Here is a 114,272-nt window from a genome sequence, read left to right on the forward strand (position 1 = left end):
AGATGCAGACCCTGCTGGATAACCCCCTGGCCAGCCCCTACACGCTAGGGCTCGCGGCCGCGGCCGGGCTCGGCGCCGCACTGGCGCTCTATACCGGCGGTCTCGGGCTGCCGCCACTGATTGCCATTCCGGCCGGCGCCTTCATTTTGTGCATGTTTGCCGCCAGCCTCTTGTTTGGTCTGGCCATGATGCGCAACATCAGCAGCCAGACCCTGATCCTGGCGGGCATAGCCCTGCTGTTCCTGTTCCAGTCCCTGCTCTCCCTGCTGCAGTTCCTCTCCTCCCCCGAGCTCAACCAGCAGATCATGTTCTGGCTGTTTGGCAGCCTGATGCGCACCACCTGGGATGCCCTGATCATCACCGCCGCCGTCACCCTGATCTGCACCCTGCTCATCTACCGGGACGCCTGGGCCCTTACCAGCCTGCGTCTGGGGGAAGCCCGTGCCCGGAGTCTCGGGGTCAACGTGGACAGGCTGCGCATGAAGACCCTGATCCTGGTCGCCCTGCTCACCGCCACCGCCACCAGCTTCGTCGGCATCATCGGCTTCGTCGGCCTGGTGGCTCCCCACATAGCCCGCATGCTGGTGGGGGAAGATCAGCGCTTCCTGATCCCGCTGTCCGCCCTGTGCGGCGCCTGCATGCTCTCGGCGGCCTCGGTGCTCTCCAAGTCCATCATTCCGGGGGCCCTCTTTCCCATCGGCATAGTCACTGCGCTCATTGGCGTGCCCTTCTTCATCTGGCTGATCCTCGGCAGGGGGCGTAAACGTGCTTGAAATATCCCGACTCTCCCTCTCCCTCGGCCAGCAGACCCTGCTGCGGGAGCTCGACCTCACCCTGCATCCGGGTCAGGTCCATGTGATCATCGGCCCGAACGGGACCGGCAAGACCTCGCTGCTGCGCGCCCTCTTTGGGGAACTGACCCCGGCCGCCGGCGACATCCGCCTGGGGGGCCAGAGTGCCCGCCAGATGACCCAAGCCAAGTGGCGCCAGCAATTTGGCTACATGCCCCAGAACATCCAGCTGGAGCTGGATTTGAGCGTCATCGAGGTGGTGGTGCTGGGGCGCCTCGACAGCCTCTCCATGCGCCTCGCGGACGAGGACATACTGGCCGCCGGTCGCGCCCTGCAGGCCCTTGGCATCGCCCATCTGGCGGATCGCCCCCTTTACTCCTTAAGCGGCGGCCAGCGGCAGATGGTGCTGTTCGCCCAGGTGCTGCTGCGCGACCCCCGCATCATGATGCTGGACGAGCCGGTCAGCGCCCTGGACCTTCACCACCAGATGCAACTGATGGAACACCTCTGCCAGCAGACCCGGGAGCAGCAGTGGATCACCCTGGTGGTGCTGCACGATCTCAACCTGGCGGCCCAGTTTGCCGATCAGCTGATCGTGCTGGCGGGGGGCCATCTGCAAGCCTTCGGCCCCCCCGCCCAGGTGCTCGACGCCGATCTCATCGAGCGCCTCTATCAGGTGCCGGTGCAGATAAGCCACGATCAGAGCGGCATCCCCTTCCTTCGTACCCTGCGAAGACAATCATGACGAGACTTCCCATAACGCCGCCTTCGGCATGGCCCGCAACAGGCACCCGGGTGCACGCAAGATGAACGGCGCCTCCTACTGGCGGGACTGGCAGGGCATGAGCCCGGCCGCCCGCCTGCTCATCATCAATGGTCTGGCGTTCAACCTCGGCTTCTACATGATGCTGCCCTTCCTCGCCCAGCACATGGGCAGCGGACTTGGCCTTGCCGGCTGGGCCTGCGGCCTGGTCATGGGGATGCGGGTCTTCAGCCAGCAGGGGCTTTTCCTCTTAGGGGGGACGCTCGGTGATCGCATCGGCTATCACCCCGCCATCGTCTGGGGTTGCCTGGTACGATCGGTCGGCTTCCTGCTGCTGGGCTGGGCCGAATCCCTGCCCATACTGCTGCTGGCGGCGGCCCTCACCGGCTTTGCCGGGGCCCTCTTCACCCCCTGCGCCCAGGCCTATCTGGCGAGCGAATGCGGCACCCCGAGCCAGCGTCAGCGCGCCTTCGCCCTGCACAATCTCGCCAGCCAGGCGGGCATGCTGCTCGGCCCCCTGGTCGGTCTCACCTTGACCCAGCAGAGCTATGCCCTGACCGGGCTGCTGGCCGCCACCCTGTTCGCCCTGCTCGGGGTGCTGCAGTATCGGGTGCTGCCCAAACGCCCGGTGGCCAACCAGAGCCCGCGCGGCGCCATCTTGCGCCAGTGGGGCACCATTTTGCGCCAGCGCCCCTTCATGATGTTCACCCTGCTGGCGGGCAGCTACCAGATCCTGTTCCACCAGCTCTATCTGGCCCTGCCCGCCCATATCCAGAGCCTGCCGGATGCCACCCAGCTGCTCGGCGGCGTCTTCACCCTCTCGGCGGTGATCGGCGTCCTGCTTCAGCTGCCGGCATCGCGCCTGGTGGAGCGCCGCCTGGGGGTACCGCTCGCCATGGGGCTCGGTATCGGCCTGATGGGGCTCAGCTATCTGGCCCTCCCCCTGCTGGCCCCCTGGCCAACGGCGGGGGTATTGGCGCAGGTGGCCCTGCTATCCTTGGGCTCCATCCTCTGCTTCCCGCTCTTTGCCGCCCAGTTGCCCCGCTACGCCCCCCCAGACCAGCTCGCCAGCTACTACGGCTTCTATGCCAGCGCCGGGGGCTGCATGGCACTCTTTGGCAACCTGCTTATCGGTTTTATGCTGGGGGATGCGGGCACCCGCCCTGCCACGGCCATCTGGTGCCTGCTGGCGCTCGCCGGCTTGCTGGCCGGGTTTGGCCTCTATACCCAGCTGCGCAGAAGCGGCCACGAGCAAGCGGCCGTCAATCAATAAACGGGGCGGCCATGCATTACTTGGTGTTGCCACCCTGGTCGACCAGGTGGTTGACCTCACCTCCTTCCACATCAGGGCGAAGCGACTAGGCAAGGACTATGGGGTAGGTATCAAGCAACATCAAAGGCCCCTCGATTAACTGTGTAATCGCAGCGTATCGAGGGGCCTTAACAGGGCGGGTTTATGATGGGGTACATGAATAAAGCGCATCCTAAATCGGGTGACACTATGAGGAGGCAGCTGTTGCAAAGTACAATACGGCACTGTTTAATTACTCGCCGCACACTGTACAAAGCATGATTCAAGGAGGAATCGATGTCACGCATTCTGGCCATCTGGCTTGGTAGTCTAACTGTTGCCGCCCCCATGTTTACTCAGGCTGAAATCTACAAATGCACTAATAACGGCAATGTCACCTTCAGCGATATTCCCTGTACCAATAATGCGCAACCTATCGAGGTAAATGTCTATATTCCCTCGGATGATATTGTCGCTATGGCGAACCAACAGACCCAAGACATCGAACAAAATCTGGCAACTAGTAAGAAGCAACGCCAGATTGACACACTACACAGCGAGATAGAGACAAAGAAGCTGAAGAGAGACAATGAACTGAGATTACTCAAAAGCAAAAAAGGACTGGCTGCGAACAATCTGGCGGGTGCCACTTGGGAGAATAGTATCTCAGCCGAAATGCAGGCTGTAACGCTACGTTACCAGGGTGAAATTGATGCCTTAAACACCCAAATTGCAGTCCTTCAGTCAAAATAGAGAACCCCGCCGCAGCGGGGTTTTTACTTATTGTGAATGGCATCGTCATTTATATCCGAACAGGTCCAACCGATTTCGTCGGCTCCCGCTGCTCTGCCACCACGGCATAGGTCTGGTGCACCGATAGGCCATGCTTGCAGGCCCGTGCAAGCCAAGACTGTCCTCTCTACACCTCAGTGGCCCAATTGCAGCGCCAGCCAGACCGCAAGGGGGATCACCAGCACCGAGAGCGCATTGCCACCGAGCACTATGCTGGCCACCTTGTCGGGCTGGCACTGGTACTGCTCACAGAGCATGTAATTGAGCACCGCCGGGGGCAGCGCCACCGAGAGCATCAGGAGCGGGATCCAGGCAGGATCCAGGGGCAGCAGCCAGATGGCGATCCCAAGGGAGATGCCCCCCGCCAGCAGATAGAGCAGGTTGCACTTGAGCGCCAGCCCCAGGTGGTCCAGCTCCCCTTCCATCAGGCGGATGCCGAGGGCAAAGAGCATCAGGGGCACCGCTATCTGGCCGAGCAGGGAGGCGCTGGTCACCAGATAGTCCGGCAGCGGGATCTGCAGGTTGGCCACCAGCAGCCCCGCCAGGGCCGCCCACAGCATGGGGCTGCGCAGCCAGAGCCAGCGCGAGGCATTGGCCGAGAGGATGAACATGCCCACCGAGAAGTGAAGCAGATTGGAGAGCACGAAGAGGATGACGATGGCGCCGAGCTGCTGCTCGCCAAAGGCCAGCACCATCAGCGGGATGCCGAGGTTGCCTGTGTTGCGAAACATGGCGGGCAAGATCAACGCCGCTCTCTCTATGCCCTTGAGTTTGAGCAGGGAGAGCAGCAAGCCCGGCAGCAATATCACCAGGGCCCCAGCCGCGATAAGCGGCAGGTGGGCCGCCAGATCCAGCGGGTATTTCACCAGCGCCGAGAAGACCAGCGCCGGGGAGAAGAGCTCTATGTTGGCCCGGTTGATGTAACCGAGTTCGGCTCCCCCGCGCAGCCGCCCGTAGAGGGCGCCGAGGCCCGCCACCGCAAACACCGGGATGACGATATCGAGCAGTGCACTGAGCATGGGGAGTCCGTCTTAGAGTTCGCGGGCGGCGCGCCCCATCAGCACCACGGGATCCAGGGTGACCTCCAGGGTGCCGTTGCTGACCCAGAGCTGGCCGTCCGAGATGGTGCAGGTGAGCTGCATGGTGCGCTCCACCATGGCGGTCAGGGGCAGGGTCTGGCTGTCGGAGAGCTCGATCACGGTCAGGTTGTCGTGCAGGCCGAGCTTGCCCTGGTTCTGTTTCCACCAGACGCTGGTGCCACGGCCACCGTAGAGATAGAGCACCACCTGGCGGGAGCGGTTGCACGCCTTCTTGAGGCGCTTCTCGTCGGGCTGGCCGAGTTCAATCCAGAGCTCGATCTCGTCGGAATAGTTCTTGCGCCAGAGCTCGGGCTCGTCATCCGCCGAGAGTCCCTTGGTGAACTCCAGTCGCTCGGCGGCGTGCCAGGCAAAGGCCGCCAGCCGGATCATCATCCGCTCGTCGGTCTCGGAGGGGTGACGTGCCAGGGTGAGGGAGTAGTCCTGATAGAGATTGCGATCCATGTCAGACAAGCTGATCTGGGCCTTGAAGATGGTTGCCTTGAGCGCCATAGAAATCGTGAACACCTGATAAAAGAGAAAAGGGCGGACATGCCGGGCGCCAGTGTAATCAAAATGGCCGCCGGGTTCGACCATATTGACCACAGTTTTCCCCGCCTTGGCCTGGATAAATGCGTTAAAAAACACATAAAACAAATGCCAGTCCGAGGACTGGCATTTGGCGGCATTAACGAGAGTGACTCACTTCTCGGCGGACTTGACCCCGAAGGCATTGAGCAGCAGGCAGCAGGTCACTGCCACGGCCACGAAGCCGCTCAGGAAGATAAAGGGCATGGCCCCGTATCCCAATATGTTCCAGATGGTTTGTTCAAGCAGACTCATTGTGTGTCCTTCATCCAGTGAAATGGGTGTCCCTTTCGTGACGGGGTAGTCCCCGTTCCTGATAAGGCTATTTGACCTCAACCGGCGCCTGAGTCCTATGCCACCAAAGTAATAAATGGGGCACCAGTTTGCGCCAGATCAATGATTTGGCCCCTGATGCGCCGCTTTTTTGCCCATGGGGGCGAGCGTTCTCCCCTTCCCTGCCCCGGTCAGACAAAAAAAGCGAGGCGACCCCGGGGTCGCCTCGCGTGCTTTCTAGGCTGTTCGCCGCTGATCAGTAGAAGCGCTGCTGCTCCGCCGCCATCGTCTTGAGGCGTGCGCAGGGGGCGAACCTATCGCCGTGACGCTTCTGGTAGTGCTCGAGGCGCCCCACCAAATGATCGATGCCGAGGTTGTCCATGTAGCGGAAGGGGCCGCCCAGGAAAGGCGGGAAGCCGATGCCGAAGATGGCACCTATGTCGCCGTCACGGGCCGAGGCCACCACGCCGCTGTCGAGCGCCATGGCCGCTTCGTTGAGCATCAGCAGCACGCAGCGCTCGGCGATCTCCTGGCGGGCCAGCTTGGGCGATACCTTGACCCCGAGCACGGCATAGACGCTCTCGTCCACCGTTTTCTTGCCCTCCTTGCCGGTGAGGCGGTTGCGCGGCGCCGCCTTGCCGTAGAGGTAGAAGCCCTTGCCGTTCTTGCGCCCCTTGCGATCGTCTTGCAGCAGCTTGTCAAAGGCCTTGGGAGCCTGGAACTGCTCGCCGCCGAGCTCTTTCTCGAGGATGGGGGAGATCTTGGCCCCCACGTCGATACCGACCTCATCGAGCAAGGTGATGGGGCCGACCGGGAAGCCGAAGTCCAGCAGGGCACTGTCCAGCACCTCCACCGGCTCCCCTTCCAGCACCAGGCGCGCCGCCTCGTTCATGTAGGGAGCCAGGATGCGGTTCACGTAGAAACCGGCCTCGTCTTTGACCACGATAGGTGTCTTGCCCTGGGCACGGGCAAACGCCAGGGTGGTGGCCACCGTCTCGGCGCTGGTGCCGGCATGGGGGATGATTTCGGCCAGCGGCATCTTGTCCACCGGGCTGAAGTAGTGCAGCCCCACCACCCGCTCCGGATGGGCGGCATTGGCCGCTATCTGGTGGATGGGCAGGGAGGAGGTGTTGGAGGCAAAGACGGTGTGTTCACCGCACTCGCACTCCACGTCCGCCACCATCTGGTGCTTGAGGGCGAGATCCTCGAACACCGCCTCCACCACCATGTCCACCCGGTGGAAACCGGCGTAGTCCAGGGTGCCGGTGAGCAGGCTCATCTGCTTCTCCAGCTCGCTGCGCAGCAGTTGGCGGCGCTTGAGCTTCCTGGCCAGCAGGTCATAACTGTAACGCATGGCGTTACCGATGCCGGCACTCCCTACGTCCTTGATCCGCACCGGTACCCCGGCCTTGGTGGCGGTGACGAAGGCGATGCCGCCCCCCATCAGGCCTCCGCCCAGCACGGCGGCATGGGCCACCTTGCGCGGCTCGGCCCCCTGGTAGCTGACCTCTTTCTTCATCTCTGTGGTGGCGAAGAAAATTGAGCGCAGGGCGGCGGATTCCGCCGTCATCACCAGCTCGCCGAAGTGGCGGGACTCGGCGGCGAGGCCGGCCTGCATCCCCTCCTCCACGCCGATGCGCACCACCTCGAGGATCCGCTCAGGGGCCGGGTAGTTGCCACGGGTCTTGGCTTTGACTCCCTTGCGGGCCTGATCGAACAGCACCTTGCGACCCAGGGCATTGGTCTCCAGCACCTTGCCCTGCAGATCCCGCTTCAGGGTATGGCGGGGCTTGCCCTTCTTGGCCAGCTTGATGGCGGCCTCCAGCAGTATGGAAGGGGGCACCACATCGTCCACCAGCCCCAGTTTCTTGGCCTGCCTGGCCCTGACCTGCTTGCCGGTCAGCATCAGATCCAGCGCCTTGGCCACCCCGATGAGGCGCGGCAGGCGTTGGGTACCGCCGGAGCCCGGCAGCAGGCCGAGCTGCACTTCCGGCAAGCCCAGCACCGTCTTGCCGTGTTCGGTCACCACCCGGCCATGGCAGGCGAGCGCCAGCTCCAGCCCGCCACCCAAGCAGGGGCCGTGAATGGCGGCGATCACGGGTATGGTCAGCGCCTCGATCTCGGCGAAGACCACCTGCCCCTCCCGTGACAGCGTCTCGGCGTCACGGGCGCTGGTGCAGGCGGCCAGCATGCTGATGTCGGCCCCGGCGATGAAGGAGTCCTTCTTGCCGGAGGCGATCACCAGACCGATCAGATCGCGGTTCCCCTTTATCTCGGCCAGCACGGAGCGGATCTCGTCTGCGAAGGCGGCCTTGAGGGTGTTCATGCTCTCGCCGGGCACATCCATGGTGAGGATGCCGATGCCGTCTTTGCGAATATCCAGTGAAAAAGTCTTAGCGCTCATCATTCAACCTCCAGCACCATGGCCACACCCAGCCCACCCGCCGCACAGGCGGTGTTGAGCCCCAGTCCCCCACCCCGACGCCGCAGCTCGTGCAGGGTCTGGGTGATCATGCGCGCCCCTGTGGCGGCAAAGGGGTGGCCATAGGCCAGGGAGCCGCCGAGGACGTTGAACTTGTCCATGTCCACCTCGCCGATGGCCTGATCCCGGCCCAATTTGTCACGGGCGAATTCGGCACTGGCAAACATCTTGAGGTTGGCCAGGGTCTGGGCGGCAAAGGCTTCGTGCATGTCGATGAGGGTCAGATCGGCCAGCGTGATGCCGGCGCGGTCCAGCGCCAGCGGCGTGGCATAGGAGGGGCCCATCAGCATGTCCTGCCAGACGTCGATGGCGGAAAACGCGAAGCTGCGGATGTAACCCAGCGGCTCCAACCCCAACTCTTTCGCCCGCCCTTCGCGCATCAGCAGCACGGCGGCGGCGCCGTCGGTGAGCGGGGTGGCGTTGGCGGCGGTGACGGAGCCATGCAGCCGGTCAAACACCGGCTTGAGCTTGGCGTAGCTTGCCAGATCGGAGCTTTCACGGATGTTGTTGTCCCGCTCCAGCGGCGACTTGTAGGGGGGCACGTGGGCGGTGAACACCTCGCCATTGAGCTTGCCCTCGGCCCAGGCTTGCGCTGCCAGGGTGTGGGAGCGGTGGGCCAGGGCATCTTGCGCCTCGCGGCTGATCTGGTGGCTCTTGGCCATCTGCTCGGCGGTCTGTCCCATGGAGAGGCCGGTGGAGTACTCGGCCACCGCTGGCGGCACCGGCATCAAGTCTTTCAAGCGCAGACGACGCAGAATATTGAAACGCTGCTGCAGATTGCGCGCCTTGTTGAGATCCACCAGGGCGCGGGCCAGGGTCTTGCTCACCCCTATGGGGAGCACGGAGGAGGAGTCGGCACCGCCTGCGATGGCGATGTCGACAGTGCCGGCCATGATGGATTCGGTGACATTGGCCACCGCCTGGAAACTGGTGGCGCAGGCGCGCGACACGCTATAGGCATCGGTGCTGACGCTCATGCCGGTGCCGAGCACTATCTCGCGGGCTATGTTGGGGGCTTCGGGCATCTGGACCACCTGGCCGAACACCAGCTGGTCGATGAGCTTGGGATCGAGATCGGTGCGGGCGAGCATCTCGCTCACCACCAGTTTGCCGAGATCCACCGCTGGCACGCCGTGGAAGGCCGTGGCCTGCTTGGCAAAGGGGGTTCGCAGACCCGCCACGACGGCAATCCGTTCGCCCTGGCGAGTCGTCAGTTTCAATGGCTGTTTCATCCTGGCTCCTTGGTTAAACGAGAAGATTAAAAGGAAGAGGTCTGACCTCATTGCGCCACATCTTAACAATCCACTCACAAATTTCATACAGCTGATTGAAACTAAATTGCCGCCATCTTGCCACCCTCCCTCGCCCTTGGGGGCCAACTGGAGTATAAAAAGATCAACTTCTATGAAAACAACGGGTTCATTACATGGCAGCGGCCGAATTCAGAGCGCTTGGGGACTATCTTGGCAGTCAGATCCTGGGACAGGGCTTCCTCATTGAGGGGCTGCTGATTGCCCTGCTATGTGAAGGACATGTGTTGATCGAGGGCGCCCCCGGCCTTGCCAAGACTCGCGCCGTCAAGGCGCTGGCCGGCGCCGTCGAGGGGCGCTTCGCCCGCATCCAGTTCACCCCCGACCTGCTCCCTGCCGATCTCACCGGCAGCGAGGTGTTTCACCCCCAGGATGCCAGCTTCGTGTTCCAGCCCGGCCCATTGTTCAACCACCTGGTGCTGGCGGACGAGATAAACCGGGCCCCGGCCAAGGTGCAGTCCGCTCTGCTGGAGGCCATGGCCGAGCAGCAGATCACCGTGGGCAAGAAGAGCTGGCGCCTGCCGCCGCTCTTTATGGTGGCGGCCACGCAAAACCCTATAGAACAAGAGGGGACCTATCCCCTGCCGGAGGCCCAGCTCGATCGCTTCCTGCTGAAACTCATGGTGGATTACCCCAGCCCCGCCATGGAGCTGGCCATCTTGCAGCTCAACGCCGGAGGCGAGCAACTACCGCCGCCCCCCCTAACCCTGAGCCAGGCCGCCCTGCTCTCGGCCCGCAGCGCGGTGCAGGCCGTGCAGATGCAGAGCCGGCTCGAGCACTATCTGGTGCAACTTATCTGTGCCACCCGCCCCGGTAGCGGCCTCTGCCCCGAGCTGGAGCCCCTCATTGCGGTGGGCGCCAGCCCCAGGGCCAGCATAGGGCTGGCCCGCGCCGCCCGCGCCCGGGCATGGCTTGCCGGGCGGGATTTCGTGCTGCCGGAGGATATCCAGCAACTGGCCCCGGCCGTGCTGCGTCATCGCCTCATTCCCAGTTATCAGGCCCTGGCGGACAACCTCGACAACGATACCCTGATCGCCCGCCTGCTGGATGCCATTCCATGTCCCTGACAGCCCGCCGTTCATCGCCACCGTTTAATCCCCAGCTACCAGGCCCTGGCGGACAACCTCGACAACGACACCCTGATCGCTCGTCTGCTGGATCTTATCCCATGTCCCTGACAGCCCGACGTTCATCGCCACCGTTTAATCCCCAGCTATCAGGCCCTGGCGGACAACCTCGACAACGATACCCTGATCGCCCGCCTGCTGGATGCCATTCCATGTCCCTGACAGCCCGCCGTTCATCGCCACCGTTTAATCCCCAGCTACCAGGCCATGGCGGACAACCTCGACAACGATACCCTGATTGCCCGTCTGCTGGACCTTATCCCATGCCCCTGATGATCGGCCCCCATGACCAGATCCGCTGATCCCCGCGCCCATCCCGACATCGCCCTGCCCCTGGCCCAGTTGCTGGCCATCCGGCTGTGGGCAAGACAGGGTCAGCGGGCGCGCATTCACCAGGCACGTCAAGGACGGCTCAGGCGACAGCCGGGCCTGAATTTTCGTGAGCTGCGCCTCTATCAGGCCGGGGACGAAGTGCGCCACATCGACTGGCGGGTCACCGCCCGCCTCGGGCGCCCCCACACCCGGCTGTATGGCGAGGAGCAGGAGCAGGCCCACTGGCTGCTGCTGGACCTCTCCCCCGCCATGTATTTCGGCTCAGGCCCCCAGCTCAAGGCCCGCCTCGGCTGCGAGCTCACCGCCGCCCTGCTCTGGCAGGGGGAGAAGCAGGCAAACACCCTGGTCTGCCACGGGATCGAGACCCGACACGAATCTCAGCGTGACTCCCTGATCCCCCTGCTGGAGGCGCTCTGTCACCACTATGTGGCGGGGCTGGATCGCGCCCCCCTGGCCAACTCCCTGGCCCAGACCCTGGCGCGCCTCAGCCTGCCCCATGGCGCCAGACTGACACTGATCAGCCACCATCAGCCCCTTGAACAGGGGCTCAGCCAGCAGTTGCAACGCCTCGGCCAGCGCCACGACATCCACTATTGGCAGATCCGGGATCCCCTGGAAGCGGCCCTGCCCGAGCAGGGGCAACTGGCGGTGCAATCGGGCAAGCGCAGCGGCTGGCTCGATGCCGGACAGACCCTCTTTCGCTGGCGCTACCAAGAGGCGGCGAAGCAGCAGGCCGACGCCTGCCAGCAGCAGCTGTTGCCCCTGGTGCAGCGCCTCTACCGCCTCGACAACGGCTTGCCCCTGCAACGCCAGTGGCAGGAGGCTGGATGCCGTCTGTTCTGAGCGCAGCCCAAAGCGCCCCTCTCCAGCACCCGCCTGAGGAGATCTCCTCGCTGACGCGGCTTCAGGAGATCCAGGGGCAGCTTCGCGACATCCATCCGGGCCCGCCACTGGAGAGCGCGAGCGATCCCCGTCTGCTGGCCTGGGGCTGGCTGCTGATCGCCCTGCTCGCCGCCTTGCTGATCGGGGCCACGATAAACACGCTATGGCGTCAGCGCCGCTGGGCACGCCAGATAGACTGGCAGGCCGCCGATCTGGTGCCTGGCCTGCACGCCGCCCTGAGAGAGGCGGCCATCGCCCGCTGGCCAGAGGCCCGTTCCCTGCAAGGGGATGAGTGGCTCGCCTGGCTCGACCGCCGGGGAGGCAGTCATTTTGGCGAGTTCGCCCGCCAGTGGCCGGGCTGGCTGTACGGCTCAGACACGCCGGATGGGGCTCAGCGGGCGCGGCTGCGCCTTGCCTACCTCAACTGGGGGCGCCGCTGCGTCAGTGCACCGCGCTGGATGGCGCGCCCTGTGCTGTGGCGCCGCACCCGCGGTGGAGGGGCCAGATGATCCTCGCCTGGCCCTGGTTTGCCCTCGCCTTGGCGCTGCCCTTGCTGGTGCGCTTCGGCCTGCCCCCGCTCTCCCGCGCGAGTCGCGCCAGGCTGGCCCATGCCGGCTTCCCCCTGCTGCTGCCCCAGGCCGGGCAGCCTTTGTGGCGCATGGCCCTGTGCTGGTGCGCCCTGGTGCTGGCCCTGTGCCGCCCCCAGTGGCAGGAGGCCCCCCTCATTCACTACCAGGCCAGCCGGGACATCATCCTGGCGGTGGATCTCTCCGACAGCATGCGCACTCAGGACATGCTGGATGAGGGGGAGCAGCGCGATCGCCTCTCTGCGGTGCGCCAGCAGATAGCGCACCTCATCGGCGAGCGCCCCGGCGATCGCATCGCCCTCATCGTCTTTGCGGATCACGCCTACCTGCTCTCCCCCCTGACCCAGGAGACCCGGGCCCTGCTGGCACTGACCCGCGAGCTCGATTTCGATCTGGTGGGGCGCACCACGGCGCTCGGCGAGGCCATACTGCTGGCCCGCCAGCACGCCGACCCCGCCCGTCCCACCGCCCTGCTGCTGATCACCGATGGACGCAACACCGCGGGCAACGCAGAGCCCCTGACCGAGGCCAGGCGGGCCGCCGCCGCGGGCATCCGCCTCTATACCCTGGGGGTGGGGGCCGATCCCGACACCTTTGCCTCCCCCCTGGGAGGGGCAGACCCCAGCGCCGAGCTGGATGAGCCCTTGTTGCAGCAACTGGCCGAGCTTGGCCATGGCCGCTATTTTCGTGCCCGCAGCCAGTCCGATCTCTCGGCCATCAATCAGGCCATAGACACCCTGGAGCCTGCCTCCCGCCCGCAGACCCTCTATCGTCCCCACCATGAGCTCTATCCCTGGCCCCTGGCGCTGGCCTGGCTGCTGCTGGTGTGGCCGGTACGACTGCGCTGGCCGGTGCGGCGAACGGGCAGAGAAGATCCGGAGCCGCCCCATGAATAAGTGGCTAAAGGGTGCGTCATCATGGAGCTGATGCTGCTGCGCCCGCTCTGGCTGCTGGCCCTGTTGCCCTGGCTGTGGCAGGGGTGGCGCCGCCGTCGGCAGCGCCCCTTGCTGGCCCCCGCCATGCAGGCCTATCTGTTGCCGACCCGGGGCCGGGCCATTCCCTGGCTCTGGCTGGCCACACTGCCGGTGATCCTGGCTCTCGCGGGCCCCGCCCTGCGCCAGCAGAGCCAGACCGTCAGCAGCCCGGCCCTCGACATCTGGTTGCTGGATCTCTCAAGCTCCATGCAGGCCAAGGATCTGCCCCCGGATCGGGCGACCCGGGTGCGCCTGCTGCTTCAGGACATGCTGGCCGAAGCGGCGGCCCGGCAGGAACCCCACCCCCTTGGACTCATCCTGTTTGCCGGGGATGCCTACCTCGCCATGCCCCCCACCCGGGATCATCAGGCCATCTCGCTGCTGCTGCCGGACTTGCGCCCGGCCATCATGCCGCTTCAGGGCAGCGCGCCAGAGCGGGCCGTGGCGCTGGCCTTGACGCAGATCCCCCCGGGCCAGCAGGCACGCCTGCTGCTCATCACAGACGGCCTCTCGGACAGCCAGATGGCGCGCATCGCCGCCCTCTGGCCCTGCCTGGATAGCCTCTTCTGCCCGCAGGCGTCATCCCCCCGACTCGACATCCTGCTGGCCAATGCCGGCGAGCGCGCTGTGCTGCCCCCGCCACCTGCCGAGGGGTGGCAACTTGGCAGCGCCCTGGGGCAGACTCTGCCGGCACCGGACGGCGCCGCCATGGCGGATCTCGCGGCCAGCACAGGGGGAAGGCTGCAATGGCTGCAGGCCGGGCTCCCCTCCTTTGCCCCCCTGCCCATGAGCCAGACCCAGACCGGGGCCCAGTCCCTCGATCTCGGCCCCTGGTTGCTGCTCCCTCTGCTGCCCCTGGCGCTGCTGGCTCGCATAGGCGCGCACTGGTTGCTGCTGCTCATGGTGGTGATCTTCCCCCCGCACCCCCTGCAGGCGGCGCCCGCTCCCTGGTGGCCCGCCGAGGCGGCGCCGGGTTGGCAAGCCTTCTCCCAGGGGCGCTATCAGGAGGCGGCCCGCGCCTTCCAGGATCCCGTCTGGCAGGGCAATGCCTGGTACAGGGCCGGTGACTATGCCAGGGCCGTCGCCGCCTATGGCCGCGCCGACACGGCCACCGCCCACTACAACAGGGGCAATGCGCTGGTGTGGCTCGGGGATCTCAAGGGGGCCGAGCAGGCCTACCTGGCCGCCCTCAAGCAGGAGCCTGGGCATCAGGATGCCCTCCATAACCTGGCACTGCTGCGGGCCAGCCCCCCACAGGCGACCCCTGCTCCCCAGGCGCCCGAAACCGGCGAGCCACCCGAGCCCTCTGCCGCCTCGGACAACCCCCGCCCCCCGGCGCCCCCCGTGCTCTTGCTGGAGCAGCGGCTGCGCAAGGAGGCCGAGCGCCGTCCCCTTCTCAAGGTGGAGGAGCCTTGGTGATCCCCTGGTTGCGTTCACTCATCCGGTTGATGAAGGGGCCAAGCGGCGGGTGGCTGCTCGCCATGCTGCTGGTCACCCAGGTGCAGGCCGCCCCCCCTCGCGCCGAGCTGCTGGCGGGGGAAAGCGATCGCGACTGGCTGCTCGTCATCGAAGCCGACGGGGAGCTCAAGGGTGACGAGCTCAGCCTGCTCCCCCTGCTGCGCCAGTTTGCGGTGGGCCGGGTCAGCATCAGCCGCGTCAACACCCAGGTGAGCAGCCTGATCCGCTGGCAGATCCCGCTTCACCTGCTGGAGACCAGCCCCCGCCAGGTGCCGCCCCTGCCCCTCGGCGCCGAGCAGACACCCGCGTTGCCTATTCCGACGCGCCCCCAGACGGGCACACTGACGCAGCAACCCGAGACGCGCGTCTCCCCCGTTGAGCTGCAGGCCAGGGTGCTGCATCAGGGCCCCCTTTATCCGGGGCAACCCTTCATCTATGAGCTGAGCCTCTGGCTGCCCGCCAACATGGAGGCCCCCAACCTCAGCGAGCCCCTCGGTCAAGGCTTCACCATACGCCGCCTCGGCGACGATCGCTGGGAGTCCCCCGCCAGCCCCGGCATGCCCGGGCGCCTGATCCGCAAATGGCTGCTGCAGGCCAGGGAGCCCGGGCTGCATCCCCTGGAGTCCCCCCGATTCCAGGGTCGATTGCCCCAGGACCCGGACACCGCCACGCAAAGCGACGCAGGGGATCTGCTCTCGGCCAGGGCGGCCACCCTCTTCGTCAAGGTGGACAAGGCGCCGGTGGAGCCGGTGGCGAGCAGCCTGGTCCTGCGCCAGCAGTTCAGCCCGGCCAGGGGAGCCAGAGTCGGGGAGCCGGTGATCCGCACCCTCACCCTGGTGATGGAGGGGGGGGATGGCAACCGCCTGCCACAGATCCCGGCCCCGGCATTGCCGCAGGGCCTTTCGATGAAACCGGACGGCGAACAGCAGCAGGAGCGTTTCGTGGCCAAGGGGGCGCTGCGGGTCGAACGCCAGTGGCGCCAGGCCCTGACCGCTGAAACCGCGGGCAGCTATACCCTGCCCGCCGTGACCCTCCCCTGGTTCAACACCAGTACCGGGCGCATCGAGCAGGCCCAACTGCCGGCGCAGACGCTGCACATCGAGGGCGACGCCGCCCCTTCCGATCCCGCCAGGGCGCCCGGCACAGGGAGCCTCATCTGGGTGCTGTTGGCGCTGCTGCTGCGCACCTTGTGGCAAGGCGGGCCGCGCTGGCTCGCCTTCTATCGGCTGCAACGGGCCCTGGCGGCCCGGGAGCCTGATCTGGCCAGGTGGGCCTTGCTGGCCTGGGCTGGGCTTCGCTGGGGGCAGCCTTGCCAGCACCTGGCCAGCCTGCCCTGCCATGGCGATCCCGCCATGGGCACGCGACTCGATGATCTGGACAGGGCCTGTTTTGCCGCCCCCGAGGCTGCCGGCCAAGGGGTCGACTGGCAGGGGCTGGCCCTGGCGCTGTGCGCCAGGGAGACTTTTGCGATAGCCTATGTCCTCAGAAAACTGGCGTGGGCACGTCCTTGACGCCTGCGGCAAACCACTCATGAAAAAGGAATCGCATTCATGACGTTAGGTTTTTTTAGAAAAAAAAAGGCGGGAACGGGAAAGGATCCCTCTGCTACCCCGGTCTATGGGGATATGGCAGACAAACAAACGAAATACGAGGCCCTGGTGCATGCCCTGCACGGGGACATCTACCGCTACGCCTACTGGCTGTGCCGGGATCCGCAAGTCGCCGAGGATCTGGTGCAGGAGACCTTCCTGCGGGCCTGGAAGGCGATCGATTCCCTGATCGATGACAAGGCCGCCAAGGCCTGGCTCATCACCATATTGCGGCGGGAAAATGCCCGGCGCTTCGAGCGCAAGCAGTTCGATCTCATCGATCTCGACGAGCATCCCCAAAGCGATCAGGATGCGCTGCACAGCGAGCAGGAGATGGAGCACGAGTGGCTTAGGCGCCACATAGCCCGCCTGCCCGCCGAGTATCAGGAGCCCCTGCTGTTGCAGGTGCTGGGGGGGTTCAGCGGCGAGGAGATCGCCGCCCAGCTCGGCCTGAACAAGAACACCGTCATGACGCGGCTGTTCCGGGCTCGCAACCAGATCAAAGAGGCCATGGAGGCTGCGGTACAACAGAGAGGTCACACCAATGGATGAGCTTGAATTTCGCCGCCGGGCCATCACCCATCCCTCGGACAGGGATCCTGCCTTCCTCGCCGCGGCAGAGGCGTCTGTCGCCAATCGCAAGCACCTGGACGAGATGAAGCAGCTCGATCGCAGCCTGCAACGGGCGATGGAGGTCGAGGTGCCCGCCGGTCTCGCCGAGCGGATCTTGCTCCGCCAGGCGATGGAAGCGAGTGACGATGTGGTGGTGCCACTACCCTCCCCGGCCAAAAGCACCGGCTGGCGCTCCCTCGCCATCGCGGCATCGGTCGCCTTCCTGCTCGGCATGAGTACCCGCTGGATCAGCTGGCCACCGGCATCGGAGCCGCTGTCGCTGGCCCAGGTAGCCATGGCCCATGTCTATGGGGAGGAGCCCTTCATCCAGGGGGTGGATGAGAAGGTGAGCCTGCAGACCATCAACGCCAAGATGGAAAAATATGGCGCCACCCTGATGGACATGCCCGGCATGAAGATCACCTATGTCAATCACTGTGCCTTTTATCAGGGGCCGGCTCTGCACATGGTGATCCAGGGCAAGATGGGCCCGGTCACCCTGTTCCTGGTGCCCAAGCATGTGCCACTCACTATCCAGCCCGATTTTGCAGACGGCACCCTCAAGGGGGAGATACTCCCGCTCAAGGGGGCAAACATGGTGCTGATTGGAGACATGCAGGAGTCACTGGCCCCGGTTGCCCAGCAGCTTGAGTCACGTTTGCACTGGTCCATTTAACAGATCTTGACTGGGGCTGACCGGGCCCCGGTCACTTCCATATCACAGGCAGACACGGTCGTTGTCTGCCTGTTCATCTCAGAATCCCGACAACTTCCCGCCTGATACCCACCTGAAGTCACATTTTTACACTTTTTTTGAACGATTCAAAAGGAACTCATTGTGTGTTATTTATCCAATAATGGATAAAACAGACTATTTAAACGGCAAGTTAAAACAAATGATTAACACAATGGAAACTTTTATGTATTCTGCTGTCACTGGTCTGATTTCTTACCTCCTACCAGATCCATAGAATCACGCCAGAAGTGAATGGGAAGAAGCTGACATAACAACAGATCTTGTCGTCTATAGCGGCCAAAGAGCCCTGATATCGACAGAAAATCTGCTTACAAAGAGAGAACACTATGACAACTGCCTTTTTCAAGAAAAGCCTGATCGCCGCGGCCGTCACCCTGGCCAGCACTCAGACCTTCGCCGCCGCGTTCCAGCTGAACGAACACTCGGCCTCCGGTCTGGGCCGCGCCTATGCCGGTGAAGCCGCCATCGCCGACAACGCGTCCGTGCTGTCCCGCAACCCGGCCGCCATGACCACCTTCGACAAGATGGCACTGTCTGTTTCCGGTACCTATATCAAGCCCGATGTGGATGTCGCGGGTGACATCTATGCCGGTCCGGCCAAGCTGGCCTCCTCCAGCGAGAGCGACATCGCCCCCGATGCCTTCGTGCCGGCCACCTACTTCATCCAGCCCCTGAACGATCAGTGGGCCTGGGGGATTGGCCTCTTCTCCAACTACGGCCTCGCTACCGAGTACTCCAAGACCTTCCCGGCCGGTGCCGGTGCCGGTGATACCGAGCTGTTGACCTTCAACATCAACCCCAACATCGCCTACCGCATCAACTCCAACTTCAGCGTGGGTGCCGGTGTCAATGCCGTCTATGCCCAGGCCGAGCTGAACCGCTATGCCGGTGCCCTGGCACCTGGCCTGACCGCCAAAACCGGCGTGCCGCACAACAGCGACACCGCCATCGCTCACCTCAAGGGTGACACCTGGGGCTTTGGCTGGAACGTCGGCGCCCTGTACGAGATCAACGACAACAACCGCCTGGCCCTGACCTACCGCTCCCAGGTAGACCTGAGCTTTGACGGCGACTTCAAGGGGCTGACCTCAGGTTACAAGACCGTCGATGGCAACCTGAAGCTGGATCTGCCTGCCCAGGCCGAGTTCGCCGGTTACCACCGTCTGAACCAGCAGTTCGCGGTGCACTACTCCGTCAACTGGACCGACTGGAGCGCCTTCCAGGAGCTCAAGGCCACCAGCAACTCCTGCGCCGGTGGGATCTGCCTGCAAAAAGACGAGAAGTTCAAGGATTCCGCCCGCTACGCCATCGGTGGTACCTGGTACGTCAACCCGTCCTGGGAAGCCCGCATCGGCTTCGCCTACGACAACAGCCCGATCGAACCGGAATACCGCAGCCTGAGCATTCCTGACTCCGACCGTGTCTGGTACAGCGCCGGCGCCACCTACCACATCGATCAGGACATGAGCGTCGATTTCGGCATGGCCTACCTGGACGGCAAGGAAGTGGACGTGAACGAAGGTCTGACCAGCCATACCGATCCGGTACGCTGGAAGGGCACCTCCCACGGTAACGCCTTGCTGGCATCCGCCCAGTTCAACATGAAATTCTGATTTCATCGCGATCAGACAGAGCGCCTCCGGGCGCTCTTTTTTTATGCGGGATCCCCATCTCAGCGCACAGCTGTAGCAAACAGCTGTACTCTTTTTGTTTTTTATCAAACTGTTAGAGGCGATACCTCCAGCATTTAATCCCGTTTTGCCCTCTCGGCCCCCGCCCCCGTTGCCTTACTGGTCATACCATATAAAATCCCGCCCCCAACCGAATCACAGAATGAACCCTCAGTTCATCCCGAGGAAAAGCAATGCAGTCGACCATCAAGCCCTCCCTTATCGCCCTGATCTTGCTGCCTGGTCAGGTCCTGGCGGCCGGATTCCAGCTGGCGGAGCAATCGGCCACCGGCATGGGTCGCGCCTTCGCCGGGGAGGCAGCCATCGCCGACAACGCCAGCGTGCTCGCCCGTAACGCCGCCGCCATGACCCGTTTCGAACGCACCGCCTTCTCCGGCGGCGTCATTCATATCCAGCCTGACGTCAACATAGAGGGGGTGACCCGGGTCCCCACCACCCAGGGCCCGGTAACCCTGGATGCGAGCGCCAACGACATCGCGGACGGTGCCTGGGTGCCCAACGCCTATCTCATCCTGCCCCTGAATGATCAGTGGTGGCTGGGGCTGGCGGCCACCTCCTACTATGGCCTCGGCGTCCAGATGCCGGACAACTACAACGCCGGTCACTTCGGCAACGTCTCCGACATCAAGACGGTGGATCTCGGTGCCTCCCTGGCCTATCGCATCAACCGGAACTGGTCGGTCGGCGCCGGCCTCTCCGCCATCCATGGCGAAGGGGAAGTGGGCGGCACCTTCCCCTCCAACAACAAGATTGCCAAGCACCTCAAGGGGGATGGCTGGGCCCTTGGCTGGCATCTAAGCACCCTGCTGGAGCTGTCCCCTGCCACCCGCATCGGCCTCTCCTATCGCCATGACGTCAACCTGACTCTCTCCGGGGATGCCGTCGGCACCGATCTGCTGGGCCGTACCTTCACCGACACCGGCACCCTGGACTTGCCCCTGCCCGCCACCGCGGAGCTGGCCCTGTTCCATCAGCTGACCCCGGCCCTGGCGCTGCATTCGAGCATAAACTGGACCAACTGGAGCAAGTTCGTGCAGCTCGAATCCGAGCTCGATCACCATGGCACCATGCACATCAAGGACGAGCACTGGGAAGACAGCTGGCGCTACGCCCTCGGCCTGACCTATCAGCTGGCTCCGAAGTGGCAGCTTCGCTCCGGCCTGGCCTATGATCGCAGCCCGGTTCCCGCCGATCGCCGCACCATCTCCATCCCGGATTCGGATCGGATCTGGTACAGCGCCGGTGTGGGTTACCAGATAGACCGCAACCTGTCGCTGGATCTGGGGCTGACCCTGATCGACGGCAAGAAGGTCGAGGTGAGCGAGACCATGCAGCTCAGACCCGGGATAGCGCAAACCACCTCAACCTTCCAGGGCACCTCGGAAGGGGACGCCTGGCTGGCCGGCCTGCAACTCAACTACCTCTTCTGATCCCGCCACCCCTGGCAATACTATGCCAGTTGCTGACCCTTTCGACCCGGTCGGCACTGGCATAGTGATCCGCTTCACCATAGAATCAAGCCTTCACCCATGCTGGAGAAATGCATGTATTCCTATGTAGCAAGGCAGCCCATCCTGGATCGGGAATTGAAGACCCATGCCTATGAGCTGCTGTTTCGCGACAGCCTGGATAATGTGTTTCCCCCCATCTCCGCCCAGCTGGCCACCTCGCGACTGGTGACGGAGCAATTCCTGCAACAGAACATCGATCAGCTGCTTGGCGGCCACCCCTGTTTCATCAACTTTCCCCACTCCCTGCTGCTGGACGGCCTGGCCGAGTGCCTGCCCCAGGACAAGGTGGTGATCGAGATACTGGAAGATGCCGAGCCCGACGATGCCCTGCTGGACAAGGTGATCCAGCTCCACGGGCTGGGCTATCGGCTGGCGCTGGATGACTTCACCCTGGTCCCGGCCTGGGACAGGTTCCTGCCCTATATCCACATCATCAAGTTCGATCTGCGGGCCACACCGCTCGCCAGCATAGAGAAGTTCATGCTGACCCATAGCCATCTGCCGCTCACCTACCTCGCCGAAAAGGTGGAGGACAAGGACGAGTTTGAACGGATGAAGGGGCTCGGGGTCGAGTTGTTCCAGGGCTTCTTCTTCAGCCGGCCCCAGATGGTGCAGCAAACCACCATGCCCCCGACCCAGCTGGTGGTGATGCAACTGCTGAAGGTGGTCAACCAGGCCGAGCCGGATCTGGACAAGATAGAGCAGCTGCTCAACCAGGATCTCTCCCTCTCCCTCAAGCTGCTGCGCTACGTCAACCACCTCAAGCGCTTTCCCCAACCCATCGCCTCGTTTCGCCAGGCCGCCAGCTCCCTGGGGCACGCCCAGCTCAAGCGCTTCGTGGCCCTGATCGCCGCCACCAGTGCCGGTCACGACAAGAGTGCCGAGCTCTACCAGATGTCCCTCATCCGGGCCCGCTTCTGCGAGCTGCTGGCACAGACCCATGCCCCCACCCAGCAGGCGCAGCAAGCCTTCATCACCGGGCTCTTCTCCCTGCTGGACGTGCTGATGGGGCAACCGCTGGATCAGCTGCTCGGCACCATACCCCTGACCGCCGAGATCCGCGCCGCCTTGCTGGAGCGCAAGGGCAATCTGGGGTTCTATCTGGCGTTTTGTGAAGACTACGAGAAGGCCAACTGGCAACGGATCGCCGCCAGCACCGCCCGCCTGGGGCTCAATGAAGAGAAGGTCAGCCACCTCTATCTGGCCGCCACCACCTGGGTCAATCAGCAGCTCCAGGCCATGGAAGGGACGGACTGAACCCACTCCCCGCGTTCACCTATCCCCCCCGAAAATGACAACGTCCCTGCGTGAGGGACGTTGTGCATTTATCGGCAAGCGCCTTGGGTGCGACTCCTCAGCCCAGTTCGATGGCCATGGCGGTCGCCTCCCCGCCGCCGATGCACAGGCTCGCCACCCCTCGCCGCAGGCCCCGCGTGTGCAGGGCATGGATCAGGGTGACCAGGATGCGTGCACCGCTGGCCCCCAGGGGATGACCCAGGGCACAGGCGCCCCCGTTCACGTTCAGCTTGTGATGGGGGAGCTGGCACCCCGCCATGGCCAGCATGCTCACCATGGCGAAGGCCTCGTTCACCTCGAACAGGTCCACCTCCTCCACCGACCAGCCCACCCGGGCCAGCAGCTTGTCGATGGCCCCCACGGGGGCACTGGTAAACTCCGCCGGCAGGGCGGCATGGCTCTGGTAGCCGACCACCCTGGCCAGCACGGGCAAGCCCAGGCGCTCGGCGGTCTCGGCCCGCATCAGCACCAGTGCCGCCGCCCCGTCCGAGATGGAGCTGGCATTGGCCGCCGTGATGGTGCCCGTCTTGCTGAAGGCCGGTTTCAGGGTCGGTATCTTGTCGGGCCTGGCCTTCCCCGGTTGCTCGTCATCGGCCAGCAGCAGGGTGTCTGCCGCCATCACGGGCGCCAGCTCTGCCCCGAAGGCGCCGCTTCGCTGCGCCGCCAAGGCCCGCTCCAGGGAGGCGATGGCGAAGGCATCCATGTCGGCCCGGGTCAGCCCGGCCCTGTCCGCGCTCAGCTGGGCGTAGTGGCCCATCAGGTGCCCCTCGTAGGCATCCTGCAAGCCGTCGAGGAACATGTGATCCAGCACGCTCTGATGGCCCATGCGAAAACCGCTGCGCGCCTTGTCCAGCAGATAGGGGGCCCGGCTCATGCTCTCCATGCCGCCCGCCACCACCACATCCACCTCCCCGAGCCGCAACCCGTCTGCCGCCAGCATCACCGCCTTCATGCCGGAGCCGCACACCTTGTTGATGGTGGTGCAGGGCACGCTGTCCGGCAGCCCGGCCTTGAGCGCCGCCTGACGGGCCGGTGCCTGCCCGACCCCGGCGCTCAGCACATTGCCCAGATAGACCTCATCGACCCGAGTTGCGTCTATCCCGGCTGCCGCCAGGGCGGCGCGGATGGCGCAGGCGCCAAGCTCGGGCGCACTCAGGGCACTCAGGGCCCCTTGAAAGGCCCCCATGGGGGTACGTTTGGCCGCCACAATCACTATATCCATCAATCGCGCTCTCCTTGTTACATTGGGATAACATATGTCGCCGCCGTCCCCGGAACAAGACTTGCGGGGAAGTTGACGTTTGGGTAAGGTGCCAGCCTGCATTGACAACCAGATGACAGCCAAGACAGCCCTATGACCAAATCCAAGGATGACGCCCGGACCTTCAGCATCAGCGAGCTGGCCCGTGAATTCGATGTGACCACCCGCAGTATCCGCTTCTACGAGGATCAGGGCCTGCTGAACCCGACGCGCCAGGGGCAGACCCGGATCTACAGCCGTCAGGACAGGGTGCGCCTCAAGCTGACCCTGCGTGGCAAACGGCTGGGCTTCAGCCTCGCGGACATCCGGGAGCTGTTCGATCTCTATGACGCAGACAAGAGCAGCCGCTCCCAGTTGCAGACCATGCTGGGGCTGGTGGCCGACAAGCGGGAGACCCTGCAGCAGCAACTGGAAGACATCCAGATGGTCTTGCTGGAGCTGGAGGCTGCCGAGCAGCGCTGCCGGCAGGCACTGGGGCAGCTGACCCCCTGAGTGGGCAAGGGAGGGGCAGCCATCGCGGCCCCAGGAAAATAAAAAGAGGGAGGCTTGCGCCTCCCTCTTCTCATTCATGGCAGTGAGCCTGGTCTCAGGCTTCCTTGCTCCAGCGGTTCGGATCGTAATCCGGGCTGTAGCGATCGACTATGATGGCGCAAGCCGCATCGCCGGTGATGTTGAGGGCGGTACGTATCATGTCGAACAGGCGATCCAGTGCGAACAGCAGCGGCAGCCCCTCGATGGGGATGCCAGCCGCCAGCAGCACGGCCACCACCAGGAAGCTCGGGCCCGGCACGCCGGCCTGGCCGATGGCACCCAGGGTCGAAGTGACTATGATGGCCGCCCAGGCGCCCATGCTGAGATCGATGTTGTAGACCTGGGCGAAGAAGATGGCCACCAGACCGTAATAGATGGCGTTGCCGCTCATGTTGATGGTGGCACCCAGCGGCAGCACGAAGGAGGCGGTGGCGTTGGTCACCTTCAAATCGTGCTCGCAGGTCTCCATGTTGACCGGCAGGGTCGCCATGGACGAGGCGGTGGAGAAGGCCACTATCTGCGGCTTCTTCATCGCCGAGAAGTACTTGCGCACCGGCGTGTTGGAGAAGAAGGCGATCAGCATCGGGTAGACCACGAAGCCGAAGATGAGGATGGCGGCGACATAGACCACGAACAGCTTGAGCACAAGGGTCAGCACGTCGAAGCCATAGGTGCCGATGGCATCGGCCATCAGACCGAAGACCCCGATGGGGGCAATCAGCATCACCTTGTTGATCATCCAGACGAAGGCGTCCACCAGGGTGTTGAGGCCATCCACCAGCGGCTTGGCGCGCTCGCGGGGCTGCTTGGCCAGTGCTATGCCGAGGAACATGCAGAACACCAGGATCTGCAGTATGTTCGCCTCGTTCAGGGCGCTGAACACATTGGTCGGGATCATCCCAAGCAGGGTGGCCACAGCGTCTGGCAGGGCGCCCTTGTCGGCGTAGTCACCGGCAAACATGGCGGCGGTGGAGCCGAAATCGACCCCGACACCGGGCTTGAAGATTTGACCCATCACCAGCGCCAGCAGCACCGCCAGGGCGGAGGTACCGAGGAAGAAGGCGAGCGTGGTCACCCCTATCTTGCCCGCGGCCGGGCTGGCCCCCAGATTGGCGGCCCCGGACAGGATGGCGACCGCCACCAGCGGGATCACCAGCATCTTGATCAGCTGGATGAAGAGCGTACCCAAGGGGGCGAAGACGGTCGCCTGCTCACCCATGAGGGCACCCACCAGCGCTCCCAGGATCATGGCAACCACAACCTGGAAGCCGATATTTTTAATTAATCCTTTTGTCAACACAGAATGTTCCTTTATTAAGCAATTACTCACACTGTTGCAGCGTAAATGACCACCCAGAGCGTCAAATCCTCTCCATTGCTCTGGCGGCGCGCTTTATCTCATATTTATTACCCGTTTAACATCGTGATCCCTGAACGAAACGAATTTTTATGATTTTTCACAAAGTTGAGACCCACAAGAAACTCACCGTTTTTCCCCTATTTCACCATGACAATCGCCAAAATAATGTGCTACTTTGGCTTTGCAAACGTGCATACAGGGAAGAAAAGATGCTGAAAGTTAACGAATATTTTGACGGAAATGTTAAATCTATCGGTTTCGAGCAAAAAGGCGAGAAAGCCACGGTCGGCGTGATGGAAGCGGGTGATTACCAGTTCAACACCGCCGCCCCGGAGCGGATGACGGTGGTCAAGGGTGTCCTTCGCATCCAGCTGGCCGATGAAGACGAGTGGCACAGCTACCATCAGGGCGAGTCCTTCGACGTGGCCGGTCACTCCTCCTTCAAGCTGGAAGTGAAGACAGCCACCGCCTACCTGTGCGAGTTCCTCGACTGATAGCCCCTCAGGGGGGCCATGAGATGCAGAACCGCTCCTCCTGGTGCCCCTGATCCCCCTGTTTTGCCCCATTTCCACACCGCCATCACAGGCTGTTGCTTCCCCCCTTTTCATCGACTACAAAAAATTTACAATGTTTAGACGAAATCCATAATCGGAGTACGTCATGATCAGTGTCTTCGACCTGTTTTCCATCGGGATTGGTCCCTCTTCCTCCCACACAGTGGGGCCGATGCGGGCAGCCTGCGCCTTCGTGCACACCCTCAAGCAGAGCGCACTTCTCTCCCGCACCGAACGCGTCGTGGTCGAGTGCTACGGCTCCCTCGGCCAGACCGGCAAGGGTCATGGCACCGGCAAGGCCATCATCCTCGGGCTGGCCGGCTTTGAACCCGAATCCGTGGACATCGAGGCCATCCCCGCCTTCCTCGATCAGGTGGAGCACAGCCAGACCCTGCGGCTGGGAGGGGAGCAACCGAGCCAGTTCCCCCGCGTCGGTGCCATCCTCTTCAATCGGCGCAAGACCCTGCCCGCCCACTCCAACGGCATGACACTGCGCGCCTTCGCGGGCGACAGCCTGCTGTTCGAGCAGACCTACTACTCCATCGGTGGCGGCTTCATCATAGAGGAGAGCCACTTCGCCAACGCCCGGGAAGAGGCCGCCCGCTTCGATGCCGCCCACCCCGTCCCCTACCCCTTCGAGAGCGGGGCCCAGCTGCTGGCCCACTGCCAGGAGAGCGGCCTCTCCATCTCGGGATTGATGCTGGCCAATGAGAAGGTGTTTCGCAGCGAAGCCGAGATAAAGGCGGGCCTGCGCAAGATCTGGCAGGCGATGCAGGGCTGTGTCGAGCGCGGTTGCAGGAGCGAGGGGGTGTTGCCGGGGGGGCTCAAGGTGAAGCGCCGCGCCCCTGCCCTCTATCGCCAGCTCTGTGGCGAGACCAACTTCAACAAGGATCCCCTGATGGTGATGGAGTGGGTGGACCTGTTTGCCCTGGCCGTCAACGAGGAGAATGCCGCCGGTGGCCGGGTGGTGACAGCCCCCACCAACGGCGCCGCCGGCATCATCCCCGCCGTGCTGCACTATTACGATCGCTTCGTGCGCAAGGTGGATGACGAGCTGCTGATGCAGTACTTCCTCACCGCCGCCGCCATCGGCATCTTATATAAGAAGAACGCCTCCCTGTCGGGGGCAGAGGTGGGCTGTCAGGGAGAAGTGGGGGTCGCCTGCTCCATGGCCGCCGGCGCCCTGGCCGAGCTGCAGGGCGGCAGCCCGGCCGTGGTCGAGAACGCCGCCGAGATCGGCATGGAACACAACTTAGGGCTGACCTGCGATCCCATCGGCGGCCTGGTACAGGTGCCCTGCATAGAGCGCAACGCCATGGGGGCGGTCAAGGCGATCAACGCCGCCCGCCTGGCCCTGCGTGGCACAGGCGAGCACAAGGTCTCCCTGGACAAGGTGATCAGGACCATGTGGGAAACCGGCAACGACATGAAGACCAAGTACAAGGAGACAGCCCGCGGCGGCCTCGCCGTCAACATCACCGAATGTTAAGCCTGGGTAAAACGACCTCAGATGACCCTCAGATACCCGGCCTGGCCGGGTATTTTTTCGCAAAACGTTTGCCTTGCGCTTAACAAAATGGATAACCATCAAAATAAATTTTATACTCGCGCCGTGAATTCAACAAAAATAGATCTATTTCAACTTTTTTTAGGCAGGAAGCCGTTACACTGCGGTTATCTGGTTCCCTGGCCTTTGTGACGACAGACCCGTCCCATGGATCACCCTTTCTGCGAGCGGGCATGGCGCCCCCTTCTACCCTGAGGTAATTGTTACATGATCAGCGTTTTTGATATCTTCAAAATCGGTGTTGGCCCCTCCTCTTCCCACACTGTCGGCCCGATGAAAGCTGCCAAACAGTTCGTGGATGATCTGCGTGCTAGCGGCAAGATCCGTGACATCACCCGGATCCAGGTTGACGTCTATGGCTCCCTCTCCTGGACCGGCAAAGGCCACCACACCGACACCGCCATCATCATGGGACTGGCCGGCAACCTGCCGGAAAATGTCGACATCGACGGCATTCCTGAATTCATCTCCCGGGTCGAGCAGACCGGTCGTCTGCCCATAGGCCTGCACTGCCACACCGTCAGCTTCCCGAAAGGCGCCATGGTGTTCCATGACGAGGCCCTGCCCCTGCATGAGAACGGCATGAAGCTGACCGCCTTCATCGAAGACGAGGCCATCTACAGCAAGACCTATTACTCCATCGGCGGTGGCTTCATCGTCGACGAAGAGAGCTTCGGCAAGGCCGACAGCGGCGACATGACCGTCAACTACCCCTTCAAGAGCGCCGCCGAGCTGCTCGCCCACTGCGGCCAGACCGGTCTCTCCATCTCCGCCCTGATGCTGGAGAACGAGAAGTGCTTCAACACCCCGGAAGAGATCTACAAGAAGCTCGGCAAGATCTGGACCACCATGCGTGAAGGGATAGAGCGCGGCTGCCGTACCGAGGGTGTCCTGGCCGGCCCGCTGCGGGTGCCGCGCCGTGCCGCTCCCCTCTACCGTCAGCTGACCACCAACGAGCATCTCTCCAACGACCCCATGAGCATCGTTGACTGGGTCAACATGTTCGCTCTCGCGGTGAGTGAAGAGAACGCCGCCGGTGGCCGCGTCGTCACCGCCCCGACCAACGGTGCCGCGGGCATCATCCCGGCCGTGCTGGCCTACTACGACAAGTTCATCCAGCCGGTCGGCCGCGACGAATACACCCGCTTCTACCTGGCCGCCGCCGCCGTCGGCATGCTCTACAAGATGAACGCATCCATCTCAGGTGCCGAAGTGGGTTGCCAGGGTGAGGTGGGTGTCTCCTGCTCCATGGCCGCCGCCGGCCTGACTGAACTCATGGGCGGCAGCCCGGAGCAGGTGTGTGAAGCGGCCGAGATCGGCATGGAGCACAACCTGGGTCTGACCTGCGATCCGGTCGCCGGCCAGGTACAGGTGCCCTGCATCGAGCGCAACGCCATCGCCGCCATGAAGGCGGTCAACTCCTCGCGCATGGCCCTGCGTCGTACCTCCAAGCCCCGTGTCTCCCTGGACAAGGTCATCGAGACCATGTACATCACCGGCAAGGACATGGACTCCAAGTACCGTGAGACCTCCCGCGGTGGCCTGGCCATCAAGGTGATGCAGGTTGCCTGCGAATAAGCGGCAGACAGCAGATGCAAAAAAGGCGGGAAAGATTCCCGCCTTTTTTCTGCCATTTTTTCAGGGGCAGACGCACTGACATGAAGAATAAAGAGGAAGGGGGCAACTCATCCGTCAGGGGTCAAAGTGGGGAGGGATGAATTTGCTATCTTATTCGGCGACCTACCCACCATCTTATTCCGCTCTTATCCCACTCTTATCCCGCACTTGCTCCGCTCTTCTATTCCACTTTTATTCCACTTTTATTCCACTATCCGATCCGCAAGGGTGCCAACCGCTACCACGAAATAGGGGGAGCGGTTCCAGTGGCGCAGCACCCGGTAATTGTCATAGGCAAGATAACTGCGGCCATGGACGTCATCGGGCCGGATGAGGGAGGCCTGCATGTCGACGTTGGGCAGGGGTGAGCCATCCAGTTGTCGCACCCCCAGTGCCTGCCAGGCCTGGAGCGGCTTGCGCTGCTCCAGGCCAAACAGGGCGGGCTTGAGGGCGTCGGGCACCCTCACCCGCCGCCCCCAGGTCTGATCCTCGCGCCAGCCGTTCTGGTGCAGATAATTGGCTGCCGATCCAAACACATCCGCCAGATTGCCCCACAGATCCTTCCTGCCATCCCCATCCTGATCGACCGCGTACTTGAGGAAGGAGGAGGGCATGAACTGCACCTGCCCCATGGCCCCCGCCCAGGAGCCCTTGAAGGCGGCGGGGCTCACGTGCCCCTGCTCTATGATGCGCAGGGCATCGAACAGCTGAGCCTTGAAGAAGGCTTCCCGTCGCCCTTCCCAGGCCAGGGTCGCCAGGGAGGATACCAGCGGGAAATTACCGGTGAGTTTGCCGAAATTGGTTTCTATGCCCCACAAGGCGACAATAAAACGGGGCTGTACCCCATATTCATCGCCTATTTTCGTGAGCAGCGGCAGATGCTGGCGATATAAGGCTTGGGCTTGCTTGACTTTCCATTGGGGCACGGCACGGGGAATATAGGAATCCAGGGTCAGTTTGAATTCCGGCTGATTTTTGTCGTGCTTGATGGCCGCCTCTATGAGGCGAATATCGGCAAAAGCGGCCGTTACCGTCGCAGGCTGGATGCCGGCCGCCAGGGCTTGCTGTTTGAGACTCGTCACATAATGGTCAAAATCGACGCTGGCCTCCAGGGGCGCACTTAATAGTGCGCTCAACAATAACAGTGCCAGCCGCCCCTGCATCAGCGGGAGCCCTTTAATTGTGCCTTGTGCTGCTCCAGCAAATTTTCCGGTGGAGGGGGCACCTGCAGGTAGAAACCCTGGCTCTGCAAGGCCGCCATCACCCGCTCGGTGGAGGCGATCCCCAGGGGCTTGGCCGGGTCCAGCTTGGTCATCAAGACCAGCTCGGGGCGTCCGAAGGTACTCATCAGTGCCTCTGGCACACGGGAAAAGTCCTCTCTTCTTTCAATAAAGAGATAGGTCTCGGCTTTTTTGCGACTTTTATAGACTGCACACAACATGGAAATTGATATAATCCGACGGGTTCATTGCCTCTGGTGGTGGCAAACTATAACATCAGGAATTGAATAACAATAACGTATTACCGTCTCGGTTCGGGGAAGATTCATGGTTGAACGCGATAACGAATTGAAAGGGACCACCTTCACTATTTCTGTGTTGCATCTCAGCGATGGCAATCCGGACCGGATCCGACAACTGCTGGAGGCCAAGGTCGCGCAGGCGCCCCAGTTTTTTAATTGTGCCCCCCTCGTCCTCAATGTGGAACGCCTCAGCGATATCCCCGATTTCGAGCAGCTCAGGGAGCTGGTCGAGTCGGAAGATTTCGTGCTGGTCGGCATCACGGGGGCGCGGGATGAGGCGATGAAGACGGCGGCCAAGGCGGCCGGGCTGGCCGTCATGGTGTCGGGCAAGAGCCGCAAGGCCGAGTCTGTGGCACCGGCGCCAGCACCTGAACCCGTGGAGGTGGCCCAGGTCGCCCCGGTTCAGACCCTGGAGCCGACCAAGGTCCACGTCGGGCCGGTGCGCTCCGGCCAGCAGATATATGCTGCCGGCACCTCGCTGGTGGTGCTGGGCTCGGTCAGTCCGGGGGCCGAAGTCATCGCCGACGACAGCATCCATATTTATGGCGCCCTGCGTGGCCGTGCCATCGCGGGGGCCAAGGGCAATCCCCTTGCCCGCATTTATTGCCAGCAATTGCAGGCCGAGCTGCTCTCCATCGCGGGCACCTTCCAGCTCAGCGACGCACTGCCGGCAGGCCTGATACAAGAGCCAGTCCATATCCGGCTGGACAACGAACAACTCCGAATAGACCGCATCAAATAGAGTTACAAGGAAGCGAGAATGGCGCGAATCATAGTCGTTACATCGGGCAAAGGTGGCGTTGGCAAGACCACAACCAGCGCGGCCCTGAGCACCGGCTTGGCCCAGCGTGGCCACAAGACAGTGGTCATCGATTTTGACATTGGCCTGCGAAACCTGGATCTCATCATGGGCTGCGAGCGGCGCGTGGTGTATGACTTCGTCAATGTGATCAACGGTGAGGCCAACCTCAACCAGGCCCTCATCAAGGACAAGCGTTCCGAGAATCTGTTCATCCTGCCTGCCTCCCAGACCCGGGACAAGGACGCCCTGACCCGCGAAGGGGTCGAGAAGATCCTGGATCAGCTGGCGGAAATGAAGTTCGATTACATCGTCTGCGACTCCCCGGCCGGCATCGAGGCGGGGGCCTTGATGGCGCTCTATTTCGCCGACGAGGCCATAGTCACCACCAACCCGGAAGTCTCTTCCGTGCGTGACTCGGATCGCATCCTCGGCATCCTGGCCTCCAAGTCCCGCCGCGCCGAGCGCGGGGAAGACCCCATCAAGGAGCACCTGCTGCTGACCCGCTACTGCCCGACTCGCGTCAGCCGTGGCGACATGCTGAGCGTGCAGGATGTGCAGGAGATCCTGGCCATCAAACTGCTCGGGGTGATCCCGGAGTCCCAGGCGGTGCTGCGCGCCTCCAACTCGGGGGAGCCGGTCATTCTGGACAAGGAGTCCGATGCCGGTCAGGCCTATGAGGACGCCGTTGCCCGCCTGCTGGGTGACACCAAGGATTTTCGTTTTCTGGAAGAAGAAAAGAAGGGCTTCTTTAGCCGACTGTTCGGGAGTTAAACATGTCATTATTGGATTATTTTCGTTCCAACAAGAAACAAAACACCGCACAACTGGCCAAAGAGCGGTTGCAGATCATAGTCGCGCACGAGCGTTCTTCAAGAGGGGGGCCGGATTACCTGCCCCAGCTCAAGCAGGATCTCCTCGACGTGATCCGCAAGTATGTGCAGATCGATCCGGACAAGATCACCGTCCAGCTCGATAAGAAGAGTGACGAGCTGTCGGTACTGGAGCTCAACATCACCTTCGCCGATGACAAGAAGGGATGAGCTGACGCCCCATGCGTGACCCCTTCCCTCAATGAAGACCGGATCCTGTAGCAGGATCCGGTTTTTTATTGCCTGGCGCAGAGGCATCTCGCCAAGGCGTGTGGGGCCAGCTAGAATACTGCCCGCCCCCTCATCTGGAATACAGGTCTTATGTCTTTGAATGACGAAATGCACAGCGTCGAGGAACTGCTCGATACCGCCCTCGAACTCTTCATGGAGCTGGCCTCGGACAACCTGCCCGAGCAGGAGATAGCCCTGTTCAACCAGGCCTTCAACGATCGGGGTATGCTGGCGGAGACCGACCCCGCCGATGACTGGGAAGCGGACGTGGGGTTTGCCGTGAGCGATGCCGAGTACGCCGAGATCTGGGTTGGCCTTGGCAATGCCGAGCAAGAGTATGAGCACCTGTTTGCCCGCATGCTGCTCTCCCGCCGTGTCGACGAGAAGTTCTGCCACATCGAATGGCTGCCCCAATAATTCCGGATCCCGACGATCCCGGTCACTATGAGTGGGACTCAGAGCCTGAGCCCGTGAGACCGACGCGCTGGCGGCGCCTGCTGGGCTGGCTCGGCAAGCTGCTGCTGGCGGCGCTGGTCAGCTCCATCGTCTCGGTGGCGCTGCTGCGCTTCATCGATCCCCCCATGTGGACCTGGCGCCTCGAGCGGGCGCTGTTTCCGCCCGCCAAGGTAGCCGAGGTCAAGCACGACTGGGTGCCCCTCGAGCGTATCTCGCGGGAGTTGCAACTGGCGGTGATCGCCGCCGAGGATCAGCGCTTCGCCGATCACAACGGCTTCGACATGGATGCCATCAGCTCGGCCCTCAAACACAACCAGCAAAGCCGGCGGGTGCGCGGGGCCAGTACCCTGAGCCAGCAGACGGCGAAGAATATCTTCATGTGGAGCGATCGCAGCTTGCTGCGCAAGGGGATAGAGGCCTGGTTCACCCTGCTGATGGAGCTGGGCTGGGACAAGTCCCGCATCCTCGAGGTGTATCTGAATATCGTGGAGTTCGGGCCCGGCATCTATGGCGCCGAGGCGGCCGCCAGGCACTACTTCGGCAAACCGGCGGCGCGCCTGACCCGCTACGAGGCCTCCTTGCTGGCCGCCGCCCTGCCCAATCCCTGGCGCTACCGGGTCAAGCCCCCCTCGCCCTATGTGCAGCAGCGCTCGGCCTGGATCCGCCGCCAGATGAGTCAGCTCGGCCAGGTCACCCTGAACCGGGTGCACGAGGCCGGCTAGGTTCGTCGACGGGGTCGGAGGCCGGCCCCAGATGGCCGCCGATGACCTCCCGGTGCAACGGCAAATAGTGCCACCACCAGGTCTCCCGTCGCCGCTTGATCTGCCGCCTGTACTGTCGTCGCTTCATGCTGCCCAGATGCCTCATCATGCCGCCCGATGGCGGTGGCTCTGTTAACCTTATCCCCTGTTTCGGCCATTTGACAGCACGGGGTTGCCAGCCTCACGCGCTGGCCGCCATCCCCAATAATTGTTAAAGTGGCGAACCTGGACGTATCTGGAGTGATTTCATGGAACAACGTAGCCCGGATCAGCTGGTCGAGTGGGCCTATGATCAGTTTCTGGAGCAGGCCGCCGACATGCTGGCCCCCGAACAAATCGTCGACATCACCCTCGAATTCGAGCAGCGTGGCGCCGTCGAGGCGACCCTGCCCAACGCCGACTGGTCGACCGAACTCGGCGTGCCGGTCGACATGGAGCGTTGGGCCGAGGTGTGGGTCGGCTTGCTGGATCATCAGGAGGAGTTCGAGGTGATCTACGCCACCTTCCTGCTGCCCCGGGATCAGAGCGAACACGAGGTCCATGTTCGCTGGCACCGCCAGCAACAGGCATAAGAAAAGGCGCCCCTGGCGCCTTTTTCGTCTCTGCGGTTTACCCCTTCAGGGGCGAGCCGCTATGGCCTTGGCCAGACAGCGGCGGCACCAGCAGGCGCTCGCCTCGCTCATGGGCAAGGGAGGCAGCTGGCTGCACCAGCAGCGCTCTATGGGTTCACCGGCGGAGACGGCGCAAAACGCCGGCTCGCCGCATCCCGGGCACTGGTGGGTGCTGCGCGTGCCATCCAGCTCGGCCATACGGGCCAGCTGGGCCTCGCTGTCCATGGCGGACCACTGGCCTATCTCGGTCAGGGTGCGCCCGCAACCGAGGCAGAGCCCATCCTTGGCCCGGCAGTCGCCGATACAGGGACTCGGCACCTTATTCGCCGTCCTGGGCCGTGCTGGTCTCTGCTGCAACCAGCGTGATGCAGTTGTCTTCGATGACGATCTTGCCCTGCTTGTAGAGCCCGCCTATGGCCTTCTTGAAGGTGCCCTTGCTCATGTTGAACATCTTGTAGATGAGCTCGGGTTCGCTCTTGTCCCCCACCGCCAGGCTGCCGCCCTGCTTCTGCAATCGGGTGAGAATACGGCCGCCGGCATCATCCATCCGATCCTGCCCCGGTTTTTGCAGGGTCAGATCCAGCTTGCCATCCTCACGGACCTGCTTGACCCAGGCGGTCAGCGGTCGGCCCGTCATCAAGCGGCCGAACACCTCGTTCTTGAACAGCATGCCGGAGTACTGACCGTTGACCACGGCCTTGATGCCGAGGGGGGTGTGTTCCCCGGGCAGTGCAGTGACTTCGTCACCGGCCTTGAAGGGGGGATCGACGCGCAGGAAGCGCTCGAGGCGGCTGGTGCCCACCATGCGTCCCTCGTTGTCCAGCATCAGGTGCACCAGGTAGACATGGCCCACCTGCATCGGCTTGTTCTGCTCGCGGCTTGGCACGAACAGATCCTTTTTCATGCCCCAGTCGAGGAAGGCACCGATCTTGTTGGCGTTGACCACCTTGAGGCCGACAATGTCACCCACCATGGCAAAGGGCTTGTCGGTGGTGATCACCGGCTCGCAATCCGCGTCCAGATAGAGAAAGACGGACACCTCGCCATCTTCGGCGACGCCTTCCGGCAGCTGACGCTTGGGCAACAGCAGCTCGCCATATTCCCCCGCGGCCAGCCAGGCGCCACGATCTTCGAGCTCGACTACGGTGAGGGTGTTCATCTTGCCAATCTGTAACATGGTGATCTCTTCTTTCAATATCTGGATGGGCCTGCAGTTCATGGCCCGTAATAATGCGCATCGCCCCTGTCGTCGGCTGAGGGAGGACAAGGGCTCAGGTTTTTTCATGCAGGCGCGCATGTTACCCCAGAGCCGTGACAGGACCTAGTCCCTTGCCCGTCCCCCCACAGGATTTTCACCTCGGGGTGGCCCGGTATTGGCGATATTAGCAGCACTCGGTCGCCCCTTGGCTGCAAATAACCCCACTTTTAGGTAGACTTCGCGGCCGTCAAATCCAGAGGAAGCGTCGATGAACCCAGCCACTCGTACCCGTCATCTCAATCAATGGATCCAGAGCCACAGCCAGCAGGACATGAGTTACCCGGCCCTGCACGGCTTTCTCTGCGCCCGTCTGACGGGGCCGACCGCCCCTGACTGGCAAGATCCCCTGGCCGGGCTCCTGCCCCATGACGCCGAGCTTGACGAGAAGAGTGCCGAGGCGCTGCATCACCTGATCGCCGAGCTGGAGGCCCAAGCCGACGACGCCCAGCTGGCCTTGCCGAACCAGTGCCGGCTCTCTAACGAGACCCCGGAGCAGGTATTCGAGCAGAGCCATCCCCTCGGCCAGTGGAGTTACGGCTTCAGTCAGGGGGTGGCCCGCTGGCCCACACCGACGGATCTGAACGATACCGCCACCCGGCACCGCTTCAGCCTGGTGGCCGAGCTCTGCCTGTTCCGTGACAGGCCCATGGCCCAGATGCTGCATCAGGCCGCGGCCAGCGAGCTACCCTTCCTGGATTTTTGCAAGCGTCAGCGCCAACAGATGAAGACGGCCCTCAACCTTCTGCTGACCCTGGATCAGGATGGGGCACGGCATGAAGAAGAACCGCTTCCCGACAACGAACAGACCCGCCAGTGGCAGCAGTGGTTCGAGCAGGCGGCGCAGTGCCGCGATCCCCTCGCCCGCCTCTCCTGGTTTGACCGCATCATCGCCGATGCCAGCCCCCTGTTCGACGAGGCCTTCTGGCAACAACACGCAGGCCGCGGCTGGAGCTCCCCCGAGGCCCGCCCACTGATCGCGGCCCAGGCGGGCCGGGCCGATTGCCTGCTGCGACTGGGGCAGCAGGAGCAGGCCCGCCAGGCATACCTGGCCCTGCTCGACCTTTGTCAGGCCGACGAGCCTGGCTGTCGTCACCCTCTCTCCAGCCTCTATGCCTGGCAAGGGGATTGGGCCGCCCTGCAGGGCCTGCTGGTGCGCTTCAATGAAGCCTCCTGCTGGCTGCGCTACAACAAGGCGCTGATGGTGTTTGCCACCGAAGGCGAGCAGGCGGCGCAGCCCCATCTGGCCGCCGCCCTTGGCGCCAACCCCCATGTACCCGCCACCCTGCTGGGCCAGCGCAGGCTGCCAAAGCAGGAGCCCCGCCACTGGCAGGGGGGGAGCCGCGACGAGGCCGCGCTCTATGCGCTCCAGAGCCGCGAGGCCTGGCTTGCTCATAATGCCTTGATCTGGCTGCGTAAAAGTGTACACAGCAAGGCCAGTTGAGACCCTGGTTGCCGGATCCGTGACGCAACACGTGCGCAAACGCACATTTTTCTGGTGCCCGTTCAGACAAATGCCCTTGTGTTACGTATCATCAAGGTCAAAGTATCAAGAGAAACTGCACCCGATGCAGCCGCCACAGCAGGATGTCATATGTCGAAGATCATAGAGCTGCTCGCGCACTATCCCCCCTATCAGCTGGTCCATGCCGCTGAAATGGTGCGCGATACCTTTGAACAGTTTTACCAGCAGCGGTATCAGCTGACGGTGCCCCAATGGCGCCTGATGATGGTGCTTGGCCCCCACTACCCCATCAGCCAGAAAGAGCTGGTGGAGGCGAGCGGGATGGACAAGGTGCGGATCTCCCGCGAGATCCACCGTCTGGTGGAGAAGGGCATTCTGTTCACCGAGAGCAGCGCGCAGGACAAGCGCATCAGTCTGGTCTCCTTCACCCCGGCGGGGCTCACCCTGTTCCAGCAGCTCAAGACCGAAGCGGGCAGCTGGCAGCACACCCTCACCGACTATCTGCCCGCCGAGGCGCGCCAGAGCATACGGCTGCATCTGCAAAGCGTGAGCGACGCCATAGAACAACTCCACCTGCTGGACAGCGAGCAACAATCATGACACTGACCCGCTTTGCCACCATGGACATCAACATGCTGCTGAGCCTGGTCAACATGCAGCTTCGTGATCATTACGCCGATCTGGACGATCTCTGCCGGGCGCAGGATCTCGACAAGGAGGCCCTGACTGCGCGGCTGGCCGGCGGTGATTTCCACTACCAGCCTGATCAAAAGCAGTTCAGATAGGGATCCGGATCACAAGCTGTCTCGTGGCGCTGGCCGTGGCGGCAAAAACTGCTAAGGTGAGAGGCAACCCCGCTGGACCCTGGGCCTGAGGTATGGATACATCAGGCTGTCACAGACGGCGGTTAGCCTTAATTCGCTCACCATCAGCCAAGGACGACACCATGATCCTGACCCGACAGACCAGCCTGATCATCATAAGCGCCCTCTTCACGATCGGCCTCTTCTCCCCTCATCTGCCCCAGAGTACGGAGCAGTGGCTCAGCAGCCTGCTGCTGGGATCCCTGGTGGCGGTCTGCCTGCTGGTCGGCAGCGGCTGCCGTCGCTTCATCTGGGATTGAAGACTGGCGTCCCCGCCATCTGAAAACAACAACGCAGCCTGATGGCTGCGTTGTTGTTTCTGGACCTGGGTGAGCAGGCAAGCGTCACGGCATCAGTATGCCAGGGTTTCCAGCTGCTCCTTGGCCTGCTCTATGCCCTTGGCCTGCGCCTCGGGACCCATGCCCATGCCCTCGGCGTAGATGAAGTCCACCTCGTTGATGCCGATAAAGCCCAGCACGGTGCGCATGTAGGGGGTCACCAGATCGGTAGGATTACCCAGGTGCAGGCCGCCGCGGGGGCTGACCACCAGGGCGCGGGTGTTCTCCACCAGGCCGACCGGGCCGGTCTCGGTGTAGCGGAAGGTCACGCCGGCACGGGCCACCAGATCGATCCAGTTCTTCAGCTGGGTCGGGATGTTGAAGTTGTACATGGGGGCCGCGATGATCACCAGATCGCTCGCCTTGAGCTCGGCCACCAGCTCGTCGGACTGGGCCAGCACGGCCAGCTGACGCTCGTTCAGGTTCTCACCGCCGCGCAGGCCCATGGCCAGCTCGCCGTCGAGCACCGGCAGGTTCAGGGTTGCCAGATCACGCACGGTGACGCTGTCACCCTGGCGCTCGGCCAGGTAGCCGTCGATCAGGGCGTTGGATTGGGAATACTGGCCCAGGATGCTGGACTTGAGAACGAGGATATTGGCCATGGTGAAACTCCATTTGGTTGTCGGTTGAACAGCTGTGCTGTCGATGGAGGTCACTATAAAGATTGAGGTTCAAGGCGGATAGCGAAAATAGATGCTCAAGTTATTCAAATATTTTGATGCTTGTGCACTTAGTCGCCAGCGAGGTACTCAGCAAGCACCCCGGCCTTGGCAGAACAAACGATTGCCGTTATGATCCGCCGCACTTTTTTCAGTGACCCGGATCCCATGGCACCCTCCCGCAGGCACTCCCCCTTTGCCGGTGCAGTCTGGATGATGGTGGCAGGCCTCTGCTTTGCCGCCGTCAACAGCCTGAGCCAGTATGTCAGCTTCAAGCTCGGCCTCCCCTCGACCCAGGTCGCCTTTCACCAGTATCTGGTCGCCCTGATCTGCCTGCTGCCCTGGCTCATCCGCCACGGCCTGCGCCAATCCCTGATGACCAACCAGTTGCGGCTGCACCTGCTGCGGGTCGCCCTGGCGGTCATCGGCATCCAGTTCTGGCTCTGGGCCCTGGCGGTGCCCGTGCCCATCTGGCAGGGCATAGCGCTCTTGATGACCTCCCCCCTGTTCGCCACCTTAGGGTCGGCCTTGCTGCTCAAGGAACAGGTGAGCCGGGCGCGCATTCTGGCTACCCTGGCGGGCTTTGTCGGGGCCATGCTGATCCTGGCTCCCTGGACCGATGACTTCAGCTGGGCCTCCCTGCTGCCGGTGGCGGCCGCCCTGTTCTGGGCCGGCTACTCCCTGCTGGTGCGCTATCAGGCGGCGAGCGAATCGTCCCACACCATAGTGGTCTACCTGCTCATCTTCAGCACCCCCTTCAACGCCATGCTGGCCCTGCCCGAATGGCAGTGGCCGAGCGAAACCCAGTGGCTGCTGGTGGCGGTCTCAGGGGTGCTGTCGGCGTTGGCCCAGATGTCCATCGCCCGCGCCTACAGCGTGGCCGAGGCCTCCTTCGTGCAGCCCTTTGACTTTGCCAAGCTGCCCATGAACGTACTGGCGGGTTGGCTGGTATTTGGCTGGGCGCCCCCCGGCCGATTGTGGCTCGGCGCCGCCATCATCATAGGCGCCATCACGCTGCTGACCCATCTGGAGCAGCGCGCCCACAAATCCGTTTCCTGAGGTACGCCATGCGTGCCTCTTTTTTTACTCACTCGGGTCAGCAACCCTGACCATGGACATCAGGAGAGATCAGATGTTTGGAACCGCCACCCGCCCCGGCGCCACCCGTGCCCTGCTGCTCGGCTCAGGCGAACTCGGCAAGGAAGTCGCCATCGAGCTGCAACGCCTTGGCATAGAAGTGATCGCCGCCGACCGCTACGCCAATGCTCCCGCCATGCAGGTCGCCCACGCCGCCCAGGTGCTGGACATGCTCGATGGGGCCGCCCTGCGCGCCCTGGTAGTCGAGGTCAAGCCCGACCTCATCATCCCCGAGATTGAAGCCATCGCCACCGATACCCTGGCAGAGCTTGAGCAGGAAGGAGTCAGGGTCGTGCCCAACGCCCGCGCCACCCAGCTCACCATGAATCGGGAGGGGATCCGCCGGCTCGCCGCCGAAGAGCTGGGCCTCCCCACCTCCTCCTACCGCTTCGCCCAGAGCAAGGAGGAGTTCATCGCCGCCGTCGAGGCCATAGGCCTGCCCTGCGTGGTGAAACCCGTGATGAGCTCGTCCGGCAAGGGCCAGAGCCTGCTGCGGGATCTCGCCAAGCTGGACGAGAGCTGGACCTATGCCCAGGAGGGGGGCCGCGCCGGCCGTGGCAAGGTGATAGTCGAAGGCTTCGTCCCCTTCGAGTACGAGATAACCTTGCTCACCGTGCGCGCCGTGGACGGCATCCACTTCTGCGATCCCATAGGCCATCGTCAGGAAGACGGTGACTACCGCGAATCCTGGCAGCCCCAGGCCATGAGCGAGCTGGCGCTGGCCCGCGCCAAGGAGGTCGCCGCCAAGGTGGTCGAGGCCCTGGGTGGCCATGGCCTGTTCGGGGTGGAGCTTTTCATCAAGGGTGACGAGGTGTGGTTCAGCGAGGTCTCTCCCCGCCCCCACGACACCGGCATGGTGACCCTGATCTCTCAGGATCTCTCCGAGTTCGCCCTGCACGTGCGCGCCATCCTGGGGCTGCCGGTCGGCACCATCACCCAGTTCGGGCCGAGTGCCTCCGCCGTGGTACTGCGCGATGGCCACAGCCAGGATATCCGCTATCAGGGGGTTGCCGAGGCGCTGGCCCTGGTGCCGGGCGCCCAGCTGCGTCTCTTTGGCAAGCCCGAGATCGCCGGTAGCCGTCGCCTCGGGGTGGCGCTGGCCCGTGGGCAAGGGTGCGAAGAGGCGGTGGAAAAGGCCAAGGCGGTCGCCGCCCGGATCGAGGTGCTCTTCTAGAGCGCACTTTTTGCCGCGTAAAAACAAACGTTTATCTGCGTGATCCGGCGCAAGGGGCGGGCTTCTGCCCCTTTTCCATTGAGGCGTCGGGCTTATAATCCCCCCTTCACCTATGTCAGGAGTACAAGATGTTAACTGCCGTGATCTTCGATATGGATGGTGTTCTGATCGACTCGGAACCCTTTTGGCAACGGGCCCAGATGGCCGTCTTCTCCGAGCTGGGCCACTTCCACACCGAGGAAGACTGCAACTCCACCATAGGGGTGCGCATCGATCAGCTGGTGGCCCACTGGTATCGCCTGCGTCCCTGGAGCGGCCCGACCCAGGAAGAGGTGGTGCAGCGCATCCTGGATCAGGTGATAGCACTCATCCTGCAGGAAGGTCAGGCCAAGGAGGGGGTGCTGGCGGCACTGACCCTGATCGAGGCGCAGGGGCTCAAGATAGGACTGGCCACGTCCTCCCCCTTCACCATGGTGGAGGCGGTGCTCGGCAAGCTCGGCATCCAGGATCGCTTCATGGCGGTCCACTCCGCCGAGGTGGAGCGCTTCGGCAAGCCCCACCCGGACGTCTATATCCACGCTGCCGAGAAGCTGGGCGTCGAACCTGTGCACTGTCTGGCCATCGAGGACAGCTTCACCGGCCTGCTGGCAGCCAAGGCGGCGTCCATGCAGGCGCTGATAGTGCCGGACCCGGCGCTGGTGGGCGACCCCCGTCTCGCCATCGCCGATCACCAGCTGCGTTCGCTCGCCGAGCTGAATGCAGACACGCTGGCCCGCTGGGTGGGGTGAATCCGCACGGGGCCAGGGGTGCGCCGGGTCAGACGTTCGGGGCTCGGCGCATCCCCTGATCCCTGCCATAAACGTGCGCCCGCTCGCGGTTGCGCCGCCTCTTGCCGACTAGAATCAGGGGAAAGAGGCGGCCAGTCGGCCCCAGGAGGTCACCATGATCGAGTACACCAGCAAGCGCATCGTCTGCCCCCACTGCGGCCACCACACCCGGGTCGAGCTGGATGCCAGCCAGGGGGATCAGGAGTTCTACGAGGACTGCATGGCCTGTTGCAATCCGATCCACCTGCGGCTGCACCGGGACGAAGCCCGCGACTGTTTGCAGCTGTTTGTGGATGCGGACGACGAGCAGATGTTCTGATTGCCTTTCGCTGACCAGGCAAGCGAGGGGGACTGGGGCGACGCCATGCCGCCCATCCCCTGCTTGCTTCTCCCCAGATGCCTGAGTCACTCCCCTTCGCGGCACATTCCCTCATAAAGAAAAGCCCCTCGGAGAACCTCAAATCATCCTGAAGTTCGCCAAGGGGCCTTGTCTCTTATGTGATGGTTGTCGGCTCATGGATGTGCCAGACACAAGAAGTGTAGGCCCGGTTTCATCCTTCGGCCAACCTGTGACGCTCAGGCTCCGTCAGCCACGGCAGACCAAGAATTTGGCTGCCACACTGGGGATGGCGTTTATCCCCGCCACATGGTTCTTCTGTTCATGCCTTTGAGCCCGTCATCTCGACGGGCTTCTTTTTGACTCAGCCGCAGGAAGATGCGGGGCACTGGCCCATGACGGCATGGGTTCTGCCCTGACGAAAGCCTCGCCTCATATTCACGGGAGAGAACCGGGCCCCCTGCTGCGGGCCCTGCTTGAGATGGCGGGCATGGGCGGATCAGGCTGGCTGGCGCGCCGCCAGCACCCGCTCCACGGTGTCGACTATGGCCTGGGTCTGGGGATCGATTTCTATGTTGGTCTGCCAGCCCGCCTTGACCCAGCCCAGGTTGGTGCGGGCCAGGGTCTCGGGAATGAGGTTGACGCAGAACTCATTGCCGCGCACCTCGCCCACGGTCAGGCTGATGCCATCGATGCCGATGTACCCCTTGGTCAGCACGTACTTCATGAGCGCGGGGGCTAGGCGGTACCACAGCTGGCGATTGTTGGGACTATCGATGACGGCGCTCACCTCGGCCGTGCCCATGATGTGGCCGGACATGGCATGGCCGCCAATCTCGTCCCCAAAGCGGGCGGCCCGCTCCACATTGACCTTGTCCCCGACAGCCAGCGAGCCGAGGTTGGTCAGGCGCAGGGTCTCCTGCATCAGATCGAAGCTGACCAGTTCCCCCTCGATGCGGGTGACCGTCAGGCAGCAGCCGTTGTGGGCCACGGAGGCGCCGAGTGCCAGCCCCTCGCCCCAGGCCGGGCTCGGCATGCGGATCACATGGGTGCGAAAGTTGGGCAGCTCTTCGATGGCCACCAGTTCGGCGGTCCCCTGTACTATGCCGGTGAACATGTCTCGTCTCCACGCTGTAACAAAATTGTCGGCAGGTTACCCCCGGCCACAGAGCAAGACAAGCATGCCGGCTGACAAGGGGGGCCCCGATCGTTATAGTGACCCCATTCAATCTTGGCTTAACGAGGAAACAAAAATGCAGGTATATCAATGCTGTGAAGCCATTCGCATCGCCTACAACCAGATAGGCTCAGGTGAGCAGGGCTATGTGCCCCAGGCCATCGCCGCCAGCATACGGGCGCTCAACGCCGTGGCGAGCGACGATAGAGTGCCCGCAGATCTGCGCGAGCAGGCCGCCTACGCCGCCGCCAACCTGCTGATCAGCGATCACGAGGACGCCTGATCCCGGGTAGAAATGCGCCGCCAACCTTCCCCGTTGGCGGATTTTCAGGCTAGAATGACACCCCCGCGTTTTGTCTCCTCCCGGCAGGAGATAAAAGCCCCTCTCATTTACCCGTTCTTTTCTCTTTTATCTGATCCACTCGGAGGTGTCAGTGCAACGTTATTGGACCGAGGCGAAGCAGCTCGTTCGTCTAGCCAGCCCCATACTGGTGGCCCAGGTGGCCCAGATCGCCATGAACTTCGTCGATACCGTGATGGCGGGACAGGTCAGCGCCGTGGATCTCGCCGCCGTGTCGGTCGCCTCCAGCTTCTGGCTGCCGATCATCTTGCTGGTGCAGGGCATCATCATGGCGCTCACCCCCATCGTTTCCCAGCTCAACGGGGCCCGCAAGCGGGACGAGATCCGCCCGGCCGTGCACCAGGGCTTCTGGCTGGCGCTGATGGTGACTCCCATCGCCATGGTGGCGCTCTACTTCAGCCCGCTGGCGCTGCAGTTCATGGACGTGGATCCGGTGATGGCGGACAAGACCGCCGGTTACCTGCACGCCATCCTGTGGGGTCTGCCCGCCTTCGTGCTGTTCCAGGTGCTGCGCAACTTCAGCGAGGGGCTCTCCCACACCATGCCGACCATGGTGATTGGCTTCGTGGGACTGGCGGTCAACATCCCCGCCAACTACATCTTCATTCACGGCCACTTCGGCATGCCCAAGCTCGGCGGGGTCGGCTGCGGCGTGGCCACCGCCATAGTGCTCTGGGCCATGCTGCTGGCGATGATCGCCTACGTGAAGCTCTCCCCCCACTTCAAGAAGATCAATCTGTTCGCCCAGCTCGCTCGCCCCAACGGCAGCCGGATCTGGCGCCTGTTTCGCTTAGGCTTCCCCATTGCCATGGCCATCTTCTGCGAGGTGACCCTGTTCACCGTGGTGGCCCTGATGCTGGCCCCCTTCGGCGCCGAGACGGTGGCGAGCCACCAGATAGCCCTGAACTTCTCCAGCCTGGTGTTTATGCTGCCGCTCTCCATCGGCGTCGGCGTGACCATCAGAGTCGGCCACAGCATAGGGGAAGGCCAGCCGGAGCACGCCCGCGTTGCCGCCCGTACCGGCCTGATGCTGGGCATGGCGGTGGCCGCCGGTACCGCCGCCCTGACGGTGTTGCTGCGCGAACATATCGCGGGGATCTACACCGATGACATCCAGGTGATCACCCTCGCGGCTACCTTGTTGTTCTTCGCCGCCATCTATCAGGTCTCGGACTCGGTGCAGGTGGTGGCGGCCGCGGCCCTGCGTGGCTACAAGGACACCAAGGCCATCTTCTACGTCACCATAGTCGCCTACTGGGGACTGGGGCTGCCCACCGGCATGATCCTGGGGTTGACCGACTGGGTGGTGCCGCGTATGGGGCCCCAGGGCTTCTGGGTAGGCTTCATCGTCGGCCTCACCGGCGCCGCCCTGATGCTGGGTGCAAGGCTGAGATTCATCTATGGTCGCTTCGCGAGTCCCGAGGCCTGCACTACCCTTTCCCGGGCCCAATAATGGGGGCAACAGTGCCGCTCAATCGAGCGGCTCGCCTGCAAAATCAACAGGCTGCGCAAGAACTGGGCAAACAGTCTCCTTTGTGCATGTCCCTTGTTGACAGCCTTGGGGGGCATGGGTAGTATGCCGACCACGTCAGCAGTGCTGGCGTAGTTGAAGTGGGTTTGTCGCTCGGTTGGTCAGAGCATGACCTTGGCATGGTGAAGATTGTGTCGCTGGTTCGAATTCATTTCATCGAGTGGGTTTATAGCTCAGTTGGTTAGAGCACTACCTTGACATGGTAGGGGTCGTTGGTTCGAATCCAATTAAACCCACCACTTTTTCTGTGATGCGTCCTTAGCTCAGCTGGTTAGAGCACCACCTTGACATGGTGGGGGTCGGTGGTTCGAATCCACTAGGACGCACCATTACAGAACACTGATTATGCGTCCTTAGCTCAGCTGGTTAGAGCATCACCTTGACATGGTGGGGGTCGGTGGTTCGAATCCACTAGGACGCACCATTCAGTTTGAAAGAAATACAGATATTCCAGATGTGGGTTTATAGCTCAGTTGGTTAGAACAGTACTTTGACATGGCGTAGGCGATGTCGTTGGTTTTAATACAATTGAACACAGATGTGGGTTTATAGCTCAGTTGGTTAGAGCACTACCTTGACATGGTAGGGGTCGTTGGTTCGAATCCAATTAAACCCACCACTTCTGGCAAATGAAAAAGCCGCATTGCGCACCCTGCGTCCTTAGCTCAGCTGGTTAGAGCATCACCTTGACATGGTGGGGGTCGGTGGTTCGAATCCACTAGGACGCACCAAATTTGAAAAGCCCGCTCATCGAGCGGGCTTTTTGCATTCCGCCTTCGCCCTGCCCTTCCGACCCTCCTGATCCGGGTCAGCTCCCGGTTGCGGGGGCTAGCTCGCTAGAAGAGATCCAGCTGCTGGCCGCAGATCCGGTCGAACGACTCGCCGATAAAGGGCAGTATGGCGTCGGCAATGGGCCTCAGCTGCTTGTCGATGTAGTGCTCGTAGTCGATGGCGCTGCGCCTGTACTCCAGCGGCTCTGGGCCGTTCAGGGTCATCAGATAGGCGATGGTGCCCCTGTGCTGGTAGCGCTGGGGCTGGCCGCGGCGCAGGTTCTCCTCGTCCGCCAGCCGCGCCGCCCGCACGTGGGGGGGCACATTCTTCTGATACTCCTCGAGTTTTTGGCGCAGCCGCTTGCGATAGATGAGCAGATCGTCGTGCAAGCCGGCCCGGGTCTCGTCCACCATGGTGCGCACATAGCCGCTGGGGTCTTCGTCGTGAAACACCAGCTCATAGAGCCGAGTCTGAAACTGCTTGGCCAGCATGGTCCAGTCGGTGCGCACAGATTCGAGCCCCTTGAACACCAGCTGCTCTGTCCCCTCACTGGCCTTGCCAACCAGCCCGGCATAGCGCTTCTTGCTCCCCTTCTCCAGCCCGCGGATGGTGGGCATCAGGAAGCGGCGGTAGTGGGTCTCGTATTCGATCTCGAGATAACAGGGCAGATCGAACTCGCGCCTGATCAGCGCCGTCCAGTTGTCGTTGATCATGGCAGCCAGCTCGCGGCCTGTCTGCTCGGCCTGCTGCGGGCTGGTCTCCCTGTTCAGGTGAACGAAGGTGGAGTCGGTGTCGCCATAGATCACCTCGAACCCCTTCGCCTCTATCCACTCCCGGGTCTGCTGCATGATGCTGTGACCGCGCAGGGTGATCGATGAAGCAAGTCGCGGATCATAGAAGCGGCAGCCCCCCGAGCCCAGCACGCCGTAGAAGGAGTTCATGATGATCTTGATGGCCTGGGAGAGCGCCTTGTTGCTGGCCGCCTTGGCCCTGTCCCGCGCCGCCCACAGGGTGGCGATGAGATCCGGCAGGAAGTGCCGCTCGCGGGAGAACAGGGCGCCGCGAAAGCCGGGAATGGCCTGTTCCGGGTGTTGCAACCCCTCCACCAATCCCATGGGATCGATACAGAAGGTGCGAATGATGCTGGGGTACAGGCTCTTGAAATCGAGCACCAGCACGTGGCGATAGAGACCGGGTTTGGAGTCCATCACATAGCCGCCGGGGCTCGCCAGCCCACCGTCTGCGGGCAGATTCGGGGCCACGTAGCCGCCGCGATGCAGCCGCGGCAGATAGAGGTTGGTAAAGGCGGCCACCGAGCCCCCTACCCTGTCGAGCTCGAGCCCGGTGAGGGAGGCCCGCTCTATGGCGAAGGGGATGAGGTGGCAGTAGTCGAAGATCTCCCACACCAGCTTGCAATCTTCCAGGTTGTAGCGGGCGAGCGCCTCCTTGTCGGAGTGGAACAGCTCGGTGATCTTCTCCCCCCGATTGGCCACATCCTCGATATCCTTGCCACGGCCAAGCAATTCGCTCGCCACCGCATCCAGGCTGTAGCTGGCAAACTGCCAGGTGGCGCTTTTGAGGGTGTCTATGCCGTCCAGCACCATGCGCCCCGGTATGATGACGTTGCCGGTCTGGGGATCGTTGCGTGACGAGCGCCAGAAGCAGAGCTCGCGCCCCCGCCCCAGCCGCAGGCGGCGCTTGCCCAGCTCGGCGCGGCGCAGCAGCAGGCGAAAGTCGAAGTTCACCACGTTCCAGCCAATCACCAGATCCGGGTCGTGCCGCTGGAACCAGCTCTCCAGCGCGCCGAGCAAGGCGCTTTCATCCGCCACCCACTCGACCTGGGTGCCCCAGCTGTCGGCATCCGCCTCAGGGGTGCCTATCATGATGACCCGCGCATCCTGTTCGCTATAGAGCCCCACCGAGAAGAGCGCCCCGTCCATGGCGCACTCCACGTCCAGCGACACCCAGGAGAGGGTCGGCGTCACCGCCTGGGGGGCGCAGCGTGCCTCGTTCACCTCCCAGTAGCCCTGCCTGCCCCCCTTCTTCACCGCCCGGCCATCGAAGCGCACGCCAGCGGTGATGAAGCGCTCCATCAGGAAGCGCTCCGGCAGCCGGATATCTGCCTCGAAGTGCTCCAGCCCGCGAATGAGCAGCAGCTCGATGGCGCGGTGAAAGGCGCTCAGGGTGGCAAAATAGCAGCCCACCACAGGGCGGCCGTCGAAGGTGTGCATGGGTAGGCGGCGAAACCGCCCCCTCACCCCGGCGCCCTTGAACAGCTCGGCGGCCTCGGCCATATGGCTCTGTGGCAGGAAGAACACCGGCTCCTGCCCCGGCACCACCACCCGCACCGGCCCCTGGGCGCTCCAGAGCCACATCACGATTTCGGTGGTGGCGGCGTGCCCGTCGCGGCCGCGCACGTCCCGACCGTGGCGGGTCAGGATAAAGCCGTCGAGGGGCAAAGTGGCGGGAACGGTGGGCTGGGTCGCGGTCATGGGCAATAGGGGTCGGCCTTGGGATGGGACTATTGTACGTTCATACAGTGCCTGCTCGCAATCGTCACCCTAGGCTGCGGGGCCTGAATCAAACTGGTAAGCTCGATCCCGTCGTCATCCCCATCAACCCCTTTATTACCGCGCTTCGCCGACGAAAGGAGTCACTGTGGCAATCTATTCCCTGCTGGATCGGCTCGCCATCCCTTACCTGCGTATCGATCATCCCCCCGTTTTCACCTGCGAGGAGGCGAGCAGGCAGCTGCCCGACCTGCCCGCTGCCAAGACCAAGAACCTCTTTTTGCGCGATCCGAAGAGCGAGCGGCTGTTTCTGGTGGTGAGCCCGGAGGAGAGCCGGGTCGATCTCAAGGCGCTGGCGGCACGGCTCGGGGTCAAGCGGCTGAGCTTTGGCTCCCCCGAACGGCTCGAGGCAGTGCTCGGCCTCACCCCGGGTTCGGTCACCCTGCTCGCCATGGTGCGCGATAGCGAGCATGCCGTGGAGCTGGTGGTGGACGAGCGTATCTGGCAGGCCGAGCAGGTGCAGTGCCACCCGCTGGTCAATACCGCCACCCTGCTCATCCGCCTCGACGATGTGCGCCGTCTGCTGACCCATCTGGGCCGAGAGGCCTGCGTCATGGCATTGCCGATAGTGGCAGCCGATTAAATGGCCGACACCACCATCAAGATGCAGCACCAACCAGAACCGACCCGTTTCGAATGCCACCTGGCGCCGTTATATGGCCGACTGTGCCGAGGCGGGATAGTCGCGCTATCAGGTGGCACGATTTGACCCGGATGGCTGGCTACTAGCCTGCGGGACCACGCAGCAAGGTGTAATCTAGTGCCCACCACAACCTCTCCTGCCCTCGATGCCGGGACCCTGCGCCTGATGGGGGCTGGGTCTGCCATCCGCGGCCGGATTGGTGCATAGTCAGGTTATCATCCGTCCATTGCGTCCTTTCATGGCACCGGGAGCATCATGCGCATCGCCCTCCTCATTCCCCTGCTGGCCCTGGGCCTTGCGGGCTGCAGCAACACCTCCTCGTCAGGCGCCAGCGTGGGAGTTGGCGCTGGTGACTATTACGGCGGTCACTATGGCGCCTCTTACTGGTGGTATGACGACTATTACGGCTATTGGGATGACTACTATCCCTGGTGCTGCGACAACCAGGGGGATTTTGACGAGCTGATCAAGAAGTGGTGGAGCGGGCTCGATCCTGAGCGCCAACAGGAGATCAAGGAGAAGTATCAGGATTGGCAGGAGAACAATGGCCAGCCCGATGTGGCCGCCCTGCGAGGGGAGCTGGCGGGCCGCTGGAATGCCATGACGCCGGAGCAGCAACAGGCCCTGCGTGACAACCGGCAGAACAGACCCAGCGTCAGCAACCCGGGCAAGGGCCCGCGCTCACCACTGGATGACAAGGGGGGCACTCTCCCCAGAGCCGAGAACGGCCTGCTGACCCCCGGGGCGCAGCCCAAGGCCGACGGCGGCCTCTTGATGCCCTCCACCCTGCCCAAGACAAATAACGGCATCTTGCCCCCCGGGACCCAGCCCAGGGTGGATACCAGACCGCACCTTCCCCGCTCCATGGCCCCCCCGGTGCGCGCCCCTACCGTCAGACCGGCGATAAGGCCTGGCTTCACCCCCATGCGCAGCTTCGGGGGCGGAGGCCGCCGCTAGCCCCCACCCCTCTCGGCGAGCGCGAGGGATACACTATCCTGATGCAGCAGGATCACCGCCCAGCAAGGAGCACGACATGACACAACAGTGGCAACGCATTTCCTCCCGCCTCACCGACGTGGGCGGCATCCCTGTGGCCCGCGCCCTCCCGCTCAAGGAGCGGCGCACCATAGGCCCCTGGTGCTTTCTCGATCACATAGGGCCGACCCACTTCGCCCCCGACGCCCCCGGGCTGGACGTGGGGCCCCATCCCCACATCGCCCTGCAGACCTTCACCTGGATGCTGGCGGGGGAGATTTTGCACCGCGACAGCCTGGGGCATGAGCAGGTGATCCGCCCGGGCCAGGTCAATCTGATGACCGCCGGGCGCGGCATAGCCCACACCGAGGAGTCCCTCGCGGGCCACACCGACCTGCACGCCGCCCAGCTCTGGATAGCGCTGCCTGAGCGTGATCAGGACACCCAACCCCGCTTCGATCACTACCCCCTGCTGCCCAGTTGGCAGGAGCGCGAGACCACCCTGACCCTGCTCATCGGCGACCATGCCGGGCGCCAAGCCCCCACCATCAGCTTCTCCCCCATCCTCGGGCTGGACTTGCACGCGCCCCATGGCGGGCACATTGTGCTGCCGCTGGACCCGGTCTTCGAGCACGGCCTCTTCCCCTTGCAGGGAGAGGCAACCATAGCAGGGGAAGCGCTCGCCCCCGAGCAGCTCCTCTATCTGCCGCCGGGCACCCGGGAGCTGGCGGTGACACTCGGCCCGGGCACCCGCCTGCTGCTCATCGGCGGCGAGCCCCTGGCCGAACCGCTGCAGATCTGGTGGAACTTCGTGAGCTTCAGCCCGGAGGCCATTCGCACTGCAGCCGCGGATTGGGAGAGCGGCCATCCCCGCTTCGGCGAGGTCAAGGGTTACCCCGGCCCCCGCCTCAAGGCCCCGCCCCTGACGGGACGCTGAACCGGCCCGCCACCCCAATGAAAAAGAGCGCCAAGGGCGCTCTTTGCATGGACAGGATCCGGGTTCTCGTCAGAACTCCTCTTCCTGCTCGGCCTTCATGCGGGCCCGACGCTCCATCGCTTCCTCTTCCGCGCTCTCGATCTCGTGCAACACGGCATCGATGTCGATGGCCTCGGTGCTCTCCTCGAACAGGCCGGTCAACTCGGATTCCGGGGTGAGCTTGCCGTCTTCGAACAGCGCCCACATCTCCCTGGCATAACGGGTCTTGAGCAGCTCGGGTGCATAGATGCCGTAGTAGTTGCGCATGTTGTTGACGTCCCGCTCCAACATGGCCCTGGCCTGGTTGTTGGCGGCGGCATCCACCACCTGGGGCAGATCTATGATGACGGGGCCCTCTGCATCCACCAGCACATTGAACTCGGAGAGATCCCCGTGGATCAGGCCGGCGCAGAGCATGCGCACCACGTAGCGGATCACCTTGCCGTGATCGATGAGCGCCTGCTCGGCCGAGAGTGCCACGTCGTTGAGGCGGGGCGCCACGTTGCCCTCGGCATCTGTGATGAGCTCCATCAGCAGGACGCCATCCAGGCAGACATAGGGGGTGGGCACCCGCACGCCGGCGGCGGCCAGCTTGAACAGGGCATCCACCTCTGTGTTCTGCCACACCTCTTCGTGCTGCTTGCGGCCGTACTTGGAGCCCTTCTCCATGGCGCGGGCACTGCGACTGTTGCGCACCTTGCGCCCTTCCTGATAGACCACGGCCTGCTTGAAGCTGCGCTTGGAGGCCTCTTTATAGACTTTGGCGCAGCGGATCTCGTCGCCGCAGCGCACCACATAGACGTCGGCTTCTTTGCCGCTCATCAGCCGGCTGATGACATCGTCGACCAGGCCGTCATCAACCAGAGGTTGGATTCGATTTGGAATTTTCATGACCGCCCTTTTACCTTATTTGCACCTTGTTTGCACCTTGTTTGCGTGGCGGTAGGCCAGACAGGGCCCCGCTTTGGTCCCCCACCGGCCCCTTGCCGGGGGTGGCCTGGTGTGCCCTGCCCCAACCGCCTTTCCCTGGCTGTCAACACGACCCGCAAGGGAGCCCTGTGGTTCAAGGCTCGGGGGGCAACCCCTGGCGGATGCGCCGGATCCCCTCCTCGTAGAGGCCATCCTCCCCTTCGTTATCCGCCTGGGTCTCGAAAATCTTGAGAAACCACATGTACTGCTCAGGGAAGCGGCCGAGCTGGCGCTCCACCATGCGATTCATGGCGTTGACGTCCGCCTCCAGATCCTGGGTGGGATAAGGGTCGAACGGCGGCTCCACCTCGAGCCGGTAGCAGCCCTGATCCTCGTCATAGCAGGCCAGGATGGGCACGGCCCGGGCGCCGGTCAGCTTGACCAGCTTGGGCAGGGCCGGCAGGGTCGCCTTGGGGTGGCCGAAGAAGGGAACGAAGATGCTCGCCTCCCGGCCATGATCCTGATCCGGCAGATAGAAGAAGCTATCACCGCTGCGCAGGGCCTTGATGGCGGGCTTGATGCCGACGCTGCGCTCATAGACACGCCCGCCCTTGCTGCGCTCGCGGTTGATGTACCAGTCGAACACCTGATCCTTGGGGCTCTTCATCATGGTGCACAGGGGCACCCCCTCATCGGTCAGGTAGCGGCCTATCATGTCCACCGCCCAGGTGTGGGGCACCACCAAGATCATGGGGCGCCCGGCGGCCAGCTCAGCCTCTATATGCTCCCAGCCACGCACCTTGATGCGCCCTTTCAGGAAGGCGGGGCTGCGCCAGGTGAGCTCGCCAAAACCCATGAAGGTCTTGAGACCGACCCGGATGGATTTGAGCAGCAGCTGCTCGCGCCCGACCGCGTCAAGCTCGGGGAAACAGATCTTGAGGTTGGTCTCGGCGATGTAGGCCTGCTTCCTGGAGAAGCGCAGCAGCAGGGGGGCCAGGGCATCGGCCAGCTTGTCTCTGTAGCTGGCCGGGATCCAGGCCAGCAGGGAGAGCAGGGCAAGCGCCAGCCAGCTACCCCACAGACGGGGGTGCAGCAGACGCAGATGAAAGGAGGTGTCAAACACCGGATCTTGTGCGGACATGGTCGCCATCGAATCATCAAAACAGACCGTCATTTTAGTGATCCTGACAATTTTTTCTACCCGGGATCCCCCAAGCTGGGTTTCCAAGTCACTGATCAGACTAGTTAGAAATAAAAAGTGGCCCAGATGGGGCCACTTATAAAGACGCATTAAGTTGCGGTTCAGGAATGAGGGCTGAGTCCCTTGCGGATGCGCCTTATCCCCTCTTCGTAGAGGCCGTCTTCCCCCTCCTGGTCCTCGCGGGTATCGAAGATCTTGAGGAACCACATGTACTGACCCGGGTGACGGGTCAGCTGCCGCTCCACGCTGTCGTTCATGCGGCAGGTGTCGGCCACCAGATCATCGCTCGGGTAGTCGGCGAAGGGGGCCTCTATCTCCAGCCGGTAGCAGTGCGCCGCCTCGTCATAGCAGGCCAAGACAGGCACGGCGCGGGCACCGGTCAGCTTGACCAGCCGTGGCAGGGCCGGCAGGGTCGCCTTGGGATGCTTGAAGAAGGGCACGAACAGGCTGGCCTCGCGGCCATGATCCTGATCCGGCAGGTAGAAGAAGCTCAGGCCGGATTTCACCGCCTTGATCACCGGCTTGATGCCGGCGCTGCGCTCATAGACGCGGCAGCCATTCTTGGCCCGCTCGCGGTTGATGTGCCAGTCGAACACAGGGTTGCGGGCGCTCTTCATCATGGTGCACATGGGCAGGCCCCGCTGGGAGAAGTAGTAGCCCGCCGCATCGATGGGCCAGCTGTGGGGCACCACCAGGATCACCGGGCGGCCGGCGGCCTGCTCGGCCTCAATGTGTTCCCATCCGCTCACCTGGATGCGCTTCATCAGGTACTCGGGGCTGCGCACCGTGAACTCGCCAAACCCCAGCAGGCTCTTGAGGCCGACCCGGATCGAGGTCATCAGTATGGCGTCCCGCTCTGCCTCGCTCTGCTCCTTGAAGCAGATGGCGAGGTTGGTTCTGGCGATATAGACCTGCTTTTTCGAGATCTTGAGCACCAGGGGCGCCAGGGCGTCGGCCAGCTTGTCACGCCAACGGGGCGGCACATAGGCGAGCACGCCGAGCACGCCGAGGGCAAGCCAGCTCACCCAGTAACGCGGGTGCAGCAAACGGGTCTGGAATGCGGAGTCAAACACGGGATCTTGGGAGGACATGGGTACTATCAAACAGTAGAAGTGGGCAATTGCGGCAATCCTGACAGGTAATACCAGTGAAAACCACCTTAATATCGCCTGAATGAGCGACAATTTGAGCCTTTTCACGGATTGACAGCGCCCCCTGATCCCCAGGCAGTGGGCGCTGCTCACGCTTTGTACCGGCCCCGGATGCAACAGACCCCGCCAGGCGGGGTCTGCTCTTGGTCGAGACCGGCTGCGACCTTAGCGGCGCAGGGGCTGCTCCAGCATGCCGACCTGGCCAAGGGGCAGGAAGAACATCAGGTAGCGCAGCGCCACATAACCGACGATCAGGGTCGCCGCACCGAGTTCCAGATAGGCCAGCTGGTTGATCTGCGCCGCATAGTGGGCCGCCTCTGGCCACTGCGACAGCAGGTGACCCACCTTGAACAGGGCGGTGGCGCCTATCACCAGGGGGAAGGTGAAGGCGGCATAACCCGGCGAGAACGGCAGGCGCAGCAGCTTGATGAAGGCCAGGTAGATGATGCCTGTCATCAGCACGGCTATCCCCAGCAGCACGGCCACCAGCAGCAGCGACGGATCCTGGCTCACGGTGAGGTAGCCGGCGAGCGACAGGCTGGCGGGGGCCGCCAGGATGGCGATGGTGGGCTTGGCGGCATCCGGCACCTCGTGGCTGAAGATGAGGCGATAGAGCATCAGCGGCAGCATCAGGGCGTAGCAGGCCATGCCGAACCAGAGCAGGCCATTGGCCAGGGCGGCGAAGGGGCCACCCGGATAGGCGACGTCGGCCACTATGATCCCCACCGGCGGCACGAACCAGCTCGGCACCATGTGGTGGATCTCAAACGCCTTGGCCCTGTGCCAGACGAAGGTGGCGAGGAACACCAGGTGAATGATCACCGCAAACAGCCAGAGCCCCTGGCCCAGGGTCGGGGCCAGCAGCCCCACCGCCTTGGAGACCACCATGGTCCCCATGGCATAGGTGGGCACCACGCTGCCCACCACGGGGTGGGCGAGATCCTGCCACAGCAGACGCGGGTGCAGCAGGAACTTGAAGGTGAGGACGAGGAGCAGCACGGCGGCGATGGCGGCCCCCAGCAGTTGCAGGCGGCCATCGAACTGACCTGCATTTTCCCAACACCAGCCGAGGCTGGCGATCCCCAGTGCCAGACCGGCCATGGGGGTCGGGGCGGCGGCAAGGGAGCGACGGGTGCGTGCGATCATGACTGGTACCCTCTTGTTGATGACGATGTGCATAGGATAAAGAGGGTCTATCGTTTACGATATCTAAATGAATTGAACTAAGCGTTTAGGAAAATCAAACGACATGAAGCTGACCCTGCAACAACTCAAGGTGTTCGCCACCATAGCCCGCCACGGCAACCTGGGGGGCGCGGCCAGCGAGCTCTGCCTCAGCAAGGGGGCCGTCTCCCAGTCGTTGCAGGAGCTGGAGCGCCAACTCGCCACCCCGCTGTTCGATCGGGTGCATCCCAGGCTTCAGCTCAACAACGAGGGGCGCCTGCTGCAACCGGCCGCCGAGGAGCTGCTGACCCGGATGCAGGAGATAGAGCAGCTGTTTGGCCCGGACGCCGAGCCGAGCGGCCAGCTGCGGTTGGGGGCCAGCCAGACCATAGGCAACTACCTGCTGCCCAGTCTGCTGGCGGGGGGCGCCCAGGAGCTGGGATCCGCCCCCAGGGTGACCATCGCCAACACCCACCTGTTGTGCCACGCCCTCGCCCACTTCGAGCTGGATCTGGCCCTCATCGAGGGGGAGAACCATCACCCGGATCTGGTGAGCGAGCCCTGGCTCGAAGACGAGATGCTGATCATAGCCCCCCCCCAGCACCCCCTGGCCGGGCAGCTGGAGCTGCCCCTTCGCCTGCTCGCAGGCGAGACCTGGGTACTGCGCGAGCCCCAGTCAGGGAGCCGCGAGCAGTTCGAGCAGCAGATCCAGCCCAAGCTGCCGCGCTGGCAGGCGGGGCTCGAGCTCAACACCCTGGAGGCGGTGATGCTGGCGGTGGAGAAGGGGCTCGGCATCTCCTTTATCTCCCGCCTCGCTGTCTCCGATCGCCTGCACAGCGGCCGTCTGGTGGCGCTCACCCCGAGCCAGACCTTCCCCCGCCAGCTCTCCCTGGTCTGGCACAAGCAGAAGTTCCACTCCGCGGCCCTGCGCCGCTTCCTCGCCTTCTGCCGCGCCCAGACCCTGCCCGCTCCCTGAGCCGCGGCCAACCTAAAACAAACACAGAGGGCGCCGTGGCGCCCTCTGTTATTCAAGAAAAGTGTTGCGGGGATCTATTGCAGGATGACGTGCGGCGCCGTCAGCCTCCCCGATGCAACCCCGCCTCGACCCAGCCCAGCACCCGCCGCGTCAGGGCATGGGGCACCCAGGGGGAGTCCAGCAGCCGGTGGCGCAGGCAATCGGCGAAGTGATCCGCCTCGTGCTGCATGCCGCCCCCCTTTACCGGCAGGTAGATGTCCGCCGGCCAGGCGGCAGGCGGCGTATCCCCCTGCCAGCGAATGTGCTGGGGATTCCACCACTTGCCCTCGATGACCAGGGTCCACGCCTCCCCCGAGAGCCAGGCATCCCGATCGAGATCCTCGACGATGGAGGCGCCAAGCTCCGCCGAGAAGGGGCCGCCGAAGCTGAAGCGGGCCGCGAGATCCACCTCCCCCGGCGCCCTGTCCAGCGCCACCTCGGGGGCCTGGGTCGCGAGCCCCAGCCGCTCGCAGAAGGCGGCATAGAGCCAGAGCGGATAGACCCCCACATCCCAAGCGGCGCCGCCGTCGAGGGCAGGATCGAACAGTTTGCCGACCGGAGGCGGGGCCGAGCCGAACGCCGCGCGCAGGGTGCGGGGCGCGGGCAGCAGGGGCAACCGCTGCAACAGGGCGCGCATGGCGGGGAAGCACATCACCTTCATGGCTTCGAGCAGCAGCAGGCCGCGCTCATGGGCAAGCGCCACCAGGGCGTCCCAATCCGCCACCCGGGTCACCGCCGGTTTCTCCACCAGCACGTGCTTGCCCGCCAGCAGCATCTGCCTGATCAGGGCGGCATGCTGTGGGTGGATCACCGCCACATAGACGGCCTCCACCTCGGGGCTCTCGGCCAGAGCCTGATAGCTGCCATAGGCCAGCCCCAACCCCAGCTCACGGGCGAACTCGTCGGCCCGCCCCTGATCCCGGGCGGCGATCGCCACCACGCGCCCGCCCCTGGCGTACTGATTGACGTCGCGGCAAAAACGCCTGGCGATGGCACCCGCCCCGGCTATCCCCCAGCGCAGCAGTGGCGCTGTTCCCTGTGATTGCATCTCTTCCTCCTTCTTTTGTTGCCAGCCAACAACCCCCTCCCTGCCTCCCCCTTCGAAAGGGGGAGGAGTCAGCTTGTGGCCTGTTCGATCTGCAGGCTGCGCAGCCAACTTATCTCGTCGCCCCAGATAGTCTCGTCTATGGTCTCGAGGATCAGCGGAATGCCGTCGAAACGGTGATCGTTCATGATGTGGTGGAACACGGCTTCCCCCAGGTTCCCCTCCCGCAGGCTGTGGTGACGATCGACCCGACTACCGAAGGTACACTTGGCACCGTTGATATGCATCCCCTTGAGGTACTCAAAGCCCACGATGCGGTCAAAGTCGGCGAACACGGCGGCGCAGGACTCGGGGGTGCGCAGATCGTAACCGGCGGCGAAGGCGTGACAGGTGTCGAAGCAGACCCCGACCCGGCTCTTGTCCTCCACCCCCTCGATCAGGGTGGCCAGGTGCTCGAACGACCAGCCGAGGTTGGTGCCCTGGCCGGCGGTGTTCTCTATTACCGCCGTGACCCCTTGGCTGCGCTCCAGCGCCCAGTTGATGGACTCGCTCACCAGTTTGAGGCTCGCCGCCTCGGGGAGCTGCTTGAGGTGACTGCCGGGGTGAAAGTTCAGATAGCAGAGTCCGAGCTGCTCGCAGCGCTTGATCTCGTCCAGGAAGGCGTCGCGGGACTTGGCGAGGCCGTCGGGATCCGGGTGGCCCAGGTTGATGAGGTAGCTGTCGTGGGGCAGTATCTGCTCGGGGCTAAAGCCCCCCTTGTCGCAGGCCGCCTTGAAGGCGCGGATGCTGGCCTCGGAGAGTGGCGCCGCCTGCCACTGGCGCTGGTTCTTGGTGAACAGGGCGAAGGCGTTGGCCCCGATAGCCTGGGCGCGGGCTATGGTGTTCTCCACCCCGCCGGCCGCACTGACGTGGGCTCCGATAAATTTCATCTTGTCTCCTCTGCGCGCTTGCTGGGTGCACCCGCCTCTCGCGGTCGCGAGGCGCGGCAACCCTGATGGGGCGTCATTATGCCCAAGCCAGCCCCTTGCGCCAAACCGGGATTGTCGATGGCGGCAATGGAAAAGGCGCCCGCAGGCGCCTTGGTGATCATGGATGTCGGGCTCGCCCTCAATAGGCCAGACCGGCACCATAGGGGTAGAGCGGGTTCGCGGAGTCCTTCGCCACGTCCGGGTGCTGGTTCTGCACCGCCTGCCAGCTGGAGGGCAGCTCGAAGGGCAGCTTGCCGCTGGCCTTGACCTTGCCGCTGATGACGTCGAACAGCGCCTGATCCAGGGCCCCGAAGTTGGCCAGCAACACCTGCGCCGCCGGTGCCACCTCGGTCAGGATGGCGGGCCTGTCCAGATAGACGGAGAGCACCATGGGCACCCCGGCCTGCGCGACGGCCTGGATGGCGGCGTACTCGTCCGCCCCGCGGTAAATCCCCTCGTGGGCCGTCTCCTGCACCACCTGATCTGCGCTGGCAAAGCCGAGCTGACCGAAGTGGATGCTGCCAAACGGGAAGCGGGGATCCTGCTCGCCCGGGGCATTGACCCGCACTATGGCGAGATCGGCCTGGGCCAGGTCCGTCACCACCGTATAGCCGTTGGCCGTGGCCACCTCGGCATTGACGTTATGCAGGTAGACCCGCTTGCCGTCCGCCTTGAGTGGCAACAGGGCACCCTCGTTTTTCAGCAACACATGGGACGCCGCCTGGGCGGCCTGGGCGGCCTGCTGGAACTCGGCCTTGCCCACCAGGGCCACCGCGGCCTGAGTATCCACATAGGGGTTTTCGAACAGCCCCAGGGCGAACTTCTGCGCCAGGATGCGCTCGGCCGAGGTGGTGATCGCCGCCTCGGTTACCAGGCCGCTCTGCACCGCCGCCAGCAGGGGGGCGGGATCTTCCACGCCGCCAAACTGATCCACCCCGGCGTCGATGGCCTTGGCGTAGCGCTCGGCCTTGGTGAGCTTCTCCACCCCCCAGGACATGCCAAAGGGCACAGTCCAGGGGCTGACCCCCGCCGTCACCTCATCCTGGGTCAGCCCCTGCTCGCAGCGGGCGTTGCAGTCGTTGACTATGCCCCAGTCGCTCAGCACCACGCCGTCGAACTTGAAGTGGCCCCGCAGCAAGTCGGTGAGGATCTGGCGGTTGAAGCCAAAGCCCACCTCCTCGATGGCCTGACCTTCATGGGTCAGCCCCTCGGGCAGGGCGTAATAGGGCATCACGGCCCCCACCTTGGCCTCGAAGGCCCCCTCGAAGGGCACCAGGTGATAGGCGAACTGGCCGCCGGGATAGACCTGCTCCTTGCCCCAGGGGTTGTGGGCATCCAGGCCATCTTTCTGGGGGCCGGCCCCGGCGAAGTGCTTGACCACTGTGACCACGCTCTCCTTGCCTATGCCGTCGCTCCCCTGCTGGAAGCCCTCTATGTAGGCCTTGACCAGGGATTTGGCGAGCAGGTTGTCTTCACCGAAGGTGCCGTTGATGCGGCCCCAGCGCGGCTCGGTCGCGAGATCCGCCTGGGGGGAGAGGGCCTCGTGAATGCCGACGGCTCTGTACTCCTGGCGAGCGATGTCGCCAAAGCGTTGCACCAGGGCGGCATCGCCGATGGCGGCGAGCCCCAGGGTCTCGGGCCACTGGGAGAAGGCCCCGGCGCCTATGCTGGTGGCGTTGGGATCATGGGTGAAGTGGTTGCGGGGATCCGTGCTCACCGTCATGGGGATGCCGAGCCCCACCCCTTCCAGCAGGGCCTGCAGCCGGTTGTTGTCGTCGGCGATGGCCGCCGGATCCCCCGCCATGCGGGTGATGAAGGTATTGACGCCATCCTCGCGCAGCATCTTGTCCATGGCGGTGAGGTTGACCCGCCCGTCTGCGTCCAGCACCAGGGTGCCGTGCATCATCAGGCCCGCCTTCTGGGCCAGGGAGAGCCTGCCCACCAGATCCCGGGCCCGCTCGTCGGCGCCAAGGCGCCAGTCTTCATAGGGGGTCAGGGCGCCGCTGCCATCGAGATCCTTGAATTGCAGGCCATCCTGCTCGATCAGGCTGACGGTGCGATGCCCCAGGGTGGGCTGCTCCGGCTTGGGGCTGGAGTCGTTGCCATTGCACCCTGCCAGCAGCAGGACGCCCATGCTCAGGGTGAGGCGGGTCAGAGCGAAGGGGGGATATGTCATTATTGTTATCTTCCATGTGTGTGTAGGAGTGGCCACTCTATGCAAAATCGGCCCGCCTCACTTGCCCTGCGGGTGCAGGGAATTGCCGGTTGGGAGCACGTTCGAAAAGTGTGAAAAGGGTTGCAGGGTTACCCTTGGTTACATTTCTGAAACATGAAGCCGAACCTGGCTCACGGCAATTCATGGCCATTGGCGGATGATGGTGGGCCACCGCCGACAAGGATTTTCGCCGTGAAGACAGTCTCCAACCGGATAGCCCTGCACTGCCTCAACCACTGGCAGAGACAGGGACGGGATCCGGCCCAGCTCCTGCAAGGTGCCGGTATTGCCAGAGAAGAGCTGCTGCTCCCCCAGGGACGGATCGACGCCCAGCGCCACTTCCGGCTGCTGACCCAGGTCGCCCCCCATGTGGACATGGCCCACAAGTGGTCGCCCCCCTCGCTCTCGGGGCTCTTCGCCGACTACCTGCCGCTGGCGAGCCTCTGCTGCAACGCCGCCACCCTGCGCCAGGCCCTGCACTTCTTCCTCGCCTACCGCCCCCTCATCGGCGAGTGCGATCGGATACTGCTGCGGGAAGAAGAGGGGCAGGCCAGGCTCAGTTACCATTCGGAGTCCGATCACCCGGACGTGATCGCCATGAGCAGCCTGGCCAACCTCGGTCACATCTATGCCCTGCTGCAGTTCTACCACCCAGGCCAGGGCCGACTGGTGCTGCCCACCCCGGTGCGGCCCAGGCTGTGGCGCGAGCTGGGGGCCTGGCTGGGGGATCGGCTGCAACGGGGAGAAGGCTTTGAGCTGCGCTTCCCCGCGGCCTTGCTCGATCTCGCCCACGGGGGCTGCAACAGCCCCCTGCAACCCTTGCTGCTGGGGGAGCTCGACGGCCAGATGCGGCAGTTGCGCCCGAGCAGCCACTACAGGGAGCGGGTGCTCGGGCTCATCCGCCAGCGGCTCTGGCAGGAGAGCGTCGACTCCCCCACCCTGCTGGCGGGGATCTGCGAGGCCCTCAGGCTGACCCGCTGGACCCTCAACCGCCACCTGCGCGAGGAGGGGTGCCACTTCTCAGGATTGCTGGAGCAGGTCAGAAGGGAGGAGGCCTGCCGCCTGCTGCAGGATCCCGGCCTGCAGCTGCAGGAGGTGGGCGGGCGCCTCGGATTTGCCAGCCAGAGCAGCTTCAGCCGCTTCTTCAAGGAGGCGTTCGCCCTCTCCCCCAGCGAATACCGCTCAAGGCGCAGCCGGCTCTGACTCCCCGGCCAAGGCCCCGGCGAGCAGGTCCGCCAGCCAGTGGATGAAGAGCTGGACCCTGGGCGCCAGCTGGCGGCGATGGGCATAGAGGGCGTGGATGGGGAGCGGCGGCGCCTGCCACCGGGGCAGCAGGCTTATCAGCTCGCCGCGCCCGAGCAGCCCCTCCACCCCTACCCTCGGCATCTGTATGATGCCAAGCCCCGCCAGCGCCGCCGCCAGGTAGGTCTCGCTGTCGTTGACCATCAGGGCCCCCGCCATCGGCAAGAGGGCGCGGCTGCCATCCGCTTGCTGGTACTCGAAGCCCGGCTCGCTGCGTCCCTGTCCGGAGCCGTAATGGACCAGCCGGTGCCCGGCCAGATCCGCCAGGGTCTGCGGCACCCCGTAACGGGCCAGATAGGCGGCGCTGGCACAGTTGATCTGGCGATAGTGACCCAAGGGGCGCGCCACCAGGCTGGAGGGCTCCAGCGCCCCGACCCGCACCACGCAGTCGAAGCCGTCGCGCACCAGATCCACCCGCCTGTCCGTACTGCTCAGCATCAGCTGCAAGTCGGGGTGCTGGGCCAGGAAGGCGGGCAGCGCCGGTATCACCAGATGGCGGGCCATCCGGCTCGGCATGTCTACCCGCAACTGCCCCGAGATCTGGCCCCCCTGGCGAAACAGGCCGTCAAACTCCTCCATGTCCGCCAGCAGATCCCGGCACCTGGCGTAGCAGAGCTGGCCATCCGTGGTCAGTTGCACCCGTCTCGTGGTACGCAGCAGGAGCCGGGTGCCCATGCGCTCCTCCAGCCGGCGGATGGCGGCGGAGAGGGTCGCCTTGGGGATGCCCAGTTGCTCGGCGCAGCGGGTAAAGCTCTCGAGTTCGGCGACCCGCACGAACAACCTCATCGCATCCAGTTGATCCATGACCTGATTGTCTCTTCAAACGGAACAGTGATTTCATTATCACGCTATTTATCCGGCAATAAAGGAACAATACAGTGATCCGGTCGGCTCGCACCGAGCCCTTGCCACCCACAGGAGTCACACCATGACCAGACCCATAGCCCTCATCACAGGCGCCAGCCGTGGCCTTGGCAAACACAGCGCCCTCGCCCTCGCGGCCAAGGGGGTGGATCTCATCATCACCTACCGCAGCCAGGCCGACGAGGCGGCCACCGTGGTGGCCGAGGCCAGGGCGCTCGGGGTCCAGGCCCATGCCCTGGCGCTGGATGTGGGGGTGAGCGCCTCCTTTGTCGCCTTCGCAGAGGAGGTGAAACAGCTGCTCGCCCGGGAGTGGCAACGCCCGCAGTTCGACTACCTGGTCAACAACGCCGGCATCGGCATTCATGCCAGCTTCGAGCAGACCACGGAGGAGCAGTTCGATACCCTGCTCAACATCCACTTCAAGGGGACCTTCTTCCTGACCCAGAGGCTGCTGCCGCTTATCCGTGATGGCGGGCGCATCATCAACCTCTCCACCGGCCTGACCCGCTTCGCCATGCCGGGTTACGCCGCCTACGCCGCCATGAAGGGGGGCGTGGAAGTGCTGACCCACTATCTGGCCAAGGAGCTGGGCCCCCGCGGCATCGCCGTCAACGTGGTGGCCCCGGGTGCCATCGAGACCGACTTTGGCGGCGGCGTGGTGCGCGACGACAAGGGGGTCAACGCCTTCCTCGCGAGCCAGACGGCGCTGGGGAGAGTCGGCCAGCCCGACGACATCGGCGGTGTCATCGCCGCCCTGCTCTCCGATGACAACCGCTGGATCACCGCCCAGCGCATCGAGGCCTCGGGGGGCATGTTTATCTAGGCAGGGATGGGCGCCCAAGGGTTGCACGCCACCATGAAAAACCACGAAAAAGGCCCCCGAGGGGGCCTTTGTATTGGGGCGGCACCATGCGCCCGCGCCTTAAGTCAACGCTTTACAGCGTCTTGCCACCGGAGGCGATCACCTGGCTGTACCAGTGGAAGCTCTCCTTCTTGATGCGGCGCAAGGATCCCCCCTGCTCGTCGCGCTCCACATAGACGAAGCCGTAGCGCTTCTGGTAGCCGTTGAGCCAGCTCAGTATGTCGGTGAAGGACCAGGCGCAGTAGCCGATGAGCTCGACCCCGTCCTGCATCGCCTCCTGACAGGCTTTCAGGTGGCTGTGCAGATAGGCGATGCGGTAGTCATCCTGCACCCGGCCGTCTGCGGTCAGCTTGTCGAACTCGCCGAGGCCGTTCTCGGTGATCATCAGCGGCAGGCCGTAGCGGGACGAGAGGCGGCGCAGGGCGATGCGCATCCCGGTGGGATCTATGGCCCAGTCCCAGTTGCTGGTCTCCAGGTGCGGGTTGGGGGCGGTCTTGTAGAGACCGGGGACACCGCTCGATGGCGTTGTGCCCTTCTGCCCCGTGGTGTTGATGCGCTGCATGGTCTGACCGCCGAGGGGATTGTCGGTGAAGGTCAGGGTGTAGTAGTAGTTGACGCCTATGTAGTCGGGGGTGCCTTCGCGCAGCAGCTCGAGATCCCCCGGCAGTATCTCGGGGGCCTCGCCGGTTTCTCTCAGGTAGGCGAGCGCCGCCTGGGGGTAGCGACCGAAGCAGTAGGCATCCAGCCACCAGAGGTTGGTGAACTCCTCGGCATTCTCGAACGCCAGCATGTCGCTCGGGGCGCAGGAGGCCGGATAGGCCGGGGAATAGGCGAAGCTCGGGCCTATGAGGCCGTTTGGCACATGCTGACGGAACGCCTTGATGACACGGGCGTTGGCCAGAAAGGCGATGTGGTTGGCGGCGAAGAAGCGCTTCCTGTCCTGCACCGCGGGGGGATGGGTGCCGAGCTGGTAGGCGTTGGTCAGGTTGTAGTTCTGCTCGTTGAGGGAGACCCAGTACTTCACCTTGCCGGCGAAGCGCTGATAGAGGGTGACGCAGTAGTGCTCGAAGTCCTCGATGATGCGCCTGTCTTCCCAGCCGCCGTATTCGTCCTGCAGGGCCTGGGGCAGGTCCCAGTGGTAGAGGGTCAGCACAGGCTCGATGCCGTGGGCCAGCAGGGCGTCGATGAGCCGCTCGTAGAAGGCGAGCCCCGCCTCGTTCACCTCACCGCGCCCGCTTGGGAAGATGCGCGGCCAGCTCACCGAGAAGCGATAGGCCTTGAGCCCCATCTCGGCCATCAGCGCCACGTCCTCTTCCACCCTGTGGTAGTGATCCACCGCCACGTCCCCGTTGCTGCCCTCGAAGGTCTTGCCCGGCAACTTGGTGAAGAGATCCCACACCGAGGGGCCCTTGCCGTCTTCGTTCCAGGCCCCTTCCACCTGGTAGGCGGCAGAGGCGGCCCCCCAGAGGAAATCCGCGGGGAAGTCGTTGAACTTGGGATGGTGCATCTGGCTTGTCTCCTGCTGCTTGAGGATGGTGCCGCCTCTCCCCTTGGGGCATGGGCGGGGGTCAAAACGAATTGGCATCAGCATCGAACAGTTCTAGAATTCCGTCCAATGACAATTTTTGCCATTCAATATTCCAAGCAGGAATGAAGGAGTCGTGATGGAGTTGCGGGATCTGAAGGCCTTTGTCACCCTGGGGGAGGTCTTGCACTTCGGCCAGGCGGCGGCGCGCCAGCACATCACCCAGTCGGCCCTGAGCAAGCAGATACGGCGGCTGGAGGGGGAATTTGGCGGCGAGCTGTTCGAGCGCAACGCCAGCAGCACCCGGCTCACCCCCCTCGGGCGCGCCCTCTACGGGGATGCCTGCGCCCTGGTGGCCCAAAGCGAGCAGCTCGGTCGCACCGCCCGCGACGTGCTGGCGGGCAACGGGGGCACCCTGCGCATCGGCTTCGGGGTCGCCACCAAGCTGCTGGTGCCCGCGGCCATCGCCCGTTTTCGGGCCAGCCGCCCCGGGGTCGGCATAGAGCTCAACGATCTCTCCACCCATCACCAGTTGCTGGCGCTCAGTGAAGGCAAACTGGATCTCGGCTTCTGCCGCCTGCCCGCCCCCAAGGGCTGGCAGGTGCTGCCCGTGGTGCGCGCCCATTTCGTCGCCGTGCTGCCCGCCGGCTACCAGGGGGTGACGGGGCTCTCGGATCTGCTGGACAAGCCGCTCGCCATCTTGCGCCGGGACAAGGCCCCCTCCTTCCACGATCAGTTCGTGCACTACCTGGCCCAGAGCGGGCTGCGCTTTGGGGATATCCAGTACGTCAACGACTTCGCCGCCGGCATCGCCACCGCGGCGGCGGGCATCGCCTGGACCCTGGTACCCTCCTCCACCACCATAGAGCACCCGGATGTCATCACCCTGCCTCTGGCGGAGGCCGAGGCGAGCTGGATCATAGGGCTCATTCGCCCGCCGGGAGGGGATAACCCCCTCATCACCCCCTTCTGGCAGACGGTGGCCGAGCTCGGTGATCCCGCCCTCACCGCCCTGGGTGATCAGGGCAGTGCAGGAACATGACGCGGCCATGGCTGTCATTCACGACACGGCATCGTTCGAGAACCACATTAACGGTAGCTTTTGCGCAGCCAGCCCCCGTAAAATTGCACCATGGCTCCGGCGCCCGGCGCCAACCGACAAGGACTCGTTTCTCCAATGCTATCTCACTGGCTGCTGAGGTTTGATCTCCATCGCCTCATCCTGGCCCTGGCCGTGCTCGGCGTGCTGGCCACCTTCGGCAACAGCTTCTACGCCATCCATCAGGCACAGCGACAGCTGCTGATCGACAGTACCCTGGAGGCCAACCGTGTCTATGCCACCAAGCTGGCCGCCTCCGCCGAGGCCATGCTGAATGCGGCCCAGGGGCAGCTTGCCTACAGCGCCACCCTGCTGGCGCCGCTGCTGCAGGCCAGCGACATCGCGGGGCTGGAGCAGGAGGTGACCCAGCTGCGCGAGCGCACCAACACCTTCAACTCGGTGGCCGTCGTGAACACCGAGTCCACCATAGTCGCCGTCTCCCCCGAGACCCTGAAGGTGAAGGGGGCCAAGCTCAGCTCCCGCAGCGCCCGCCAGACCCTCGCCAACCAGCAGCCGACCATCTCGGACCCCCTTATATCCCTTTCGGGCAACTACCTCATCAGCCTCTCCTACCCTGTGTTCTCGACGGACAGGCGCTACCTCGGCTATGTCGCCGGGACCATCTACCTGGAATCCGCCAGCGTGCTCTCCAGCCTGCTGGGCCAGCACTACTACCAGGATGGCTCCTACCTCTACGTAGTCGACCGGCAGAAGACGCTGATCTACCACCCCAACCCCAAGCGCATCGGCCAGAAGATAGGTGACAATGTGGTGGTGGACGAGGTGTTGCAGGGGCGGCAGGGGGCGCAAGCCGTGCTCAACTCCCGGGGAACCGAGATGCTGGCGGGCTTCGCCCCCGTGGCCGGTGCGGGCTGGGGAGTGGTGGCCCAGCGCCCCCGCAGCGCCACCCTGGCCGGGCTGGATGAGCAGATGCTCGACATATTGAAGGGGATGATCCCGGTTACCCTCTTCATCCTCTTCGTCATCTGGCTCTCGGCCACCATCATCTCGCGCCCCCTGCGGCAGCTGGCCAACAGGGCCAGGCTGATGGATCAGCAGGAGGCGGCCTCCAACATCTCCAGCATCCGCGCCTGGTACTTCGAGGCGGCCCAGCTCAAGCAGGCCATCCTCAAGGGGCTGGGGCTGCTCAACACCAAGATTAACCAGCTGCACACCGACAGCCACACAGACCCCATGACGGGCCTCTTCAACCGGCGGGCCATGCAGCAGATGCTGGACGACTATCAGGCGCAGTCCCGGCCGCTGGCGGTCATCGCCCTGGATATCGATCACTTCAAGGCCATCAACGACCACTTCGGCCACGACGTCGGGGACGCCGTCATCGTCGCCCTGGCAACCCTGATGCAGCGGGATCTGCGCGCCGATGCCGCCCTGTGTCGCAGCGGCGGCGAGGAGTTCCTGCTGCTGCTGCCCGGGGTCTCCCTGGTGCAGGCGCAGCGGATCGCCGAGCGGCTGCGGCAGACGGTGGCGAACCACGAGATGGAGCAGGCCGGGTGCATCACCATCTCCCTCGGGGTCGCCCACTGGCCAGGGGATGCCAGCGATCTCGGTACCGTGCTCAAGCAGGCGGACAAGGCGCTCTATCAGGCCAAGCACAGGGGCCGCAACTGCGTGGTGGTGGCCGGCGCCTGAGGCCCCCCAGCGTCAGAAGCTGTAGCCCATCTTGAGGTAGATGCCCGCGTTGTCGTCCTTGCCCATCGCATACTCGAGGTTGGCGACTATGCCCGCCTCCGGCTTGAGCAGGTACTGGACGCCCGCCCCCCAGGCGGGATAGATGTTGTCGCTGTCGCCACAGTCGAGGGACTCCCCGTTCACGGCGTCGCCGTAGAGGCAGGCCACCCCGGCGAAGGCGGTGAGGGTCCAGCGTTCGGCGAGCTGGTAGCGCTCCTCGACCTCCACCGCCGACATGTGCTGGCCCAGGTACTCCCCCGGGGTGTAGCCACGCAGGTAGATGGGGGAATAGGAGCCGCTTGGCGCGTTGTGGGAGAACTGGTTGCGATTGCGCCAGGCGAGCACATTGCCATCCCCGTGACTCCAGTAGCCCCGATAGTCGACCCGATAGATGTCAAAGTCCCCCTCTCCCCCCAGCCCTTCCCGGTAGGCCAGGTTGTTGACGTTCAAATACCAGCCCCTGGTCGCGCTGAAGTCGCTGTCCCGGGAGTCGTGCTGCACCACCAGCCCGAGCCCCCCCGAGGTGAACCCCTCCAGCCCCAGCTCGTCCAGGATCTGATCCGACTCCAGATCCTGCCCCTGCACCTCGTAGTTGGAGTAGGCCGCCATGCCGCCGACGAACCAGTCCCCCTCCACCCGATAGAGGTAGCGCAGGAAGGCGGAGCGGAAGTTGTCGTTGGTCTCGAGGGCGCGGCCGGTGCCGAGGTAATCCTGGTAGCTGTTGTTGATGTCGCCGAGGATGACGCCACCGACGATGCGGTGGTGATCCGCCCCGAACGACGTCTTGGCGAAGGCGCTGGTGATGAGAGACGCCGAGGTGGTGTACTTGCCGGACAGGGTGAACAGGGACGGGCGCGAGCCCTCATCGAACTGGTGCAGGTAACCCACCATCAGGCCCGCCGCCGTGTCCAGCTTGGGGCTGGAGCTCAGCAGGGGCACGAACAACCAGGGGGAACGCTCGCCCTCCTTGGCCGCCTTTGCCTTTCGCTCGTCACCGCGCGTCTGCGCTTCTTCCTTGGCGGGATCCGCCGCCATTGCGGGGCTGGCCGCCAGGATAAAGGCCAGGCTGGCCATCAGGGGGGAGATTGCATTGCGCATGTGTGGGTTCCGCACAGGATCGCGCACGGCAAACCGGCGGCGCTGGGCCACCCTGCTCGGCAGGCACGTCGGGGTTCAGGTTGCCGGCCGCCTTGCATCAGGGGCCGGAAGAGGGCCGCAGCATAGCGGCATCCCCCGACCTCGACCACAGCAAGATGGTGCGCCATACAATCGCCGTACAGCTTCGGCAAACGAGAGGGCCGGGCGAATTGCGGGCATGAAAAAACCCCTGCCTGGGCAGGGGTTCGGAGCGCGGACGCTTACAGATTGACGGCGAGGCTGGCGGCCTGTGCCTGGCTTGGGGTCACCAGCACGGGCACCGACTTGGAGGTCGGGGTGAAGGAGCCCTCCCCTATGCTCTCTATGGCCACCAGGGGGTTGGTCTCAGGATAGTAGGCGGCGATGTTGCCCCTGGGGATCTCGTAGAAGATGACGCTAAAGCCGCGCACCACCCGCTCGCGCCCGTCGTTGCAGATGGCGGTCATGTCCACCTGCTGCTCCTCGGCCAGCCCCAGCCTGCGGGCATCCTCCTCGTTCATGAAGACCACGTTGCGCCGCCCCTTGATGCCGCGGTAGCGATCGTCCATGCCGTAGATGGTGGTGTTGTACTGATCGTGGGAGCGCAGGCTCTGGAGCAGCAGCACGGGCTCGCCCACCATCTGTTCGGCGTGGCTGGTGCACTCGGGCAGTATGGAGTCCGGCAAGCGGCTCGCCCGAAATTCGGCGCGCCCGCTTGAGGTGTTCCAGCGCAGCAGGGCGGCGCCGTTCTCCAGGTGGAAGCCGCTGGGCTCCTCGATGCGGCGGTTGAAGTCGTCAAAGCCGGCTATGGTCTCGGCGATGAGGTCGCGCAGCAGGGCGTAGTCGTCCCGCAGGGCCAGCCAGTCCACCCGCTCGCTGCCGAGCGTCGCCTCGGCCATGCGCGCGACTATGTCGATCTCCGAGAGACAAAGCGGCGAGACCGGCTCGTTCATGCCGGTGGAGGCGTGCACCATGCTGAAGGTATCTTCCACTGTGATCTTCTGGACGCCGCTACGCTGCAGATCGAGCTCGGTGCGGCCGAGGCAGGGCAGGATCAGGGCATCCTTGGATACCATGAGATGGCTGCGGTTGAGCTTGGTGCTGATCTGCACGTTGAGCTCGCTCTTGCACATCGCCTCATAGGTGAAGTCGGTGTCAGGCGCTGCGGCCGCCAGGTTGCCCCCAAGGCAGACGAGCACCTTGCTCTTGCCGCCGTGCAGGGCCTTGAGCGCCTCGTAGACGTTGTGCCCCGGCGTGCGCTTGAGGCCAACCGGGAAGCGCCGCTCCAGACGGTCGATAAAGGCGGCATTGGGTTTCTCGTTGATCCCCATGGTGCGGTTGCCCTGCACGTTGCTGTGACCGCGCACCGGGCAGAGCCCGGCCCCCGGCTTGCCAATCTGGCCGCACATCAGGTGCAGGTTGACGATTTCGCGAATGGTGTCGACCGAGTGCTTGTGCTGGGTGATCCCCATGGCCCAGCAGCTGATCACGCTCTCGCTCTGGGCGAAGATCCTGGCCGCCTGAACGATCGCCTCGCGATCTAGCCCGGATTGCGCCTCTATCTGCTCCCAACCGGTGGCCTTCACCTTGGCAAGATACTCGTCAAAGTGTGCCGTGTGCTGCTCGATGAAGGCGAGATCGATGCGGCCCCCCTCCTCTTCCAGGATGTATTTCGCCATGCCGCGAATCGCCGCCATGTCGCCGCCGAGTTTCGGCGTGAGGTACTGGTGGCTGATGCGGGTAGCCGCCGGGGTCAGCAGCTCCGCCGGGCTCTGGGGGCTGGCGAAGCGCTCGAGGGCCACCTCTTTCAAGTTGTTGAAGGTGACTATCTGGCAACCCTGGCGCGCCGCCTTGCGCAGGGCATTCATCATGCGCGGGTGGTTGGTGCCCGGGTTCTGGCCAAAGACGAAGATGGCCTTGGCGGCGTCGAAGTCATCGAGCACCACAGTGCCCTTGCCCACCCCCACGGACTGGATGAGCCCCACCCCGCTCGCCTCGTGGCACATGTTGGAGCAGTCGGGGAAGTTGTTGGTGCCATAGAGGCGGCCGAACAGCTGATAGAGGTAGGAGGCCTCGTTGCTGGCGCGGCCCGAGGTGTAGAACTCCACCTCGTCGGGGCTGGCCAGGCTCTTGAGCTTGTCGGCGATGAGGGCAAAGGCCTGGTCCCAGCTTATCGGCTCGTAGTGATCCGTGGCCGGGTTGTAGCGCAGGGGCTCCGTAAGTCGCCCCTGGTATTCGAGCCAGTAGTCGCTCTGGGCAGAGAGGCGGCGCACCGAATGCTCGGCAAAGAAGGCGGCCCCCACCGTCTTGCCGGTGGACTCCCAGGCCACCGCCTTGGCGCCGTTCTCGCAAAACTGGAAGGCCCCCTGCTTGTTGTCACCCCAGGCGCAGCCCGGGCAGTCGAAGCCGTCGGTCTGGTTGACCCGCAGCAGGTTCTTGATGTTCTGCCGGGTCTTCTGGCTGCGCAGCACCTGCTTGAAGGTGGACTGCAGGGAGGAAAAGCCGCCGGCCTTGGCCGGTTTCTCAATATGACTGGACATGGGAGTCTCCGAACTGATCCTGGGCGCGGGGGCTGGCATAGCAGACCGGGGCATCGGATCTGGGCACATGAATGAGGGTCAGGTTGTATTTCAGGGCCAGTCGCACCGCGAGCTGGCTGGGAGAAGCAAGGCTGATGAGGTGGGCGGCGCCAAATTGCACCGCCTTGTGAATGAGTTCGCTGCCGCAGCGGCTGGTGATGACCAGGGTGTGGGCCTGCACGGGCTGGCGCAGCTGCATGCCGATGAGCTTGTCCAGGGCATTGTGGCGGCCTATGTCTTCCCGGCAGGCCAGGATCTCGCCGCGATCATCCAGGGCCAGGGCGGCATGGAGGGCGCCGCTCTGGCGGGCCTTGCTCTGCCAGGGGGCGATGCGATCACGCAAGTCCCGCAGACGCGCGGTATCCAAGGGGGCGCCCGGGGTCAGCGGGGTCAACTCGGGCAGCGCATGCTCTATGGCCTCCACCCCGCAGATGCCGCAGCCGCTCGCCCCGGCCAGGCGACGCTTGCGCTGGCCCAGCGCAGCCAGGCAGCGGTTGGCTATGGTGATGTCGAGCACGACGCCGTGTTCCGAAGGGGTGCTCTGGATGTCGTGCACATCGTGATTGCCCCCTATGATGCCCTCGCCAAACAGGAAGCCGATGGCGAAGTCGTCGAGATCATCCGGGGTGGCCATCATGACGGCGTGGTTGATGCCATTGATGTTGACGGACACGGCCACCTCTTCCACCAGCTCATCCAGCCTGGGCAACCGTGAATTGAATGGGATCATGCGAGACGCTTATAACGTGTATTCGGGCCTCAAGTTTAGATAAGTCGCTCCCCCAAAACCAATGAAACAAATCTATTCACCGATAGAAAACCTCTATTGCCATGTCGATGTCGATTGATTAACTTTGTCAGCCATCCTCCACGCCAGACGCTTCCTCTTCGATGAACATCAAGCAGTTGCACTATTTCTACGAGCTGGCCCAGCACCGCCACTTCGCCAAGGCGGCCAAGGCCTGCTTCATCACCCAGCCGACCCTGTCCGCCAGCATCACGGCGTTGGAAAAATCCCTGGGCACCGAGCTGGTGGTGCGCAACAGCCAGTTCGTGGCGCTGACCCAGGCGGGGGAAGTGGTGCTGCGCCACGCCGAGCGCATGCTGCTGGAGCAGGACGCCATGCGCCAGGAGCTGAGCCTGTTTGGCGGCGCGCTCTCGGGGGTCCTGCGCATCGGCATGGTGCCCCAGTCGAGCATCGACATCATGCCGCTGCTCAAGCGTTTCAACGACGCCTTCCCCAAGGTCAGCCTGCGCCTGTCGGTGATGACCCACGCCACCCTGCTCGAGCAGCTGGATCTGCACCAGACCGACATCGGCCTTGGCTTTGACGAGCTGCTCACCGAGCATCAGCGCCGCGCCCTCGACGTCCAGTTGCGCCACCCCAACCCCATGGCGCTGCTGGGGCCCCTGCCCCCGCACCTCTCCCCGATCCAGCCCCTGAGGCTGGCGGACTTGCAGGATCTCCCCCTGATACTGCCGAGCGCCACCATGCAGTTTCGTCGCTATTTCGACGAGGCCGCCGCCCGCCAGCAGCTCAGCCTGCGGGTGGTGCTGGAGACAGACTCCCTGTTCCACCTGGCCAACGGGGTGAGCCACGGCCTCGGCTGCGCCGTGGTCAGCGCCGGCATCGCCGCCACCGCCCATCAGCTCTTCAAGCTGCCCTGCCACTCCTTGAGCGATGCGAGCGCCGGCACCATCGCCTTCATCACCCGCAAGCACAGCGTCACCCCGGCCATGAAGGCCTTTCTCGGCCTGCTGAAGGAGTGAGTCACCCCGCAGGGCTACGAGGCTCAACGCGAGTACAGCCCGCCTGCTCCGGCAAGCCTGCGCTGACCAAGAAAAAACGCCCTCAGGGGCGTTTTTTCTTTATTAGGGAATAGGACAGCTGGCCGGCGATCCCTGGTCGCGAGGCCAGAGGGTGCTGCCATCCGTACTTGAGAGGGGCAGGAATGTCAGCCCCTCGCTCATGTTGGCGGGCGGGAGATCGTCCTCCAGCACGTACATCCCCATGGGCAGGACGCCCGAGGGCTGGTTCGCCTGCACCTGAGCGGCGGCAAGCGTCGAGTAGCGCAGACCCAGCAGATCGAAGTGGCTGCGCCAGTCCAGGCCGGTTAGCCTGCCGAGGGCAACCAGCATGAAGTCGTTGCCCGGTATGTCTCTCACCTGCTTGCCGCCATAGACCCCATGCCCCTGGAAGGGGAAGAGGCCAAAGCCGAGCCTGTCCCTGTTGGCATTCCAGTCGCTCTCGTTGTCGGCAACGGCGCCGAAGATCCGTGAATGCTGGTAGAGCAGGGTGAAGATATTGAAGCCGTTGCTCAGGCGGGTGCCATCCGCCAGCCTCATGCCGTGGGCGCGCAGCGCCATCTGGATATAAAATGCCATGCGATAGCCGTTGTGGACCGCATAGGCATTGCTCTGCCAGGGCGCCTCGTAGCGACTCTCCCCCGCATCCAGCACCCTGCAGTTGGCCCCCAGCACCACCCGGTTGCCGCTCTTATCCTTCACCCCGGCCGCGTCGGACATGAAGGCGTAGAACAGATCCTTGTGATTCATGTGACCATCTTTGATGGGCGCCTGGTTGCCGTCGCGCAGATAGTGGGCCTGCCACTTCACCACATAGGGGAAGATGTTGTTGGAGTTCTCCCCGGCCCGGCTGCCATAGCCGCGCCAGTTGTCGGCATCGCTGGCGGCGGCATAATGCACATTCAGGCGCTGGGTTTGCAGGTTGTGCCCCAGCTCGTGATTGTCCAGCCAACCGGTCGGGCTGATGCTGCCGGAAGAGTCCCAGGGGTTGCCGCTGCAGCCGACCCCGCAATGGGCATTCTGGTCGTAGTTGGCATGCTGGATGATAGTGCGGGTATGCAGTGATTCGTCGAGACACTGATCCCCCAGCAGCGCGACACAGGCGCGCCGGACCTCGTCAGGCAGCGACTCCTCCAGGCGCTTGCCCTGGATCTTGAAGCCCGCCAGGGTATAGACGCTGTTGATATGATCCCGGGAGATGCTCTCCAGCAGGGTATCGGTGTCGGCAATGGTCCCCCCGATGGCCCCGGTGAAGCGATCCCGGCGCAGATGCTGCTCGGCGCCATCGGCCCTGAGATCGACATGGGGCAGCTCGGTCTGCTCCAGCCGCTCGTTGAAGTCCCGGATCTGCTGCTCATCACTGAAGTCCAGGATGGCCGGATGATGGGTCACGCCGGTGGCGGTCACCTCCACTTGCAGCGTCCCGTCTCCCCCCTCCAGATAGAGATAGACAGGCCCCCCATAGGGCGAGGTGAAGCTGACGCTGCCGCCCTTGTTCAGAGGAAGCCGCCCGCTGGCCAACTCCAGCGGCGCCCGATAGACCTTCTGCTCATAGGCCCTGTTGGTGTTGGGTCTGTGGTAATTGAGTCGAATGGTAGCGGAAACATCCGCAGTATCCGTGCGACTCAGGGTGATACGCTGCCCTGGCAGGGCATACCAGCCCGTCGAGGTCCACTGCCCGGAATAGGGCACCGAGATGCGGCGGCTGTCGCTGATGACGGCGGGATAGGCGTAATGGGCCAGATCTCCCTTGAACACCTGGCTGCGATCGACGACATACTCCCCCAGATCCGGCTGGGCCAGGTTGCGAACACGGGCATAGCTCACCAGCCAGTCGGCAAACATCGCCCGCTGCCAGGCCTGATGCTCGTCCCAGGCGATGGGGTAATCGATGGCGGCGCGGTATTTGTCGGCCAGCAGCAGGCTGGCCGGCAACAGTGCCAAGCCGCCCTGGGCGAAGGGGCTGATCCCCGCCTTGTCCAGGGTGATGGCGGCATTCCTGAGCCAGTCGGCGCCATTCTTGAACTGCAGATTGAACTCATCGACACCGCCGCAGTTGAGGAAGTTGCCGCTGCAGGCATCCAGCCATTGGGTGCTGAATTCCCCCTCCTTAAGGTTGCTCAGCAGCGTATCAACCGCCATCAGCTGGGGATCTGGCGCCATGATGGTGCTCGCCGCCAGATTGCTGACCTTGAGCTTCGACCAGTAGTTGCCCCAGGTCACCAGCCCCATCTCCAGATAGAGGGGCGCCAGCAGGGGGCTCGCCTCTCGCCGGTAGTTGGAGAGCAGCAGCGGGATCCCGGCGGCCTTCGCCTTGGCGATGGCCTGGGCTATGCCCTGGTATCCCAGCCCCTGGCGATCGAGGTCGCTTATCACGATAAGATCCGGCGCCATGCGGTCGATGCAGGCGTCGAGGGCCTGATAATCGCACTCATCGGCCTGGTTGATGCTGTGCGCGTCCGGATACATGGCCTTGAGCCAGTCCCGGATCCCCTCGTTATGGGGGAAATACCAGCTGTCGGCGCGACTCGGCACCTGGGCGGTCAGGATGCGAAGACCATCGTCATCACTATCCCTCCCCCGGGTCAGCCAGCCGATCAGACCCCTGAGCAGTGCCTCGCTCTGGGGTGTGCGATCCACCGCAAACAGGTTCGCTCCCATGGCTGCCCGGCGATAGTCATCTTGCTCGGAGACCATCACCAGGCCGCGGATCTCGCTCTCCCCCTTGCCATTGATGTTGGAGGGAAGCAGGGTCACTGTGTTTTCGGGCTGGAAGCTGGAGAAGGTGATGGAGTCGTGACTCGGGTTCCAGCTGATGGCCCCCAGACCCTGATAGAGGGTGCGGACCAATTCGGTGCGACGCGCCTCGCTGTCGGCGATGGCGCCACGGGCATGGGCGATCAGCTCCACGTCGCTGGCGAGGGCGTGATCCTCACGGGCAATGGCATGGGCGGCATGCTTGATGAAGCGAGCCGACACCTGACAATCGGCGCCCATGGGGCCTGTGATGTAGTCGTGCCCCTGCAGGGTGCCGTCACAGCCCTCTATGCGCTCCAGCACGAAGCCGGCGTCGGGCGCAACGGTGAAACGCCCCCGCTCACCGGCGCTCAGGCGCAGGCTGGCCGGGCTCAGCCGCCCACCCTGGCTGCTCTGGGTGGTGGCCTCGAAATAAACGGGGGCCGTCTCCTGAGTGAAGCTCGCCGAGACCTGGCAATCGCCGCCCATGGGGCCCGTGGTATAGGTGAGGCCGTCCAGCGTCCCCTCACAACCCGCAATCTGCGCCAACACATAACCGGCGTCGGGTGCTACGGTGAAACTGCCCCGCTCACCGGCGCTCAGGCGCAGTCTGACCGGGCTCAACTGCCCACCCTGAGTGCTCTGGGTGGATGCCTCGAAATACGTTGTTATCGTGGGGGGAATGGCATCGTCTTTCCCGCCCTCTCCACCCCCGCATCCGTTCATGGCAAGAGCCAGCAAGGGTGTGAGAATGACTCTTCTCATCTTCTATCCTCCTCTCTACCAGGCTGTTTGGGGCGGGCAGTGTAGGGGGCGTGCTGCGTAATTTCAACCCTGAACGAATCCCATTTTAGGCTCCGACCGACCGGGATCGCCTTCCCTCGCCTGGCGGCACTTCATTCCCCCGGGGCGGTCTACCCCGCAAGAGAATGACAGCCCCTTCCATGACGGGCCGGACACCATGGTCGCAAGAATAAATATGCATAACAATCAGCATAAAAATGGCGCCATATATGAACTTGTCTGCTGTTTGTATGAAGCATCATGCTGCTGAAAATTTTCTGTGAGCCACCTCCCGTCGTTAAACCCAAGAGCCTATAACCTTGACCCGTACAATAAAAACCTGACGCGTTCCGGTTTATTTCACCATGCATCACAAAGGAGTGTCACATGTATAAGAAAGTGAAACTGGCGGGCATTATCAGCACCCTTATTCTCTCTGCCTCTGCATATTCTGCCGAGATGACGGTGGGCTTCTCTCAAATAGGCTCTGAATCCGGTTGGCGGGCAGCGGAAACCTCGGTCGCCAAGACGGAAGCACAGAAACGCGGCATCACCCTGAAAATTGCCGATGCCCAGCAAAAACAGGAGAACCAGATCAAGGCCATTCGCTCCTTCATTGCCCAGGGCGTCGATGCCATCTTTATTGCCCCCGTGGTGCAGACCGGCTGGGATCCGGTATTGCAGGAGGCGAAAGAGGCCGAGATCCCGGTGTTCCTGCTGGATCGCAACATCACGGTGAAAGATGACGCCCTCTTCATGACCGGGGTCGCCGCAGACAGCGTCCACGAAGGGGCAGTGGCGGCCCAGTGGCTTATCAAGCAGCAGGATGGCAAGGCCTGCAATGTGGTTGAACTGCAAGGCACAGTGGGGGCCAGCGTGGCGCTGGATCGCAAGAAGGGCTTCCTCGACACCGTCGCGGCCGTGCCCACCATCAAGATCATCCGCACCCAGTCCGGCGACTTCACCCGCAGCAAGGGCAAGGAGGTGATGGAGAGCTTCATCAAGGCGGAAAATAACGGCAAGAATATTTGCGCCGTCTACGCCCACAACGACGACATGGCCATAGGCGCCATCCAGGCAATTAAAGAAGCCGGGCTGAAACCGGGCACGGATATCAAGATCATCTCCATCGATGGGGTGCCTGATATTTTCAAGGCGATGATGGCCGGCGAAGCCAATGCCTCGGTGGAGTTGACGCCAAATATGGCTGGCCCCGCCTTCGATGCCCTGCTGGCGTATAAGAAGGATGGCGCCCTGCCCCCCAAACATATCAAGACGGAGTCTATTCTGTTCGAGCCTGCCAGTGCCGAAGCTCAGCTCGAGCTGAAAAAAGACATGGGATATTAATGCCGCTCGCCCGCTGAGCCTGCCAGTTGAATAAGACGCCATATCGGCTGGGTTGCGATATGGCGTCTTATATCGGAGAGCCCCTATTCATGTCAGAAAACACTCAGGATGTCCTGTTGAACGCCCGCGGGATCTGCAAGGCCTTTCCCGGGGTGCGTGCCCTGCATCAGGTAGACTTCTCCCTGCGAAGGGGGGAGATCATGGCGCTGCTCGGCGAGAACGGCGCCGGCAAGTCCACCCTGGTCAAGACCCTCACCGGCGTCTATCAGCCCGACGGCGGGCGCATCGAACTCGATGGCGTCCCCATCTCCCCCACGGACACCGCCCATGCCCAGCGCCTGGGGATCGGCACCGTCTATCAGGAGGTCAACCTGCTGCCCAACATGTCGGTGGCAAACAACCTCTTCATCGGCCACGAGCCCCGCCGTTTCGGGCTCATCGACAGAGCCGCCATGGCCCGGCAGGCCCAGGCCATCATGGCGGGATACGGCTTCGAGATGGATGTCTCCCTGCCCCTCGGTCACTATTCGGTCGCCATGCAGCAGATAGTGGCCATCGCCAGGGCCATCTCACTGTCGGCCAAGATCCTGATCCTCGATGAACCCACCGCCAGCCTGGATGCCAGCGAGGTGCAGATGCTCTTCTCCCTCATGGGGAACCTGCGGGATCAGGGGGTGAGCCTCATCTTCATCACCCATTTTCTCGATCAGGTCTACGCCATCAGCGATCGCATCACTGTGCTGCGCAACGGCGAGCTGGTCGGCACCCGCGACACGGCCGCGCTGCCGCAACTGGATCTGGTCAAGATGATGCTGGGGCACGAGCTTGACGAAAGCGCCCTCAAGCGGGCCGGCAAGACATTGCGCAGTAACCAGCCCACGGTGTCGTTCAGGGGTTATGGCAAGCGAGGGGTCATTGCCCCCTTCGATTTGGACGTCATGCCCGGGGAGATAGTGGGTCTGGCCGGCCTGCTCGGCTCGGGTCGCACCGAGACCGCCGAGCTGATGTTCGGCATAGTGCCAAGGGACAGTGGCGAGTGCCGGGTGCGGGGCAAGCCGGTGACCATCCGCTCTGCGCGCCAGGCCGCCGCCAACGGTTTTGGTTTCTGCCCGGAGGATCGCAAGTGCGCCGGCATCATCGCCTCGGCTTCGGTGCGCGAGAACATGATGCTGGCCCTGCAAGCCCAGCGGGGCTGGCTGCGCCCCTTGCCCCGCAAGGAGCAGGACGAGATCACCGCCCGCCTCATCGAGCAGCTGGCGATCAAGACCCCGGGACCGGAGCAGCCCATCCAGTTTCTGTCAGGGGGTAACCAGCAGAAGGTGTTGCTGGCCCGCTGGCTGCTCACCAAGCCGCAGTTCCTGATCCTGGACGAACCCACCCGGGGCATAGACGTGGGGGCCCATGCCGAGATCATCCGCCTCATCGAATCCCTCTGCGCCAACGGGCTGGCCCTGCTGGTCATCTCCTCTGAGCTCGAAGAGCTGGTGGGCTATGCCGATCGGGTAATAGTCCTGCGCGACCGAAAACAGGTGGCAGAGCTTGCGACGGACGCCCTCAGCGTCCCTGCCATCATGAACGCCATTGCATGCGAGGCCTGATATGACGTCATCCACCCTCCCCCTTCCTGGCGGGCCGGCGCGCCCCCGCAGAGCCCTGCCCACGGGCACTGCCCAGTGCACAGCCCTGCTCTGCGTGCTGCTCATCAACGCCCTGGTCGCCGACAACTTCTTCGCCATCCATGTCCAGGATGGGCGGCTGTTTGGCAGCCTCATCGACATACTCAACCGCTGCGCCCCTGTGGCCCTGCTCTCCCTCGGCATGACGCTGGTGATCGCCACCGGCGGCATCGATCTGTCGGTGGGGGCCGTGATGGCCATCAGCGGGGCCACCATGGCCAGCCTGGCCACCGGCGGTCACAGCCTGCCGGTCATCGTCGCCTCAGTGCTTGGGGTGGGTCTCTTGTGCGGCCTGTGGAACGGCTTGCTGGTGGCGGTGTTCAAGATCCAGCCCATAGTCGCCACCCTGATCCTCATGGTGGCGGGCCGGGGCATAGCCCAGCTCATCACAGAGGGGCAGATCATCACCTTCAACAACGAGGCCCTGGCCTGGATCGGCAGCGGCGCCCTCTTCTATCTGCCCACCCCTGTCATCATCACCCTGGGAATGGCGCTGCTGCTCTGGCTGCTGACCAAGCGCACCGCCCTCGGCCTCTTCATCGAGGCGGTGGGGATCAACATCAAGGCGGCCAAGAACGCCGGGCTCAACACACCCATGGTGGTGATCGCCACCTACCTGCTGAGCGGCATCATGGCCGCCGTCGCCGGCATGATAGTCGCCGCCGATATCCGTGGAGCCGATGCCAACAACGCCGGGCTCTGGCTGGAGATGGACGCCATCCTGGCGGTGGTGATAGGGGGCACCTCCCTGATGGGGGGACGCTTCAACCTCGCCCTCTCCCTGATCGGCATACTGATCATCCAGGGGGTGAATACAGGGATCCTGCTCTCCGGCTACCAGCCCCAGTGGAACCAGATCGTCAAGGCCATGGTGGTGCTGGCGGTGCTGGTCATGCAATCGCCGGCCCTCAACCACCTGTTCCAGCGAGGGACTCGCCATGTTTAAACGCAACCTGCCCCTGATGGTGACCATCATGGTCTTCGTGCTGGGCTATCTGCTCTGCCTGGCCTCCTTCCCCGCCTTCATGTCCACCCGCATCATCTGCAACATACTGACGGACAATGCGTTTCTGGGCATAGTGGCGGTCGGCATGACCTTCGTCATCCTCTCTGGGGGCATAGATCTGTCGGTGGGTGCCGTCATCGCCTTCACCGGCGTGCTGCTGGCCAAGCTCATCGGGGATCTGGGGGTCAGTCCGCTGCTGGCCATCCCCCTGGTGCTGGTGCTCGGAGCAGGCTTCGGCGCCCTGATGGGCTGGCTCATCGACACCCTGAAGATCCCCGCCTTCATCATCACACTGGCGGGCATGTTCTTCCTGAGAGGAGCCAGCTTCCTCATCTCGGAGCAGTCCCTGCCCATCGATCACCCCAGCTTCACCTACCTGTCGAGCCTGTCGTGGAAGATACCGGGAGGCGGTCGCTTGAGCCTGCTGGCCCTCATCATGCTGGCGGTGGTGGTCTTCGGCATACTGCTCGCCAACCGCACCCGCTTTGGCAACAACGTCTACGCCATCGGCGGCAACGCCACCTCGGCGGCCCTGATGGGGATCTCGGTGCGCCACACCACCATCCGCATCTACCTGCTCTCCACCACACTGGCGACCCTGGCGGGCATAGTGTTCGCGCTCTACACCTCGGCGGGCTATCCACTCGCCGCCGTCGGGGTGGAGCTCGATGCCATCGCCGCCGTGGTCATCGGCGGCACCCTGCTGAGCGGCGGGGTCGGCACCGTCTTCGGCTCCCTGTTCGGGGTGCTTATCCAGGGCTTGATCCAGACCTACATCAACTTCGACGGCACCCTCAGCTCCTGGTGGACCAAGATCATCATAGGCCTGCTGCTGTTTAGCTTCATCGCCCTGCAGCGCCTGCTGATCCTGGTCTCGGAGCACCGCAAGGCCAATAAAGCCACCCCCTTCAAGCGGCAGGTCCCCGTCACCCCCCTTGAGTGACAACATCGCGGGGCCTGCGCCCGGTCAACCCAGGCACAGGCCCCGCGATAACACGCCTTTATGGTGGCCAGGCGCTAGTATTCGCCCGCCCCCAGCAGCCGTTCTTTCCAGAGATAGCCCTGCACCCCCAGATCCAGCAAGGGCCGTGGCGGGAGATAGTTTGCCGTGCCCAGGGCGCGCATCTGCTCGCCCCAGGGGCTCTCCACCCCGCACACCAGATCGGCCAGCGCCTTGCCCGCCATGGTCTGCTTGCTGATCCCGGCCCCGTTGCATCCCAACGCAGCGTAGAGATCTGCTCCGAACTGGCCCCACAACGGCGCCCCGTTGCGGCTCACGCTGATGAGCCCGGACCAGCTGTGGGCGAAGGCCAGCTCCCCAAGTTCGGGAAAGCGGGACAGAAACAGCTGGCGGTGACGCCGCACTATGGCTTCCCTGGCCCCAACATCGCTGTGCAGCGTCGGCGCATGAGCGACATGCTGGCGGATCAGAATGCGGTGATCCCGGGTGTAGCGAAAGGTGGCGCCGACGATGGCGTTGACCGGGGTCAGTCCCCAGGGCGCAATGTCCCCCAGCCTGGACCGCTGCTCGGGCGTCAACGGCTCGGTCAGGGTGGCATGGGTCGCCAGGGAGGCGAGCTTGCCGGCAAAGGGGGTCAGCTGACCCGCACCGCCATTGATGGCAAACATGGCCTTGCCCGCTACCACCTCGCCATGGGGCGTGGTGATGCGAACGCCGCCCGTGTTGTCCACCCGCAATGCAGGGCTGCGTTCATACAGGGTCACATTGTCCGGCAGCTTGTCGGCCAATCCCCGCACCAGGGCGGCCGGATTGAGCAACACGGTATTGGGGGTATAGATGGCGGAGTGGTAGAAGCCGGTACCGAGGCGGGCCGAGAGTGCCGTCCCTTCCAGATACTCATAGCCTTCGTCCAGCAGATCCAGCTCGCGGGCGTATTGCTTGAGCAAGCCGGCGGATCCGGCCTTGACGGCGCAGTGGTATTTGCCGCTCTGTTGCCAGTCGCAATCGATGCGATAGCGGCTGACCCAGTGCGCCAGCTGGGCCAGCCCCCCTTTCAGCAACTGCCGGTAGTGGCTGGCCTTGGCCAGCTCGGCGGTGCCACTGCCGATATTGTGGGGCAAGTCGATGGCGAACCCCGAGTTGCGCCCGGCGGCGTTGTCCCCCACCACACCCGCCTCCAGCAGCACTATGCGGGCCTGTGGCTGATGCTCGGCCAGCGCATGGGCAAAGGCCAGCCCGGCATAACCCGCCCCCACCACCACCCAGTCCCCCTGGACCCCCCCCTGCAAAGGCGCGCTGGGAAGCCGCTCGGGCAAGATGGCGGCCCAGCCATTGGCTTCTTCACTGCGGGGAAAATAACGGAACCTCATGGTGCATCCTGCTCATGTCTGTGTCTGCAAGGGCGACGTCTGTCATCTGCCCGGGTCGTCTTGCAAAATGGCCGCACTCCGAGAAGGCGGCCCCGATAGAAGGCAGCATCGATAACCAATAAATCATTAGTGATGGATCACTGGCCATTAATTACCACGCGGGGATAGCCGTCCCTTTATAGTATTTGTCAAGCGCCGCCTTGACGGCCTCATTCTGATAGGATGCCACCAGAGTTTTCACCCAGGGGGCGCTTTCACTGCCGCTTTTTACCGCGATGAAATTATTGTAAGGATTCTCTTTGGCCGTCTCGGAATAAATACGTTGCTGCTGGCTCAAGCCGGATTTCAATGCCCAGTCTGTATTGACCACGGCGGCATCCAGATCCTCCACTGAGCGCCCTATGATGCCAGTATCCAGCTCCCTGATCTGCAATTTCTTGGGGTTGTCGATAATATCAGTGGTGGTCGCCAATATGCCCGAGCCGGGATGCAGCTTGATGACGCCGGCCGACGCCAGCACCCGCAGCGCACGCCCCTCATTGCTGGGATCGTTGGGCACCCCTATGATGGCTCCTTCTGGCAAGGCGCTGACCGCATTGAATTTCTTCGAGTAGAGCCCGATGGGCCACACCGCCGTATTGCCGACCGGCACTATATGATAACCGCGGCTCTTCACCTGATTGTCCAGATAAGGTTTGTGCTGGAATGCGTTGGCATCTATTTCGCCATTTTCCAGTGCCTCGTTGGGCAAGATATAGTCATTGAACTTGATAAGCTCGATATCCAGCCCCTGTTTTTTGGCCTGTGCCGACGCAACGGCCCACACATCTTCATCCTCTCCGCTCATGATACCCAGCCGTATTTTTTCCCCGGCATTGGCATATCCTGCAATGATGGCGGCAACCAACGGCGTCAATTTAAATATGGTTTTCAACATGGCTGTTTCCTTGGTAATAAGTGATGACGCCCCCGAGATTACGGGGTCGACGCAAGGAGCACAAAGCACAAGATATCCCTTGGATATACCAAAATTGACGAACGCCGGAGCGAATGAAATAGCCCTATGTCAGCGGGCCATTTTCAATCGGTTCATGGCCGCCATGTTGCCTGCCGATGACGGCCAACTGAATCGCCCCAGCTTTTTCTAAACACTTTGTTGCTGAGAAAAGAATCGATTTTCAAACGCTACCGGCGACAGCCCGCCTGGCTTCGATTCGGGTTGTAAAACTTCTCTATTTAATCGAACACATCGCCGCGGACCTCGATACATCCACGACAGATCGCCCACGCTAGGTGGTCTGTTTGAGGGCTTAGATCTTGAATGTTTCTGGATACGTTGAGAGCGTCATAACACCCCCAATCGTTGTCTCATTTCAAGTCTTGGAGGTGTCTAGGGAACTGGGGGCGATTCACACAAAGTGGACTACCAAGAGGTCTGAAGGGGAATTGGAAGGTAACTTATTGAATTTCAGAAACAGGTGGTGGCCCCACCAGCTTGCTTATTCCACTATAAGACCGAACTTAGCACCTTAAACAAGGGCAAAATCAAGCCCTTAGAGAGCCACTATACCATATTGTGTTACACTTTTCAGGCTAAAACTGAGCCCACGAAAGCGCCAAAAACAGCTTTGATTGTGTCAATGGTTAGCTCAACTCCGCGCTCATTAGCGAACTTAGCAAGCTTTTGTGGCATCCCAACAGGTCTGAGGGTATCGAGGTGTAGTGGTCTAATCATCCCGGACACCATTTTAGGTGGTACAGTCGCCACCATGACTTGAGGTGTTCAATGACCAGATTACGTCGCTCATTTACTGCTGAATTCAAACTCGAAGCCGCATCCCTGGTACTCGACCAGGGATACTCTGTCCCCGAAGCCAGCCGTTCACTGGATGTCGGTGAAACCATACTTCGCCGATGGGTTCAGCAGCTCCAATCCGAACGAACCGGCACCACCCCAATCGGCAAAGCGCTGACCCCGGAGCAGCAGAAAATCCAGGAGCTGGAAGCCCGCATCAACCAGCTCGAGCGCGAAAAGGACATTCTAAAAAAGGCTACTGCTCTCTTGATGGCGGACGAGTTCAAACGTACGCGCTGATAGACCGATTAAGGGAGCAAGCCCCCATCACTCTGGTCTGCTGCGCTTTCGATGTGCCAACATCCTGTTTTTACGACTATCTGGCCCGCAAGCGGACGATTAACCGTGAGCGGATGCAGCAACGCAGCGAGTTGCGCCGTTTGTTCAAAGAGAGCCGGAACTCAGCGGGCAGCCGCGCCTTGATGTCGATGATGCGAGCGCTGGGGCATCAGATTGGCCGATTCAAAGTGCGCAGTCTGATGAAGGAGGTCGGTCTGGTATCCAAGCAACCGGGCGCTCATCGCTATCAGGTCGCCCGGTCTGAACGACCGGATATTCCCAATCTGCTGGCCCGTGAATTTGATGTCCAACAACCCAATCAGGTGTGGTGTGGCGATATCACCTACGTCTGGGCAGGTGGTCGTTGGAATTACCTGGCGGTGGTGCTCGACCTTTATGCCCGCCGAGTCGTGGGCTGGGCGATGTCTGACAAGCCTGATGCAGAGCTGGCAATAAAAGCGCTCGAGATGGCCTATCAGCAGCGGGGTTGCCCATCAGGTGTGCTGTTTCACTCAGACCAAGGCAGCCAATATGGCAGCCGGGCATTTCGGCAGCGGCTGTGGCGCCATCGCATGACCCAGAGCATGAGTCGGCGTGGCAACTGTTGGGATAATGCACCGATGGAGCGGTTGTTCAGGAGTCTGAAGACAGAGTGGCTCCCGACAACGGGATATATGAACCTGCGGGAGGCGAAGCGGGATATCAGCTATTACCTGATGGATTACTACAACTGGCGGCGTCCACATCAACACAATGACGGGAGCGCGCCAGCAAAAGCCGAGGATCGGCCTAACCAAGTGTCCGGATTTAGTTGACCACTATACCTGCTCTATATCATCGCTGTAGAGCTGACAGGCTTCATTGGAGCGTAAGCCATGGTATCGCCCTATCAGGACAATCCACATGCGCCAGGGCTCCTGTTCCTTGGCCCATACGTCAAACTGTTTAAGCTCTGGATCTGTGTAGCCAGAACGGGCGTTAACCTCTTTGACCCTCTTGAGCTTCAGGCCCTTGAATATGTCTGTGGTTTGTTCTGTGTGGTCAGCCAGCCAACTAAACAACAAACTCAATTTCTGAATGTACTTATTGATCGTGGTCGGAGACTTACCAGAACCCAATAACCATGTTTTGAACACGACAGCATCGGCCTTGGTGTAATCAGACAGAACCCGATCACCAATGTGGTTAACAAATGTGCTGATGTAGTTTTGTTGGTTTGCAGTCTCTTTGGGTGCCCAACTCAACTGCTTTTCAACAATGTAGGACTTTGGCCAATCAGACAGCTTGCGGCTCTGTTGTGGATCTTTAGAGGCAGTCTGTTTTGCAGGTTGTTCCTCAAGTATCGGCAATGCCGAGTGAATATTGTTTACCCACTCAGTGGCACCGACCTGGGCTTCTTGGTCAAGTTGGATTTGATTGTGTTCGGAAGGTATAGGGGGCTCGGCCCCAACGGGGCTAGGGATGTGTCCATGAGCTACAGGCGTAGCGATATCGGGCGCAACAGAACGAGCCTCAAGGCTCACAGTGCTGTTGTGCTCACTGGTATCAAGGCCAGTATCAAAATGGATTTGAAGTGCTAAGAGCTGGGCTTTCGCCTTGTCTCTTGTTTTGAGGGATTTGCGGAGGGTCTGACGACGACCATTACACATGGTCACTCGTTGGTAATAATAAATCCCGTTTCTATTCAGTAAGTACATGGCACCCCCTATGAGGATTGTGTGCCAGTTTGTGTGACAGTGATACACAAACAGCTTGCCTTCAACAAGCTAAGTTACTGATCTTAAACAGGAATTGTCGTCTAACCCATAAGTTGACATAACGCACAACCATAAATCAGTGACTTACGAGAGTTTTATAACCCATAAGTTGACATAAAAATTACCCATAAACTGACATAAAGTGACATCAATCTCTACGACTGCTTTTTCTGGTTGTAAATTTACCACATCAACATTCTGTTCAACCTCACACCAAGCATTTTTCTGTCTGGATGTCCTAATAGCCCGCCGCCTTTGATTAAAATTGCGGGACGATAAAACAGCACGGCCATATGGTGTAGCCCTTAACGAGCACATGTCACGTAGTTGCTGTAATGGTCGTCGCCGTTATTTAGGTTGAGATTGTGGTGGCTGCCGGTGCCGTACTCAGTGGACACTGTTCCTCGGCCTGGTGACAGATGCCTGCTCACGCAAGACCGTGGGCCACCACTTAAACCAGGGGTTGCATGGCGAGTCGGTGACGATGGCATTTAAGAAAGCGCGGGGGAAACCGGTGAATGGGACCTTGAAAGGCGAGTTGCCGCTGAAAAACCCGAAAGACTGGACACAGGCGAGGAAGATAACCCGTGTAGCCGTGAATATCTACTGAGTGAGCGCATCAGTTATTGAAATACAGAACCCCCGATGCGATACACCGGAGGTCCGAGTGACAATACGCCAGCTGAGAATATGTCAACCTACTTCAGGACTAGACAGGTAAAAATATAAGCAAAAAACCTTAACGGATACACGTCACGTAATGTTCAAAGCTGTCAGGACGGGTGTAGGAGTTACCGTTATTCAGATGGACGTAGAAGTGGCTGCTGCTGCTGGCCTGATCGGACTCCCAGTAGGGCTCGTCGGTCGGCCACTTGCACTTACTCGAAATTTCGTTGTTGGGATAGGCTTTGTAAAGCGCACGCATCTCGTCATCAGTCGCCAAACGAAGGCCTTGACTGATGCAGTAGTTATTGGCGTCATCCCATTGACGGAGGGAACCGTCCGGCGTCGAATAATCGCCCATGCCCGCGCCAGCGGTCGCGTCGCATGTTGGCCCCGCTGAGACAAAGGTCGACGTCACCGAAATATCGGCGGCGACCGCTGTCCCCACCACCAATGGCCAGCACAACGTCAGTCTCAATATTTTCACAATGCTTTTTCGGCACATGGCTATTTCCTATATCAGTCGTCTAGCGTGCCCAGGTCCTCCTGAGCACAGATATTCACGAATACACTTGTCAAACCGTGACTAACGCAGATGCTGCCAGCGGTAACAAACAAAAGACCCTTAACGCACACACGCCACGGCGCTGATGACGGTATTGGCGACGTCGGTGACGGTGCCGTTGTCCAGTAAGACAACAGTGTGGAAGCCGGGGTTAGTACTCGAGGACGTCCAATAGCCGTAGCTAGTCGACGGCCACCCACAGACGGTTGTTATTTCATTGTTCGGATAGGCATTGTAAAGCTCCAACAATTCGTCCTTGAGCGGTAAACGCATCCCTAAACCAGCACAATAGTCCGCGGCCCCCGCCCAGATTCGCGGCTGTCCATCCGGCGTTGCATAACTACCCAGGCCCCCACCAGCGGTGGCATCACATGTTGGAGCTGCCAGTGTAGATGTTGGCAAGCCCCACACCAGCGCATCCTCCGGGAAGGTGATTGCGTAGCTGCCCGAAATTGTGGTGGTGAGCGACAGGGTCAGCTTACCGTTACTGTCTGTCGTCACTGCCGTGCAGGTTTCCGCGACCTCGCAACTGGCCGGCGAGATGGTGACACCGGCCGGCGCGCTGTATTTAAGCTTTACCAGAGTGTCTGCCAACGGATTACCTACATTGTCGGTTACCGATACCACCACGGTATTGGCGGTAGATCCATCGGCGGGACTGTTATCAACGCCAATAGCCGCACCAACAACCTTGGCATCTTGCAGCAGCTTCAACTCGATATTAACGGTACTTGCGGGATTGACCGCACTGGCCACCTGCGCCGTAAACTTGCCATAGGTCGTCGCATCTCCCTTTATCTCCACCTTGCAGACCCCGAGCGGGCAGCCCGGCGGATTGAGCTGTACATTGGCATCGGTGAGGGGGGTTGGTCCGATATCGGTGCTTGACGTCACCACCGGGTTGCTCGCCCCCCCGTCGCTGATGAGGCTCCCTAATGACCACCAGGTGTTATTACTGAGGCCGGTATCAGAACCATAGACCGTGACGGCAGGGGTGTAGCTCATGACCGTGTCGTTGACACAAATCACATACTGCGTGGGGCTAGTGGCCGGGTCATAGGAGGCCGTGGTACCGGAGTTCAGCGAGTAGGTCGTCGGCTGACCACCACTATCATAGGTGATATAGGTGCGCTCGACCGGGTACTTGGCACGCTCGCTGTCCGCCGACGGCGTGGTGCGCAATAGCTCGAGCTCCTCAAGGGTTGCCAGGTGGTTGCCATTGCTGCAGTAAGACCTTGCTGCCGAGAGGGTCACCCCGGCCACGCTGTTGGCAACGGCATCATCATACACCGCCTCCGCCATCACCCCGCGATTGATGACTTCGCTGTACAACGGCGTCGACTCAAAAGTCTTGATTCCGATGACGATGTTATTCCAAGTCTTGGGGCTCTCGTCCGCACCGACTTTGATGTTGATAAGGCCCATGGAGAAGCCCGCCTCATGGTCACCCACGATATAGCTGACGACGTGGTCGCCAGGAACGCCCGCCTGGAAGGTGAACTTCTTGTTGGTCACCGATGTCGGGTCAACAGGCATCACAGAGGCGGAATAACTCTGGACCTCGACCAGTTGCCACTCGCCACCATCAGGTTCGATGATGTTGAGATTGGGCAGGGTGGCCAGGTCCAGCGTCACCGTTTGCATGGTGACGACGGGGGCACCGCCTTGGGCGTTGTAGTCGTACTTGGGTACACCAATGACGGGCGGTTGGTTGGCCGAGTCGGAGACCGTGATGTACAGCGTCCCCATGGCATCTTCACCCGGCCTCGCCGGGTCTTTTAGCACAAATAGGATTCGATTCCACACCGGCTCGGTGGTGCTGGGGGGGATGTAGGTCAGCACGTTGCCACTGGCGGTCACAGTGCCTTGCTCACTCCCCCCCTGGACCAGCAAAGAGGCCGGGTCTAGGCTGTAGCCTGTCGGCCAGTCAGCCCCCAACAGGGCGACCAGATCGAAGGCCTTGCTGGGCTCGGCCAGGGTCATGGTCTGGGAGAGTGGCGGGAGCACAGGCTCGGCCAAGGTACTGGCCAAGGTGTTCAGCGTGGCTGAGGCACCCACGCCTTGACCGCTGACCTCGTACGAGAACTCACACAAACCACTCTCACTGGTGATGTCTACGGCCAATCCAGATACATTGGTGGCACTGCAGTCCGGCTGTTCACTGCTGATGGACTTCAATTTTGCGCCAGGGCCGCGAACATAGGTGGAAAGGTCGACCCGAGTAGCGACCCCGGGGCGCACCACACTGAAACCGTCCACCACGCTGAGTTGACCGGGGGCCGGGGGCGTTGGCGACGTGCTACTGCCGCCATCGTCGCTACCGCCACAGCCAGTCAGGCCGCCGAGCAGCAAGGCCGTGACCACGCCGACGCGCACGATGCGCCGCCACTCACCGACAGGATTGCCGCCGTGCAGGTACGCGCCGCGTGCTTGGCGACACCCTCGCTCGCGACTCATGTTTATTTTGTCATCCAACATAAAAAGCCTCTCGCTTTCTCTGATTCAGTAATTCGTCAATTCTTTGATTTATAGGATTTTTCAACCCATCACACGTTCGGCTCAAATAGCAGCGAGAATCGTCCTTGGTAGGCGCCCGTTTCCAACATGGATAGAGGTGCATCGGTAAAATCGATGTTGATGTCAAAATTGATGGTTGACACATTGACACCCGGGATAGTAGTCCCTGTGGTGTCCAGGTCGGGCAGGGTCATCACCCCGTTGTCCACCAGCAGTTGCTGGGCACACTGCATGCACACCACCGAGAAGGGGATGCTCGTACTGTTGGGGCCGGTCATGCTGTAGCTGTCCCCACGTTTCAGAAACAATCGCAATCCATTGGAGAAGACCCCGTTGGCCACCCCTTTATAGATGGCCTGGCCTTTCGCGTACTGCACGCCACCACTGCTGTAATAAGCCGGTGCCATCGCCCCGCCGGTCGGGCTGGTCAAAGTGAGGTCGTTGAGTATGGCCGGCGAGTAGCTAATCGCCAGCGAGAGCGGCAACGACCAGTTGTAACGAATACGTACTCCTCTTCGCTCGTAGTCATATGAGAGCGGAATGGTGACCCGGCTAACGTAGTTGCCAGGTGCAGCGTTCGCATCCCGAAACGCTTGCAGGATAGCGGCCGTATCGCCAAGTGAAATCAACGGTCTGGCATGGGTAAAGGGGGTCACCTCACTGCTGAGCACCACATTGCGGTCACCCAGCCCCTGTCCCTGCACCTGTACCAAGTCGCCACTAACCAATACGACCGCACTCCCACCGCCGGTGACGCCCTCCGCGCCCGTGAGACTCGGGCTGATATACTCCATCCCCTTCAGTTGCAAGGTGAGCTGAACGTTACTGCCCTTTGGCCCGACCAGGCTGATTGGCATGGATGCCAGATTACTCGCCCCCGGGATATAGGACTTCGCGGGCACCAATCCGACAGGTGTAGCCCAGACGCTGGGTGCGACACCACCGTCCAACGACGACTCCGCCGAAGTCCAGCGAAATGAATCCCCCTTTATTTCCGCCCCGACCGGAATAGCAAAGACAGGATTCCAAACTGACAAGGCAAGCAGAGCCAGTGGCATGGACCGCCAACACCGACCTACCCAACTTGCTGATAAAGCGACTCGCGTCATGGGAACGACCTCGTTATGACTGTTTGCGAAGTGTGGCTTCGGCCTTGAACTTGTTGCCGTAAGTCGCCATTTTCGCTTTCAGGGTGGACTGGCTCACCATGACGGCGGGTAATGTCAGGTTCAACTTGCGTCCCGCGAGCACCACAGCATCGGTACTGCACTTGCTGCGCTCTTTGTCGGCCGTGTTTTGGGGGCAGCCATCCAGGTACAAGGTGAAAGCCGTGTTGCCGCGATTCACGACTGTCACGCTGTCGCCTCGATAGGTCATGTCATAAGCCAGTGGCTGCGCCTCCTTGGCAGGAACGATGACCAAGGGGGCAAACCCGAATGCCATTTTGACGGAGCTGTTTTGCGAAATTTCATCTTCTTTATCAAAGTAAGGCGTTGGCGCAAACGACACCTGGAACACCCTATCTTTATTGACTGGCTCGCCCACTATCGGCTGATACATCAGTAAAAAACTCTTCTTGAAACCGGGCTCTACGATGGCACGCGCCGGGTGTGCGGACATCACCCATTTATCTACGTTGTCACGGGTATATGGCTCTTTGCGAAGTTCACCATTTTCGACAATCAACTCAGTTATCAACACGGTGATGTACTGCCGTTGATCTTCTGTGTTAGTGATGGTGAACTCCGCCCGCCCTTTGGGATCGCTATATTCAAGCATGGAGTTAATGCCGATGGCATGTGCTGGCACGGTGACCAGCAGCGTCAACCACGCACTCAACATTCGCAGTTTCATCGTTTACCTCGCAGTCATTAGTTTGTCTACGCTCGCATCATTGAGCACGATATAGGCTTCCAGCTCTTCCAGCGTGGTTCGCTGGGCCAGCGAGAAGACCTTGTTGTTTTTCACATACAGATAGAGTTTGCCTCCCACTTCCACCGTTTGCGCTGCCAAGCCCACGCCCTCCAGCTTGGCGATTGTGGCGTTGGCTTTCTGAGTGGACTCATACATGCCGATGTAAAGCAAATCGCTGGCACTCTGAGTCTCGCCAGAGGCAAACGCGACACGCCCCTCTTCCGACATCAGGCCCGGCAAGCAATAAGTTTCAATCGCTCCAGCTCGCATCTTGCCAGACTCGGTGATACACAGCCGGCTGGAAGACACCAGGCGATAATTGCCCCCCGCCTGATAATTCACCCGAAACACCCCATCTTCCGACAGCGGCTCCACCCCTGAGCAGGCTTCGCCCACGCAACGTATTTTCCGGACGGGCTTACCATGGATGTCGTTTAGCACGAATAATTGCGATACCATCTGCGTCACCTTCGCATCGACCGTATAGACGGTGCCGGGATAGACAAACTCACGGCGAACGTTGTTGTCGATGTGCAAGTTGCGCGAATCTGCGTCAATAACGAACTCGGTGTCGGTGTAAGGCCTCAGCGGAATGACGGTATCCCCCCTATCCAATTCACCGTGATAGGTGGTCCGACCGTTCTGACGAACGTTGTAGTGCACATCATCCAGGGATATATCCGTCGTTTGCGTCGTATCATGCTCGCCCTTGGGGTTAACTACAGCGACTTCAGGCGTCACATGGATAAACGACGCCCCGGTCTGATGGGTGAAGCCCACCCCGTCGGCAGAAATGAACTGGCTGCCCGTCAAGGTCATTGACGCCATTTGACGATTGTTATTACCGACGTAGCCATAGGCGCCCGCGTTGAACCACTGCGTATGGCCATTGACGGTACCTGAAAAGGTAGCCTCCATTGGCACATCGGATTCGCTCTGCAATGCCAGCGAGGTGGTAGCGGAGGTAGTCCAGTCCCCATGTGTCATGTTTTTAGTGAGTGACCCCTCGGCCCGTGAGCGCCCTGATTTATCGGTGGTAATGGAGATGTTGGACGTAGTGTTATCATCCAGGGTGTAAGTGGCCATAACCCCAACACGAAAATCGTCATAGCTTTCGTTGCTGCTGTAGGCGGTATCGAAACTCCACTGTCCACCAAACAGAGAGGTCATCCAACCAGCCGAAATATCGTCGGAGTCGGATGTGCGAACCTCCGTTTGGGTATAGGGTGATTCACTGTCGTAATGAGAATAGGTGACGTAGCTACTCCCTCCCCATAGGGGGGCCGAATAGGAAGCACTGAATTGTCGATAGGAGAATTCATCATAGAGCTGAGAGGCCAAACGATAGTCTCGATTGGTTTCATCCGTCTCGAATCGGTTCATTGACAGGAACACGGGCCCCATCGTGAGGGTCGCCAACTGATAGCTATCTTCACCATTGAACAACCCCAACATGTACGAGGCTTGTAGCCAGTCGCTCCAGGCATAATTGATACCAATCTGACCATAGCTGTCATCCTGGTTACTGGTAATGCCCCCCGCCAGCAGCACATTGTCGGCCAAGCGCCACGACAAGCGTGACTGCGCATAGTTTTGTGAGAAGTTCTCTGGCGAGCGGAGCCACGACAGATCCTTTTGCTCTGGAATATCTTCAAACCGACCGGCGGTCAGCACGTAATCCCAATCACCGACCGGCAGGCTGAACTGCTGGGAATTGACAATCTGGCGCTGCTCGTCCAATACCACCTGGCCACCCGCGCGCAAAAGAACCCGCACGTTATAGACCCCAGGCGGCAGGTCTGAGTAGGCGATATCCTGGCGGCCCTCGGAAACCACCCGGGTCAGCAGCAATCGCTCACCCTGATAAATTTCCAGCTGACCCGCCTGCGGCGCAAACAGATAGATGGATTGAAGGTTGTCCTTTCCTCCACGCACCAGATTTCGGCTCGAACCTACCTGGAGCGAATAGGAGGTATATTCGGCATCATCATTCAAAAAATCGGTTGAGTTGAAAAATATTTGATCGCGTTCGCTATAACCCGCCACAGCCCGAAAGCCTTCGACCTCAAGGTCGTACACACCTTTGAACACGTCGAAGTCACCGGACGCACTCTGAGCCTGGGTATTGAACAACAGATGACCATAGGGCAGGCCGATGGCCGTCAGATTGGAGGCGGTCACGCCACCATTGGAGTGCTGATCGGCATAGCTATATAGTCGCGCTTGGTTCACGAACGCGTTGCTGGTTCGCGCTGCGGTGTGATAGGCGATTTCGCCACTCGTCGCGTGCGTGAGCGACGCTGAGCCAACAAAAATGGTTAGCGTGTTGTTGTCATAATCAAAAACATATTGAATTTCTTCGCCTGTTACACCTGGCTTGCAATCGACCAAGCTCACCTTACACCCTGGATTGGCAGGAACACCTTGTGTCAGCGCATGGGCAATGGTCTCTGCGGCACTGTCCGACAGGCCTTTGTCGACGAGATAACGCTCCAGTGATGCAACCTGCGAGTTAGGCAGAATAAACTGGTCGTACGACGCCTGAGCTTCGACCTTGAGTCCGGCCGCATCACCAGCCAGTCGCACCATGACATCTTCTTGTTGCATCTCGAAAAAGTCAGAAAATTCGACCGGATAGTCAGCCGCCCGCACCTGGCCAGACAAAGTCCAGGATGATGCAATGCCCATTGCGACAGCGATAGAAATCAAACTAATACGCATAAGTCACCTACACCACTGGCTCTGCTATCATGCCAATATGGCCCTCGCATTGCTGCGAGAGATCTGATTGAGGAATAACAGGGAAAGAAATTACAACGCCGTGCTCATTTTCAATGCCGGAAAAACGATGCTTTTCATTCAGAACAATTGGCTCCCCCCCCTGCATAGAGGTCACCGTAAGACTAAGCGGTTGATCATTGCACTGACCACCGAGATGCGACATAAAAAGGTCGTATGAGACGTTTTGCCCTGTCACTGAGCGCACGCTAAATGGAATTATTAGCGGCAAAAAAGTTTTTAGTGACACATCATACACGGATTGAAAAATATATTTATCTGCAACAATCTCCAGACCAGGAGCTGCTTGGTTCGTCGTAATGAACACAGACACAGGCAAGCTGCGTTCAAGCGGGGCGGCCCAAGAAATAGATGCAAATGCGCAATAGTACGACACTAATATAGCGATAAATATACGCATAGACAGAGCCTTAGTCATTGACGTTATAAAATAACAAAACAGAAAAAGGGGGATTTCTCCCCCTCCCCTCCTTCATCACCCTGACATCGCGATGAAATTACAGTACTGCATTACTGATAACGATGCGTGCATGTACATCTACCGCTTCGCCAGCAATAGGTTGGTTGGATGGCAGGGCGACACCCGAGGGAACAACTGTCAGGTTGGTAACACCGCCCTCAGCCTTATCGATTGGGAGACCATTGACTTCCACTTTAGCGCCATCTGCCATAATCGCATAATATCCCTGAGCATCTTGCTCCTGCGGCAACCCCCCCTTGGTAGCTTGAACGCTGGTCAGTTGGTAACTATAAGTGCTGGCGGGAGCACCCACGGTATCGTCAGTATAGTCAAACACATTAAAGCTCAGAGTGCTCGCGCTGGTCAGAGTACCTTTGCCAGCGGCATCCACAGAAAACACCAATGAACCACGTTGTATATCATTACCAACGGTGTCTTTAATGATGAAGCCATTGGAGGTGGGCCCCATGGGTACGGTACCGGACCAGGTGAAGGTGGCGGACGCTTGTTCAGCAGCGGAAACTGTACCAGTAACACCCATAGCGCCCATAACAATGGCCATTAATATAGTCTTTTTCATTTCTTCACTCGCTCTATAATAGATTTAACAACGATAAAGTAGGTGCGCAGATAAAGTAGGTGCGCAAGCCACCCAACAAGCACAACAAACATGGCGGGAGCTATGAGAACAATTGCTCACTTCACTCACTGCTTTAGTGCAAGCTCTATAAAATTCGATGCGTACTTTACCCAAAGAAAACGAATAAGAACACTTAATGAGCATTTATTGCAAACAATAACAATAGTCAAATTAATTGTTTCATTACGTCGGCGTTATTTCCAAAATAAGCCGTCAGGATGCAACGCCCTTAACCCCAAATGACAGTGACATTCTAGCGGCCTAATCGCCCCAGACACCATCTTAGGTTGTACAGTCGCCACCATGACCGGTGGTGCCCAATGACAAGATTACGTCTCTCATTCGCTGCCGAACTCAAACTAGAAGCGCCCCTTGGCGCTCGGCCAGGGATATACAGTTCCCAACGCTAGTCGTTCACTGGATGTTGGTGAAACCGTGCTTCGCCGATGATTTCAGTAGCTGGCTGTTCAGAAGTCTGAAAATGGAGTAACTTCCAGCAACGGGGTATACAAACCTGCAGAAAGCGAAACGTGATATCAGCTATTACCTGATGGATTACAACAATTGGCAGCGCTCACATCAATTCAATGATGGGATACCACCAGCAGAAACCTAGGTTATGCTCTCAAAGCGTTCAAATATCAGGCAGCGCAATTTTCAATCATGAAAAGGGTCTCTAAAGAGGCCTGTTTAGGTGGTTTTGAAGTAGAAGAATGCGGCATTTCTGGAGGAATTGTGCCCCATAGAATGGGGAGGCCATTTTTCAACCACTTTGAAAATACAACCTAGGTTCGCTCACCATTCCACTCGAATTCGCTTTACCCATACGGAACCATATGCAAAAAAAGCCCCGACTATGCGGGGCCATGTGGGTTTCTCTCAATGTGAAAAACGTGCGGACATTGACTGCAAAATTCCTTTTATTTAATTAATTTATGAATCATTTTAAGCGCACCTCCGGTGGGGCTGGATAGTAAAGTGTGACCGAGAGATATAAACTACTTGAGCGCACCTTCACAACATCATTCTGCATTTCAGATATTGCTTAATGTGAACGTCGCTTCACTCATCAGGAATAAGTGCCGCGAAGGAACCAGGTAGAGAGAATATTGTGAGAACATTGACCAACTGTTCTTGAACAGTAGAGTTGTCTCCACCAAAATTGCCCTCCGACCACGCCACCACATTGCCGTTTGAAGTGAGTGCTGCGAATGCAGCTCCATACGCCGAGTTAGAAAATATTTTCTCCACATTGGTCAACTGCTCCTGAACAGCGGAGCTGTCCCCACCATAGGAGCCTTCTCCCCACGTCACCACATTGCCGTCTGATTTCATCGCCGCAAATGCAGCATATGTAGAAGATATACTCGTTACATTGGTCAACTGCTCCTTAACAGCGGAACTGTCCCCACCGAAAGTGCCATTTCCCCACGTCACCACACTGCCATCTGATTTCAGTGCTGCAAATGAACCATACGTAGTATATACCGTCGTTACATTGGTCAACTGCTCCTGAACCGCGGAGATGTCCCCACCGAAGGGGCCATCTCCCCATGCCACCACACTGCCATCTGATTTCAGTGCTGCAAATGCACCAGACGTAGAATATACCGTCGTTACATTAGTCAATTGATCCTGCTCAGCAGAATTATTCCCTCCAAGGCCGCTATTTCCCCACGTCACCACACTGCCATCTGATTTCAACGCTGCGAATGCATAATATTTACCATATATCGTCGTCACATTGGTCAATTGATCCTGAACACTAGAGCTGTCCCCGCCATAACCGCTATTTCCCCACGTCACCACACTGCCATCTGATTTCAGCGCTGCAAATGATGCTATCGCTGGATATATCATCGTCACATTGGTCAACTGCCCTTGAACAACAGAGCTATTCCCACCGTAGTCGTCAGCGCCCCACGTAACCACAGTGCCATCTGATTTCAGTGCTGCAAATGCAGCCTCCGAAGCAAATATCTTCACAACATTGGTTAACTGCTCTTGAACACTAGAGCTGTCCGCACCGTAACCCGAGCGCCCCCATGTCACCACATTGCCATCTGATTTCAACGCTGCAAATGCAGCATTGCCACCAACTATCGTAGTCACATTAGTCAACTGATCCTTAACCGTAGAACTATTCCCACCAGAGTCAGAGTCCCCCCAGGTAACCACACTTCCGTCTGATTTCAGCGCTGCACATGCCCCAGACACCGTCGAATATATTGTTCTAACATGGGTCAACCGATCTTGAACAGCAATAGTAGATCCACAAGTTGCGCCAGTCCCCCACGCGACTACAGTTCCTTCGCCCGTAACTTTCAACTGGCATGACGCAGACAATATTTCTCTTTTTTCCATTCGGGAGGCAGTAATAATGGCGTCACTGTCAGTAATACCTGTCACAACACCATTGCCGCTATTAGTTTCATACATGTTCTTAGTTTCAGCCTACACGATTAAATTTAACAAATTTATCAAGAATGGAAAAACGAGGCAACTTAACAAGTTCATATTGCAAGCAATAACAATAGACCATCAGCCATAAACGAGCCTGAGCCTTACCCTGAATAAAATATATAATTTTGAGCTTCGAACAACATTCCAAATAAATTTAGCCATGATTTTCTCACACTAAAACCTGAGCGTTTTGCTAAGAAGAATATTGAATAATATATAAAATGGGGTCATAACTTGGCAATAGAACGTCTGGCTACAGATGACCTGCCACCACGAAAAATTGCCTATGAGGCTAATTCATTGTTTATAGCTCTCTCACTAGCAGGTTGAGCGGTGCTTCAGATGGACGAAGAAGTTTCGCCGATTCTCAACGAGATATGAAAAGCTAGCGGGAAGTTTTGCAGCTTTTATCAAGCTGGCTTTCTGCCTTCGTTACTTGCGGGAACAATTGGCGGACAGGAACCAGCATGTCGTGAACACAGTCTAGGATCGGCCTAACAGAATATCCAGATTTGTTGACCACTACAGCCTCAACAAAAAATGTTTAGCGCTAAAATATTTCACAATACCCAATAAGCAAATCCACAACCACTTAATTGAGTGTTATTGCCAACAGTAACGTTTCAATCAATGAAGTTTCACACAGATTACATAATGGCTTTTCAATATGTGTCAGTTATACTAATGGATAACTATTAACAAACCATCATGGTTCAATTAAATGAAAAATGAGAACATTGATTTGAATTTGCTCAAAATATTTAACTGTGTTATGGCAACTGGAGGTATCACTGCAGCAGCAACACACTTGGGGATGACTACAGCTGCAGTCAGTCAAGCCATGGCTCGACTTACCCGTCTGATTGATGAACCATTATTTCTACGACAAGGACGGGGGATTAATCCCACAAATCGAGCCTTAAGTTTGCACCAAGAAGTGCAAGGGCCACTTTACTCTATCGAGAGGGCCTTTAAATCAAGTAGTGCTTTTGACCCTCAAACGAGTGTACGAAAATTTCGTATTGCCAGTCACCCTGATATAGATCTAATTGTACTGCCTATATTAATAGAGCATTTCTCACGGGTTGCACCTAATTGCCAAATTGAATGCCTCCCTAGGTATTTAGAAGAGGATTCGCGTCAACAAGCATTAAGGCAGCACAGCATCGACCTAATTATAGCAACCACATTTATAAATGAACCTGGATTTTACAACGAGAAGTTATTAGATCTTGAGCTTCGCTCAGCTTGTAGAGTTAATCATCCTAGGATTAGGGGGACTCTTAGTTTTGAACAATTCTTTAAGGAGAAGCATATTGGACTTGATATTAGACGTAATAATGAATGGGCTGTTGAAAGTCTTGCTAGTGATACGCTTCCATCACGAATGATTGCCTATGAATCTAACTCTATCTTTACAGCACTATCTCTAGCAAGTCGCACAGATTGGATTTGCATAACTAGTCAGTGGCACTTAGAACAAGTACACGATATGTTCAACTTACAGAATCTCCCTGTTCCTTGGGAAACAGATAATTGCCCTATTTATATTAACTGGCACCAACCATTAGAACGTGATGCCGGGTTAATGTGGCTTGTCACACAATTTCGTTCGCTGTTCTCACAACTTGATAGATTTCAGTATCCTTAGGAAACACCTTACAGCGGTGTTGTTGCCTAAATCAGCAAGCCATGACTTTCCCAGCCCCAGGTGACAGCTACACTCGGGGCTTTCTTACAGGTAGACCAAGGGTATTCAGTTTGTTTATCGTGCCCACATACGCCATCACTTCTCCTACTTGGTTGTTTTATTTTTTCAGCGTGATTCTACCTGCCATTAACTGCTTGAACCGGGACATCGCTGTTTCTGCCAACGAGCGACGGTGATATCCCGATATCTTCTTCCAGTAAGCCAGCCCTTCCTTGCGCATCACCAGCACCGCCTCATTTCTTGGGTGTCCCTTTTTCCATGGCGCTGTCCCAATTACATGTTGAAAGGCTTGAAGTAGGTCATCACCTTGAGGGCCTCCATCATGGATACCCAAGCCTTTCAACATCTACTCTCTCTTTTCCCACAGCTCACTTTGCGCCGGCGTCGCCTCGCGCAACATGAACTCACCGCTCCTCACCCCATCACCTCTTTAGCCACCCAACTCCCCCCTTGCCAATGTTGCCCTCACTGCCAGGCCGAGGCCGCGCAGTTGGCCCCCTGGGGCTGGAGTCGAGGGTTGCGTCGCTATCGCTGCAAGCAGTGTCTGCGTACCAGCTCCGTTCTCACCAAGACGCCGCTGGCTCGACTTCGCAAGGCACAGTGCTGGGAAGACTATGCCCAGGCCCTCATCGACGGGCTGACCGTGCGACAGGCAGCCGTCCGCTGCGGAGTCTGTAAAAACACCGCCTTTTTGTGGCGTCACCGCTTCCTGAAAGCCATGGCGAGCCACCAGGCGGCACGGGAAGGGGGGATCGTCGAGGTTGATGAGACCTTCTTCCTGGAGTCGTTTAAAGGGCAACGTGGTTTGCCCCGCCCGGCCCGCCATCGTGGGGGCAAAGGCCGTACCCGAGGCACAGGGTCGGATTACATCCCGGTGATGGTGGTTCAGGACCGGGCTGGCCACCATGCGGATTTTCAGTTGGAGAAAATGAATGCCGAGAGGTAATAGCGCTTTTGGCACCCCTTGTCTCGTCAGATGCGGTGTTGTGTAGCGATGGCGCCGGGGTGTATGCCAGTTTCAGCAAAGCGCAGGGAGTGACCCATCAGGTCGTGCGCAATCGTCAAGGTGAGCGCGTGGTTGGCGCGTACCACATCCAGCATGTAAACGGGTACCACAGGCGTTTGAAAGAGTGTAGTGGTCTAATCATCCCGGACATCATTTTAGGTGGTACAGTCGCCACCATGACTTGAGGTGTTCAATGACAAGATTACGTCGCTCATTTACTGCTGAATTAAAACTCGAAGCCGCATCCCTGGTACTCGACCAGGGATACTCTGTCCCCTAAGCCAGCCGTTCACTGGATGTTGGTGAAACCATACTTCGCCGATGGGTTCAGCAGCTTCAATCCGAACGAACCGGCACCACCCCAATCGGCAAAGCGCTGACCCCGGAGCAGCAGAAAATCCAGGAGCTGGAAGCCCGTATCAACCGGCTCGAGCGCGAAAAGGACATTCTAAAAAAGGCTACGGCTCTCTTGATGACGGACGAGTTCACTCGTACGCGCTGATAGACCGATTAAGAGAGCAAGCCCCCATCACTCTGGTCTGCTGCGCTTTCGATGTTCCAACATCCTGCTTTTACGACTATCTGGCCCGCAAGCGGACGATTAACCGTGAGCGGATGCAGCAACGCAGCGAGTTGCGCCGTTTGTTCAAAGAAAGCCGGAACTCAGCGGGCAGCCGCGCCTTGATGTCGATGATGCGGGAGTTGGGGTATCAGATTGGCCGATTCAAAGTGCGCAGTCTGATGAAGGAGGCCGGTCTGGTATCCAAGCAACCGGGTGCTCATCGCTATCAGGTCGCCCGGTCTGAGCGACCGGATATTCCCAATCTGCTGGCGCGTGAATTTGATGTCCAGCAACCCAATCAGGTGTGGTGTGGCGATATCACCTATGTCTGGGCCGGTGGCCGTTGGCATTACCTGGCCGCAGTGCTCGACCTTCATACCCGGCGGGTCGTGGGCTGGGCGATATCTGACAAACCTGATGCGGAGCTGGCAATAAAAGCGCTCGAGATGGCCTATCAGCAGCGGGGTTGCCCATCAGGTGTGCTGTTTCACTCCGACCAAGGCAGCCAATATGGCAGCCGGGCATTTCGGCAGCGGCTGTGGCGCTATCGCATGACCCAGAGCATGAGTCGGCGTGGTAACTGCTGGGATAACGCACCGATGGAGCGGTTGTTCAGGAGCCTGAAGTCAGAATGGCTCCCGGCAACGGGCTATATGAACCAGCGAGAAGCGAAGCGGGATATCAGTTACTACCTGATGGATTACTACAACTGGCGGCGTCCACATCAACACAATGACGGGATCGCGCCCGCAAAAGCCGAGGATCGGCCTAACCAAGTGTCCGGATTTAGTTGACCACTACAGTCTGAAACTGATACCGAAGGAAGCTCGCTCTAAAGTAGCGTAAACAAGACACCGGTTTGAGGCCGGTGTCAGGTGATAACTAGATCTGTACATTCTAACCTTTAACAAAGCCCCCTTTACTTTGTGAATTCGCATCAACTATTTCTAGTGATTGCACATCAATTTCTGTCTTGATCAAAGTATGATCCAACTCACCACGAATGCGGATAAAATCACTTGCCCCAACAGTAATACCACGCCACAAGTCCTGCTCTATTTCCACCGCAACCTGCCCGCTTGTATCGCTGAACAGGTAGATTTCACCACCGAGGCTCTTAAATAGCTTGCCTTCCAAAGTAACCCAGCTGTCATCGGGTAAGTCTTTCAGCTGTGCAACCGAGATTTTACTATGCTCTTGTGCCCCCGAATAACCAGCAGCACTGTAAGCCGAAGTCGAAAATAACACTACCATAACTGCTACATTTAAATTCTTCATTATTGCACCCTCTAGTACTGGAGTTTATTAAAAACCAACAAACAACTTTCGCCATGAAATGTGGTTGACCACGAGCATGGTTAAATAATAATAATATTAAACTATATTAATCATCCATACGACAGTTGCTAATCATGTTGCCATCAAAATGACAATCCAGATCCATCCATCTTCCATCATAATTTTCCAGGGAATTGTCCGATGCTCGATAGCCCCACAATTGACCTAGTGATACTAGCCCTCGTAGTTCCAGACTGTCATCCTTCTCATCAGGCTCTATTTCACGAACTAAATTAAGACCAGCACTAACTATGCCGTCAAGTTCAACCCAACGACCATCTAAATTGTCTTTAGTCAATCCATCACCGAGTCTAGTCAACTCATCCAGTTCAAATCGAATTCCGTTGATGGTTAAAACGCCCCCATCCCAATCAGCCAATCCAGAGAGCTTGAACTGTTGATTTGGAATAGGTGGGGATGGTGTGTGACCATCATCAAACTCGATTTCAGCTGCAATCATTCCCTGACTACCCAGTCTAATTTCGACCTCTACCTCTACACCAACCTGAAGATTAGCCTGAGAACCGTTTTCAAAGCGGGTTGTACCCGTTACCCATACCTGACGTTGGCGATCGAGTTCAAGTAACCCTGTACTCTGTTCAAAGTACTGAATCCGTCCCTCTATTTCACTTTGGTCAGGCAAACTATCTCGGTCATCTATATCTACTTTTCCAGCCTTAAGTTGCTCACCCTGCAATAAACCAAAGACTTCAGCCCAACGCCCTTCCTGTAAAGGGCCATCTTCAATATGAGCTCCTGCGTAACTAACTTTGAACTGGCCCATCAGAAAGGTCTCTGTAGTACTATCTAGCCCCACAATACGGTTTTCAATCTCGAACCACATAGGCTTACTGATTAGCACTGTAACTTCACTGGTAATCACCCTGCCCTGAGCATCATATTCACCGAATACCATCACCCAGTCGCCAGCGTTCTGACCCACCTCCACCTTATCCAGCAGTACACCGTTAACACTCCAAATTCCATTTTCACTGCGTGTGTCATCTATTTCCAACTGCCCAGTTAACAAAGGGTTAAGTGTTACTTTATCCGCCTTGTCAGCCGTAACAACAACTTCAACATCCATTCCAATTTGCAGCGGATCAGCCCACATATCATCAGCATATTGCACCTTGGCACCAACCAACTCGATCCACTGATGATTAACTTGCATTCGTTCCCCAGTGAGTTGCTGAATCGTACCGCTTACAACACGACTGCTGATTGTCGGAGGAGGTTGGGTACTGCCGCTATCCTCACCGTCATCGCTACCACCGCAAGCAGTGAGTATCACGCCCAAACCCAGTGAAAAAATCACCTTATTCAATTGCATGCTGCAACCTCACTCAGCCCCAAAATAATTTGATAAAGAAAACCATCACCACCATGAGGGGTGATGGCTGACAATAGTCAAAAAGGAACACATACGGAGGATGCAATAGTGCATGCCTCACATCGCACAGGAACAGCCAAGCAATGAAACACCATGAACTTGGCGATAGTCAGCATACCTCTACCCGTCAAGAAAGCCACTAAAACGCCATTTATCCCCCACAATAACAATCGTATTTAACAATCTTCTATAATATAACTACTGACCATGAAATAAATCAATTCCTGACCTCACCTTCATTTTAAATATAAAACTGCGGCACAATTACAAGTATCAACACAATAAATATGAAAAATATCATTTGGATTTACTATTGGTATTCGACCCTGTCATAATTGATGAAGGATCTCCCGCTGCGGCTACACAACCAGACATGACCACAGTAGTGGTAAACCAACCAATCAGCCGCCTCGCAAGTCAGACTGATGAATCGTTATTCTTCCGACAGGGACGAAATACTTTACCTACAAATAGCCTTGGGTCTAGATATAAAACTCGCGAATCACTATGCTTCACAGAGCAGGAAGCATTATTAAATGGCAATTTAACACCATGAGAAAATAATGAACCTCCGTATTGCAAGTCAATATAAATCCGCCCCGTCCCCCTAGACAAACTCAGCGATAAAAATGAACTAATTAATTCTTTGTGGAGTCCTGCCTCCACTTTGAGCCGAAGCAAAGCGGGAAGGGAGAAGACCTGATAGCAGCAATTTTTAATACAGATATACCCTAATCAGGGATATAACTGTGAAACCGCCTGGCCCGTTTGCGGGCGCCGACACACTGATCACGATAGCAGTAGCCATACAGGGAAAGCTCCGACGACTAAAGGAAGAAATATTTGCAAACCTTTGGCCCCTCCTCCACCGGCTCAACCTCAGCCTGCTTATTTTGCAACCCGGTAACCAACTGATCCACCGCACGTTGCATCACTCCCTCATCCAGACGCCTGCGATCAATCGCCTCCTTGCACTTTTGTTCCATTCTCTCCCAAATTGCGTCTATATCTCTATATCTGTAGTGGTCAACTAAATCCGGACACATAATGAAGCCGCTTTTCGGATTCTGCTGGCGGTATCCCATCATTGTGTTGATGTGGCCGCCGCCAGTTGTAGTAATTCATCAGGCAATAACTGATATCCCACTTCACTTCCCGCAGGTTCATCTATCCCGTTGCTGGTAGCCACTCCGTTTTCAGGCTCCTGAGCAACCCCTCCATCGGCACGTTATCCCAGCAGATTCCACGCCGACTCATGCTCTGGGTCATTCGGGGTCATTCGGGGTCATTCGGGGTCATCATGCCTCTTACTCCTTTTGCTAAGACCAAAATCCGTTATTCGAAAAAAATCTCATCCGTCTCCCTTTCGGCTAATGATCCATAAATAGAACCTTGATACAGGTTTTTGGGGTTTGTGTTCCTTTTAGAGGACATTGGAACTTGGCCAAAATGCAACCACCCGCTGCATGCCACTTTATTCTGAGATTAAGCATTGGTAGCCTTGAAATCATATGGTTCTATGTTGAGTACAATGAATGTTTCGAGATATGTCACCTGCCGCAATGGCGGCAGAATTGGGGATGCGCCTAAAAAGGGCTCGTTTGAACCAAAATATCACTCAGAAACAGCTCGCAGACCAAGCCTGGGTCACTCGAAAAGCGGTCTTGAATGCTGAAAAGGGGCAAGTATCACTGGAAGTTTTTGTTGCCATTATGGTTGCGCTGAACCTGGACGACCAGCTGGACCTCTTCCTGCCGGTACAGCTCATTTCACCGTTGCAACTAGCAAAGTTGGCAGGGAAACGGCGGGAACGAGCGTCTCCATCTTCTGTCAAGAAAGATAGCAATGAGGATGAATTGTCTTGGTGATGAATATGATTCTGACCTCATATGCCTACCCTCCCTCTGATATCCCATTGTTCGGTGTCGACAATAATCTGACTTTGTTTGAATTTGCAGTAAGCTTATCACTAACAGCATCTTGCTCTCCCTGCTTATGATGCAACACCCGAGTGAATTGCAAGATCACATTGTCAAGCTATCAACTTGGTTGACAGCTCAAGAGGTCTTATCTAATGCAGGCTATAGGGGAAATCACCCAATTTTATTACCCTATATATGGATGGCCAACGGGAGGATATTCTCGCTATCAGTTAATGGGTGCGATCTATTTCCTGCCTATGCACTAGGTTTAGATGGTAGGCCATTACCAATTATGAAGCCTATCCTTAGAGGGTTTTCTGGTACCCGCCATGCTCTTTCGATTGCTTGTTGGTTTGCATCTGCTAACAGCTGGCTGGGGGGCGTGGCACCCATGGATATGCTATTGAGTGATGAATACGCTGTACTATATGCAGCAAGAATGGAAGTGGCTCCTATTGAACATGGTTGAACCACCGTTAATCATCAAAAATGACGTTAACATTATAATTTCATGCCGCTATAAATAGGAATGTTCTTTACAACTACGGCTTGGGTAAATCTCAAAAAAATCCAACCGGTTAACCACCAATTAGTGGTCTACCATCATCCCCGTTGCTTGCTCTTATATTTATTCTGAACTCGCAAACCTATCAGCATATCATTGGTCTGCTGAATCATATAAGTTCGCGCCAGTTCAGGGTCCTTGCACCCCAGCCAGGCGTCGTAGTCATCCGGCGACACGATGACCAGGATACGCTTCTCATCCCCTGGCTTGTGCATTCGCCGCAGCAGTGGGTGGGTGTCGGCATTGATGGTGAGCTGGGAGAAGCTGAAGGTGTAGCCCTGCTCCTCCTGCCATGCCCGCCAGATGCCGGCCACCGCGAAGGGCATGCCGTCGGCCATGCTGATCCGCCAACGTTCGGCCTTGCCGCTCTCGTAGCAGGGCTCGAAGAAACCGGTCATGGGCACTAGGCAGAGATGCCCCTGCTGCCAGGCGTTGCGGTAGGTCGGCTTTTCACCCACCGTCTCGGCCCTGGCGTTCATCGTGGTGTAGTGCTTGTTGCCTGGCTGCACCTTCCTTTTCGGCACCATCCCATAGCTGGCGATCAGCGCCTGCCGCCGGCCGTCTCGCTGGATTAGGATCGGTGCCTGGTAGTCCTGCCACACCTCCTCCTTCCAGTCGTATCCAGGGTCATCAACCCCGAAGTATTCCACCAGCACCGCCTTGGTGGTCGGGATGTAGTTGATGCACATGAGCAGCCCCTCCATCGTATGAGAGCCCAAGCTCACCAGGTCGGCCTCTGCCAAGCATAATTGGCCACGAACCCCCTTGCCTTACCAAGACCCGATCGCCGACCAGTGATCTTTCCGGATCCCTAAGATAGAATAACTGTACGTTCATACAGTTAATATCACCATGATTCCCCATGCTATCGATGCACCTCTCATCGAGATCCCCCTGTTCCTCACCCTTGCCGCCTGCGGGTTCCCCTCCCCGGCTCAGGACTATGTGGAACAGACCATCGACCTCAACCAACACTGCGTCCCCCACCCGGCGGCCACCTTCTATGTGCGGGCCAGCGGCCACAGCATGATTGGGGAAGGCATCAATGACGGCGACATGCTGATCATCGACCGCGCCATCACAGCTCGCCACGGCGACATCGTGCTGGCCTGCTTGGATGGCGAGTTCACCGTCAAGAAGTTGCAGGTGCAGCCCGTCCCTGCCCTGCTGCCAGGCAACCCCGACTTTCCGCCGATCTACCCGCAAGAAGGGCAGGAGCTGGATATCTTCGGCGTCGTCACCTTCGTCCTGCGCAAAACCCGGCGAGGGTAGCCATGCCAACCGCCATTGCCCTGGTCGACGTGAACAACTTCTATGCCTCCTGCGAGCGCTTGTTTCGCCCCGACCTCAGAGGAGTGCCGATAGTCGTGCTTTCCAACAACGATGGCTGCGTGGTTGCCCGATCGGCAGAGGCCAAAAGGCTGGGGGTCAAAATGGGGGTGCCCTACTTCCAGATCCGCGAGGTATATGAAGAGCAGGGCGGCATCTGGTTCAGCTCCAACTACGCCCTCTACGGCGACATGTCGAACCGGGTGATAACAACCCTGGAGAGCATGGCCCCAACAGTCGAGGTCTACAGCATTGATGAAGCGTTCATCGAGCTCGGGGAATCTTGGGCAGGCGACCTGCTGGCCTATGGCCGCCAGATCCGCGAACGGGTGCAACAGTGGACGGGCCTCACCGTCGGAGTCGGTATTGCGCCGACCAAGACCCTGGCCAAGCTGGCGAACTACGCTGCCAAAAAGTGGCCGGCCACCGGCGGCGTGGTGGACCTGCATGATGATGGGCGCCGCGCCAAGCTGATGGCCATCACCCCGGTTGAGGAAGTCTGGGGGATCGGGCGCAAACTTACCGCCAAACTGACGGCCCAGGGTATCAACACTGCGGCTGACCTGGTGGTGGCCGACCCCAAGAGCCTGCGCCGTCAGTATGGCGTCGTCGTCGAGCGCACCGTGCAAGAGCTGCGGGGGATCCCCTGCGCCGAGCTGGAGCAATTGGTCCAGGCCAAGCAGCAGATCATCTGCAGCAGGAGCTTCGGCGAGCGCATTACCGAGTTTGGCCTAATGCGGGAGGCACTGGCCGGTTACATGGAGCGGACCGCCGAGAAGCTACGGGTCGAGGGACAACACTGTCGCCATGTCACCCTGTTTATCCGGAGCAGCCCCTTCTCGGAGCGAGAGACCTATTACGGCAACCAGATATCGATCAGGTTGCAGACATCCACCTCAGATACCCGTGACCTGCTAGCTCTGGTTGAGCCTCTGCTGCGCCGGATCTGGCGGGATGATGTCCGCTATATGAAGGGGGGCGTCATGCTGGCCGACTTTACCCCAGCCAGCATGCACCAGAGAGAGCTGTTCGCTGACCGGCAGCAGGATCCCCGTAGCGAGGCACTGATGAAGGTGATTGACCAGATCAATCAGGGAAGATTAGGAAAGGTCTACTTCGCGGCTCGTGGCCGGGACACTACGGAGTTGATGATGAAACGGGAGCAGCTCAGCCCCCGCTACACAACTAACATCAGTGAGATTCCTGTGGTGAAGGCATAGTTTGAAGTGCCTCGACTTCTCAATGTGTTCATGCTGCCATCCTTCACGTAGCGCTCCACGACTACACGTCACTCTAGCCAATACAGGGATACCCGGACAGTACCACATTTGCCACAAAAAAAGCCCAGCCATAAGGCTGGGCTAGACAACTCCTGCCTCTACGGCAGATAACAGACCCCCACTTGGGTGTTTTCTTCCAGTCCTAATCTTGGCTGCCTATGCGGCAGTTCACAACGTACCCGCTTGGGTCGCTTGGTATACTGCGTTCTTGGCTGCCTATGCGGCAGTTCACTGTGCACATCTGTCATATACAGTCTTGAATAAAATGGGAAATTCGTCAACACAATAGCTTGACCATTTTTCTGCGTGTCTTTCTAACTGTTTTTTTATTTTGCTAAAGATAACACCTATCTGAAAAGGGTTGAAACAATCGCTCCCAAATCCGGTACGTGCCCAGTGTAGCGTTCATTGGAGGCCAGCCCATAGCTGCTATAGGAACCGCACTCAATATTCTGTTCATCGCGATACTTTTGTACATGCAGAATGTAACTTTGATTGTTACTGGCACTTTGCATTACAACTGAATGAAAAAACCCAATCTCCCTCATCTCGCCAGGTATGTGAGGTTGGAATACTTCGCCCCTAGCTTCTGCCCTATGTTTTGCTCTGGCTAATCGCCGCTTCCGTTCTCCGACAAACATTTTTGCCAGATTTTGATTCCGAATGAACCTGACACTCTGGCATGTATCTGGTACCGCCAGAACTAGACTAAGCGTAAAGAGATGATCAGCCTGCATTACCTGAAAATAGGACCGTTCTCTAAATTGCTCCAACAAGGATTGACTCGTACTAACGAAGGCGATCGAACAACCTAGACTTTTATCACTCCACTCAGGAAAAGCCACTCCAATCTGAATATCGGGATGGTTTCGGTTAAAGCCGTGAAGGGTTGATATACAGCGGCCAGCCAACAACCCGCAATCAACATCATCAGGCAGGTAACGAATAGCAAAAAAGTAACGAGGTTTGTTCATCTCCCCTTTCCTTTCTGGAACAATCCTCCTTTAACTAATACTGCCATCAAATAGTGAACCTCCCCTGGGAGCTCAGTCAATCCACCTTCATGTGAACCCAAATCAGAGGCAAACTGATCCGCCTTTGCTAGCAAGTGATAAAAATCCTGACCAGTGGTAGGATGTCGCATGGTTGTCAGCGCCTCGTGATCCGCACCATATTCATGCACGCGTAACGCCAACTCCGCATCATCAGCCCACCAATCATCAATTTGTTGCAAGGCTGCACCAATTTTCTGCGGATTGATGCAGGCAGCCAACTGACCATTGCTACACTCGGCTGTGGCTAGCTGACGGCTTGCTACGCCGTATTCTTCCGCCCGCTCCGTAAACTTCTGACTAGGAAAGATTTCTTGGCAAAAACCCGTTTTCAGAGCGGCGGTGACATCGACGAACCAAAACCTATTCGGCTCGCTTAGGGCGTTTGCCATTTCATAAGCCAACTGCTCTAGTTGTTTTTGCTCTGATTCTGGCCAACCCCCAGACCAACTCAACCTGCGAGCATCTTGGATATGGTATGTCGACCCCAGCGAGGTTTTGATCTTGATGTCAGTGCCCTGGGTGAATTGATTGCGCCATAGCCAAGTACCCATGAGCACATTAGAGCTGTAGCGACGAGCCAACTCATGGTATCCCCCAAGTTGCTGATAGACCTTCGCCAGCCTGACCATCACACACAACACCTCGGGGTCGGAGCAAACATATGGCTGCAATGAGTTGGCCTCCACTCGGAGCGAAAAGCGGCAATAAATCTCATCGACGTTTGGGGGAACATAACAGACCTCGATAGTCTGAGGATTGCTATATGCCAATTCATATCGCTCAATGTTTTTCGGTCTTAAATTGGCCTCAAATCCCTCCGTGTAACCACATTTCTGCCCGCTTATCTTTGCCACTTCTATTCTCAGAGGCACAAAATCGGATGTCTCTGTTTTATAGAAGAACACTGCCTTACCAGGAGATAGCGAACGGATATAACTGAGATGGGTGCAGAGCTCCATGAATTTAACCCAAGTTTTAGTGTCCATTCATTAGAATAGCTCCACCGACATCACTCAACTGCCAAAAACCAGTACTAAAGAATTTTTTCTGGCCAGCCAACCTCATTTCCACTGGATTGATACAGAGTGCCGTACCGATAGTAGACTCTGCGTAGACATGCAGAGCTTCAATAGAACCCTCCCGCTCGACAGGTTCCTCAAGAAATACAAAACCTGTCGCAACCGGGCGTAATCGACGGTCGAGCACTAATGCCTCACCCAGCCTATCAACACTCAGCGAATCATCATCAGACGGATATATCCAACATCCATATCGTGGCAAACGGGACAATACGGTAAACAACTCACTTTTTTCTTGGTAAACCGTGCACCAGTTGCGCTCTTCATACAACGGTGGTGGGTGCAACGTACCTCCTGCAAATCGAGCAGGCAGTGCAGCTCGTAGCAAATCGATACAGGCTGCGAAGGACTGGGAACCGGCGGTTGGTACATGTATCTCAATCACCAAATCCATAGCCAGATCGCAGTATCTCCCATCGAGTACGCCAGGGCGACGGACGGCGGATATTGTGTTGAGATCTACCAATTTAGACAGTTCGGGTAGATGCTTCCCAGCCACCCTGCTGTAATGACTCAGGTACCAGGCTATCCCACCAAAATGAACAGGTTGCGTTATCAATGACCGCGTTCGGCGCTCAAAGTCATGACAAAACCCGGCCAATGCTGAGAGTGATGGAATACCACAAAGATAGGGATTAGCCAAGGCTGAAGCATCGTATACAGTTAATCCAGACAAATGCAGGTAGCAACAAGATGTTGGGAGATGAGGCTCATCCTTTTGCACATCGTCAGCTAACTGCCTGAGCAACCATAAGATCTGACTTTTGAATGGTGCCATCAATTCTGGATGATACGCATAGCGCCTGCCTGCCGGATGGTTTTGTAGCTCAATATGGAGCCTTCCCGACACTTGTAACATGAGGTCTGGGAGCATTTTTTGAGGCTTAATGATCAGCCCGTGCTCCACACTCTCAGTTGACAGTCCACTAGGAAGACCATGACCAATATTCTCTATCTCATCCCGTAACTCTATTATCGGCCCTAACCATATCGTCAATTGACGCCTCAGATAGCGAAGCGCCGAGAGCCGCAATTGCCGCTGTTGTTTTCGAGTCGATCCTGGCCAAGATATCAAATTGTTCAGTGCATCAATAAATACATGATCATTAAAAATGGATCGATCAAACAGGCTTTGACCATCAGCGAGTCGTTGAAGACGAGCCTGTGAGAAACTGCGAGCTTTGTCCCGGCTCACCGGCGGAGGGTAATCGAGTACAGCTACCTTGCCACCGAGGACACCAACCAAGCCCCCCAACGCTGGCAGGATGGTCATGATGTATATGAGTACAATGCAGTTTCTTTTCATTAATTACGTTCTGTAGTAGAACAAGCAGTGTATGACTA

97 protein-coding genes, 5 tRNA genes and 9 pseudogenes (1 of these 111 running past the window's edge) are annotated in these 114,272 nt (G+C 60.3%); 65 read left to right on the plus strand and 46 right to left on the minus strand.

Translation table 11 applies throughout. The features are described from left to right. The 4 genes from ACFWHB_RS11265 to ACFWHB_RS11280 all read left to right on the plus strand — a co-directional run. Positions 1-773 carry the 3' portion of a FecCD family ABC transporter permease gene (locus tag ACFWHB_RS11265; protein WP_139746157.1) on the plus strand. 280 nt of this gene lie to the left of the window's left edge, so the window shows 773 of its 1,053 coding nt (coding positions 281-1,053); its start codon lies beyond the left edge, outside the window; it ends in the stop codon at positions 771-773. Next, the gene (locus tag ACFWHB_RS11270) at positions 766-1,536 is read left to right on the plus strand and encodes an ABC transporter ATP-binding protein (RefSeq protein ID WP_395948405.1); all 771 of its coding nucleotides are present in this window, start codon (positions 766-768) and stop codon (positions 1,534-1,536) included. The genes ACFWHB_RS11265 and ACFWHB_RS11270 overlap by 8 nt, the downstream gene beginning before the upstream one ends. Positions 1,537-1,597: 61 nt before the next feature. Then, positions 1,598-2,827, plus strand: coding sequence for an MFS transporter (locus tag ACFWHB_RS11275; RefSeq protein WP_395948406.1), 1,230 nt, complete (start codon positions 1,598-1,600; stop codon positions 2,825-2,827). A 315-nt stretch (positions 2,828-3,142) separates the two neighbouring features. Next, positions 3,143-3,598: a DUF4124 domain-containing protein gene (locus ACFWHB_RS11280; protein ID WP_395948407.1), complete on the plus strand. Its 456-nt coding sequence runs from the start codon at positions 3,143-3,145 to the stop codon at positions 3,596-3,598. Between the two features lie 173 nt (positions 3,599-3,771). Here the strand turns inward: ACFWHB_RS11280 and ACFWHB_RS11285 are convergent, their stop codons facing one another. The 5 genes from ACFWHB_RS11285 to fadI all read right to left on the minus strand — a co-directional run bounded on the left by ACFWHB_RS11285 (position 3,772) and on the right by fadI (position 9,288). Further along, positions 3,772-4,656: an AEC family transporter gene (locus ACFWHB_RS11285; protein ID WP_395948408.1), complete on the minus strand. Its 885-nt coding sequence runs from the start codon at positions 4,654-4,656 to the stop codon at positions 3,772-3,774. Between the two features lie 12 nt (positions 4,657-4,668). Further along, positions 4,669-5,226 carry a YaeQ family protein gene (locus ACFWHB_RS11290; protein ID WP_042648052.1) on the minus strand — a complete coding sequence of 186 codons (558 nt, stop codon included), beginning with the start codon at positions 5,224-5,226 and terminating at the stop codon, positions 4,669-4,671. A 189-nt stretch (positions 5,227-5,415) separates the two neighbouring features. Further along, on the minus strand, positions 5,416-5,556 hold the full coding sequence (locus ACFWHB_RS11295; RefSeq protein ID WP_005325161.1) for a TIGR02808 family protein: 141 nt from the start codon (positions 5,554-5,556) through the stop codon (positions 5,416-5,418). A gap of 274 nt (positions 5,557-5,830) precedes the next feature. Beyond that, entirely contained in the window at positions 5,831-7,978 is a 2,148-nt protein-coding gene (gene fadJ, locus ACFWHB_RS11300; protein WP_395948409.1) for a fatty acid oxidation complex subunit alpha FadJ, read from the minus strand. Next, positions 7,978-9,288: an acetyl-CoA C-acyltransferase FadI gene (fadI, locus tag ACFWHB_RS11305; RefSeq protein ID WP_395948410.1), complete on the minus strand. Its 1,311-nt coding sequence runs from the start codon at positions 9,286-9,288 to the stop codon at positions 7,978-7,980. Before fadI ends, fadJ begins: the two co-directional genes overlap by 1 nt. A gap of 194 nt (positions 9,289-9,482) precedes the next feature. On the opposite strand from fadI, the gene ACFWHB_RS11310 reads away from it, so the two are divergent. The 13 genes and pseudogenes from ACFWHB_RS11310 (at position 9,483) to ACFWHB_RS11370 (ending at position 22,144) form a co-directional block, all read left to right on the plus strand. Beyond that, positions 9,483-10,433 (plus strand): AAA family ATPase, encoded by a 951-nt coding sequence (locus ACFWHB_RS11310; protein ID WP_395948411.1) that lies wholly within the window; start codon positions 9,483-9,485, stop codon positions 10,431-10,433. Between the two features lie 126 nt (positions 10,434-10,559). Beyond that, a pseudogene (locus ACFWHB_RS11315) lies at positions 10,560-10,655 on the plus strand (AAA family ATPase); the annotation flags it as partial. A gap of 15 nt (positions 10,656-10,670) precedes the next feature. Beyond that, positions 10,671-10,766 (plus strand): annotated as a pseudogene (locus ACFWHB_RS11320) (AAA family ATPase); the annotation flags it as partial. 12 nt (positions 10,767-10,778) lie between these two features. Next, complete coding sequence (locus tag ACFWHB_RS11325; RefSeq protein WP_395948412.1) at positions 10,779-11,669, plus strand: DUF58 domain-containing protein; 891 nt, start codon at positions 10,779-10,781, stop codon at positions 11,667-11,669. Next, on the plus strand, positions 11,654-12,217 hold the full coding sequence (locus ACFWHB_RS11330) for a DUF4381 family protein (RefSeq protein WP_395948413.1): 564 nt from the start codon (positions 11,654-11,656) through the stop codon (positions 12,215-12,217). The genes ACFWHB_RS11325 and ACFWHB_RS11330 overlap by 16 nt, the downstream gene beginning before the upstream one ends. Next, on the plus strand, positions 12,214-13,191 hold the full coding sequence (locus tag ACFWHB_RS11335; RefSeq protein ID WP_395948414.1) for a VWA domain-containing protein: 978 nt from the start codon (positions 12,214-12,216) through the stop codon (positions 13,189-13,191). Before ACFWHB_RS11330 ends, ACFWHB_RS11335 begins: the two co-directional genes overlap by 4 nt. Positions 13,192-13,212: 21 nt before the next feature. Next, positions 13,213-14,688: a tetratricopeptide repeat protein gene (locus ACFWHB_RS11340; RefSeq protein ID WP_395948415.1), complete on the plus strand. Its 1,476-nt coding sequence runs from the start codon at positions 13,213-13,215 to the stop codon at positions 14,686-14,688. A gap of 29 nt (positions 14,689-14,717) precedes the next feature. Continuing rightward, positions 14,718-16,238 (plus strand): hypothetical protein, encoded by a 1,521-nt coding sequence (locus tag ACFWHB_RS11345; RefSeq protein ID WP_262110563.1) that lies wholly within the window; start codon positions 14,718-14,720, stop codon positions 16,236-16,238. A gap of 39 nt (positions 16,239-16,277) precedes the next feature. After that, positions 16,278-16,868 (plus strand): sigma-70 family RNA polymerase sigma factor, encoded by a 591-nt coding sequence (locus tag ACFWHB_RS11350; RefSeq protein WP_106886855.1) that lies wholly within the window; start codon positions 16,278-16,280, stop codon positions 16,866-16,868. Then, complete coding sequence (locus tag ACFWHB_RS11355) at positions 16,861-17,604, plus strand: DUF3379 domain-containing protein (protein ID WP_005325140.1); 744 nt, start codon at positions 16,861-16,863, stop codon at positions 17,602-17,604. The genes ACFWHB_RS11350 and ACFWHB_RS11355 overlap by 8 nt, the downstream gene beginning before the upstream one ends. Positions 17,605-18,011: 407 nt before the next feature. Next, positions 18,012-19,298: an outer membrane protein transport protein gene (locus ACFWHB_RS11360; RefSeq protein WP_106886857.1), complete on the plus strand. Its 1,287-nt coding sequence runs from the start codon at positions 18,012-18,014 to the stop codon at positions 19,296-19,298. 251 nt (positions 19,299-19,549) lie between these two features. Then, entirely contained in the window at positions 19,550-20,806 is a 1,257-nt protein-coding gene (locus ACFWHB_RS11365; RefSeq protein WP_395948416.1) for an OmpP1/FadL family transporter, read from the plus strand. A gap of 114 nt (positions 20,807-20,920) precedes the next feature. Continuing rightward, on the plus strand, positions 20,921-22,144 hold the full coding sequence (locus ACFWHB_RS11370; RefSeq protein ID WP_106886859.1) for an EAL and HDOD domain-containing protein: 1,224 nt from the start codon (positions 20,921-20,923) through the stop codon (positions 22,142-22,144). A 97-nt stretch (positions 22,145-22,241) separates the two neighbouring features. On the opposite strand, the gene ACFWHB_RS11375 is transcribed toward ACFWHB_RS11370, so the two are convergent. Further along, the gene (locus ACFWHB_RS11375; protein WP_395948417.1) at positions 22,242-23,405 is read right to left on the minus strand and encodes a thiolase family protein; all 1,164 of its coding nucleotides are present in this window, start codon (positions 23,403-23,405) and stop codon (positions 22,242-22,244) included. A 132-nt stretch (positions 23,406-23,537) separates the two neighbouring features. Between ACFWHB_RS11375 and ACFWHB_RS11380 the strand changes: the two genes are divergently transcribed. Next, complete coding sequence (locus ACFWHB_RS11380) at positions 23,538-23,936, plus strand: MerR family transcriptional regulator (RefSeq protein ID WP_005325128.1); 399 nt, start codon at positions 23,538-23,540, stop codon at positions 23,934-23,936. A 94-nt stretch (positions 23,937-24,030) separates the two neighbouring features. Here the strand turns inward: ACFWHB_RS11380 and ACFWHB_RS11385 are convergent, their stop codons facing one another. After that, positions 24,031-25,275, minus strand: coding sequence for a dicarboxylate/amino acid:cation symporter (locus ACFWHB_RS11385; RefSeq protein WP_289982719.1), 1,245 nt, complete (start codon positions 25,273-25,275; stop codon positions 24,031-24,033). Positions 25,276-25,544: 269 nt separating this feature from the next. Between ACFWHB_RS11385 and ACFWHB_RS11390 the strand changes: the two genes are divergently transcribed. The 3 genes from ACFWHB_RS11390 to ACFWHB_RS11400 all read left to right on the plus strand — a co-directional run bounded on the left by ACFWHB_RS11390 (position 25,545) and on the right by ACFWHB_RS11400 (position 29,034). After that, positions 25,545-25,829: a pyrimidine/purine nucleoside phosphorylase gene (locus tag ACFWHB_RS11390; RefSeq protein ID WP_162520159.1), complete on the plus strand. Its 285-nt coding sequence runs from the start codon at positions 25,545-25,547 to the stop codon at positions 25,827-25,829. Between the two features lie 166 nt (positions 25,830-25,995). Beyond that, a complete protein-coding gene (locus ACFWHB_RS11395) occupies positions 25,996-27,378 on the plus strand; it encodes an L-serine ammonia-lyase (protein ID WP_106886862.1) in 1,383 nt (460 codons plus the stop codon). A gap of 285 nt (positions 27,379-27,663) precedes the next feature. Next, positions 27,664-29,034 carry an L-serine ammonia-lyase gene (locus tag ACFWHB_RS11400; protein WP_025326890.1) on the plus strand — a complete coding sequence of 457 codons (1,371 nt, stop codon included), beginning with the start codon at positions 27,664-27,666 and terminating at the stop codon, positions 29,032-29,034. A gap of 242 nt (positions 29,035-29,276) precedes the next feature. On the opposite strand, the gene ACFWHB_RS11405 is transcribed toward ACFWHB_RS11400, so the two are convergent. Both ACFWHB_RS11405 and ACFWHB_RS11410 read right to left on the minus strand, forming a co-directional pair. Beyond that, a complete protein-coding gene (locus ACFWHB_RS11405) occupies positions 29,277-30,236 on the minus strand; it encodes a lytic murein transglycosylase (protein WP_395948418.1) in 960 nt (319 codons plus the stop codon). Beyond that, positions 30,236-30,514 (minus strand): YcgL domain-containing protein, encoded by a 279-nt coding sequence (locus ACFWHB_RS11410; protein WP_106886864.1) that lies wholly within the window; start codon positions 30,512-30,514, stop codon positions 30,236-30,238. Before ACFWHB_RS11410 ends, ACFWHB_RS11405 begins: the two co-directional genes overlap by 1 nt. 106 nt (positions 30,515-30,620) lie before the next feature. On the opposite strand from ACFWHB_RS11410, the gene minC reads away from it, so the two are divergent. The 6 genes from minC to ACFWHB_RS11440 all read left to right on the plus strand — a co-directional run bounded on the left by minC (position 30,621) and on the right by ACFWHB_RS11440 (position 34,286). Next, positions 30,621-31,337: a septum site-determining protein MinC gene (minC, locus tag ACFWHB_RS11415; RefSeq protein WP_395948419.1), complete on the plus strand. Its 717-nt coding sequence runs from the start codon at positions 30,621-30,623 to the stop codon at positions 31,335-31,337. 18 nt (positions 31,338-31,355) lie between these two features. Continuing rightward, positions 31,356-32,168 (plus strand): septum site-determining protein MinD, encoded by an 813-nt coding sequence (gene minD, locus ACFWHB_RS11420; RefSeq protein WP_098984135.1) that lies wholly within the window; start codon positions 31,356-31,358, stop codon positions 32,166-32,168. Between the two features lie 2 nt (positions 32,169-32,170). After that, complete coding sequence (gene minE, locus ACFWHB_RS11425) at positions 32,171-32,437, plus strand: cell division topological specificity factor MinE (protein WP_005311265.1); 267 nt, start codon at positions 32,171-32,173, stop codon at positions 32,435-32,437. 150 nt (positions 32,438-32,587) lie between these two features. After that, the gene (locus ACFWHB_RS11430; RefSeq protein ID WP_395948420.1) at positions 32,588-32,914 is read left to right on the plus strand and encodes an HI1450 family dsDNA-mimic protein; all 327 of its coding nucleotides are present in this window, start codon (positions 32,588-32,590) and stop codon (positions 32,912-32,914) included. Between the two features lie 53 nt (positions 32,915-32,967). Next, positions 32,968-33,675, plus strand: coding sequence for a monofunctional biosynthetic peptidoglycan transglycosylase (mtgA, locus tag ACFWHB_RS11435; RefSeq protein WP_395950197.1), 708 nt, complete (start codon positions 32,968-32,970; stop codon positions 33,673-33,675). 287 nt (positions 33,676-33,962) lie between these two features. Then, positions 33,963-34,286 carry an HI1450 family dsDNA-mimic protein gene (locus ACFWHB_RS11440; protein WP_005331685.1) on the plus strand — a complete coding sequence of 108 codons (324 nt, stop codon included), beginning with the start codon at positions 33,963-33,965 and terminating at the stop codon, positions 34,284-34,286. A 45-nt stretch (positions 34,287-34,331) separates the two neighbouring features. Here the strand turns inward: ACFWHB_RS11440 and ACFWHB_RS11445 are convergent, their stop codons facing one another. Continuing rightward, positions 34,332-34,643, minus strand: coding sequence for a DUF1289 domain-containing protein (locus ACFWHB_RS11445; RefSeq protein WP_234677090.1), 312 nt, complete (start codon positions 34,641-34,643; stop codon positions 34,332-34,334). 1 nt (position 34,644) lies between these two features. After that, positions 34,645-35,520, minus strand: a complete 876-nt coding sequence (locus ACFWHB_RS11450; RefSeq protein WP_163148240.1) for a CvfB family protein — start codon at positions 35,518-35,520, stop codon at positions 34,645-34,647. Positions 35,521-35,791: 271 nt separating this feature from the next. Here ACFWHB_RS11450 and ACFWHB_RS11455 point away from each other — a divergent pair, with 271 nt between their 5' ends. The 4 genes from ACFWHB_RS11455 (at position 35,792) to ACFWHB_RS11470 (ending at position 38,168) form a co-directional block, all read left to right on the plus strand. After that, complete coding sequence (locus ACFWHB_RS11455; RefSeq protein ID WP_395948421.1) at positions 35,792-37,024, plus strand: UPF0149 family protein; 1,233 nt, start codon at positions 35,792-35,794, stop codon at positions 37,022-37,024. 150 nt (positions 37,025-37,174) lie between these two features. Continuing rightward, positions 37,175-37,645 carry a MarR family winged helix-turn-helix transcriptional regulator gene (locus tag ACFWHB_RS11460; protein ID WP_005331665.1) on the plus strand — a complete coding sequence of 157 codons (471 nt, stop codon included), beginning with the start codon at positions 37,175-37,177 and terminating at the stop codon, positions 37,643-37,645. Further along, positions 37,642-37,830, plus strand: coding sequence for a DUF4250 domain-containing protein (locus tag ACFWHB_RS11465; protein WP_106886871.1), 189 nt, complete (start codon positions 37,642-37,644; stop codon positions 37,828-37,830). The genes ACFWHB_RS11460 and ACFWHB_RS11465 overlap by 4 nt, the downstream gene beginning before the upstream one ends. 161 nt (positions 37,831-37,991) lie before the next feature. Then, positions 37,992-38,168: a hypothetical protein gene (locus tag ACFWHB_RS11470; RefSeq protein WP_163137691.1), complete on the plus strand. Its 177-nt coding sequence runs from the start codon at positions 37,992-37,994 to the stop codon at positions 38,166-38,168. A gap of 92 nt (positions 38,169-38,260) precedes the next feature. Here the strand turns inward: ACFWHB_RS11470 and ACFWHB_RS11475 are convergent, their stop codons facing one another. Continuing rightward, positions 38,261-38,848, minus strand: coding sequence for an FMN-dependent NADH-azoreductase (locus ACFWHB_RS11475; protein WP_025326879.1), 588 nt, complete (start codon positions 38,846-38,848; stop codon positions 38,261-38,263). A 225-nt stretch (positions 38,849-39,073) separates the two neighbouring features. Between ACFWHB_RS11475 and ACFWHB_RS11480 the strand changes: the two genes are divergently transcribed. The 4 genes from ACFWHB_RS11480 (at position 39,074) to ACFWHB_RS11495 (ending at position 42,362) form a co-directional block, all read left to right on the plus strand. Further along, positions 39,074-39,964, plus strand: a complete 891-nt coding sequence (locus tag ACFWHB_RS11480) for a DMT family transporter (RefSeq protein ID WP_163155018.1) — start codon at positions 39,074-39,076, stop codon at positions 39,962-39,964. A 73-nt stretch (positions 39,965-40,037) separates the two neighbouring features. Continuing rightward, positions 40,038-41,216, plus strand: a complete 1,179-nt coding sequence (gene purT, locus ACFWHB_RS11485) for a formate-dependent phosphoribosylglycinamide formyltransferase (protein WP_395948422.1) — start codon at positions 40,038-40,040, stop codon at positions 41,214-41,216. A gap of 128 nt (positions 41,217-41,344) precedes the next feature. After that, complete coding sequence (gene hxpB, locus ACFWHB_RS11490) at positions 41,345-42,004, plus strand: hexitol phosphatase HxpB (RefSeq protein WP_395948423.1); 660 nt, start codon at positions 41,345-41,347, stop codon at positions 42,002-42,004. A gap of 154 nt (positions 42,005-42,158) precedes the next feature. Next, positions 42,159-42,362, plus strand: coding sequence for a CPXCG motif-containing cysteine-rich protein (locus ACFWHB_RS11495; protein WP_005301298.1), 204 nt, complete (start codon positions 42,159-42,161; stop codon positions 42,360-42,362). 517 nt (positions 42,363-42,879) lie between these two features. Here ACFWHB_RS11495 and ACFWHB_RS11500 read toward each other — a convergent pair. Next, positions 42,880-43,497 carry a riboflavin synthase subunit alpha gene (locus ACFWHB_RS11500; protein ID WP_234569286.1) on the minus strand — a complete coding sequence of 206 codons (618 nt, stop codon included), beginning with the start codon at positions 43,495-43,497 and terminating at the stop codon, positions 42,880-42,882. Between the two features lie 136 nt (positions 43,498-43,633). On the opposite strand from ACFWHB_RS11500, the gene ACFWHB_RS11505 reads away from it, so the two are divergent. The 7 genes from ACFWHB_RS11505 (at position 43,634) to ACFWHB_RS11535 (ending at position 46,180) form a co-directional block, all read left to right on the plus strand. Continuing rightward, positions 43,634-43,840, plus strand: coding sequence for a YaeP family protein (locus ACFWHB_RS11505; RefSeq protein ID WP_005324956.1), 207 nt, complete (start codon positions 43,634-43,636; stop codon positions 43,838-43,840). A 151-nt stretch (positions 43,841-43,991) separates the two neighbouring features. Continuing rightward, on the plus strand, positions 43,992-45,371 hold the full coding sequence (locus ACFWHB_RS11510) for an MATE family efflux transporter (RefSeq protein ID WP_106886877.1): 1,380 nt from the start codon (positions 43,992-43,994) through the stop codon (positions 45,369-45,371). 240 nt (positions 45,372-45,611) lie between these two features. Beyond that, positions 45,612-45,688 (plus strand) — tRNA-Val (locus tag ACFWHB_RS11515). 13 nt (positions 45,689-45,701) lie between these two features. Next, positions 45,702-45,778 (plus strand) — tRNA-Val (locus tag ACFWHB_RS11520). An 18-nt stretch (positions 45,779-45,796) separates the two neighbouring features. Then, a tRNA-Val gene (locus ACFWHB_RS11525) sits at positions 45,797-45,873 on the plus strand. A 118-nt stretch (positions 45,874-45,991) separates the two neighbouring features. After that, a tRNA-Val gene (locus ACFWHB_RS11530) sits at positions 45,992-46,068 on the plus strand. 35 nt (positions 46,069-46,103) lie between these two features. Next, positions 46,104-46,180 (plus strand) — tRNA-Val (locus tag ACFWHB_RS11535). Positions 46,181-46,285: 105 nt separating this feature from the next. Here ACFWHB_RS11535 and ACFWHB_RS11540 read toward each other — a convergent pair. Then, positions 46,286-48,712, minus strand: a complete 2,427-nt coding sequence (locus tag ACFWHB_RS11540; RefSeq protein WP_395948424.1) for a DNA polymerase II — start codon at positions 48,710-48,712, stop codon at positions 46,286-46,288. A gap of 166 nt (positions 48,713-48,878) precedes the next feature. On the opposite strand from ACFWHB_RS11540, the gene ACFWHB_RS11545 reads away from it, so the two are divergent. From ACFWHB_RS11545 to ACFWHB_RS11555, 3 genes are all read left to right on the plus strand, one after another. Further along, positions 48,879-49,373: a prolyl-tRNA synthetase associated domain-containing protein gene (locus ACFWHB_RS11545; protein ID WP_395948425.1), complete on the plus strand. Its 495-nt coding sequence runs from the start codon at positions 48,879-48,881 to the stop codon at positions 49,371-49,373. Positions 49,374-49,688: 315 nt separating this feature from the next. Continuing rightward, entirely contained in the window at positions 49,689-50,390 is a 702-nt protein-coding gene (locus ACFWHB_RS11550; protein ID WP_395948426.1) for a hypothetical protein, read from the plus strand. A gap of 76 nt (positions 50,391-50,466) precedes the next feature. Further along, the gene (locus ACFWHB_RS11555; protein WP_395948427.1) at positions 50,467-51,345 is read left to right on the plus strand and encodes a pirin family protein; all 879 of its coding nucleotides are present in this window, start codon (positions 50,467-50,469) and stop codon (positions 51,343-51,345) included. A 69-nt stretch (positions 51,346-51,414) separates the two neighbouring features. Here ACFWHB_RS11555 and ACFWHB_RS11560 read toward each other — a convergent pair whose 3' ends face one another. The 4 genes from ACFWHB_RS11560 to ACFWHB_RS11575 all read right to left on the minus strand — a co-directional run bounded on the left by ACFWHB_RS11560 (position 51,415) and on the right by ACFWHB_RS11575 (position 55,791). Beyond that, the gene (locus ACFWHB_RS11560; protein ID WP_106886881.1) at positions 51,415-52,275 is read right to left on the minus strand and encodes a PA4780 family RIO1-like protein kinase; all 861 of its coding nucleotides are present in this window, start codon (positions 52,273-52,275) and stop codon (positions 51,415-51,417) included. 172 nt (positions 52,276-52,447) lie between these two features. Beyond that, on the minus strand, positions 52,448-53,443 hold the full coding sequence (locus ACFWHB_RS11565; RefSeq protein ID WP_395950198.1) for an LpxL/LpxP family acyltransferase: 996 nt from the start codon (positions 53,441-53,443) through the stop codon (positions 52,448-52,450). A 152-nt stretch (positions 53,444-53,595) separates the two neighbouring features. Continuing rightward, the gene (gene lpxM, locus ACFWHB_RS11570; protein ID WP_139746321.1) at positions 53,596-54,585 is read right to left on the minus strand and encodes a lauroyl-Kdo(2)-lipid IV(A) myristoyltransferase; all 990 of its coding nucleotides are present in this window, start codon (positions 54,583-54,585) and stop codon (positions 53,596-53,598) included. Between the two features lie 225 nt (positions 54,586-54,810). Further along, positions 54,811-55,791, minus strand: coding sequence for a TDT family transporter (locus ACFWHB_RS11575; protein ID WP_171276101.1), 981 nt, complete (start codon positions 55,789-55,791; stop codon positions 54,811-54,813). 103 nt (positions 55,792-55,894) lie between these two features. Between ACFWHB_RS11575 and ACFWHB_RS11580 the strand changes: the two genes are divergently transcribed. Further along, complete coding sequence (locus tag ACFWHB_RS11580) at positions 55,895-56,785, plus strand: LysR substrate-binding domain-containing protein (RefSeq protein WP_395948428.1); 891 nt, start codon at positions 55,895-55,897, stop codon at positions 56,783-56,785. A gap of 100 nt (positions 56,786-56,885) precedes the next feature. Here ACFWHB_RS11580 and ACFWHB_RS11585 read toward each other — a convergent pair whose 3' ends face one another. The 3 genes from ACFWHB_RS11585 to ACFWHB_RS11595 form a co-directional block, all read right to left on the minus strand. Then, on the minus strand, positions 56,886-57,872 hold the full coding sequence (locus ACFWHB_RS11585; protein ID WP_395948429.1) for a Gfo/Idh/MocA family protein: 987 nt from the start codon (positions 57,870-57,872) through the stop codon (positions 56,886-56,888). A 68-nt stretch (positions 57,873-57,940) separates the two neighbouring features. Then, positions 57,941-58,798, minus strand: coding sequence for a deoxyribonuclease IV (gene nfo / locus ACFWHB_RS11590; RefSeq protein WP_395948430.1), 858 nt, complete (start codon positions 58,796-58,798; stop codon positions 57,941-57,943). Between the two features lie 178 nt (positions 58,799-58,976). Next, entirely contained in the window at positions 58,977-61,013 is a 2,037-nt protein-coding gene (locus ACFWHB_RS11595) for a glycoside hydrolase family 3 protein (RefSeq protein WP_395948431.1), read from the minus strand. Positions 61,014-61,244: 231 nt separating this feature from the next. On the opposite strand from ACFWHB_RS11595, the gene ACFWHB_RS11600 reads away from it, so the two are divergent. Beyond that, positions 61,245-62,255 (plus strand): helix-turn-helix transcriptional regulator, encoded by a 1,011-nt coding sequence (locus tag ACFWHB_RS11600; RefSeq protein ID WP_395948432.1) that lies wholly within the window; start codon positions 61,245-61,247, stop codon positions 62,253-62,255. Here ACFWHB_RS11600 and ACFWHB_RS11605 read toward each other — a convergent pair. Beyond that, positions 62,235-63,158 carry a LysR family transcriptional regulator gene (locus ACFWHB_RS11605; protein WP_168235029.1) on the minus strand — a complete coding sequence of 308 codons (924 nt, stop codon included), beginning with the start codon at positions 63,156-63,158 and terminating at the stop codon, positions 62,235-62,237. The genes ACFWHB_RS11600 and ACFWHB_RS11605 overlap by 21 nt on opposite strands. 124 nt (positions 63,159-63,282) lie before the next feature. Here ACFWHB_RS11605 and ACFWHB_RS11610 point away from each other — a divergent pair, with 124 nt between their 5' ends. Continuing rightward, positions 63,283-64,041 (plus strand): SDR family NAD(P)-dependent oxidoreductase, encoded by a 759-nt coding sequence (locus tag ACFWHB_RS11610; protein WP_395948433.1) that lies wholly within the window; start codon positions 63,283-63,285, stop codon positions 64,039-64,041. Between the two features lie 112 nt (positions 64,042-64,153). On the opposite strand, the gene ACFWHB_RS11615 is transcribed toward ACFWHB_RS11610, so the two are convergent. Then, positions 64,154-65,587 (minus strand): glycoside hydrolase family 1 protein, encoded by a 1,434-nt coding sequence (locus tag ACFWHB_RS11615; RefSeq protein WP_395950199.1) that lies wholly within the window; start codon positions 65,585-65,587, stop codon positions 64,154-64,156. Positions 65,588-65,744: 157 nt separating this feature from the next. On the opposite strand from ACFWHB_RS11615, the gene ACFWHB_RS11620 reads away from it, so the two are divergent. Next, positions 65,745-66,647, plus strand: a complete 903-nt coding sequence (locus ACFWHB_RS11620) for a LysR family transcriptional regulator (protein WP_395948434.1) — start codon at positions 65,745-65,747, stop codon at positions 66,645-66,647. A 135-nt stretch (positions 66,648-66,782) separates the two neighbouring features. Next, the gene (locus ACFWHB_RS11625) at positions 66,783-68,357 is read left to right on the plus strand and encodes a sensor domain-containing diguanylate cyclase (protein ID WP_395948435.1); all 1,575 of its coding nucleotides are present in this window, start codon (positions 66,783-66,785) and stop codon (positions 68,355-68,357) included. Between the two features lie 12 nt (positions 68,358-68,369). On the opposite strand, the gene ACFWHB_RS11630 is transcribed toward ACFWHB_RS11625, so the two are convergent. From ACFWHB_RS11630 to fdhD, 3 genes are all read right to left on the minus strand, one after another. Continuing rightward, complete coding sequence (locus tag ACFWHB_RS11630; protein ID WP_240453172.1) at positions 68,370-69,494, minus strand: hypothetical protein; 1,125 nt, start codon at positions 69,492-69,494, stop codon at positions 68,370-68,372. Between the two features lie 260 nt (positions 69,495-69,754). Further along, positions 69,755-72,052 (minus strand): FdhF/YdeP family oxidoreductase, encoded by a 2,298-nt coding sequence (locus tag ACFWHB_RS11635; RefSeq protein ID WP_395948436.1) that lies wholly within the window; start codon positions 72,050-72,052, stop codon positions 69,755-69,757. Continuing rightward, positions 72,036-72,821 carry a formate dehydrogenase accessory sulfurtransferase FdhD gene (gene fdhD, locus ACFWHB_RS11640; protein ID WP_025326854.1) on the minus strand — a complete coding sequence of 262 codons (786 nt, stop codon included), beginning with the start codon at positions 72,819-72,821 and terminating at the stop codon, positions 72,036-72,038. The genes ACFWHB_RS11635 and fdhD overlap by 17 nt, the downstream gene beginning before the upstream one ends. Positions 72,822-72,982: 161 nt before the next feature. Here fdhD and ACFWHB_RS11645 point away from each other — a divergent pair, with 161 nt between their 5' ends. Beyond that, complete coding sequence (locus tag ACFWHB_RS11645; RefSeq protein WP_395948437.1) at positions 72,983-73,861, plus strand: LysR family transcriptional regulator; 879 nt, start codon at positions 72,983-72,985, stop codon at positions 73,859-73,861. Between the two features lie 102 nt (positions 73,862-73,963). Here the strand turns inward: ACFWHB_RS11645 and ACFWHB_RS11650 are convergent, their stop codons facing one another. Continuing rightward, entirely contained in the window at positions 73,964-77,257 is a 3,294-nt protein-coding gene (locus ACFWHB_RS11650) for an ImpA family metalloprotease (RefSeq protein ID WP_395948438.1), read from the minus strand. 546 nt (positions 77,258-77,803) lie between these two features. Between ACFWHB_RS11650 and ytfQ the strand changes: the two genes are divergently transcribed. The 4 genes from ytfQ (at position 77,804) to yjfF (ending at position 82,388) form a co-directional block, all read left to right on the plus strand. Then, entirely contained in the window at positions 77,804-78,763 is a 960-nt protein-coding gene (gene ytfQ / locus ACFWHB_RS11655) for a galactofuranose ABC transporter, galactofuranose-binding protein YtfQ (protein WP_289981483.1), read from the plus strand. 89 nt (positions 78,764-78,852) lie between these two features. Further along, entirely contained in the window at positions 78,853-80,361 is a 1,509-nt protein-coding gene (ytfR, locus tag ACFWHB_RS11660) for a galactofuranose ABC transporter, ATP-binding protein YtfR (protein WP_395948439.1), read from the plus strand. Position 80,362: 1 nt separating this feature from the next. Next, positions 80,363-81,385, plus strand: a complete 1,023-nt coding sequence (gene ytfT / locus ACFWHB_RS11665; RefSeq protein WP_139745869.1) for a galactofuranose ABC transporter, ATP-binding protein YtfT — start codon at positions 80,363-80,365, stop codon at positions 81,383-81,385. After that, entirely contained in the window at positions 81,378-82,388 is a 1,011-nt protein-coding gene (yjfF, locus tag ACFWHB_RS11670; protein WP_106886896.1) for a galactofuranose ABC transporter, permease protein YjfF, read from the plus strand. Before ytfT ends, yjfF begins: the two co-directional genes overlap by 8 nt. A 74-nt stretch (positions 82,389-82,462) precedes the next feature. Here the strand turns inward: yjfF and ACFWHB_RS11675 are convergent, their stop codons facing one another. Then, positions 82,463-83,776 (minus strand): NAD(P)/FAD-dependent oxidoreductase, encoded by a 1,314-nt coding sequence (locus ACFWHB_RS11675; RefSeq protein WP_395948440.1) that lies wholly within the window; start codon positions 83,774-83,776, stop codon positions 82,463-82,465. A 151-nt stretch (positions 83,777-83,927) separates the two neighbouring features. Next, positions 83,928-84,713 carry a MetQ/NlpA family ABC transporter substrate-binding protein gene (locus ACFWHB_RS11680; RefSeq protein WP_395948441.1) on the minus strand — a complete coding sequence of 262 codons (786 nt, stop codon included), beginning with the start codon at positions 84,711-84,713 and terminating at the stop codon, positions 83,928-83,930. A gap of 849 nt (positions 84,714-85,562) precedes the next feature. Between ACFWHB_RS11680 and ACFWHB_RS11685 the strand changes: the two genes are divergently transcribed. Beyond that, positions 85,563-86,725 (plus strand): IS3 family transposase gene (locus ACFWHB_RS11685; protein ID WP_395948442.1). Its coding sequence is split into 2 segments (ribosomal slippage): positions 85,563-85,818 and positions 85,818-86,725, totalling 1,164 coding nucleotides; the frame shifts between segments, so codons are not numbered across the junction. A 3-nt stretch (positions 86,726-86,728) separates the two neighbouring features. Here ACFWHB_RS11685 and ACFWHB_RS11690 read toward each other — a convergent pair. Continuing rightward, complete coding sequence (locus ACFWHB_RS11690; RefSeq protein ID WP_395948443.1) at positions 86,729-87,607, minus strand: hypothetical protein; 879 nt, start codon at positions 87,605-87,607, stop codon at positions 86,729-86,731. Between the two features lie 457 nt (positions 87,608-88,064). Here ACFWHB_RS11690 and ACFWHB_RS11695 point away from each other — a divergent pair. After that, positions 88,065-88,281 (plus strand): annotated as a pseudogene (locus tag ACFWHB_RS11695) (hypothetical protein); the annotation flags it as partial. A gap of 125 nt (positions 88,282-88,406) precedes the next feature. Here ACFWHB_RS11695 and ACFWHB_RS11700 read toward each other — a convergent pair. The 7 genes from ACFWHB_RS11700 to ACFWHB_RS11730 all read right to left on the minus strand — a co-directional run bounded on the left by ACFWHB_RS11700 (position 88,407) and on the right by ACFWHB_RS11730 (position 97,165). Further along, the gene (locus tag ACFWHB_RS11700) at positions 88,407-88,835 is read right to left on the minus strand and encodes an adhesion domain-containing protein (protein WP_395948444.1); all 429 of its coding nucleotides are present in this window, start codon (positions 88,833-88,835) and stop codon (positions 88,407-88,409) included. Positions 88,836-88,955: 120 nt separating this feature from the next. Then, the gene (locus ACFWHB_RS11705; RefSeq protein WP_395948445.1) at positions 88,956-91,373 is read right to left on the minus strand and encodes an adhesion domain-containing protein; all 2,418 of its coding nucleotides are present in this window, start codon (positions 91,371-91,373) and stop codon (positions 88,956-88,958) included. A gap of 68 nt (positions 91,374-91,441) precedes the next feature. Further along, positions 91,442-92,470, minus strand: coding sequence for a hypothetical protein (locus ACFWHB_RS11710; RefSeq protein WP_395948446.1), 1,029 nt, complete (start codon positions 92,468-92,470; stop codon positions 91,442-91,444). A 64-nt stretch (positions 92,471-92,534) separates the two neighbouring features. Then, positions 92,535-93,266, minus strand: coding sequence for a hypothetical protein (locus ACFWHB_RS11715; protein ID WP_395948447.1), 732 nt, complete (start codon positions 93,264-93,266; stop codon positions 92,535-92,537). 3 nt (positions 93,267-93,269) lie between these two features. Beyond that, the gene (locus tag ACFWHB_RS11720) at positions 93,270-96,047 is read right to left on the minus strand and encodes a TcfC E-set like domain-containing protein (protein ID WP_395948448.1); all 2,778 of its coding nucleotides are present in this window, start codon (positions 96,045-96,047) and stop codon (positions 93,270-93,272) included. A gap of 7 nt (positions 96,048-96,054) precedes the next feature. Beyond that, on the minus strand, positions 96,055-96,525 hold the full coding sequence (locus ACFWHB_RS11725; protein ID WP_395948449.1) for a hypothetical protein: 471 nt from the start codon (positions 96,523-96,525) through the stop codon (positions 96,055-96,057). Positions 96,526-96,622: 97 nt separating this feature from the next. Then, on the minus strand, positions 96,623-97,165 hold the full coding sequence (locus ACFWHB_RS11730) for a hypothetical protein (protein WP_395948450.1): 543 nt from the start codon (positions 97,163-97,165) through the stop codon (positions 96,623-96,625). Between the two features lie 380 nt (positions 97,166-97,545). Between ACFWHB_RS11730 and ACFWHB_RS11735 the strand changes: the two are divergent. Both ACFWHB_RS11735 and ACFWHB_RS11740 read left to right on the plus strand, forming a co-directional pair. Beyond that, positions 97,546-97,672: pseudogene (locus tag ACFWHB_RS11735) on the plus strand (IS3 family transposase); the annotation flags it as partial. A 16-nt stretch (positions 97,673-97,688) separates the two neighbouring features. Continuing rightward, positions 97,689-97,841: pseudogene (locus ACFWHB_RS11740) on the plus strand (IS3 family transposase); the annotation flags it as partial. A 446-nt stretch (positions 97,842-98,287) separates the two neighbouring features. Here ACFWHB_RS11740 and ACFWHB_RS11745 read toward each other — a convergent pair. Continuing rightward, positions 98,288-99,664, minus strand: coding sequence for a hypothetical protein (locus tag ACFWHB_RS11745; RefSeq protein ID WP_395948451.1), 1,377 nt, complete (start codon positions 99,662-99,664; stop codon positions 98,288-98,290). 745 nt (positions 99,665-100,409) lie between these two features. Between ACFWHB_RS11745 and ACFWHB_RS11750 the strand changes: the two genes are divergently transcribed. Then, on the plus strand, positions 100,410-101,339 hold the full coding sequence (locus ACFWHB_RS11750) for a LysR substrate-binding domain-containing protein (RefSeq protein ID WP_395948452.1): 930 nt from the start codon (positions 100,410-100,412) through the stop codon (positions 101,337-101,339). Between the two features lie 67 nt (positions 101,340-101,406). Here ACFWHB_RS11750 and ACFWHB_RS11755 read toward each other — a convergent pair. Next, positions 101,407-101,658, minus strand: a pseudogene (locus tag ACFWHB_RS11755) (IS5/IS1182 family transposase); the annotation flags it as partial. A gap of 63 nt (positions 101,659-101,721) precedes the next feature. Here ACFWHB_RS11755 and ACFWHB_RS11760 point away from each other — a divergent pair. Then, positions 101,722-102,530: pseudogene (locus tag ACFWHB_RS11760) on the plus strand (IS1595 family transposase); the annotation flags it as partial. 68 nt (positions 102,531-102,598) lie between these two features. Next, positions 102,599-103,761 (plus strand): annotated as a pseudogene (locus tag ACFWHB_RS11765) (IS3 family transposase). A 103-nt stretch (positions 103,762-103,864) separates the two neighbouring features. On the opposite strand, the gene ACFWHB_RS11770 reads toward ACFWHB_RS11765, so the two are convergent. From ACFWHB_RS11770 to ACFWHB_RS11780, 3 genes and pseudogenes are all read right to left on the minus strand, one after another. Next, entirely contained in the window at positions 103,865-104,245 is a 381-nt protein-coding gene (locus ACFWHB_RS11770; RefSeq protein ID WP_395948453.1) for a YgiW/YdeI family stress tolerance OB fold protein, read from the minus strand. Positions 104,246-104,351: 106 nt separating this feature from the next. Continuing rightward, on the minus strand, positions 104,352-105,638 hold the full coding sequence (locus ACFWHB_RS11775; protein WP_395948454.1) for a DUF5666 domain-containing protein: 1,287 nt from the start codon (positions 105,636-105,638) through the stop codon (positions 104,352-104,354). A 1,086-nt stretch (positions 105,639-106,724) separates the two neighbouring features. Continuing rightward, positions 106,725-106,970 (minus strand): annotated as a pseudogene (locus ACFWHB_RS11780) (integrase core domain-containing protein); the annotation flags it as partial. 275 nt (positions 106,971-107,245) lie between these two features. Between ACFWHB_RS11780 and ACFWHB_RS11785 the strand changes: the two are divergent. Further along, positions 107,246-107,566 carry a helix-turn-helix transcriptional regulator gene (locus ACFWHB_RS11785; protein ID WP_395948455.1) on the plus strand — a complete coding sequence of 107 codons (321 nt, stop codon included), beginning with the start codon at positions 107,246-107,248 and terminating at the stop codon, positions 107,564-107,566. A 657-nt stretch (positions 107,567-108,223) separates the two neighbouring features. On the opposite strand, the gene ACFWHB_RS11790 is transcribed toward ACFWHB_RS11785, so the two are convergent. Continuing rightward, complete coding sequence (locus ACFWHB_RS11790; protein WP_395948456.1) at positions 108,224-108,874, minus strand: SOS response-associated peptidase; 651 nt, start codon at positions 108,872-108,874, stop codon at positions 108,224-108,226. A gap of 163 nt (positions 108,875-109,037) precedes the next feature. Here ACFWHB_RS11790 and umuD point away from each other — a divergent pair, with 163 nt between their 5' ends. Together umuD and umuC are read left to right on the plus strand one after the other, a co-directional pair. Continuing rightward, positions 109,038-109,457 carry a translesion error-prone DNA polymerase V autoproteolytic subunit gene (gene umuD, locus ACFWHB_RS11795; protein WP_395948457.1) on the plus strand — a complete coding sequence of 140 codons (420 nt, stop codon included), beginning with the start codon at positions 109,038-109,040 and terminating at the stop codon, positions 109,455-109,457. 2 nt (positions 109,458-109,459) lie between these two features. Then, positions 109,460-110,734, plus strand: a complete 1,275-nt coding sequence (gene umuC, locus ACFWHB_RS11800; RefSeq protein ID WP_395948458.1) for a translesion error-prone DNA polymerase V subunit UmuC — start codon at positions 109,460-109,462, stop codon at positions 110,732-110,734. 407 nt (positions 110,735-111,141) lie between these two features. On the opposite strand, the gene cas6f is transcribed toward umuC, so the two are convergent. The 3 genes from cas6f to ACFWHB_RS11815 are packed head-to-tail and all read right to left on the minus strand — an operon-like array spanning position 111,142 to position 114,201. Beyond that, positions 111,142-111,768 (minus strand): type I-F CRISPR-associated endoribonuclease Cas6/Csy4, encoded by a 627-nt coding sequence (gene cas6f / locus ACFWHB_RS11805; RefSeq protein ID WP_395948459.1) that lies wholly within the window; start codon positions 111,766-111,768, stop codon positions 111,142-111,144. Beyond that, positions 111,765-112,835, minus strand: coding sequence for a type I-F CRISPR-associated protein Csy3 (csy3, locus tag ACFWHB_RS11810; RefSeq protein ID WP_395948460.1), 1,071 nt, complete (start codon positions 112,833-112,835; stop codon positions 111,765-111,767). The genes cas6f and csy3 overlap by 4 nt, the downstream gene beginning before the upstream one ends. After that, positions 112,825-114,201 (minus strand): type I-F CRISPR-associated protein Csy2, encoded by a 1,377-nt coding sequence (locus ACFWHB_RS11815; protein WP_395948461.1) that lies wholly within the window; start codon positions 114,199-114,201, stop codon positions 112,825-112,827. The genes csy3 and ACFWHB_RS11815 overlap by 11 nt, the downstream gene beginning before the upstream one ends. Positions 114,202-114,272: the final 71 nt, after the last annotated feature.

This window comes from Aeromonas mytilicola subsp. aquatica (genome assembly GCF_044336385.1).
In the GTDB taxonomy this organism is placed as follows: Bacteria; Pseudomonadota; Gammaproteobacteria; order Enterobacterales; family Aeromonadaceae; genus Aeromonas; species Aeromonas rivipollensis.

Bases quoted from the DNA above. Each gene is read 5' to 3' on its own strand.
- ACFWHB_RS11355 (WP_005325140.1), top strand. From the start codon at position 16,861: ATGGATGAGCTTGAATTTCGCCGCCGGGCCATCACCCATCCCTCGGAC.
- ACFWHB_RS11375 (WP_395948417.1), bottom strand. From the start codon at position 23,405: ATGGATATAGTGATTGTGGCGGCCAAACGTACCCCCATGGGGGCCTTT.
- ACFWHB_RS11585 (WP_395948429.1), bottom strand. From the start codon at position 57,872: ATGCAATCACAGGGAACAGCGCCACTGCTGCGCTGGGGGATAGCCGGG.
- ACFWHB_RS11625 (WP_395948435.1), top strand. From the start codon at position 66,783: ATGCTATCTCACTGGCTGCTGAGGTTTGATCTCCATCGCCTCATCCTG.
- minC (WP_395948419.1), top strand. From the start codon at position 30,621: ATGGTTGAACGCGATAACGAATTGAAAGGGACCACCTTCACTATTTCT.
- ACFWHB_RS11505 (WP_005324956.1), top strand. From the start codon at position 43,634: ATGCAGGTATATCAATGCTGTGAAGCCATTCGCATCGCCTACAACCAG.
- ACFWHB_RS11550 (WP_395948426.1), top strand. From the start codon at position 49,689: ATGCGCATCGCCCTCCTCATTCCCCTGCTGGCCCTGGGCCTTGCGGGC.
- ACFWHB_RS11720 (WP_395948448.1), bottom strand. From the start codon at position 96,047: ATGCGTATTAGTTTGATTTCTATCGCTGTCGCAATGGGCATTGCATCA.
- ACFWHB_RS11620 (WP_395948434.1), top strand. From the start codon at position 65,745: ATGGAGTTGCGGGATCTGAAGGCCTTTGTCACCCTGGGGGAGGTCTTG.
- ACFWHB_RS11395 (WP_106886862.1), top strand. From the start codon at position 25,996: ATGATCAGTGTCTTCGACCTGTTTTCCATCGGGATTGGTCCCTCTTCC.
- yjfF (WP_106886896.1), top strand. From the start codon at position 81,378: ATGTTTAAACGCAACCTGCCCCTGATGGTGACCATCATGGTCTTCGTG.
- ACFWHB_RS11460 (WP_005331665.1), top strand. From the start codon at position 37,175: ATGTCGAAGATCATAGAGCTGCTCGCGCACTATCCCCCCTATCAGCTG.
- ACFWHB_RS11785 (WP_395948455.1), top strand. From the start codon at position 107,246: ATGTCACCTGCCGCAATGGCGGCAGAATTGGGGATGCGCCTAAAAAGG.
- ACFWHB_RS11705 (WP_395948445.1), bottom strand. From the start codon at position 91,373: ATGTTGGATGACAAAATAAACATGAGTCGCGAGCGAGGGTGTCGCCAA.
- ACFWHB_RS11680 (WP_395948441.1), bottom strand. From the start codon at position 84,713: ATGTTGAAAACCATATTTAAATTGACGCCGTTGGTTGCCGCCATCATT.
- ACFWHB_RS11615 (WP_395950199.1), bottom strand. From the start codon at position 65,587: ATGCACCATCCCAAGTTCAACGACTTCCCCGCGGATTTCCTCTGGGGG.
- ACFWHB_RS11365 (WP_395948416.1), top strand. From the start codon at position 19,550: ATGCAGTCGACCATCAAGCCCTCCCTTATCGCCCTGATCTTGCTGCCT.
- ACFWHB_RS11555 (WP_395948427.1), top strand. From the start codon at position 50,467: ATGACACAACAGTGGCAACGCATTTCCTCCCGCCTCACCGACGTGGGC.
- nfo (WP_395948430.1), bottom strand. From the start codon at position 58,798: ATGAAATTTATCGGAGCCCACGTCAGTGCGGCCGGCGGGGTGGAGAAC.
- ACFWHB_RS11475 (WP_025326879.1), bottom strand. From the start codon at position 38,848: ATGGCCAATATCCTCGTTCTCAAGTCCAGCATCCTGGGCCAGTATTCC.
- ACFWHB_RS11715 (WP_395948447.1), bottom strand. From the start codon at position 93,266: ATGAAACTGCGAATGTTGAGTGCGTGGTTGACGCTGCTGGTCACCGTG.
- cas6f (WP_395948459.1), bottom strand. From the start codon at position 111,768: ATGAACAAACCTCGTTACTTTTTTGCTATTCGTTACCTGCCTGATGAT.
- ytfT (WP_139745869.1), top strand. From the start codon at position 80,363: ATGACGTCATCCACCCTCCCCCTTCCTGGCGGGCCGGCGCGCCCCCGC.
- ACFWHB_RS11380 (WP_005325128.1), top strand. From the start codon at position 23,538: ATGACCAAATCCAAGGATGACGCCCGGACCTTCAGCATCAGCGAGCTG.
- ACFWHB_RS11295 (WP_005325161.1), bottom strand. From the start codon at position 5,556: ATGAGTCTGCTTGAACAAACCATCTGGAACATATTGGGATACGGGGCC.
- ACFWHB_RS11470 (WP_163137691.1), top strand. From the start codon at position 37,992: ATGATCCTGACCCGACAGACCAGCCTGATCATCATAAGCGCCCTCTTC.
- ACFWHB_RS11595 (WP_395948431.1), bottom strand. From the start codon at position 61,013: ATGACATATCCCCCCTTCGCTCTGACCCGCCTCACCCTGAGCATGGGC.
- ACFWHB_RS11815 (WP_395948461.1), bottom strand. From the start codon at position 114,201: ATGACCATCCTGCCAGCGTTGGGGGGCTTGGTTGGTGTCCTCGGTGGC.
- csy3 (WP_395948460.1), bottom strand. From the start codon at position 112,835: ATGGACACTAAAACTTGGGTTAAATTCATGGAGCTCTGCACCCATCTC.
- ACFWHB_RS11345 (WP_262110563.1), top strand. From the start codon at position 14,718: ATGAAGGGGCCAAGCGGCGGGTGGCTGCTCGCCATGCTGCTGGTCACC.
- ACFWHB_RS11560 (WP_106886881.1), bottom strand. From the start codon at position 52,275: ATGAAAATTCCAAATCGAATCCAACCTCTGGTTGATGACGGCCTGGTC.
- ACFWHB_RS11710 (WP_395948446.1), bottom strand. From the start codon at position 92,470: ATGCCACTGGCTCTGCTTGCCTTGTCAGTTTGGAATCCTGTCTTTGCT.
- ytfQ (WP_289981483.1), top strand. From the start codon at position 77,804: ATGTATAAGAAAGTGAAACTGGCGGGCATTATCAGCACCCTTATTCTC.
- ACFWHB_RS11360 (WP_106886857.1), top strand. From the start codon at position 18,012: ATGACAACTGCCTTTTTCAAGAAAAGCCTGATCGCCGCGGCCGTCACC.
- ACFWHB_RS11700 (WP_395948444.1), bottom strand. From the start codon at position 88,835: ATGTGCCGAAAAAGCATTGTGAAAATATTGAGACTGACGTTGTGCTGG.
- fadJ (WP_395948409.1), bottom strand. From the start codon at position 7,978: ATGAGCGCTAAGACTTTTTCACTGGATATTCGCAAAGACGGCATCGGC.
- ACFWHB_RS11730 (WP_395948450.1), bottom strand. From the start codon at position 97,165: ATGAAAAAGACTATATTAATGGCCATTGTTATGGGCGCTATGGGTGTT.
- ACFWHB_RS11610 (WP_395948433.1), top strand. From the start codon at position 63,283: ATGACCAGACCCATAGCCCTCATCACAGGCGCCAGCCGTGGCCTTGGC.
- ACFWHB_RS11635 (WP_395948436.1), bottom strand. From the start codon at position 72,052: ATGTCCAGTCATATTGAGAAACCGGCCAAGGCCGGCGGCTTTTCCTCC.
- purT (WP_395948422.1), top strand. From the start codon at position 40,038: ATGTTTGGAACCGCCACCCGCCCCGGCGCCACCCGTGCCCTGCTGCTC.
- ACFWHB_RS11495 (WP_005301298.1), top strand. From the start codon at position 42,159: ATGATCGAGTACACCAGCAAGCGCATCGTCTGCCCCCACTGCGGCCAC.
- ACFWHB_RS11770 (WP_395948453.1), bottom strand. From the start codon at position 104,245: ATGAAGAATTTAAATGTAGCAGTTATGGTAGTGTTATTTTCGACTTCG.
- ACFWHB_RS11630 (WP_240453172.1), bottom strand. From the start codon at position 69,494: ATGCGCAATGCAATCTCCCCCCTGATGGCCAGCCTGGCCTTTATCCTG.
- ACFWHB_RS11565 (WP_395950198.1), bottom strand. From the start codon at position 53,443: ATGGCGACCATGTCCGCACAAGATCCGGTGTTTGACACCTCCTTTCAT.
- fadI (WP_395948410.1), bottom strand. From the start codon at position 9,288: ATGAAACAGCCATTGAAACTGACGACTCGCCAGGGCGAACGGATTGCC.
- ACFWHB_RS11790 (WP_395948456.1), bottom strand. From the start codon at position 108,874: ATGTGCATCAACTACATCCCGACCACCAAGGCGGTGCTGGTGGAATAC.
- ACFWHB_RS11290 (WP_042648052.1), bottom strand. From the start codon at position 5,226: ATGGCGCTCAAGGCAACCATCTTCAAGGCCCAGATCAGCTTGTCTGAC.
- ACFWHB_RS11645 (WP_395948437.1), top strand. From the start codon at position 72,983: ATGAACATCAAGCAGTTGCACTATTTCTACGAGCTGGCCCAGCACCGC.
- ACFWHB_RS11540 (WP_395948424.1), bottom strand. From the start codon at position 48,712: ATGACCGCGACCCAGCCCACCGTTCCCGCCACTTTGCCCCTCGACGGC.
- ACFWHB_RS11325 (WP_395948412.1), top strand. From the start codon at position 10,779: ATGACCAGATCCGCTGATCCCCGCGCCCATCCCGACATCGCCCTGCCC.
- ACFWHB_RS11280 (WP_395948407.1), top strand. From the start codon at position 3,143: ATGTCACGCATTCTGGCCATCTGGCTTGGTAGTCTAACTGTTGCCGCC.
- lpxM (WP_139746321.1), bottom strand. From the start codon at position 54,585: ATGTCCTCCCAAGATCCCGTGTTTGACTCCGCATTCCAGACCCGTTTG.
- ACFWHB_RS11605 (WP_168235029.1), bottom strand. From the start codon at position 63,158: ATGGATCAACTGGATGCGATGAGGTTGTTCGTGCGGGTCGCCGAACTC.
- ACFWHB_RS11580 (WP_395948428.1), top strand. From the start codon at position 55,895: ATGAAGCTGACCCTGCAACAACTCAAGGTGTTCGCCACCATAGCCCGC.
- ACFWHB_RS11350 (WP_106886855.1), top strand. From the start codon at position 16,278: ATGACGTTAGGTTTTTTTAGAAAAAAAAAGGCGGGAACGGGAAAGGAT.
- ACFWHB_RS11430 (WP_395948420.1), top strand. From the start codon at position 32,588: ATGTCTTTGAATGACGAAATGCACAGCGTCGAGGAACTGCTCGATACC.
- ACFWHB_RS11410 (WP_106886864.1), bottom strand. From the start codon at position 30,514: ATGTTGTGTGCAGTCTATAAAAGTCGCAAAAAAGCCGAGACCTATCTC.
- umuD (WP_395948457.1), top strand. From the start codon at position 109,038: ATGATTCCCCATGCTATCGATGCACCTCTCATCGAGATCCCCCTGTTC.
- ACFWHB_RS11480 (WP_163155018.1), top strand. From the start codon at position 39,074: ATGGCACCCTCCCGCAGGCACTCCCCCTTTGCCGGTGCAGTCTGGATG.
- minE (WP_005311265.1), top strand. From the start codon at position 32,171: ATGTCATTATTGGATTATTTTCGTTCCAACAAGAAACAAAACACCGCA.
- ACFWHB_RS11775 (WP_395948454.1), bottom strand. From the start codon at position 105,638: ATGCAATTGAATAAGGTGATTTTTTCACTGGGTTTGGGCGTGATACTC.
- ytfR (WP_395948439.1), top strand. From the start codon at position 78,853: ATGTCAGAAAACACTCAGGATGTCCTGTTGAACGCCCGCGGGATCTGC.
- ACFWHB_RS11440 (WP_005331685.1), top strand. From the start codon at position 33,963: ATGGAACAACGTAGCCCGGATCAGCTGGTCGAGTGGGCCTATGATCAG.
- ACFWHB_RS11750 (WP_395948452.1), top strand. From the start codon at position 100,410: ATGAAAAATGAGAACATTGATTTGAATTTGCTCAAAATATTTAACTGT.
- ACFWHB_RS11575 (WP_171276101.1), bottom strand. From the start codon at position 55,791: ATGATCGCACGCACCCGTCGCTCCCTTGCCGCCGCCCCGACCCCCATG.
- ACFWHB_RS11455 (WP_395948421.1), top strand. From the start codon at position 35,792: ATGAACCCAGCCACTCGTACCCGTCATCTCAATCAATGGATCCAGAGC.
- ACFWHB_RS11745 (WP_395948451.1), bottom strand. From the start codon at position 99,664: ATGTATGAAACTAATAGCGGCAATGGTGTTGTGACAGGTATTACTGAC.
- ACFWHB_RS11675 (WP_395948440.1), bottom strand. From the start codon at position 83,776: ATGAGGTTCCGTTATTTTCCCCGCAGTGAAGAAGCCAATGGCTGGGCC.
- umuC (WP_395948458.1), top strand. From the start codon at position 109,460: ATGCCAACCGCCATTGCCCTGGTCGACGTGAACAACTTCTATGCCTCC.
- ACFWHB_RS11500 (WP_234569286.1), bottom strand. From the start codon at position 43,497: ATGTTCACCGGCATAGTACAGGGGACCGCCGAACTGGTGGCCATCGAA.
- ACFWHB_RS11285 (WP_395948408.1), bottom strand. From the start codon at position 4,656: ATGCTCAGTGCACTGCTCGATATCGTCATCCCGGTGTTTGCGGTGGCG.
- ACFWHB_RS11310 (WP_395948411.1), top strand. From the start codon at position 9,483: ATGGCAGCGGCCGAATTCAGAGCGCTTGGGGACTATCTTGGCAGTCAG.
- ACFWHB_RS11400 (WP_025326890.1), top strand. From the start codon at position 27,664: ATGATCAGCGTTTTTGATATCTTCAAAATCGGTGTTGGCCCCTCCTCT.
- ACFWHB_RS11405 (WP_395948418.1), bottom strand. From the start codon at position 30,236: ATGCAGGGGCGGCTGGCACTGTTATTGTTGAGCGCACTATTAAGTGCG.
- ACFWHB_RS11370 (WP_106886859.1), top strand. From the start codon at position 20,921: ATGTATTCCTATGTAGCAAGGCAGCCCATCCTGGATCGGGAATTGAAG.
- hxpB (WP_395948423.1), top strand. From the start codon at position 41,345: ATGTTAACTGCCGTGATCTTCGATATGGATGGTGTTCTGATCGACTCG.
- ACFWHB_RS11335 (WP_395948414.1), top strand. From the start codon at position 12,214: ATGATCCTCGCCTGGCCCTGGTTTGCCCTCGCCTTGGCGCTGCCCTTG.
- ACFWHB_RS11465 (WP_106886871.1), top strand. From the start codon at position 37,642: ATGACACTGACCCGCTTTGCCACCATGGACATCAACATGCTGCTGAGC.
- ACFWHB_RS11275 (WP_395948406.1), top strand. From the start codon at position 1,598: ATGAACGGCGCCTCCTACTGGCGGGACTGGCAGGGCATGAGCCCGGCC.
- ACFWHB_RS11330 (WP_395948413.1), top strand. From the start codon at position 11,654: ATGCCGTCTGTTCTGAGCGCAGCCCAAAGCGCCCCTCTCCAGCACCCG.
- ACFWHB_RS11340 (WP_395948415.1), top strand. From the start codon at position 13,213: ATGGAGCTGATGCTGCTGCGCCCGCTCTGGCTGCTGGCCCTGTTGCCC.
- ACFWHB_RS11725 (WP_395948449.1), bottom strand. From the start codon at position 96,525: ATGCGTATATTTATCGCTATATTAGTGTCGTACTATTGCGCATTTGCA.
- ACFWHB_RS11390 (WP_162520159.1), top strand. From the start codon at position 25,545: ATGCTGAAAGTTAACGAATATTTTGACGGAAATGTTAAATCTATCGGT.
- minD (WP_098984135.1), top strand. From the start codon at position 31,356: ATGGCGCGAATCATAGTCGTTACATCGGGCAAAGGTGGCGTTGGCAAG.
- fdhD (WP_025326854.1), bottom strand. From the start codon at position 72,821: ATGATCCCATTCAATTCACGGTTGCCCAGGCTGGATGAGCTGGTGGAA.
- ACFWHB_RS11690 (WP_395948443.1), bottom strand. From the start codon at position 87,607: ATGTACTTACTGAATAGAAACGGGATTTATTATTACCAACGAGTGACC.